Annotated in this window: 105 protein-coding genes and 7 tRNA genes (1 of these 112 only partly in view); 36 read left to right on the forward strand and 76 right to left on the reverse strand. The window is 59.2% G+C overall.

What is annotated here, in order from left to right:
- Positions 1–864 (reverse strand): DNA-methyltransferase (locus tag B3527_RS09070; protein ID WP_290479658.1); only part of this gene is annotated, 864 nt, incomplete at its 3' end.
- Between the two features lie 693 nt (positions 865–1,557).
- Positions 1,558–1,647, reverse strand: a tRNA-Ser gene (locus B3527_RS09075).
- Positions 1,648–1,831: 184 nt separating this feature from the next.
- Between B3527_RS09075 and B3527_RS09080 the strand changes: the two genes are divergently transcribed.
- The 4 genes from B3527_RS09080 (at position 1,832) to obgE (ending at position 4,497) form a co-directional block, all read left to right on the forward strand.
- Positions 1,832–2,482: a 50S ribosomal protein L21 gene (locus B3527_RS09080; protein WP_034811278.1), complete on the forward strand. Its 651-nt coding sequence runs from the start codon at positions 1,832–1,834 to the stop codon at positions 2,480–2,482.
- A 38-nt stretch (positions 2,483–2,520) separates the two neighbouring features.
- The gene (gene rpmA, locus B3527_RS09085; RefSeq protein ID WP_034811276.1) at positions 2,521–2,790 is read left to right on the forward strand and encodes a 50S ribosomal protein L27; all 270 of its coding nucleotides are present in this window, start codon (positions 2,521–2,523) and stop codon (positions 2,788–2,790) included.
- A gap of 134 nt (positions 2,791–2,924) precedes the next feature.
- The gene (locus tag B3527_RS09090; RefSeq protein ID WP_290479659.1) at positions 2,925–3,440 is read left to right on the forward strand and encodes a GNAT family N-acetyltransferase; all 516 of its coding nucleotides are present in this window, start codon (positions 2,925–2,927) and stop codon (positions 3,438–3,440) included.
- Between the two features lie 19 nt (positions 3,441–3,459).
- Positions 3,460–4,497: a GTPase ObgE gene (gene obgE / locus B3527_RS09095; RefSeq protein WP_206990977.1), complete on the forward strand. Its 1,038-nt coding sequence runs from the start codon at positions 3,460–3,462 to the stop codon at positions 4,495–4,497.
- Here the strand turns inward: obgE and B3527_RS09100 are convergent.
- A complete protein-coding gene (locus B3527_RS09100; protein WP_290481455.1) occupies positions 4,494–4,724 on the reverse strand; it encodes a hypothetical protein in 231 nt (76 codons plus the stop codon). The genes obgE and B3527_RS09100 overlap by 4 nt on opposite strands.
- A gap of 107 nt (positions 4,725–4,831) precedes the next feature.
- Between B3527_RS09100 and proB the strand changes: the two genes are divergently transcribed.
- The 3 genes from proB to B3527_RS09115 are packed head-to-tail and all read left to right on the forward strand — an operon-like array spanning position 4,832 to position 7,891.
- On the forward strand, positions 4,832–5,950 hold the full coding sequence (gene proB, locus B3527_RS09105; RefSeq protein ID WP_290479660.1) for a glutamate 5-kinase: 1,119 nt from the start codon (positions 4,832–4,834) through the stop codon (positions 5,948–5,950).
- 10 nt (positions 5,951–5,960) lie between these two features.
- Entirely contained in the window at positions 5,961–6,425 is a 465-nt protein-coding gene (locus tag B3527_RS09110) for a GNAT family N-acetyltransferase (protein ID WP_290479661.1), read from the forward strand.
- A complete protein-coding gene (locus tag B3527_RS09115; RefSeq protein WP_206990980.1) occupies positions 6,422–7,891 on the forward strand; it encodes a RimK family protein in 1,470 nt (489 codons plus the stop codon). Before B3527_RS09110 ends, B3527_RS09115 begins: the two co-directional genes overlap by 4 nt.
- A 3-nt stretch (positions 7,892–7,894) precedes the next feature.
- On the opposite strand, the gene B3527_RS09120 is transcribed toward B3527_RS09115, so the two are convergent.
- On the reverse strand, positions 7,895–9,718 hold the full coding sequence (locus B3527_RS09120; protein ID WP_206990981.1) for a long-chain-acyl-CoA synthetase: 1,824 nt from the start codon (positions 9,716–9,718) through the stop codon (positions 7,895–7,897).
- Positions 9,719–9,854: 136 nt separating this feature from the next.
- On the opposite strand from B3527_RS09120, the gene B3527_RS09125 reads away from it, so the two are divergent.
- The 5 genes from B3527_RS09125 to B3527_RS09145 all read left to right on the forward strand — a co-directional run bounded on the left by B3527_RS09125 (position 9,855) and on the right by B3527_RS09145 (position 11,751).
- Positions 9,855–10,730, forward strand: coding sequence for an acyl-CoA thioesterase (locus B3527_RS09125; RefSeq protein ID WP_034811262.1), 876 nt, complete (start codon positions 9,855–9,857; stop codon positions 10,728–10,730).
- 54 nt (positions 10,731–10,784) lie between these two features.
- Positions 10,785–10,861: transfer RNA gene (locus B3527_RS09130), tRNA-Pro, on the forward strand.
- Between the two features lie 27 nt (positions 10,862–10,888).
- A complete protein-coding gene (locus tag B3527_RS09135) occupies positions 10,889–11,197 on the forward strand; it encodes an ETC complex I subunit (RefSeq protein ID WP_034811260.1) in 309 nt (102 codons plus the stop codon).
- A gap of 21 nt (positions 11,198–11,218) precedes the next feature.
- Positions 11,219–11,295, forward strand: a tRNA-Arg gene (locus B3527_RS09140).
- Positions 11,296–11,421: 126 nt separating this feature from the next.
- Positions 11,422–11,751: a hypothetical protein gene (locus tag B3527_RS09145; protein WP_290488447.1), complete on the forward strand. Its 330-nt coding sequence runs from the start codon at positions 11,422–11,424 to the stop codon at positions 11,749–11,751.
- Here B3527_RS09145 and B3527_RS09150 read toward each other — a convergent pair.
- The 13 genes from B3527_RS09150 to B3527_RS09210 all read right to left on the reverse strand — a co-directional run bounded on the left by B3527_RS09150 (position 11,748) and on the right by B3527_RS09210 (position 24,071).
- Positions 11,748–12,794, reverse strand: coding sequence for a tyrosine-type recombinase/integrase (locus tag B3527_RS09150; RefSeq protein ID WP_290479662.1), 1,047 nt, complete (start codon positions 12,792–12,794; stop codon positions 11,748–11,750). The two genes, B3527_RS09145 and B3527_RS09150, sit on opposite strands and share 4 nt — an antisense overlap.
- Complete coding sequence (locus B3527_RS09155) at positions 12,770–12,955, reverse strand: hypothetical protein (protein ID WP_290479663.1); 186 nt, start codon at positions 12,953–12,955, stop codon at positions 12,770–12,772. The genes B3527_RS09150 and B3527_RS09155 overlap by 25 nt, the downstream gene beginning before the upstream one ends.
- Positions 12,952–13,278 (reverse strand): hypothetical protein, encoded by a 327-nt coding sequence (locus B3527_RS09160; RefSeq protein ID WP_290479664.1) that lies wholly within the window; start codon positions 13,276–13,278, stop codon positions 12,952–12,954. The genes B3527_RS09155 and B3527_RS09160 overlap by 4 nt, the downstream gene beginning before the upstream one ends.
- Before the next feature lie 102 nt (positions 13,279–13,380).
- Entirely contained in the window at positions 13,381–13,728 is a 348-nt protein-coding gene (locus B3527_RS09165) for a hypothetical protein (RefSeq protein ID WP_290479665.1), read from the reverse strand.
- Positions 13,721–14,935: a phage portal protein gene (locus tag B3527_RS09170; protein WP_290479666.1), complete on the reverse strand. Its 1,215-nt coding sequence runs from the start codon at positions 14,933–14,935 to the stop codon at positions 13,721–13,723. Before B3527_RS09170 ends, B3527_RS09165 begins: the two co-directional genes overlap by 8 nt.
- Entirely contained in the window at positions 14,935–15,468 is a 534-nt protein-coding gene (locus B3527_RS09175; RefSeq protein ID WP_290479667.1) for an HK97 family phage prohead protease, read from the reverse strand. Before B3527_RS09175 ends, B3527_RS09170 begins: the two co-directional genes overlap by 1 nt.
- A 129-nt stretch (positions 15,469–15,597) precedes the next feature.
- Positions 15,598–16,902 (reverse strand): phage major capsid protein, encoded by a 1,305-nt coding sequence (locus B3527_RS09180; RefSeq protein WP_290479668.1) that lies wholly within the window; start codon positions 16,900–16,902, stop codon positions 15,598–15,600.
- A 293-nt stretch (positions 16,903–17,195) separates the two neighbouring features.
- Entirely contained in the window at positions 17,196–17,648 is a 453-nt protein-coding gene (locus B3527_RS09185) for a hypothetical protein (protein WP_290479669.1), read from the reverse strand.
- 1,274 nt (positions 17,649–18,922) lie between these two features.
- The gene (locus B3527_RS09190) at positions 18,923–19,225 is read right to left on the reverse strand and encodes a hypothetical protein (protein ID WP_290479670.1); all 303 of its coding nucleotides are present in this window, start codon (positions 19,223–19,225) and stop codon (positions 18,923–18,925) included.
- Between the two features lie 119 nt (positions 19,226–19,344).
- Positions 19,345–19,518, reverse strand: a complete 174-nt coding sequence (locus B3527_RS09195; RefSeq protein ID WP_290489774.1) for a hypothetical protein — start codon at positions 19,516–19,518, stop codon at positions 19,345–19,347.
- Between the two features lie 50 nt (positions 19,519–19,568).
- Complete coding sequence (locus B3527_RS09200; protein WP_290479672.1) at positions 19,569–20,096, reverse strand: hypothetical protein; 528 nt, start codon at positions 20,094–20,096, stop codon at positions 19,569–19,571.
- A 684-nt stretch (positions 20,097–20,780) separates the two neighbouring features.
- The gene (locus tag B3527_RS09205; protein WP_290479673.1) at positions 20,781–22,484 is read right to left on the reverse strand and encodes a class I adenylate-forming enzyme family protein; all 1,704 of its coding nucleotides are present in this window, start codon (positions 22,482–22,484) and stop codon (positions 20,781–20,783) included.
- A 102-nt stretch (positions 22,485–22,586) separates the two neighbouring features.
- Positions 22,587–24,071, reverse strand: a complete 1,485-nt coding sequence (locus B3527_RS09210; RefSeq protein WP_290479674.1) for a DUF1593 domain-containing protein — start codon at positions 24,069–24,071, stop codon at positions 22,587–22,589.
- Positions 24,072–24,317: 246 nt separating this feature from the next.
- On the opposite strand from B3527_RS09210, the gene B3527_RS09215 reads away from it, so the two are divergent.
- On the forward strand, positions 24,318–25,748 hold the full coding sequence (locus tag B3527_RS09215) for a L,D-transpeptidase family protein (RefSeq protein WP_290479675.1): 1,431 nt from the start codon (positions 24,318–24,320) through the stop codon (positions 25,746–25,748).
- 18 nt (positions 25,749–25,766) lie between these two features.
- On the opposite strand, the gene B3527_RS09220 is transcribed toward B3527_RS09215, so the two are convergent.
- The gene (locus B3527_RS09220) at positions 25,767–27,236 is read right to left on the reverse strand and encodes an alpha/beta fold hydrolase (RefSeq protein WP_290479676.1); all 1,470 of its coding nucleotides are present in this window, start codon (positions 27,234–27,236) and stop codon (positions 25,767–25,769) included.
- A gap of 137 nt (positions 27,237–27,373) precedes the next feature.
- Between B3527_RS09220 and B3527_RS09225 the strand changes: the two genes are divergently transcribed.
- Positions 27,374–28,876: a LytTR family DNA-binding domain-containing protein gene (locus B3527_RS09225; RefSeq protein WP_290479677.1), complete on the forward strand. Its 1,503-nt coding sequence runs from the start codon at positions 27,374–27,376 to the stop codon at positions 28,874–28,876.
- Positions 28,877–28,933: 57 nt separating this feature from the next.
- Here the strand turns inward: B3527_RS09225 and B3527_RS09230 are convergent, their stop codons facing one another.
- From B3527_RS09230 to B3527_RS09250, 5 genes are all read right to left on the reverse strand, one after another.
- On the reverse strand, positions 28,934–29,419 hold the full coding sequence (locus B3527_RS09230; RefSeq protein ID WP_206990983.1) for a UPF0262 family protein: 486 nt from the start codon (positions 29,417–29,419) through the stop codon (positions 28,934–28,936).
- Positions 29,416–30,720 (reverse strand): histidinol dehydrogenase, encoded by a 1,305-nt coding sequence (gene hisD / locus B3527_RS09235; protein WP_290479678.1) that lies wholly within the window; start codon positions 30,718–30,720, stop codon positions 29,416–29,418. Before hisD ends, B3527_RS09230 begins: the two co-directional genes overlap by 4 nt.
- Positions 30,721–30,722: 2 nt before the next feature.
- Positions 30,723–31,172 carry a DUF2948 family protein gene (locus B3527_RS09240; RefSeq protein WP_206990985.1) on the reverse strand — a complete coding sequence of 150 codons (450 nt, stop codon included), beginning with the start codon at positions 31,170–31,172 and terminating at the stop codon, positions 30,723–30,725.
- A gap of 20 nt (positions 31,173–31,192) precedes the next feature.
- Positions 31,193–32,473, reverse strand: coding sequence for a UDP-N-acetylglucosamine 1-carboxyvinyltransferase (murA, locus tag B3527_RS09245; RefSeq protein WP_290479679.1), 1,281 nt, complete (start codon positions 32,471–32,473; stop codon positions 31,193–31,195).
- A gap of 65 nt (positions 32,474–32,538) precedes the next feature.
- A complete protein-coding gene (locus tag B3527_RS09250) occupies positions 32,539–33,744 on the reverse strand; it encodes a cytochrome P450 (RefSeq protein ID WP_290479680.1) in 1,206 nt (401 codons plus the stop codon).
- A 208-nt stretch (positions 33,745–33,952) separates the two neighbouring features.
- Here B3527_RS09250 and B3527_RS09255 point away from each other — a divergent pair.
- A tRNA-Thr gene (locus B3527_RS09255) sits at positions 33,953–34,027 on the forward strand.
- 139 nt (positions 34,028–34,166) lie between these two features.
- On the opposite strand, the gene B3527_RS09260 is transcribed toward B3527_RS09255, so the two are convergent.
- Complete coding sequence (locus B3527_RS09260) at positions 34,167–37,157, reverse strand: TonB-dependent receptor domain-containing protein (RefSeq protein ID WP_206990988.1); 2,991 nt, start codon at positions 37,155–37,157, stop codon at positions 34,167–34,169.
- Positions 37,158–37,457: 300 nt separating this feature from the next.
- Here B3527_RS09260 and B3527_RS09265 point away from each other — a divergent pair, with 300 nt between their 5' ends.
- Positions 37,458–39,476: an alpha/beta hydrolase family protein gene (locus B3527_RS09265; protein WP_206990989.1), complete on the forward strand. Its 2,019-nt coding sequence runs from the start codon at positions 37,458–37,460 to the stop codon at positions 39,474–39,476.
- Between the two features lie 72 nt (positions 39,477–39,548).
- Here B3527_RS09265 and glpK read toward each other — a convergent pair whose 3' ends face one another.
- From glpK to B3527_RS09285, 4 genes are all read right to left on the reverse strand, one after another.
- Positions 39,549–41,030 carry a glycerol kinase GlpK gene (gene glpK / locus B3527_RS09270; RefSeq protein ID WP_290479681.1) on the reverse strand — a complete coding sequence of 494 codons (1,482 nt, stop codon included), beginning with the start codon at positions 41,028–41,030 and terminating at the stop codon, positions 39,549–39,551.
- Positions 41,031–41,082: 52 nt separating this feature from the next.
- Positions 41,083–41,550 (reverse strand): hypothetical protein, encoded by a 468-nt coding sequence (locus tag B3527_RS09275; RefSeq protein ID WP_290479682.1) that lies wholly within the window; start codon positions 41,548–41,550, stop codon positions 41,083–41,085.
- A complete protein-coding gene (locus B3527_RS09280) occupies positions 41,538–41,957 on the reverse strand; it encodes a D-Ala-D-Ala carboxypeptidase family metallohydrolase (protein ID WP_290479683.1) in 420 nt (139 codons plus the stop codon). Before B3527_RS09280 ends, B3527_RS09275 begins: the two co-directional genes overlap by 13 nt.
- A gap of 121 nt (positions 41,958–42,078) precedes the next feature.
- On the reverse strand, positions 42,079–43,074 hold the full coding sequence (locus tag B3527_RS09285) for an NAD(P)H-dependent flavin oxidoreductase (protein WP_034811240.1): 996 nt from the start codon (positions 43,072–43,074) through the stop codon (positions 42,079–42,081).
- A 174-nt stretch (positions 43,075–43,248) separates the two neighbouring features.
- Between B3527_RS09285 and B3527_RS09290 the strand changes: the two genes are divergently transcribed.
- Positions 43,249–44,418 carry a glycoside hydrolase family 43 protein gene (locus B3527_RS09290; protein ID WP_290480839.1) on the forward strand — a complete coding sequence of 390 codons (1,170 nt, stop codon included), beginning with the start codon at positions 43,249–43,251 and terminating at the stop codon, positions 44,416–44,418.
- Between the two features lie 96 nt (positions 44,419–44,514).
- On the opposite strand, the gene B3527_RS09295 is transcribed toward B3527_RS09290, so the two are convergent.
- Positions 44,515–44,736 (reverse strand): hypothetical protein, encoded by a 222-nt coding sequence (locus tag B3527_RS09295; RefSeq protein WP_034811238.1) that lies wholly within the window; start codon positions 44,734–44,736, stop codon positions 44,515–44,517.
- Between the two features lie 126 nt (positions 44,737–44,862).
- Here B3527_RS09295 and B3527_RS09300 point away from each other — a divergent pair, with 126 nt between their 5' ends.
- Genes B3527_RS09300 through B3527_RS09315 form a run of 4 tightly spaced genes read left to right on the forward strand, consistent with a single transcriptional unit; the run spans position 44,863 to position 49,581 of the window.
- A complete protein-coding gene (locus B3527_RS09300; RefSeq protein ID WP_290479685.1) occupies positions 44,863–46,785 on the forward strand; it encodes a methylmalonyl-CoA mutase family protein in 1,923 nt (640 codons plus the stop codon).
- Positions 46,782–48,941 carry a methylmalonyl-CoA mutase gene (scpA, locus tag B3527_RS09305; RefSeq protein ID WP_290479686.1) on the forward strand — a complete coding sequence of 720 codons (2,160 nt, stop codon included), beginning with the start codon at positions 46,782–46,784 and terminating at the stop codon, positions 48,939–48,941. Before B3527_RS09300 ends, scpA begins: the two co-directional genes overlap by 4 nt.
- 3 nt (positions 48,942–48,944) lie before the next feature.
- Entirely contained in the window at positions 48,945–49,205 is a 261-nt protein-coding gene (locus tag B3527_RS09310; protein WP_290479687.1) for a hypothetical protein, read from the forward strand.
- Between the two features lie 55 nt (positions 49,206–49,260).
- Positions 49,261–49,581, forward strand: coding sequence for a YbjQ family protein (locus B3527_RS09315; RefSeq protein ID WP_206990996.1), 321 nt, complete (start codon positions 49,261–49,263; stop codon positions 49,579–49,581).
- Here B3527_RS09315 and B3527_RS09320 read toward each other — a convergent pair.
- The 10 genes from B3527_RS09320 to B3527_RS09365 all read right to left on the reverse strand — a co-directional run bounded on the left by B3527_RS09320 (position 49,578) and on the right by B3527_RS09365 (position 59,977).
- On the reverse strand, positions 49,578–49,973 hold the full coding sequence (locus B3527_RS09320) for a GFA family protein (RefSeq protein WP_290479688.1): 396 nt from the start codon (positions 49,971–49,973) through the stop codon (positions 49,578–49,580). The genes B3527_RS09315 and B3527_RS09320 overlap by 4 nt on opposite strands.
- Positions 49,974–49,982: 9 nt before the next feature.
- Positions 49,983–51,431, reverse strand: a complete 1,449-nt coding sequence (locus B3527_RS09325) for an amidase (protein ID WP_290479689.1) — start codon at positions 51,429–51,431, stop codon at positions 49,983–49,985.
- Positions 51,432–51,484: 53 nt separating this feature from the next.
- The gene (locus B3527_RS09330) at positions 51,485–51,970 is read right to left on the reverse strand and encodes a periplasmic heavy metal sensor (protein WP_290479690.1); all 486 of its coding nucleotides are present in this window, start codon (positions 51,968–51,970) and stop codon (positions 51,485–51,487) included.
- Positions 51,967–52,410, reverse strand: a complete 444-nt coding sequence (locus tag B3527_RS09335) for a hypothetical protein (protein WP_290479691.1) — start codon at positions 52,408–52,410, stop codon at positions 51,967–51,969. The genes B3527_RS09330 and B3527_RS09335 overlap by 4 nt, the downstream gene beginning before the upstream one ends.
- Positions 52,407–52,949 (reverse strand): RNA polymerase sigma factor, encoded by a 543-nt coding sequence (locus tag B3527_RS09340; RefSeq protein WP_034811218.1) that lies wholly within the window; start codon positions 52,947–52,949, stop codon positions 52,407–52,409. The genes B3527_RS09335 and B3527_RS09340 overlap by 4 nt, the downstream gene beginning before the upstream one ends.
- A 99-nt stretch (positions 52,950–53,048) precedes the next feature.
- Complete coding sequence (locus tag B3527_RS09345; protein WP_034811216.1) at positions 53,049–53,564, reverse strand: EF-hand domain-containing protein; 516 nt, start codon at positions 53,562–53,564, stop codon at positions 53,049–53,051.
- Positions 53,565–53,631: 67 nt separating this feature from the next.
- Positions 53,632–56,295 (reverse strand): bifunctional [glutamine synthetase] adenylyltransferase/[glutamine synthetase]-adenylyl-L-tyrosine phosphorylase, encoded by a 2,664-nt coding sequence (locus B3527_RS09350; protein WP_290479692.1) that lies wholly within the window; start codon positions 56,293–56,295, stop codon positions 53,632–53,634.
- A 7-nt stretch (positions 56,296–56,302) separates the two neighbouring features.
- Positions 56,303–57,703 (reverse strand): sensor histidine kinase, encoded by a 1,401-nt coding sequence (locus B3527_RS09355; RefSeq protein WP_034811214.1) that lies wholly within the window; start codon positions 57,701–57,703, stop codon positions 56,303–56,305.
- Positions 57,704–57,736: 33 nt separating this feature from the next.
- On the reverse strand, positions 57,737–58,408 hold the full coding sequence (locus B3527_RS09360; protein WP_034811982.1) for a response regulator transcription factor: 672 nt from the start codon (positions 58,406–58,408) through the stop codon (positions 57,737–57,739).
- Positions 58,409–58,444: 36 nt separating this feature from the next.
- Positions 58,445–59,977 (reverse strand): Do family serine endopeptidase, encoded by a 1,533-nt coding sequence (locus B3527_RS09365; RefSeq protein WP_206991004.1) that lies wholly within the window; start codon positions 59,975–59,977, stop codon positions 58,445–58,447.
- 646 nt (positions 59,978–60,623) lie between these two features.
- On the opposite strand from B3527_RS09365, the gene B3527_RS09370 reads away from it, so the two are divergent.
- On the forward strand, positions 60,624–61,181 hold the full coding sequence (locus B3527_RS09370; RefSeq protein ID WP_290479694.1) for a prepilin peptidase: 558 nt from the start codon (positions 60,624–60,626) through the stop codon (positions 61,179–61,181).
- On the opposite strand, the gene B3527_RS09375 is transcribed toward B3527_RS09370, so the two are convergent.
- The 3 genes from B3527_RS09375 to B3527_RS09385 are packed head-to-tail and all read right to left on the reverse strand — an operon-like array spanning position 61,178 to position 63,896.
- Positions 61,178–61,594 (reverse strand): cytochrome c-type biogenesis protein, encoded by a 417-nt coding sequence (locus tag B3527_RS09375; RefSeq protein WP_290479695.1) that lies wholly within the window; start codon positions 61,592–61,594, stop codon positions 61,178–61,180. The genes B3527_RS09370 and B3527_RS09375 overlap by 4 nt on opposite strands.
- A complete protein-coding gene (locus B3527_RS09380) occupies positions 61,591–63,474 on the reverse strand; it encodes a heme lyase CcmF/NrfE family subunit (protein ID WP_290479696.1) in 1,884 nt (627 codons plus the stop codon). Before B3527_RS09380 ends, B3527_RS09375 begins: the two co-directional genes overlap by 4 nt.
- The gene (locus B3527_RS09385; protein WP_206991008.1) at positions 63,471–63,896 is read right to left on the reverse strand and encodes a cytochrome c maturation protein CcmE; all 426 of its coding nucleotides are present in this window, start codon (positions 63,894–63,896) and stop codon (positions 63,471–63,473) included. Before B3527_RS09385 ends, B3527_RS09380 begins: the two co-directional genes overlap by 4 nt.
- A 202-nt stretch (positions 63,897–64,098) precedes the next feature.
- Here B3527_RS09385 and B3527_RS09390 point away from each other — a divergent pair, with 202 nt between their 5' ends.
- On the forward strand, positions 64,099–65,637 hold the full coding sequence (locus B3527_RS09390; RefSeq protein WP_290479697.1) for a serine hydrolase: 1,539 nt from the start codon (positions 64,099–64,101) through the stop codon (positions 65,635–65,637).
- A 5-nt stretch (positions 65,638–65,642) separates the two neighbouring features.
- Here B3527_RS09390 and B3527_RS09395 read toward each other — a convergent pair whose 3' ends face one another.
- From B3527_RS09395 to B3527_RS09425, 7 genes are all read right to left on the reverse strand, one after another.
- The gene (locus B3527_RS09395; RefSeq protein WP_034811204.1) at positions 65,643–66,272 is read right to left on the reverse strand and encodes a tetratricopeptide repeat protein; all 630 of its coding nucleotides are present in this window, start codon (positions 66,270–66,272) and stop codon (positions 65,643–65,645) included.
- A complete protein-coding gene (locus tag B3527_RS09400) occupies positions 66,269–67,702 on the reverse strand; it encodes an ATP-binding protein (RefSeq protein WP_206991010.1) in 1,434 nt (477 codons plus the stop codon). The genes B3527_RS09395 and B3527_RS09400 overlap by 4 nt, the downstream gene beginning before the upstream one ends.
- Positions 67,703–67,729: 27 nt before the next feature.
- A complete protein-coding gene (locus tag B3527_RS09405) occupies positions 67,730–68,413 on the reverse strand; it encodes a response regulator transcription factor (RefSeq protein ID WP_206991011.1) in 684 nt (227 codons plus the stop codon).
- A gap of 35 nt (positions 68,414–68,448) precedes the next feature.
- A complete protein-coding gene (locus B3527_RS09410) occupies positions 68,449–68,760 on the reverse strand; it encodes a PepSY domain-containing protein (RefSeq protein ID WP_290479698.1) in 312 nt (103 codons plus the stop codon).
- Positions 68,761–68,853: 93 nt separating this feature from the next.
- Positions 68,854–69,615 (reverse strand): helix-turn-helix transcriptional regulator, encoded by a 762-nt coding sequence (locus B3527_RS09415; RefSeq protein WP_290479699.1) that lies wholly within the window; start codon positions 69,613–69,615, stop codon positions 68,854–68,856.
- Positions 69,616–69,687: 72 nt separating this feature from the next.
- Positions 69,688–70,452 carry a helix-turn-helix transcriptional regulator gene (locus B3527_RS09420; protein WP_290479700.1) on the reverse strand — a complete coding sequence of 255 codons (765 nt, stop codon included), beginning with the start codon at positions 70,450–70,452 and terminating at the stop codon, positions 69,688–69,690.
- Between the two features lie 145 nt (positions 70,453–70,597).
- Positions 70,598–71,758, reverse strand: a complete 1,161-nt coding sequence (locus B3527_RS09425) for a hypothetical protein (RefSeq protein WP_290479701.1) — start codon at positions 71,756–71,758, stop codon at positions 70,598–70,600.
- A gap of 232 nt (positions 71,759–71,990) precedes the next feature.
- Here B3527_RS09425 and B3527_RS09430 point away from each other — a divergent pair, with 232 nt between their 5' ends.
- Positions 71,991–74,435 (forward strand): bifunctional diguanylate cyclase/phosphodiesterase, encoded by a 2,445-nt coding sequence (locus tag B3527_RS09430; RefSeq protein ID WP_290479702.1) that lies wholly within the window; start codon positions 71,991–71,993, stop codon positions 74,433–74,435.
- Positions 74,436–74,441: 6 nt separating this feature from the next.
- On the opposite strand, the gene B3527_RS09435 is transcribed toward B3527_RS09430, so the two are convergent.
- The 6 genes from B3527_RS09435 to B3527_RS09460 all read right to left on the reverse strand — a co-directional run bounded on the left by B3527_RS09435 (position 74,442) and on the right by B3527_RS09460 (position 81,711).
- The gene (locus tag B3527_RS09435) at positions 74,442–75,365 is read right to left on the reverse strand and encodes a J domain-containing protein (protein ID WP_290481845.1); all 924 of its coding nucleotides are present in this window, start codon (positions 75,363–75,365) and stop codon (positions 74,442–74,444) included.
- A 36-nt stretch (positions 75,366–75,401) separates the two neighbouring features.
- Positions 75,402–75,872, reverse strand: a complete 471-nt coding sequence (locus B3527_RS09440; protein ID WP_290479704.1) for a DUF1203 domain-containing protein — start codon at positions 75,870–75,872, stop codon at positions 75,402–75,404.
- Positions 75,873–75,947: 75 nt separating this feature from the next.
- The gene (locus tag B3527_RS09445) at positions 75,948–79,700 is read right to left on the reverse strand and encodes a baseplate multidomain protein megatron (RefSeq protein WP_290479705.1); all 3,753 of its coding nucleotides are present in this window, start codon (positions 79,698–79,700) and stop codon (positions 75,948–75,950) included.
- Positions 79,701–79,812: 112 nt separating this feature from the next.
- Positions 79,813–80,358 carry an HK97 family phage prohead protease gene (locus B3527_RS09450; RefSeq protein ID WP_290479706.1) on the reverse strand — a complete coding sequence of 182 codons (546 nt, stop codon included), beginning with the start codon at positions 80,356–80,358 and terminating at the stop codon, positions 79,813–79,815.
- Entirely contained in the window at positions 80,351–80,581 is a 231-nt protein-coding gene (locus tag B3527_RS09455) for a hypothetical protein (RefSeq protein WP_206991020.1), read from the reverse strand. Before B3527_RS09455 ends, B3527_RS09450 begins: the two co-directional genes overlap by 8 nt.
- Positions 80,578–81,711, reverse strand: coding sequence for a phage portal protein (locus tag B3527_RS09460; protein ID WP_034811174.1), 1,134 nt, complete (start codon positions 81,709–81,711; stop codon positions 80,578–80,580). The genes B3527_RS09455 and B3527_RS09460 overlap by 4 nt, the downstream gene beginning before the upstream one ends.
- Positions 81,712–81,928: 217 nt before the next feature.
- Here B3527_RS09460 and B3527_RS09465 point away from each other — a divergent pair, with 217 nt between their 5' ends.
- Genes B3527_RS09465 through B3527_RS09475 form a run of 3 tightly spaced genes read left to right on the forward strand, consistent with a single transcriptional unit; the run spans position 81,929 to position 83,631 of the window.
- Positions 81,929–82,813: a ParA family protein gene (locus tag B3527_RS09465; RefSeq protein ID WP_051607473.1), complete on the forward strand. Its 885-nt coding sequence runs from the start codon at positions 81,929–81,931 to the stop codon at positions 82,811–82,813.
- Positions 82,810–83,253: a hypothetical protein gene (locus tag B3527_RS09470; protein WP_290479707.1), complete on the forward strand. Its 444-nt coding sequence runs from the start codon at positions 82,810–82,812 to the stop codon at positions 83,251–83,253. The genes B3527_RS09465 and B3527_RS09470 overlap by 4 nt, the downstream gene beginning before the upstream one ends.
- Before the next feature lie 6 nt (positions 83,254–83,259).
- On the forward strand, positions 83,260–83,631 hold the full coding sequence (locus B3527_RS09475; RefSeq protein ID WP_290479708.1) for an endonuclease domain-containing protein: 372 nt from the start codon (positions 83,260–83,262) through the stop codon (positions 83,629–83,631).
- Between the two features lie 142 nt (positions 83,632–83,773).
- Here the strand turns inward: B3527_RS09475 and B3527_RS09480 are convergent, their stop codons facing one another.
- The 4 genes from B3527_RS09480 to B3527_RS09495 form a co-directional block, all read right to left on the reverse strand.
- Positions 83,774–84,886, reverse strand: a complete 1,113-nt coding sequence (locus B3527_RS09480) for an FAD-dependent oxidoreductase (protein ID WP_290479709.1) — start codon at positions 84,884–84,886, stop codon at positions 83,774–83,776.
- 217 nt (positions 84,887–85,103) lie between these two features.
- Positions 85,104–85,514, reverse strand: coding sequence for a hypothetical protein (locus B3527_RS09485; RefSeq protein ID WP_290479710.1), 411 nt, complete (start codon positions 85,512–85,514; stop codon positions 85,104–85,106).
- Positions 85,515–85,571: 57 nt separating this feature from the next.
- Entirely contained in the window at positions 85,572–85,784 is a 213-nt protein-coding gene (locus tag B3527_RS09490) for a hypothetical protein (RefSeq protein WP_290479711.1), read from the reverse strand.
- Positions 85,785–85,916: 132 nt separating this feature from the next.
- Positions 85,917–87,044, reverse strand: a complete 1,128-nt coding sequence (locus B3527_RS09495; RefSeq protein WP_290479712.1) for a DNA-packaging protein — start codon at positions 87,042–87,044, stop codon at positions 85,917–85,919.
- A gap of 898 nt (positions 87,045–87,942) precedes the next feature.
- Here B3527_RS09495 and B3527_RS09500 point away from each other — a divergent pair.
- The 3 genes from B3527_RS09500 (at position 87,943) to B3527_RS09510 (ending at position 92,394) form a co-directional block, all read left to right on the forward strand.
- Positions 87,943–90,738 (forward strand): TonB-dependent receptor, encoded by a 2,796-nt coding sequence (locus B3527_RS09500; protein WP_290479713.1) that lies wholly within the window; start codon positions 87,943–87,945, stop codon positions 90,736–90,738.
- A gap of 183 nt (positions 90,739–90,921) precedes the next feature.
- A complete protein-coding gene (locus tag B3527_RS09505) occupies positions 90,922–91,185 on the forward strand; it encodes a hypothetical protein (protein WP_206991026.1) in 264 nt (87 codons plus the stop codon).
- 177 nt (positions 91,186–91,362) lie between these two features.
- Entirely contained in the window at positions 91,363–92,394 is a 1,032-nt protein-coding gene (locus tag B3527_RS09510) for a phytase (protein ID WP_206991027.1), read from the forward strand.
- An 85-nt stretch (positions 92,395–92,479) separates the two neighbouring features.
- Here the strand turns inward: B3527_RS09510 and B3527_RS09515 are convergent, their stop codons facing one another.
- Positions 92,480–93,100, reverse strand: a complete 621-nt coding sequence (locus B3527_RS09515; protein WP_290479714.1) for a 2-hydroxychromene-2-carboxylate isomerase — start codon at positions 93,098–93,100, stop codon at positions 92,480–92,482.
- On the reverse strand, positions 93,100–93,828 hold the full coding sequence (locus B3527_RS09520; RefSeq protein WP_290479715.1) for an SDR family NAD(P)-dependent oxidoreductase: 729 nt from the start codon (positions 93,826–93,828) through the stop codon (positions 93,100–93,102). The genes B3527_RS09515 and B3527_RS09520 overlap by 1 nt, the downstream gene beginning before the upstream one ends.
- A 122-nt stretch (positions 93,829–93,950) precedes the next feature.
- On the opposite strand from B3527_RS09520, the gene B3527_RS09525 reads away from it, so the two are divergent.
- Both B3527_RS09525 and B3527_RS09530 read left to right on the forward strand, forming a co-directional pair.
- Positions 93,951–94,430: a MarR family winged helix-turn-helix transcriptional regulator gene (locus B3527_RS09525; protein ID WP_290479716.1), complete on the forward strand. Its 480-nt coding sequence runs from the start codon at positions 93,951–93,953 to the stop codon at positions 94,428–94,430.
- 53 nt (positions 94,431–94,483) lie between these two features.
- Positions 94,484–94,783 carry a hypothetical protein gene (locus B3527_RS09530; protein ID WP_290479717.1) on the forward strand — a complete coding sequence of 100 codons (300 nt, stop codon included), beginning with the start codon at positions 94,484–94,486 and terminating at the stop codon, positions 94,781–94,783.
- A gap of 19 nt (positions 94,784–94,802) precedes the next feature.
- Here the strand turns inward: B3527_RS09530 and B3527_RS09535 are convergent, their stop codons facing one another.
- The 3 genes from B3527_RS09535 to B3527_RS09545 form a co-directional block, all read right to left on the reverse strand.
- Positions 94,803–95,264: a DUF1348 family protein gene (locus B3527_RS09535; RefSeq protein WP_206991033.1), complete on the reverse strand. Its 462-nt coding sequence runs from the start codon at positions 95,262–95,264 to the stop codon at positions 94,803–94,805.
- A gap of 68 nt (positions 95,265–95,332) precedes the next feature.
- Positions 95,333–95,818, reverse strand: a complete 486-nt coding sequence (locus B3527_RS09540; RefSeq protein WP_290479718.1) for a YHS domain-containing (seleno)protein — start codon at positions 95,816–95,818, stop codon at positions 95,333–95,335.
- A gap of 218 nt (positions 95,819–96,036) precedes the next feature.
- Entirely contained in the window at positions 96,037–96,858 is an 822-nt protein-coding gene (locus tag B3527_RS09545; protein ID WP_206991035.1) for a cysteine hydrolase, read from the reverse strand.
- Positions 96,859–97,107: 249 nt separating this feature from the next.
- Here B3527_RS09545 and B3527_RS09550 point away from each other — a divergent pair, with 249 nt between their 5' ends.
- Positions 97,108–98,121, forward strand: a complete 1,014-nt coding sequence (locus B3527_RS09550) for an AraC family transcriptional regulator (RefSeq protein ID WP_290479719.1) — start codon at positions 97,108–97,110, stop codon at positions 98,119–98,121.
- A 158-nt stretch (positions 98,122–98,279) separates the two neighbouring features.
- Here B3527_RS09550 and B3527_RS09555 read toward each other — a convergent pair whose 3' ends face one another.
- From B3527_RS09555 to B3527_RS09605, 11 genes are all read right to left on the reverse strand, one after another.
- Positions 98,280–101,168, reverse strand: a complete 2,889-nt coding sequence (locus B3527_RS09555) for a type I restriction endonuclease subunit R (protein WP_290479720.1) — start codon at positions 101,166–101,168, stop codon at positions 98,280–98,282.
- A gap of 270 nt (positions 101,169–101,438) precedes the next feature.
- The gene (locus B3527_RS09560) at positions 101,439–102,683 is read right to left on the reverse strand and encodes a restriction endonuclease subunit S (protein ID WP_290479722.1); all 1,245 of its coding nucleotides are present in this window, start codon (positions 102,681–102,683) and stop codon (positions 101,439–101,441) included.
- Positions 102,680–104,236: a type I restriction-modification system subunit M gene (locus tag B3527_RS09565; protein ID WP_290479723.1), complete on the reverse strand. Its 1,557-nt coding sequence runs from the start codon at positions 104,234–104,236 to the stop codon at positions 102,680–102,682. Before B3527_RS09565 ends, B3527_RS09560 begins: the two co-directional genes overlap by 4 nt.
- A gap of 65 nt (positions 104,237–104,301) precedes the next feature.
- Positions 104,302–105,393 (reverse strand): tyrosine-type recombinase/integrase, encoded by a 1,092-nt coding sequence (locus B3527_RS09570; protein ID WP_290479724.1) that lies wholly within the window; start codon positions 105,391–105,393, stop codon positions 104,302–104,304.
- 3 nt (positions 105,394–105,396) lie between these two features.
- The gene (locus B3527_RS09575) at positions 105,397–105,873 is read right to left on the reverse strand and encodes a helix-turn-helix domain-containing protein (RefSeq protein ID WP_290479725.1); all 477 of its coding nucleotides are present in this window, start codon (positions 105,871–105,873) and stop codon (positions 105,397–105,399) included.
- The gene (locus B3527_RS09580; protein WP_290479726.1) at positions 105,863–106,066 is read right to left on the reverse strand and encodes a helix-turn-helix transcriptional regulator; all 204 of its coding nucleotides are present in this window, start codon (positions 106,064–106,066) and stop codon (positions 105,863–105,865) included. Before B3527_RS09580 ends, B3527_RS09575 begins: the two co-directional genes overlap by 11 nt.
- Positions 106,067–106,226: 160 nt before the next feature.
- The gene (locus tag B3527_RS09585) at positions 106,227–106,883 is read right to left on the reverse strand and encodes a hypothetical protein (RefSeq protein ID WP_290479727.1); all 657 of its coding nucleotides are present in this window, start codon (positions 106,881–106,883) and stop codon (positions 106,227–106,229) included.
- Between the two features lie 123 nt (positions 106,884–107,006).
- Entirely contained in the window at positions 107,007–108,197 is a 1,191-nt protein-coding gene (locus tag B3527_RS09590; RefSeq protein ID WP_290479728.1) for a tyrosine-type recombinase/integrase, read from the reverse strand.
- Between the two features lie 193 nt (positions 108,198–108,390).
- A tRNA-Leu gene (locus tag B3527_RS09595) sits at positions 108,391–108,477 on the reverse strand.
- Between the two features lie 231 nt (positions 108,478–108,708).
- Positions 108,709–108,782, reverse strand: a tRNA-Gly gene (locus B3527_RS09600).
- A 44-nt stretch (positions 108,783–108,826) separates the two neighbouring features.
- Positions 108,827–108,911: transfer RNA gene (locus B3527_RS09605), tRNA-Tyr, on the reverse strand.
- Between the two features lie 107 nt (positions 108,912–109,018).
- On the opposite strand from B3527_RS09605, the gene B3527_RS09610 reads away from it, so the two are divergent.
- From B3527_RS09610 to B3527_RS09620, 3 genes are all read left to right on the forward strand, one after another.
- Positions 109,019–109,852, forward strand: coding sequence for a TrmH family RNA methyltransferase (locus B3527_RS09610; RefSeq protein ID WP_290479729.1), 834 nt, complete (start codon positions 109,019–109,021; stop codon positions 109,850–109,852).
- A gap of 55 nt (positions 109,853–109,907) precedes the next feature.
- Complete coding sequence (locus tag B3527_RS09615) at positions 109,908–110,810, forward strand: hypothetical protein (protein ID WP_290479730.1); 903 nt, start codon at positions 109,908–109,910, stop codon at positions 110,808–110,810.
- An 86-nt stretch (positions 110,811–110,896) separates the two neighbouring features.
- Positions 110,897–113,719: a phosphoenolpyruvate carboxylase gene (locus tag B3527_RS09620; protein ID WP_290479731.1), complete on the forward strand. Its 2,823-nt coding sequence runs from the start codon at positions 110,897–110,899 to the stop codon at positions 113,717–113,719.
- Positions 113,720–113,726: 7 nt separating this feature from the next.
- Here the strand turns inward: B3527_RS09620 and B3527_RS09625 are convergent, their stop codons facing one another.
- On the reverse strand, positions 113,727–113,940 hold the final stretch of the coding sequence (locus B3527_RS09625; protein ID WP_290479732.1) for an aspartyl protease family protein. Its footprint extends 779 nt past the window's final position; 214 of the gene's 993 nt are visible here — the last part of the coding sequence; its start codon lies beyond the right edge, outside the window; its stop codon occupies positions 113,727–113,729.

Here is a 113,940-nt window from a genome sequence, read left to right on the forward strand (position 1 = left end):
CAAATTACCTGACGACGGACACTCTTCGCTAAGCTCGATACCGACGCAGTCGCGATCCATTTCATTGCAAACCACTCCGGTAGTTCCGGATCCAAAAAACGGATCGAGCACTCTATCGTTAGGTCGGGACCCCGCAGCAACGCAAACTCGGACGAGAGCACGAGGGTAGACTGCAAAGTGCCGCTCTGGAAACGGTTCTGTATTAATGTTCCAGACCGTTCGACGGTTCTTCAATGGTTTCTTCGGATCCGATGCTGGCTCTTTAACCGCCTCCCAATCGTAATAGTATCTCTTCGACTTCGACAGCAAGAAAACGTATTCGTGGCTACGTGTCGGTCTATCTTTAACGCTCTCAGGTTGGCAGTTCGGCTTATTCCAAACAATTTCTGTACGTAGATACCAACCGTCCGCCTGGAGGGCGAAAGCAAGTCTCCAAGGAACACCAATCAAATCCTTCGGTTTTAGGCCTTCCGGTGTCGGAGCTCTGTAGCTCATGGCGCGACCTTTGTTTTTTGCATCGGAAGCGCGCCACGTTCTTCCGCCTGACGTGTAACTATCTCCAATATTTAGCCATAGCGTTCCATCATCCGCTAAAGTTCGGCGAGCCTCCCTGAACAGCGCCACCAAATCCGCTATATAATCTTCAACTAGTAGTTCCGCTCCAATTTGACCATCAATGCCGTAGTCTCTCAGCCCCCAATAAGGAGGCGAGGTAACGATGCATTGAAAATGTCCTTCAGGAAAACCCTCGAGAATGCTGCGAGCGTCACCAACCAGAATTTGTGCGCGATTATTCAAGCTGAGACCAGTGTCAGGCTGATCCACCAAAAACAGATCCCGCAGTTTGCGTGATGTATTGTCCATAATTTCCGTCCTCGTAAAAAGGATAGGGGAAGCCGAACGAGAATGTAAATGTCTTCTCGCATGTTCGCCTAGTTCGTTTGAATTCGATCTTAGCAAGTAGAAAAAAACCGGGAACATATGGCAAATAACGATTGCCGCGACACGATATGATTGAGGCTTCGGAACTCGAGCACTTATTGTCTTCGACACTGGAGGCCGGTTTGCATTCAGTCACACCGCTGGATAACTCGTGCCGCCGAGCATTATCTCAACTAGTCTTTTCTCCAACGAGGTTTTCCGGGGTGTCCGCAGTCGGCTCGATGTCCAGACTATAGCGGACGATTCTCTTTTGTTTCGTTTCCACCAAGCGCGCCCAGAATACGATCTACCATCTTCCAAGTCGCCTCATCACCTTCAATGGGTTTGTTACTCGCTAGCTCGATACGCAACCGGCGCGGCGAAGTTCGGACCGTGACATAGATAGCTGTTTGAACATAGTCCAATCGCGAATGCGAAGCGGGACAATGGGAATTGGACAGCTAGCCACTGGTAGTTATTTGCCGAATCCGAAAGTGATAAAACGAGTGACGCTAATCCAGCAGAAGTGGTGTCGCGCCAGCTGTCCTACAATATTCGCTTTTGGCGTCCTACACCTCAAAACGGCGCCGGACTACTACATTGTTTTAATTGAGCAAATTGGAATCAGACGGTTGCTGGCGGAGAGAGAGGGATTCGAACCCTCGGAACCCTTGCGAGTTCACTAGTTTTCGAGACTAGCCTATTCAACCACTCTAGCACCTCTCCGCGGAGCCTGTGGACGGTTGCCTGCACTATATAATATGCGCGCCACATGCAAGCACCTGAAATCGCCTGAAGATGACATTTGACAGCGCGCCCCGATTGGTGTTTACCCGCCGCTTCGAGCGCGGAACCGGCAACGGCTTCGCGCGCAATTCATTTCGCTTACCATTCCGGAAGGACGAGACCCATGTTCGCGGTCATCAAAACAGGCGGCAAGCAGTATAAAGTCGCGGAAGGTGATACGATCACCGTCGAAAAGCTGGATACTGAAGCCGGTAAGGACGTAACCTTTGAAACCGTGCTCATGCTGGGCAATGGCGACGACGTAACTGTTGGCGCTCCCCTGGTTGACGGTGCAAGCGTGTTCGGTGAAGTCGAGGAGCAAACGCGCGGTGACAAAGTCATCATTCGCAAGAAGCGCCAGCGCCAGACCTATCGCCGTACGCAAGGCCACCGCCAGCACCTGACGGTCGTCAAGATCACTGGCATCAGCACCGACGGCAAGAAGCCAGCCAAGAAAGCCGCGCCAAAGAAGGCCGCCGCTCCAAAGGCCGAGACCCCTGCCGCAGAAGCTGCTGCACCCGCAGCCAAGCCGGAAGTCGATTCCCGCGGTCGTATCGCCAATCTCGAAGGCAAGCCGGACAATCTGAAAAAGATTTCAGGCGTCGGCCCGGTTCTCGAGAAAAAGCTCCACGAAGCTGGCATCTACTTCTTCTGGCAGGTCGCTGCCTTGAAAGAAGAGCAGATCACTGAGCTGGAAGAAGAAATGAGCTTCCCAGGCCGCATCACTCGCGATGAGTGGATCAAGCAGGCCGAAGAATTCGCCAAGGACGCATAAGGGCGCTATAAGCCCTTTATAGAGGATCGGAGCAAAGCATGGCTCATAAGAAATCAGGTGGTTCGTCCCGTAACGGCCGCGACTCAAACCCGAAATATCTTGGCGTCAAGAAATTTGGCGGCGAGCACGTCATTCCGGGCAATATCATCGTGCGCCAGCGCGGTACGCAGAAATACCCAGGCAAGGGCGTCGGCATTGGCCGCGACCACACCCTGTTTGCGCTTTCCGAAGGCAAGGTTGAGTTCACGCGCAAGACGGGCGGCCGTCTCTACGTGAATATTGTACCGGTCGCGGAAGCAGCAGAATAAGCGGCTGACAGCGCGGCCGCGGGATACGTGGCCGGATCGCTTCAGACGATCAGTTTCCAAGGGGAGGCAGGCCACTGCCTCCCCTTTATTATGTCCTCCCCTGCCCGCTTGGTCTTCATGGAGGGAGTTACGGCATGAGTACGCAAATCACGACCGACCGGCTGGTCCTGCGCCCGGTGGAGGCCAGCGACGCGGCACGGATCGCCGATCTGGTCAATGATCCGAGAGTTTACCGCATGGTGGCGCGCATTCCCGCGAACCAGACGGTGGCTCAGACGCTTGCCTGGATTGCCGGTCACACTGCAGGGCGTGGAGAGAATACCAAGCACCCCTATGCGATTGTCGAGAACGGGGAATTGGTAGGCGTGACCAGCGCGCATCGCGACAGCACCTGGTTGCCCTTCGAGATCGGATACTGGCTCTCGCCGGACCGCTGGGGCAATGGTCTCATGACAGAGGCCACCGAGGCGCTTGTGGGCTGGCTGAAGCAGCGCGGCGAACGCGGCTTTGTGTCAGGCTATCTGGATGATAATCCGGCCTCGGGCCGCGTTCTGGAAAAACTGGCCTTCATGAAGGCAGATCGGATCAAGGTCTTCTGCCTTGGTCGCGGAGAGATGGTAGGCCACGTCAATATGGCGCGGATCGACTGAAACACGTAAGAGTACAGACATGAAATTTCTCGATCAGGCCAAAGTGTTCATCAAGTCCGGCGGTGGCGGCGCGGGCTGCGTCTCATTTCGCCGTGAGAAATACGTCGAGTATGGCGGTCCGAACGGCGGCGATGGCGGACGCGGCGGCGATGTCTGGGCGGAAGCTGTTGAGGGGCTGAATACGCTGATCGATTACCGCTACCAGCAACATTACAAAGCCAAGCGTGGCGGCCACGGCATGGGCAAGGAGCGCACCGGCGCGGGCGGCGATGACGTCGTGCTGAAACTGCCTGTGGGCACCCAGATATTCGAAGATGATCAGGAAACCCTGATTGCGGACCTCACAGAGGTCGGCCAGCGCGTCCTGCTCGCCGTTGGCGGCAATGGCGGCTGGGGCAATACACGGTTCAAGTCTTCAACCAATCAGGCACCACGCCGCGCCAATCCCGGCGAGGACGGCGAGGAACGCTGGATCTGGCTACGCCTGAAACTGATCGCGGATGCAGGCCTGCTGGGTCTGCCGAATGCCGGCAAATCTACCTTCCTGAGCGTTGTAACCGCCGCGACGCCCAAAATTGCCGACTATCCCTTCACGACGCTGAACCCCGGACTTGGCGTGGTCGATCTGGGGCCTGGCAGCCGGTTCGTGCTGGCGGACATTCCCGGATTGATCGAAGGTGCCGCAGACGGGGCTGGCCTCGGCCATCGCTTCCTTGGCCATGTCGAGCGCTGCAAAGTGCTGCTGCACCTGATCGATTGCACCCAGGATGATGTGGCGGGCGCCTACACGACCATTCGCCACGAGTTGGAAGCCTACAGCCCTGAGCTGGCCCAGAGGCCGGAAGTGGTCGCATTGAACAAGATCGACGCGCTGCTACCTGAACAGGTCGAGGAGCAACTCGCAAAACTGAAGGCCGTCTATGATGGCGAACCACTGCTGATCTCAGGGGTGACCCGTGTCGGCGTGAAAAAAGCCCTTTCGGAGATCTCTCGCCACCTCGGACTCATAGCTGAGGAAGAGAATGCCGGCGAAGACGCCGACTGGACGCCGCTTTAGTGGTGGTGATGCGGCTCGGTATTGAATCGTCCGCACTTGCCGCACTTCACGATCACGCCGTGCGCATCGTGGTGCGCCACGTTGACCAGCAGCTTGGTCTTGCACGATCCGCAGCGATAAGTCTCATCGCCGCCACCTTCGCGGGCGGGCGAGCCAGCAGTGTGTTCCACCACATCGGCGCCTTCGGCCTGGGCAGGGGTCAGCAGGATCATGTCGAATTGGGGCATTGCAGAAAACCTCGTCTTTTCAACTGTCGTGACGGTCAATCGCCCGGCTTGTCAACGGCTTCATTTTCGCTTCCGGCATTTGCCGCAGCAGTGTATCGCTCCGCCAGATGATTGAAACGCCTTTTGCTTCTGCCAAGCGTATCGTGGTGAAGACCGGCTCTGCCCTTGTCGCAGAGCACGGCCAACCGCGCCATGCCTGGCTGGAGAAACTAGCATTCGATATTGTTTCACTGCGTTCCAGAGGGTTTCAAATCATTCTCGTTTCGTCCGGCGCGGTTGCATTGGGTCGCAAAAGTGTTGGCAATTCTGTTTCAAACCGTCTCGACCAGAAACAGGCCGCCGCCGCGATCGGCCAGCTGCGCTTGATGTCTGCCATCGGCCAAGCCTTCGAGCCGCATGATGTCACCATCGGCCAGGCACTGCTGACGCTTGGCGACACCGAAAATCGCCGGCGCTGGCTGAACGCGCGCGCAACCCTCGAGACCTTGCTGGAATCAGGCGTGGTGCCGGTCATCAATGAGAATGACACGGTGGCGACTGACGAGATTCGCTATGGCGACAATGACCGGCTGGCCGCGCGCGTCGCCCAGATGATGGGCGCGGATGTGCTGGTGCTCCTGTCGGATATTGACGGCCTCTACACGGCGGATCCGCGCACCCACCCGGAGGCAACGCATATTCCCCGCCTCGACCAGCTGACCGCCGAACATGACGCGATGGCGACCGGCGCGAATGCTGATGCCGGTGTCGGCTCTGGCGGCATGGCAACCAAGCTCGCCGCCGCGCGAATTGCGCATGCGGCCGGCTGCTCCACGCTGATCACGCTCGGCAATCGGGACCATCCCCTGCTTGCCATCGGAGACGGCGCGCGCGCGACGCTGATTTCCGCCGCCACCACGCCCGCCAATGCCCGCGCAGCGTGGCTGGCAGGACATCTGACACCCGAAGGCTCAATCGAACTGGACGAAGGCGCTGCCAAGGCCCTGCGCGGTGGGGCGAGCCTGCTGGCCGTGGGGATCACCGCCGTCACGGGCACTTTCGAGCGCGGGGCCGCCGTCGCCCTGAATGCGCCCTCCGGCCAGATGGTCGGCAAGGGCGTCACCGCCTACAGTTCGGGCGAGATCGCCCGAGTTATCGGCCGCCATAGCGAAGAGGTCGAGGCGATCCTCGGCTATCGCGGCCGCCCGGCCATCGTCCATCGTGACGACATGGTTCTGCTCCGCTAGCCCCGCCCCGATGCACGACATTCGCGCCGCCACCCTGGACGACATCGCAGCGCTGACAGACCTGGAGCTTGCCTTTCCGGAGGAAGACCGGTTTTCGCGACGCACGTGGCGGCGCTTGCTGAGCGGGAATTCGGCAATCCTCGTATCCGACGGAAAGGATGGCCTGACCGGTGCAGCTGTCCTCCTGTTCCGCCGCAACAGCAAAGCCGCGCGACTCTATTCCCTGTCCGTCGCAGAAGCTGCGCGCGGCACCGGGCTTTCCGACCTTTTCCTTGAAAAATGCGAAGACATTTCAAAGCAGCGAAGCTGCGATACACTCAGGCTCGAAGTGCGCGAAACAAATAGCCGCGCAAAGCGTCTTTACGAACGCCATGGTTATCGCGTAATGGCGCGCGCCGCAGGCTATTATCCCGATGGAGAAGCCGCACTTAGATTAGAGAAGCCGCTGGCCGGCGTCTCGAGAGAGGATCAATGACCGATTGGGTCGTACTCGTAGAATCCGCCAACGACATCTCTCAGGCTGAGACGCCTCACAAGGTGCTGAAGGTATCAGACTATATCACCAAGCCGGCGCTTTTTTCCGGGCGACGGCCCTACATCCTGAATCTCTGCCGGTCCTATGGCTACCAGTCAGAAGGCTATTACGCCTCGCTGCTGGCCGAAGCGCGCGGGCACCGGGTCAGCCCCAGCGTCCAGACCATGGTGGAACTATCGGCCAAGGGACTCTACAGGCACGCCCTGCCCGATCTGGGCGAACGCCTGCGCGAAGCCCGCGCCAAGGGCGCGCCGGAGATCGAGCGTCTTTTCGTTGCCTTTTCCAAGCCGGAAACGCCAGGTTATGAGCGTCTTGCCCGCGAGGTCTCCGACTGGTTCCGCGTGCCGGCGCTTGAAGTCGAACTGGACCCGAAATCTCCGCACGGCATTGGCCGTGTCCGGATGGTGCCGCCTCACAAGCTGAAAGGCGAACGCCGGGACTTCTTCCTTGAGGCAATGCAGGCTTACACAAGCGGGCGCATCAGCGAGCCGAAGTCCAAAGCCCCCGCCAAATGGGCGCTGGCCGTGCTGGTCGATCCGCATGAAAAGACCGCGCCGTCGAAGCCCTCCTCCATCAAGCGCCTCGCGGATGTCGCTGCCAAGATGGGCGTTGAGGTTGAGACAATCGAACCATCGGACCTGACCAGTCTTGCCGAGTTTGACGCCCTGTTCATCCGCGCCACGACCCAGATTGATAACTACACCTACAAGTTCGCCCGACGCGCCGAACAGGAAGGCATGCCCGTCATTGACGACACGCAATCCATGATCCGGTGCACCAACAAGGTCTTCCTGAAGGAGATCTTGGAAAAGGCTGGCTTGCCTATTCCACACACGCTCATTCTCGATGAGAAGTCTGACCTTGCCGCCGTGTTCGAGACCTTGGGCAATCCAGTCGTGCTGAAGACGCCAGACGGTTCCTTTGGTACCAATATGGTCAAGGCACGCTCTCTCGAGGAACTCCGCGCAGGCGCAAAGCAGATGTTCAAGGACACGGCCCTGATCATTGCTCAGGAATTCATTCCGACGAAGTTCGATTGGCGTATCGGGGTCCTCAATGGCGAACCGCTCTATGCCTGCCAATACCGTATGGCACGCGGCCACTGGCAGATTGTGAAACATGGTCCGGATGGCAAGACGAGCGAGGGAGGCTTCACCACTTTCCCGGTCGAGGATGCACCACCAGACGTGGTTGACGCCGCCGTACGCGGCGCGCGCCTGATCGGCGATGGCCTCTATGGCGTGGACCTGAAGGAAACCGACCAGGGCGTCGTGATCATTGAGATCAATGACAACCCGTCGATTGACCATGATGTGGAAGGCGCCATCCTGAAGGACGAGCTGTGGCGGCGGATCATTTCCTGGTTTTCCACGCGGCTCGAAGAGCGCATGGGCCGGGTCGCCTGAGACCTAGAAGCGGAACGCGCCGGAGATCAGCGAGTCATACCGGTCCTGCGTGAACGGCACATATTGGCGCCGGTCGGGATGGTACATCCAGATCGGGTCATCGACCATGTCCGGATTGTAGCCCTCTTTCATCAGTTCCACTTTGCGATACTTCATTGTGCCGGTCGTATCAGGCTCGCGCTGGATACGAATAAAAATCGGGATGGCATAGGCGGGCAGGCTTGAAGACAGCTCATAGTGCAGGCTTTCGAAATCGACGTCGCCACTCAACGTAACCGCCGCCATGCCAGCCTTACCTTCTGTCCCCGGAATTTCGACCCCATAGACGTTCGCCGTGGCAATCCCGTCAGCGCGGATCATCGCATCGCTCACTTCGCTGGTGGAGACATTCTCTCCCTTCCAGCGGAACGTGTCGCCAACCCGGTCAACGAAGTAGACATAGCCATTTTCGTCCTTGCGCATCAGATCCCCCGTCCGGAACCATTTGTCTCCGGGTTCAAACACGTCCCGGAGAATCTTCTTCTCCGTCGCCTTCGGGTCATGATATCCCGCGAACTCGAATTCGGTATCCGCAATACGCCCCAGCATTTCGCCAGGCTCATTCGTCTCCGCGCGGATCACGAATCCATCGTCGCCGCGAACGACGTCTTCCGTTTCGAGATCAAACTTCACGAACTCGACATGGTCAAACCGCGCCTTGAGCCATTTCGGAATGCGCCCGACCGCGCCCACGGTGCCGTCAATGCTCATCAAATTCACATTGCCATCCGTCGCGGCATAGAATTCCACGAGATGCCGAATGTTGAACCGCTCGCGAAATTCCGTCCAGATTTCCGGGCGCAGGCCGTTTCCGAACCCTGTTTGCAGCCGGTGCGCCCGCTCCTTGGGGTGCGGCGGGCGATTGAGGAGGTAGCGACACAGTTCGCCAATATAGACGATCGAGGTGACGCCTTCATCAACCACATCATCCCAGAAGGCGCTGGCCGAGAATTTCCGGCGCAGCACGATGCTGGCGCCGCTCATCATGGCCTGGCCGACGCCGCAAATGCCGCCCGTCCCGTGATACAGGGGCAGCGTGATGTAAACCCGGTCCCGCGGGCCGGTATAGCAAGGCGCGATAAAGGTGCGCAGCATGATCTGAAGGCGGGAATTCGTGATCCGGGTTGCCTTGGGCATGCCCGTCGTGCCGGACGTGTAGATCAGAAGGCACATGTCCTTGCCGCGCAACTGCGCGCGCAATTCGCGCGACGGCCGTTCCGACGAGAGATTGGGCATCATGGCCGCGATGTCTTCGCCATGGGCGCCGCCCAGGGTCCAGACCTTCGGGGCATTTTCCATTCCAGCCGTGACGGAACAGACCGCACGGTCCTGATGCGGGCCGGTAATCACATGAGTGGCGTCGGAAATGGCGAGGCAATGTTTCAGTGACTCCCCTTCCAGATGCGTGTTCACCAGGGCGGTGACGACGCCAACCTTGGCGAGGCCGACCCAGATCGCGACATAGTCCGGGCAATTCTCCATGCAGAGCGCAACCCGGTCGCCGGCTTTCAGTCCGTGCGCCAGCGCCCAATGGGCAATCCGGTTCGCGGTGGCATCGAATTCGGCATATGTGGTGAGCTTGCCTTCAAACCGAAACGCGATGTTCCCGGCATGCTTGTCGACACTCTCCTCGAAATCGTCCGCAACGAGTTGCCGGGAGTCCGGCGTAACGTCGCCGATCAGCTTGTGCATCCGGATCGCCATGCGTAAAAAATCGAGATCACGCTTCATTTGCGAGAAGGAATCGCGAAACGGGACGGCGGCAGGAAGAGCGGCGGGATTAACCATGATACCTGCCAATACCGGAATATGGTGAACATGTTGTGACCAGAGAAAGGTGGATTGGACAGGAATCGCGCACTTGCACAGTTTGCATCCACGAATGCCTCTGCTAGCTGCTGATCACACGATTTGGAGACCACGCATGACCGACCCTGTTGGAGACCTTCTGTCCCTGCTCGATATCGAGCGCCTGGAACTGGACCTGTTCCGCGGCCAGAGCCCGGATGAGCGCGCCAGCCAGCGGGTTTTCGGCGGTCAGGTCATCGCTCAGTCGCTGGTGGCGGCCTACCGCACCGTGCCGGAAGACCGGACATGCCACTCGCTCCATGCCTATTTCATCCGTCCCGGCGACCCGAAAGTGCCGATCATCTACCAGGTTGACCATTCCCGTGATGGCGGCAGCTTCACGACGCGGCGCGTGGTGGCGATCCAGCACGGAAAACAGATTTTCAACATGGCGGCGAGCTTCCAGACCGACGAGGAGAGTTGGGAACACCAGCACAAGATGCCGGAAGTGGACGGCCCCGACGGCCTGAAGGATCTTCGCGAACGCCGCCTGGAAATCGCCGACCGCCTGCCCGAGGCCCTACGCGAGGATTTTGCCCGCGAACGCGACATCGAAATCCGCGACGTGGCTCCGCTGGACCTGATCCATCCCGAAATCGCAGACGATCACCACAATATCTGGTTCCGGGTCAGCCGCCCCATCGACGTGCCGCCGGCGCTGCACCATTGCCTGCTGGCCTATGCCTCCGACATGGCCCTGCTCAGCTCCAGCTATCGCCCGCACGGCATTACCTGGCTGAACCACAAGGAATTGATGTCGGCCAGCCTGGATCACGCGATGTGGCTGCATGGACCCATCAAATTCGATGAGTGGCACCTCTACTCCATGGACAGCCCATTTGCCGGCAAAGGACGTGGATTCAATCGCGGAATGATCTTCAATATGGCCGGAGACCTCGTGGCAAGCGTTGCGCAAGAGGGTCTGGTGCGACGCTTGCGCACAAAAGACTGAATTCACAGCCGAAAGGGGCTTGCGCCGTGGCGCGACCCCATTATTACGGGAGTCCGGAGCGTAGCGCAGCCTGGTAGCGCATCTGGTTTGGGACCAGAGGGTCGGAGGTTCGAATCCTCTCGCTCCGACCATTCACTTTCTTAGCGGTGAGGTTCATCATGCAAGCGCGTATCTACAAGCCCGCCAAAAGCGCGATGACCTCCGGCAGAGGCAAGACCAAAGCCTGGATTCTCGAATTCGTGAACAATGACGCCAAGCGCTCGGCAGACCCCCTCATGGGCTGGACCAGCATTGACGACACGTCCGGACAGATCCGCCTTTCCTTCGAGACGCAGGAACAGGCGATCGAGTATGCCAAGAGCAAGGGCCTGACATTCACGGTTACGCCATCTGAAGAGCGGAAACGGCTTGTAAAGTCCTATAGCGCTAACTTCGACGCCAATCGCAAGCAGCCCTGGACACACTAGGATGCCCGCCGGCCACGATCCGGCCCCGTAGCTCAGCTGGATAGAGCACCCGACTTCTAATCGGACGGTCGCAGGTTCGAATCCTGCCGGGGTCGCCATGTTTTCAAGGCATTAGCGACCACCGGCGAAACGTTTTTACAGAATTTTTACGCGAAAGTTCGTGATTAGTTCCGAATCGCGATTACTGTGCTAGACTCAACCCGCTGTTATCGAGGGATAAGTCGTTGCCCACCGAAAGTATTCAACAAATAATCTATATGCTTGCGGGTATGTTTGGCTTCACAGCCACAATTTGGGCCATATCTCTTCCAGCCATTCGAGAGAAACGGTCAGGTTCTGTCCTCTTTTCCTTTGCTCTATGGATGATTCTCGCAGCAATGGTTCTAACCTTCATAGGATTGGTTATTGAAGTTGGCGATCTTGATGCCTCAACCGCTGAAGAGATACCATATGGTTACAGGCTCGTAACAAAGAGTCTTATAGTCGCGATGTTAGTAACTGGGGTGGGGGTTGCCGTTTCGCTGAGTGAATTAAGTAAACCGCCGAAACCTTAGCCGCCTTGTTTCGCTCTAAACCGCTCAATCGCGGCGACCACGACAGACCGTCGCGAAATGTAGCTTCGGCGAATGCGGCTCGATTTGCCCGTTTGCCAACCCATGATTTCATCAATCTCACGATCTTCGAAACCGCGCGACATCAACAGCGTTGCAAACGTTCCTCGGAGATCGTGAAGCCGCTTCCCTTCAGCGACCCCCGCCTTGTCCCTCGCGCGCTCTACAGCCATTGAGAAGCCGCGCGCGGTGAAGGGTTTGCCCCATTGGTTCGTGATAACCGTCACTGCCGTCTTTGGGCATTCTGACAGGATTGCGCGCGTTTCATCGAATATTGGAACAATCTGGGAAACCTTGGTTTTATTGCGCCGTCGTTCAATGCAGTCGCGACCGACTTCATCCCAACGAAGCCCCACAAGATCACCACGGGCCAGGCCGGTAAGGGCCGCCAATCGGAAAGCCCGCGATACGTGAGGATGCATTTCGCCCGCAACCGCTTCGATTTCTTCGGGCGTCCAGATCACATCGGACCGGTCAGCCTTGTATAGCGAGGGGACGTGTGAAGCGGGGTTCGTCGCCACCATACCCCGTTGAAGTCCCCAAGCCAGCACACGCGACAAGACTTGGATCGCGTACTTGGATTGTCGAGGTGAATAAGCCCACTGATCGCGCCATTTCATCACTTCACCGCGCATTCGTGGGTCGGAAAATAGGCGAAGCGACGCGCTTCCAAACTGTTCAACAGCCCGGTCGGTCCATCGCCGGTACTCGCGGCGGCTGGCATCCGCCAAACCGGTGAATTCCGGCGATTGAAGGTAGGCCACAACCAGCGCAGCAAATGTTTCGGCAGGTGGCGCGTGTCGGTCTTCATGCGCCTTGTAGAATTCGGAAATCGCTTCGGACGTCAGGGGTGGCTTGCGCTCCCCTGCCCCGTCCATGATCTTTGGACCGCCGCGCCAGGCATAGACGTACCAGCGCAACCGCCCGTCTTTTTGACGGTACTTTACGAAATGGACGTTCTTCAGTTCGGGCGGCTTTCCTGCCATGTGGCAAATTCATCCTTCGGCGTTGCCGACTTGTCAAACACAACGATACTGCCGTCAGGCTCAATGCGGAAACCAGAAACGTCCAATCCGGCCGACCTCGCGGCTTTCACGACGCGCTCAATCTGGGATTTGGTCGGCAGTCGTAATCGCACGTGTTTCATCGTCTTGGCAGTCCATTGACCAGGTCAGATCGAATATCACTCCCCACGGCTTCCACATGAATTTCGTGACCGCGTTCAGCCCAATACTGCCGGATTGTCTCCGCGCATTTCTCTGTATGAGCGCGCACGGCTGGGGTCATCCGCGATTGCTTGCGCTTCAAGCGGTCAGTGACTTCAGCCTCAATTCTGGATCGCTCATAGGTTTGGTGCGGTCCAATTTCGATAGCTGACCATTGCCGCTTTTTCGCGAGCCGATAGAAGCCCTGCACCGTCATGCAAAGCGCTTCGGCCGCTTCCGCCGACGTCAGGCGATCACTCTGCATTATCGGAAGTCTCTTCGTCAGTTGGAAGCTGCTCAATCGCCTTCACAAGTTCGGCCAAGCAGTGTTCGAAAACAGCGTTGTATTCCGCGATCTCGTCGGCGCTCATTGGTGTGTCGCCTTCCGTGAGTCTCGAAGGGTAATTTCCGTATCGATAGCGGTGTGTTCCGCGCGGCACCAAACCAGGAGTGCAGCAAGGTCAGCCGCGCTTGGAGACTTGCCTTCATCGGTGCACCGTTTGGCTTTTCGCGCACGTTTTACAATCCGTTCGGGCGGCAAATTCAACGTGTCTTCAAGAAGCTTCCCAGCCGCGACACCGTCACGGTTGAGGCGCTTGAACAGTTGCGTTGCGATAATCTGACCCGCGCAAGTTTGCATTCGTTCCGCAGCGATTAGATCAACGTCTGTCAATTCGCCGAGGCGTGACGGGTCATTGTCGATACGATCAAACATCTTCACCCCCACTTCTTGGTGCGGATGACCCGGCAAGCGTCACTGGCTTCAAATATTCGTCGCCGTCTTCAATCATCTGTTCGTTTTCGGCGCGTAGAATGTCGTTAGCGCTGTAAATGCCGATTTCGCGGCCGATCCGATACGCGGCAAACCGGTCCTGCATGTTCCCACGCAATAGGCCCCTCAGATCGAATTCCACGATGTAGTTGCGGCGACCTTCAGGTGTCAGCAAACACCGCATAATGGCTTGTTCGAGCCGTTCGGCGAGCGGCTGAAGACAATTCGTCACCAGGGCTTGGGAGTCCGCCGCTGCGCTTCCGTAAGAAACGCTGTCACGAATACCCACCGCCCCGCCGGGAACCCCGAAGATACGCGCGGTATCTTCGTTGGACAGTTTGCGCGATTCCAGAAACTCCGCATCGACGGCCGAAAACGAAACGCCTTTCCAAGACATGCCTTCTTCAAGAACCATCGGGCGGCCCGTTTTGAATGGTCCGGCCCCTTGTTCCATCAGGGAATCTCCAATATTCCGCACGGCTTCTGCCCCTAGTTTCCCAGGGTGTTCCAAAACTCCCGCTGGACGCAGACCATTGGATGCAAGGTTTTGCGCAGTCTCACTCTCACTGATCGCGCGACTCAAGACTCCCCGCGCAATAGCGATTGGAGAGTTCCCAAGAAGTCCGTCGTCAGACGAAGCGCGAACATGCAGCATTTCTTCTTGCAACAGGATAGCCGGACCCCGTGCGTTTGATTGTGTGACGCGATAACGAAGCCGACCACTTTCGAGACGCTCAACCGTCACGGCAGAACTTGGAATCGGCCAAAGCGCTGAAACCTGCCCATTTCCATTCCGTTCAATTCGAGCATATGCGTTGCCGGTCAGGTCTAGTTGTCGAACCAGAAATTCTTTCCCTTCGAACGCGGTCATCAATGGGTTGAACAAGTCTCCCAAGACCAGGGCAAACGGTCCATCGGTTACGCGTTCCTTGTCCCCATTGGGTTTGCGTCGATACAGTTTCAGAGGCATGGCTGCGAGCATTTCCGACCGAATAGCAACGCACCGGGTTGCAACCGCGACGTTCGATAGTACCGCGCTTGGTGAGGCGTAAGAAGCGGGTCGCAATGCACGCCCCCATGCATCCGGTGCGAAAGCAGGATTGTAGTCGCGGCGCTCAAAGCCGAACGCGTTCAGAAGTCGGGTAAACATTAGCGACCTCCCAATTCCAGGAGTGAAATACGGCGCGCAAGATCAGATCGACCGGCTAGCGCCGCTGAACGCGCGGTGACAGTTGTTTGCGGATAAGCTGGCCAGGCGTTCACAATGGAGATTTCGCGAAGGTCGATGGCTTCTAGCGTCCGCAACGACCCCTGCCATGCATCCCGCTTGACCATGAAGCCAAACGACGCGCCGCCAAGCGAACCGGCGTCAGCAAGTGCAAGCACATCGTCGGCAAGGCTTGTCTTCGGAAGGGCGGCGATTTCGAAGTGCAAACCACGCGTATCTTCGGCCAGTTTCAGCGAACCGTTGCGAGTGCGCGCAAGTAGCTTCGACGCGTCATGATCGACTAGAGCTAGTTTGTCGCCTTCACGAAGGGAGTCGGCAAAAGCCCCCCGCAGGATCACTTCGTCGAAGTCGTCAATTCGGGTGCGCTGATCGAACACGGCGGCGTAACCTTCGAGGGTTCGGCCCCGTGCCCTGATTTCCAATTCCGCAGCGCGGCGTTCAAGTGTCTGTGTCATGATTAAATCCATTGGTGGCAAGAATGGGGGCGACGGCCCGAAACAGCGGTCAATGAAAGGAAGAAAACATTCCCGCAAACCACCGCCCCCATGCCGCGCGGCGAACTCCAACCGCGCGGCAATCCTTGATTAAGAGGCGGCTGGAATGTCCGTCGCAGCGGTGAACGATTCCGTGTGGCGAACAGCAACGTCAGCCGTCAGGAGCGCGCGCACTTGCGTGTTGCCCTTGCTGTACGGAACCGCCGCATAAGGGTTCGCCAGCAAGTCGACACCAGACCAATAACCCACAAGTAGGCTGGACCAGTCGCCGAAGATCGCGGAACCCACGGCCGGGGAACCAAGTGACCCAGGAAGCGACGTGGTCGACGCGGCTGAATAGCCTGCCAATTCGTTCGGACCGTCCATGATGAACCCGCCCATACCGTCCGTTGCGGGCGACCCGAATGACAGCTTCGGCGTGCTGCGAAGGGTGCGTACCGCGCCGGGATTGACTGCCCAACCGAGACGGCCGGTTGCCGCGTTTGCCAGTTCGATGTTGGCAATCATGCCAAGCACTTCCGACCAGGTCGGCCCACCAAGAGTCCCAAGACCGGAACCGGCAACTAGCTGGGTAATGATACCATCGGGTTCATTCGAACCACCGCCGACCAGCGCGGCCGCGTCCAGCGCAACAGCAAGCGAAGCGGCAAAGTCGCGGCGAATGAGTTGTTCGATGTCCGGGGAAGACTGAAGTAGCATGTTGCGGCTGAATTCCGTCAGCGCGCCGACGTGTTTCGGAGACATTGTCACCTTGTCCCAATCGCCATCAGCGGATGTAAGCGCGCCATTCTCAGCGACCCATTCCGCGCCCGCAGATGATGCGAGTTTCGGAATTCCTACATTGCCTTCAAGACCGGAAAGCGTTGTCGCTCCAAGACGCGCCGTAATCAGGTTTGCGCGGAGTGCATCGATATAGTCTTGCGGGCGTCCGTCTTCGAAGACCAGGCCAGCACCGTCACCGGCGGACGTCACAACGCGTTGTTCCATGTTTGGATTGCGTTGAACGCGGAATACGGAATCAGGGGCGAAGATACCTTGGGCTTTGCGGCCTGAACGGTTTTCGATTTCCTGCGACACTTCCAATTCGCGACCGGCATCGACACGAAGCCCGGAAGCATGAGCAAGTGCGCGTGTGAGGCTGTAGCGCGACGCTTCGGTTTGGAAGTCTCGCGTACCAACATTCAGCGGCGTCGCTTCCGCAGATCGTTCCAGGTTGTCGAGGGTTTTCGCGCGTTTGATTTGGGAGTCGAGACCGTTCACTTCGGTTTCAAGAGCATCGAAGCGAGTGCGTTCTTCGCCAGACAAGTCACGGGATGCTTTGTCGGCTGTGGTTTGAAGAGATCGCATTTCCGCAATCTTCACGGCGCGCTGCTCAAGTAGTTCAGGGAGTTTCATTTGCTTTTCCTGTTTCGGACCTAGCGAACCATTCGCTGGCAGTGACAGAAAAATCTCACAGTGGAGAAATCGACTTCCGGACACAGGGTCCGGTACTAGGCGAATAGACGGCGTGCCGTTCGCGTGCTCTCAGTCAGCAGGTGTTGAACACACGCACAACACTGGCCCAAATGGCATGTTATAGTGTAACATTTTGGGGTTTTAACCTGCGCGCACTTCTTTTTGATTATGCCGCCGGTTTCCGCTTTGCTCTCTTCTAAACAAAAGGGGATATACGGAAGGTCTTTCAGTGATCAGTCTTCGTCAGTACTTTCTAGTTGTTCACCCAGCCGCATTTCCGGTTCAAACAACGCTTGTAGTCCTTCGTACTCCCCACGCAGTTCGGATTCGAGGTGCATAGCCTCTTGCATGTTACCTGCATCACGCTGCCCAAAGTATCTTCCCGTTTTCAAGAACCAACTCCGCATGCTGTCTGATACTTCATCACGAAACAAAAACTCTGCGGCACCAACAGCTTTCTTAAATTCCCGTTCCATAGCTAAGGATGGTAATTGGTTCTGCGAAAGCGCAACATCAAACCAATCGTGAGCTACCGCATAGACTTCCGCGCGGTTCTGATAAAGTTCGGATCTCAACTGTTGTTGCTGCAGTTGGTATTGATCAGCGGCTATCTCAGACTGACGCTTAAGAATTCGGACCTGCATTATCCCTACAACAATCGCCCCCAAGACTGCTAGAAGCCCCATGAACGCTTCCCATGAGAATGAGCACCATTCGATACCACACATAGTTCACCTACCTTTTCGAATACACTCTGTTGCGCCCCACTGCGCGACCCCCAAAGGTCGAGAAAGCAACCAGCGATGATCAGATCATGGCAGGTAGCATCCGAGTGAGGTCTTATTTAGTGTGTCTCTGCTTACGCTGCTTCTCGATTTCTCGATGATCAGATCGAATATCGAAATAGATTGACGCGAGCCCAATTGAGAAGAGAGCACAAACTGTTGCTCCCCCACCAAGTAGAAGTATCGCGGACAACCCAGCATTTACATTGGTAATGAGCAAAAATATCAAAACTATACACATTAGGATCAGCGGGAAGACAAGCACTGACCAGAAAGTCACACCGCTGAGAATAGTTTTGAGTTTGCCAGTCACTGCTTCACCGCTTTCCTATTCAGATCCTTCAACCTTATAACAACGGAGTGTCGCGGAAACCCTAGCGCTTAGTCAGACGGCGGCTCATTAGTTCGGACTGACCATATTTGAATGAAAAGGTCTCACTTACATCGTACCAACCGGCATGATGATTACTGCCATGATTTGCACCCAAACAAGAGCACTCGCAGATATGACCCTTTGCATCACGACAAGCAGGTGCGCACTTCATCATTGGGCGGTGAGGCTCGATTATATAAACCGCCCCGAACCTATCCAAGCATTTGTCGACGAGCTGATTGAACCAAGAAGCAGGCACTTGCCAACGATTTTGGGGTTTGTTCCACTCAGGTTGATGCCCTCTATCAGGACGCATCCACTCGCGATTCCCTTTGAGATAAGGTAGACGCACCCAAATCGGGGGGCTTCTACGCCAAATCACCGGAACACTTTTTTGCGCCCAAACCGTCTGCCATGACATGCTCACGCAAACTCCAATTCTACACATGAATCAAATAGAGCATCACTCCGAAATGTTGATAATTCATTCTACCAAAGATTTTGTCCAGCGCCGCCTCCAAATCGCTACTTAGCGCGCCAGGATTGGCTCGAACCAAACTTGGGCAATTTGTCCTTTCATACTCATTGTAAAGACGGAACAATTCTGGTAAGTGTCCAAACGCGCGCGGTGCTAAGCATCCTGCGAAGCAGCCGCGCTACTCAGTACACTTGCCAAATCTTGTGCGCGCTGAATCTCAAAAAATTCAATAAAATCAATGCATCGTGTAAATTATTAGCGCACAAATAGCGATTTGTGCAGCATTGTGCGCCGTGTGACGTTGTTTTCTTTAAATTTTTTAGATTAGAGCTGGGCTGGGACAGCCGCAGCAATTTGAGACTCACACCAACGCTTGGCGTCGGCCAGGCTGGGTATCACACCCAATACTTCGAATTTGGTTTTGCCAACGCGCTTCGATACGGTCCAACCCGTTTCGTCTTCAGCGGGGAACAGCGAATAGAAGTGCCCCGCATAGTCGAGACACCATCGCGCGCTGTTCGTGACGTACCAACCGTTCGGCGGGTTTACCGGCCGATCCCGAACAGGCTTTCGAGCCATCGAAGACCAGGCGTCTTCAACAGCATCGGGATTATTCGTTAGGCGCAAGCAGCAACGCTTGCAAACCATCTTCCGATCATGCGTAACGTATACAATCGCGGGGCGCGTTTTCAGGCACCCCTGACACAAAATGCGATGGGGGGGCTTTACATGAAAGACGTTGATCTTCATGCCGCGCGCTTTTCCTCTCGCGCAAGGGCGGCTTGTAGTTCATCAATCTTGAAGCGACATAGCGCTAGATACACATCGGATTCGCCACGAACCGTGGCGGCGTCATAGCGCTGATTCAGTTCATCCAGCATTTTCCGGATTAAGAGGCAACGTGTTGAGGGGCTCGTCATGCCCTATTCCTAGGGCAAGCTATGCTCATGATTCCGGAGTCTGAGTCCGGCTACTTTATCAATGCTTCCAAGTTGGTTCCCCGGAACCATCCTTCGAATGTTCCAAACACGGGTAACGGATCGGGCAACACGTTTGAGTCTCTAATTCGCTGTGCCAAGATTTCCTTGTCGTCGTCGCCTGCATAGCAATCAACCAAGATTTCGTAAGATTCTTTGAGAACGAAGTGCTTGGTTAGCATTTTGCCATTCGGGTGCCCATCAAGAATGACCAATTCAAAAAGAGGCTTCAAAACGCTACAGTATCTTGCGTGCTGCTCTTTGATCCGATTGTTGGCTTCTGCACGAAAATCTTTGGGGTCAGCGGTCGCCCAACTCGTTGCACCTTCCACGTAGCGAGAAAGCGAATAATCGTCGAAACCGGCTTTCTGAATCCAACCTTCCAAGCGCGGTGAAAGTCTCTCGTGACCCAGTATGCCACCGCTTTGCTTTTCATCACCGATCAGGGCGCGCCGAGCATTTCGGGCAAGCCACCGCGCAATCGGTCCGAATGGAGCATCAGTTGGTTCAGTGACAGACATGTTAGACGGGACGTCCAACTTGTTCTTTTCTGCAATCCGATCCCTATTCGTTGGCATTGTACCGTGTTCCTTTCACTAAATTAACTATGCATAGAACGTGCCAATCGTGCATCGCCGTGCCGTGCAGAGAATATCAGGGGGAAACGCTGCATTAGTTGTGCATAGTCGCATAGGCGATCTTGGAATGCTCATTGTCGGCAATCATGCTGAACCTCATGACACGGCTTCCCACTATCAACGAAATAGAGAAACGCGGTGAGATCATCGATTTTCGAGTTGTCTGCTCGAATCCTCGATGCAGGCACCAGGCTGACCTAGCGCTATCGCTCTTTCGCTCAACTGACACCGTAGTTTCGATTTGTGACCGTGTAGTATGCTCCGAATGCGGTACGAAACGACCCGCAGTTCATCCCCATTGGAAAGCGCGAAGTTGGCTCAAACCCCTCGCCTGAATTTTTACATAGCGACCGTAACACATTGAAATCATTCGAATTGATTTCGGATATTTTACACAGTCGGACATTGTTTTCATTGAACTATCGCCCGACTTCTAATCGGACGGTCGCAGGTTCGAATCCTGCCGGGGTCGCCATTCCTGGCGCGCGGCAGAATGGCGTTCCCCAAAACGAGGCAAGCCCCCCAGAGGCTGGAGGGCTTGCTCAAAATAATCGCTACTGTCAGGCGCTAGTTCGCCGCTGCGCTATCCAGTTCCTTGGTCAGCTGTTCTTTCAGGTCGCGCTTGATGAACTTGCCGCTGGCATTGCGCGGCAGTGCAGTGAGGAACCAGACATAACGCGGCACCTTGTGCTTCGCCATGATGCCCGCGCAATGCTCACGAAGGGTAACGGCAGCCAGGTCTTCGCCCGGTTTCAGCACGACGGCCACGCCGACCTCTTCGCCCAACCGGTCATCCGGTACGCCGAAGACGCTGCACTCTGCCACGGACGGGTGACGATAGATCGCCGCCTCGACCTCGGCGCAATAGACGTTCTCGCCGCCGCGCAGCACCATGTCTTTCTTGCGGTCCACAATAAAGATGAAACCATGCTCGTCGATCCGGGCAATGTCGCCGGTATGCAACCACCCATCGGTAATCGATTCTGCCGTCGCCTCAGGTCGATTGATATAGCCTTTGATGACCGAAGAGCCGCGCACCCACAGCTCGCCAACTTCGCCCTGCGCGACGGTCTCACCAAGATCATTGACGCACTTGGCCTCGAAATTGGGCATGGCCGGGCCAGCGCTGTCGGGCTTGTCGATGAAGAAGTCGGCCGCAACAGATGTGATGATGCCGCAGGTTTCGGTCATGCCGTAACCGGTATTCGGCCGGGCGGTTGCCACCGTGGAGTCGATCTTTTGAACAAGGTCCGGCGGCAATTGCGCGCCGCCCCCGCCCAGCGTTGCCAGGCTGGACGTGTCTGTCTTTTCGAAGTCTGGATGGTTGATCAGTTCGCGGGCCATGATGGGGACGCCGCTCATCGCCGTGACCTTCTCGATCTCAACCAGTTTCAGCGCCTCGCCCGCGTCCCAGCGATACATCAGCACGATCTTGCCGCCCGCAGCGGTAATGAGATACGCGGCGCAATTGTTCGCCGTGACATGGAAGAGCGGCGTCGTGATCAGGCCAACCGGAACCGGCGCTTCTTCGGGTGGCATTTCCCCCGTGGCGCGCGCGGTCGCGAGTTGGGTGGAAGCCCCCGCAAATGCCATGTTCAGCAAGTTGGACACACAGCCCCGATGGGTCAGCTGTGCGCCTTTCGGGAAACCGGTCGTGCCGGATGTATAGAAGATGCACGCATCCGCGTCGGGGTCGACACTGACATCCGGCAATGCGCCGCCATGGGCCAACACGTCTGACCATTGGATGACAGGCGATGGCGCATCCGGCGCGCGTACACCGACGATCTTCATCTTGTCGGCCGCGCCGGAAATGGCGAGCACCCGCTCCAGCCGCTCTGAGTCCGCAAACAGGATCTTGGGCTCGGAGTCCTTTAGCGCGTATTCCATTTCCTCAGGTGTCCACCAGGCATTCATGCCAACCACGGCAATTCCAACCGAGACACAGGCCCAATATAGCAGCATCCATTCAGGATAGTTGCGCATGGCGATCGCCACACGGTCGCCGGGCTTTACGCCCTGGTCAAACATCCAGGCGGCGGCCGACGCCACATCGCGATGTGCATCCGCATAAGTCCAACGCTCATCCTGGTAGACCAGATAGTCGCGTTCGGGGAATTGGAGCGTCGACAGCCAGACTTCCCGCACACTGGGCGGGGCGTTCTTGTAGACGCGGAGCCGGTTGCCCAGAACTTCGGCCTCGACGATCTCGAATTCGCCGCCGGGGCCTGTCAGTTCTTCCCGTGCTTTCAGGAGTTCGGTGTAGTGCATGTTTCCTCCGGATCGTTTTGTCCGATCATACACGGTGTCGCTACGTCACAAAGACCGGACGCTGGGGCAAGCCTTGCCCGTTTTACCTGAACTTTCCTCAGCTTAGGGCTCGATTGTGACAATCACCCGTTCATAGCGTGTCAGCGATGGCGTTCCCTTATCGGTGACTTTCACGATGAAGTGCGCAATTTCCGTCTGTTCCACCTCCGGCAACTGGAACCAGATATCGAAATCATTGACGGCGTGCCCCATGTCTATGGGCGCCTCCAACGTCCCCGCTTCGGCATAATTGAACCAGTGATAGCTGAGGCTGTCGCCATCCGGATCATACGTACCAGACGCATCCAATCCGATATGCTCTCCGGACTTCGCGGTGAGCTGGCGCGCATGAGCCAGTTTCACGACCGGCGGATGGTTCGCGTCTTCATAGGATGAAATGGTCCAGTCCATGCGCGCAGCAAAGTCACGCTGGAGGTCGCTTCTCCACCGCAGCAGCGTGACATGATTGTCGTGATAGGTTTCCTCTGCAGGGCCAATCGCCCGACCATCCTTCTGCGCCACCCAAGGCGTGTAGGTGTCGGTCGCATTCGTCCAGATCGGGCGCGGTTCCGGGTCCAGCGGCACACCGCCCGAACCAAGCTTTCCGGGACCGACACCGATCTCATCCGCACTCGGCGTATAGAGTTCGTACCGACCACCCCAGCCGCCCCAGTCCGGACGGTCCGGCACGTTGAGCCCGTTCGGGATCAGGGAGAGATAGGCAGGTGTATCGCCTTCCATACCCCAGACCACGTCCGGATAGCGCGCGCCAAGCGGGCCATGATCTTGCTGGATGTTTTCGGCTATCCACTGATTGGAAATATGGTCCTCGAAGCCGGGAAAGCCACGCGTTATAGCGGTCCAGGTGGAGCGGCCATACTCGCCCGGGCTGACGATGTAAAACAGGCTCGGAAACTCGCGGCGCATCCAGATGCCGCTATCGTCCTGATCTGAAATTGTATAGACACGGAGTTTCGAGATCAGGCGCGCAGCCTCTGCGTCGCTCTTCGTTTCACGGACATCATGCAGCGCCTGGGCCAGCGTGTTCGCGCCACCCCAGACGGAGATCCACAGTGGCCGGTCATCCTCGGCTTCCAGTAGACGAATGATCGCGTCCGAGCCTTCTGTCGATTGCCCGGTCCCCACGCTGGCCATGCCATAGCCCGGCTGACCGCTCATCACGAGGTCCTGCAGCTCGGATTCCGTCGGATAATCCGGCGCGTGCTGGCTGAGCGTATCGTAGACCTCGCCATACTTTCCAAGTGTCGTGCGGATGGAATCGGGCCGAATATCCTTTTTCTTCCAGATCGACGTGGTCGCCACCAGCGCCTCGATGTCGATCTCATTGGAATAGAGCAGGAGACGGATCAGCGATTGGGTGTCGTCCGGATCGGCTTCCATATCCGTCAGGATCACGACGCGGTGCTTGCTGGCAACAGCGCGACTCGCCTGCTCGCCGGTCGGCTCTGTCGGGGCGTTCTGTCCCGTCGCGCTACACGCCCCAAGCAATAGACACGCCACCATTCCCGCCAGATTCCGCACCAACATGTTCAACTCCCGATTTATGATAGCGATATCATCACCTCTGCATTCCTGTTTGGCAACCGCCTCCACCGCCTCATCCGGAGGTGGCTGAAGCGGGAAACCGGCCTATAGTCTCCAGAGAACGAAACTTACGAGCACCAACCAAGGAGAGCCCCCATCCGCCGCACTCTTGCCAGCTGCCTCGCCCTCGCTTTCACCGCCATTCCGGCATTCGCAGACATTCCGATAGCCGCGCCGGGACTCGCCCCGATGGCCACGGAACAATTCCTGTCAGACACGGCAAAGGGAGATGTCTGGACCGGTCAAGACATCACCGCCCTGGTGGAGGAATTGGAACGGCTCAACACTCATGGCCTGAACCCGGCAGACTACCATCTGGCTCTGCTTCAGAGCGGGGACCTCTCTTCAGCCGAGCGCGACCGGATCGCGACCGATGCCTGGATGTCGGCCGCCGCCCACATGTTGTACGGCAAGCTGGACCCCGTCTCGATCGAGCCGAACTGGACGGCCGGAAAGCGGCAAGTCGACTTTGCGAGCGTCCTGTCCTATGCGCTGGAGTCCGGAACGATATCGGGCAGTCTGGAACAGTTCGCCCCCATGCAGCCCGGATATGCCTTGCTGAAATCGGAACTGGCCCGACTGCGCGACACGGCGGCCCGGCCAATCGCCCGCGTATCTGACGGCCCGGCCCTCAAGCCGGGGATGGAGACGCCGCGCGTACGCGAAATGCAGGCGCGCCTCATCCAGCTGGGCCTGATGGAGCCCGGCAGCGACACCGGCAAGATGGACACGGCTACCGTGTCTGCAGTGGAGACCCTGCAAGTGCTGGAAGGACTTGAGGATGATGGCGTGGCTGGCGCAGCCACGGTGAGGGCGCTCAATCGCGGCCCGGACGCGCGCATTGCCCAAGTCCGCGTCAATCTCGAACGCTGGCGCTGGCTGCCGGCGGATCTCGGCAAGCGCCATCTGAGAGCGAACATCGCGGGATTTGAGGTCACGGCTTATGAGGACGGCGTGCCTCAGGCCACGCATTTGACCATTGTCGGCAAGACCTATCGCAAGACACCCGTCTTTTCCGACCAGGTGGAATACATCGTCTTTAATCCGTGGTGGGAGACACCACCCAGCCTGGCCAAGGCCGACAAGCTTCCCATGTTCCAGAAAGATCCCGGATCAGTCGCCCGGTTGGGGTTCGAGGTCCGCGACGCATCCGGAAAGACCGTGCCCATCTCCTCAATCGACTGGAACGCCTACACGGCGAGCACTTTCCCCTATCGCATCCGTCAGGCCCCCGGCCCCCAGAATGCGCTGGGTGAAGTGAAGATCATGTTCCCCAATGTGCACAATGTATACCTGCACGACACGCCCAATCGCGGCTTGTTCGCCCAGCGTCAGCGAGCCTTTTCCTCCGGCTGCTTGCGGACCCAGGACCCAATCGGCCTGTCAGCCTGGTTGCTGACCGAGACATCTGGCTGGGACCGTGCCGCTATCGACAAGGCGGTCGCCTCCGGAAAGGAGACCCGTGCAACCCTGTCCCACAAAGTCCCAGTCCACATCCTTTATTTTACCGCCGTCCCGGACGGTTCTGGTGGAGTCCGTTACCTGGACGACATCTACGAACGGGACGAAGTCGCGCTAAAAGGACTGAACGCCCTTCCCGGATTTCTGGCGACGAACTGACCGATCCATGCGGGGAGATCAGTCGAAATCGGGCGCGGGGATGTCAACCTTGATACGCGTCACCCCGACCGTATCGCCTCGCATGAAGGACTGGATCACCTTGGTGACTTCGGGCGAAGACATGAACAGATTGTGCCCCGCGTCTTCAATCGTCACAATATGAACCTTCTGAAGGCCTGCGACCGCTTCGCGCTGGCTTTCCGGATAGGTCCGGCCATCCAGCGTACCACTCAGCACCAAGACGGGCACATCACTCACTGGCGGCTCGCGAAACGCGTCCCCCAGGTCGAGACCGTCGACCACGCTTTCCAGCTGTGGCATCGGAAAGTTCAGATAATCCTTCAACAAGGCGGTTTGGGCCTGTTGGACAATTTCGGCTTTCCGCGCCGCTCCGACGCCGGATGCAATATCCATCGCGAACGACATCGGCCGGTAGGAAATCGGCGCGCCCGGATCGAGGAAACGCGACATCAGGCCCGTAATCCCGGCCACGCCGCCTGCATCGAGTTCCTCAAAAATCCCAAGCGCCAGAATCGCCCATTGCGGGTCCGAAATCATGCCGGACGTGAGCGTCTGCAAATCCCGGCGTTCGAACAAGAAGGGGGCCGAGCTGCCCTCTCTCAGGGGCACGGACAGAAGCACCGGCTCGGCGTCAAGTTTCGCAAATACGCGCCGCATGAGGTGTTTGATGTCTGGATAACGCATCGCCAGGTCCGCATCCGCATCAATGACCGCCTGCAACCGGTCAAAATACGCATCCGTGCGCGCCGGATACTTCACGGTCTGGTCCAGGCCTTCAACACTTGCCAAGACAACACGGTCGATCCGGTCATCCATGTATTTCAAGGCAGCCAGGCTGAGGTGGCTGCCATAGGAGATGCCCCAGAGGCTGATCGCATCAGCGCCAAGATGTGTCCGCAGCGCCTCCAGGTCAGCAACGCTTTCCTGCGTCGTGTAGCCGTAAATGTTGACTTCTTCCGCCTTCCAGAACGCCAAGCATTCCTCCGCCGCAAGTTTATGTCTCAGGACGTAATCCGCATCGCTGAGCGGTGTCGCGTCCGGATCGAATTGGGAGCTGCGGCAGGTTGGCAGGTCATTTGACGCGCCTGTCCCGCGCTGGTCGAGGGCAATCACGTCTCCGAATTCCCGCATCGCCATGAAAAGCGGGAATCGCCGCCCCTTCGCGGTTCCAATGCCTGAGCCGCCCGGACCACCCGACAGGTAGACAATAGGAGATCCGGGTTTCTTGCCGGTGGCCGGAAAGCGCACATATTCCACCCGGATCAAACGGCTGTCCGGCTGGTTCCGGTTTTCCGGCACCATCAGATGCCCCTGAAACGCTTCGGTCGTCTGAGCATCGGATGCCTCGAACACGATCGACGTCTCGTTCGGAATGGCCTGGGCGTGCTGAACCGGCTCGGCATGCATACAGGCGGCCAGCGCGAAGACCAGACCAGCGAAAAAGGGAGCGCGAAACAAGTTGGGCATAAAAAGGATCCTGTCGGTAAAACCAGACTCCACCACACAGGCTCTGGTGGCCCCCGTCACCTGCCCATCTTCGAACGGTAGCGCATATCCTGTGAACGGATTGGTGATTCTTCCGCCTATCCCCTAAGCAGGTGGGCATGAGATTTTTTGTACCGATCCTGTTTGCCCTGTGTTGCGCCGCCTGGAGTGCGCCCCCTGCATCGGCACAGTCCGACGCTGCCGTTCACCGGCAATTTGTGACCGTTTGCCCGGCTTCACAGGCAGATTCCGTACCTCCTGCGCCAGATCATCCAGATTGCCAGCAAGTACCGCGCTGGACCATTGACCCGCAAGGCCGTCACCTCTGGGCGTACTTCACGCTGACCCTCGACGAGGTCCCCGCCAACCGTCCTCTGGGCCTGTCAGTCTCCGCCAAGGCTTCCAGCCATGCGTACCTCAACGGGGTCAAGATCGGCGAAAATGGACAACCAGCCGATGATCGCCGTGCCGAAAAGCCCGGAAAAATGGACGTGATTTTCCCGGTTCCCGCAGATCTGCTGCACCCTGGTGACAATGCGCTCGCGGTGAGGATGTCGTCCCATTCGGGCTGGCTGACGCTGTCATCTCCCGTGCACCGGGTCGCGCTTGACGGGTACCAGTCCCCTCAATACCGCATGCTGAACTGGTACTGGCCCTCCTTCCTGACCTTCGGGGCATTCATCCTTGGGGCGCTCTATTTCTTGCGCACGGCCTCCCTAGGCCGCCAGTGCGTGCCGTCGCTCCTGCTCGCCCTCATGTCGACGGCTGCCGCGTTGCAGCTTCTGGTCGAGGTCAGCCGAGGGCTGCTTGACTACAACTATCCAATCCATGACCTACGCCTGATTGCGATCGCAGGGTTGTCGGCCACCTTTGGCCTGACGCTGGCCACATTCGTGATCTGGCGCTTCCGGCCTGCCATCAAATGGTGGCTGGTTGGCGGTGCCGCCGCCTGCACGGTGGCCGCGCTTGTCTTGCCCAGCGGGTTTGATGCCAAATCAGGCCTGGCCCTGCTCGCGCCACCCCTCTTTGCGACAGGTGTTGCGCTATCCGCGGTCAGGACACGGCTGGTAGATGCGCTGGTATTCGCCGGCTGCCTGCTTTTGTTTGCATCGATCAACCTGTTCGCCGCAGGCCAGTTCCTGGATCGATATTTCTATTTCGCAATCGCCGCGCTGATGTTGTTCCTGTTCATTCAGCAGGCCGACGCCTTCGCCAGGGAAGAGTCCTCGCGCCAGCAGGAGCAAAGCCGCGCCGACAGGTTGCAATACGTCATCGACCGGATCGAAACCTCTGATGCAGTGACGTTCCTATCGGTCAGGGATATGGGGCGCACGCACCGCATATCCAGTCAGGACATTGCCTATATCAAGGGTGCGGGAGACTTCGTCGAGCTGGTCCTGACCAGTGGTGAAACGCATCTGCATAGCGCAACGCTGAACGACCTCGAGGACGAACTGCCCGCCTATTTCCTGCGCGTGCATCGCTCCTACATCGCCAACAGCAAGCTGATCGAAAGCCTGCAACGCAATGCGAGCGGCACAGGTGAATTGCGCCTGCACTCCAACCATGCGCTCCCTGTCAGTCGACGGATCATGCCGAAGATCAAGGCAGCCCTTCAGTGATCTCAAGTTGATTTATCTTATGGTTGAGTGCCGGGCAGGACACCTGCCACATCCACCCTAGCCCGCTGCGCGCGTTTGGCCGGCATGGAGGGCGCAGATCAGCGTGAATAGCCGCCGCGACGTGGAGAAGTCGACTTCGATCTTGCCTTCAAGGCGTTCGGCGAGAAGTTCTGAACCCTCATTATGGATGCCACGCCGGGCCATATCGATGGCTTCGATCTGGTGCGGCGACTGGGTTCGGATCGCATCATAATAGCTGTCGCAGATCATGAAATAGTCACGGATCACGCCCCGGAACGGCCCGAGTGAAAGGATGAAAGTGTGCACCTCCTCGCCTGCCTCGGTACGAATGGCAAAGACGAGCCGACGCTCGGCTTTGGACAGGTTCAGCTGATAGGGTCCCTCATCCTGACCGATCACCTTGAAGGAATTACTTTCCAACAGATCAAAAATGGCAACGCGGCGCTCATGCTCGGCGTCCGGGCCCGATGCGCCCAGGGTCTCATCGTCGATATCGACGCCGATGAGCCGATCATTGCTCACCCGTCCGTGCCCTGATTGGACCGGATGGAGATGGAGCGCGCATGGGCTGGCAAGCGCTCTGCCTCGGCGAGGCGCAAGGCGGCGGGCGCAATCGCGGCAAACCCCTCAGGCCCCACACGCTGAACACTCATCCGCTTCAGAAAGTCATACAGACCAAGGCCTGACGAGAAGCGCGCGGCGCGGCTGGTCGGCAAGACGTGGTTCGACCCGGTGACGTAATCGCCCAACGCCTCGGGCGTATAGTGGCCCAGAAAGACCGCACCGGCATGGCGGATCAGTGGCAACAGGGCATCCGGGTCCTCCACGGCCAGCTCCAGATGCTCAGCCGCGATGCGGTTCGCGATAGAGGCTGCAGCAGGCAAATCAGGTGCGACGACGATTGCGCCATTGTTCATCCAGCTTTCGCGTGCTCGCTCGCCCGTGGGCAGGGTTTTCAACTGGTTTTCCACAGCCCCTTCCACAGAATCCCCCACAGCCTGGTCCACAACAATGAGGATCGACTGGCTGCTGGGATCATGCTCGGCCTGAGACAGCAGGTCGGCGGCAATCCAGTCCGGATTTGCCGTATGGTCTGCGATGACCAGAATCTCTGACGGGCCGGCAATCGTGTCTATGCCAACGCGCCCGAATACCTGGCGTTTGGCCTCTGCGACGAAAGCATTGCCAGGGCCGACAATCTTGTCGACCGGGGCCATGTTTGACGTGCCAAAAGCCAGCGCGCCAACGGCCTGCGCCCCACCAATTGGGTAAAATTCCTCAACGCCAGCTTTCAGCGCGGCGTATGCAACCGCGGGTGACAGCTCGCCCTGGGGCGCGGGCGCAACCATGACGATGCGCTCAACGCCGGCGATCTTGGCCGGCACGACATTCATCAGGACCGAAGAGGGGTAACTCGCGCGGCCGCCCGGCACATAGACGCCGACGCTTTCCAGCGCCGTCCAGCGCCAGCCGAGCTCTACTCCCGCTGAGTCGGTAAAACTGTGGTCTGCGGGCCGCTGCGCCGCATGATATGTGGCGATCCGATCATGCGCAAAATCGATGGCTTCGCGCAAATCAGCCGGGCATTGCGCGGCCAGGCTGTGCAGGTTCACATTGTCGGATGTCAGCGTCGATGGGTCCAGTTGCAGACCGTCAAACCTGGCCGTGTATTCGGCCACGGCCTCGCCGCCGCGTGCCTGCACATCCTTCAGGATGCCCGTTACGGTATTCGCAACGTCTTCACCCGTGCCGCGTTCCTGCTCCAGGAACTGGGCGAATTCACCATTGAAGGCGTCGTTTGAGGCAAAAAACCTGCGGACCATGTCTATCTCCGGCGCCGCTCGTGGCTCGGAAGGCGGCGCGTCGGCCACACATAGTCACTGTCCAGCAAGGTTGCATCCAGAACTTCAACCTCAAGGACGATTTCTCCGTCGCCTGCGAAGATCAGCGTGATCTTTCCACCCGGCGGCTCATCTGCCGGGGTAAAGGTCACCTGCAACAGCGACAGGATCATTTCCGGGTCTGTCTTGGTGACAGCGCGGGTCTTCGCGCCCAGCACGCCATCGAAGGCCAGCAGCGACCGCACACGCTGGCCGTCGCCGCGTTTCGCGCCCGCTTCCCAGCGAAAGCGGTTTATCTCCAGCGCAAACCGGTTGTGGCGGGACTCATATTTCAGGTTCCCCGCTTTCACGACACTGTCCTGAATGGCGGCGGAAATAACTTCCAGATCCTCGGCCGTTTCGGCGAGAAGACGAAGTGGTTTGTGATCAGCCATCAGTGCCCCTTGAGCAATTCCTAGTCTTCGTCCTCGGATCGGCGTTCAATGCTAGCGCCACAGGCGTTAAGTTTCGCTTCCAGCCGCTCAAATCCACGATCGAGGTGGTAGATACGGTTCACCACAGTCTCCCCCTCTGCGGCAAGCCCTGCAATCACAAGAGAGACCGATGCGCGCAAATCTGTCGCCATGACTGGCGCTGCGGTCAGCTGAGGTACACCTTTCACGACCGCCTCCTGCCCACGCACTGTGATGTCTGCGCCAAGACGCGAGAGTTCCGGTGCATGCATGAAACGGTTTTCGAAAATCGTTTCGCGAATAATGCTTGTACCGTCCGCGAGGCTCATCAGGGCCATGAACTGAGCCTGAAGGTCAGTCGGGAAGCCTGGATGCGGCTGGGTCGATACGCTGACGGATTTGAGCCGCGAGCCATTCCGCACGATGCGCAGAGTGGCCGCGGCCTCGTCGGCCTCGACCGTGACGCCAGCCTCTCTCAGCTTGCCAATCATTGCACCAAGGGCCGCCACCGGTGCGCCCTCCAGCGTGACATCGCCGCCGGCCGCTGCAGCCGCCATGGCATATGTTCCCGCCTCAATCCTGTCCGGCATGACGGAATGCGTCGTGCCGCTCAGTTTCTCGACGCCTTCGATGCAAATTTTGGACGTGCCAGCGCCCGTGATCTTCGCGCCCATGGAGTTCAGGCAAACCGCAAGATCTTCGATCTCCGGCTCGCGGGCGGCGTTCTCCAGAACGGTCTCGCCCTGCGCAAGCGTCGCAGTCAGCATGGCATGCTCGGTCGCACCCACGCTCGGCATGGCAAAATTGATGTGCGCGCCCTTCAGGCCATGAATGGCGGCGGCCTTCACATAACCCTGCTCCACACGCAGATCCGCACCCATCGCTTCCAGAGCCTGCAGGTGCAGATCAACCGGTCGGGCACCAATGGCACAGCCACCCGGCAGCGAGACTGTTGCATGGCCAGAACGCGCAATCAGAGGCCCCAACACGTTGAAACTCGCCCGCATCTTGCGGACCTGATCATATGGCGCGATCGTGCTTTTCAGCTCAGCACCGTTCAGATGACAGGTCGAATCGCCCTTCGGCCAATAGACTTCAACGCCCAGCGTTTCCAGCAATTGCGCAAGGAAGCGCGTATCAGCCAGATTCGGCATATTGGTAAGCGTGATGGGCTCGTCAGTCAGCAAACATGCGACCATCAGCTTCAGAGCGGAGTTCTTCGCGCCAGAAACCGGAATGCGGCCATTCAGATGAGCGCCGCCCTTGATGTGCAATTTATCCATGGATTGCCCTTATACAGCGCTTCGCGGCTTTGGAAGGGCCTGAATGTGGCAAGGCTGCACAGACTTTATCCAAATATTACCGGCAGTTGCTTAAGCCCCCGCAAGCCGGAGCGCGGAATCCACTTCAGCTGTTCCGGCTCAATGCCCAGGGCGAGGCCCGGCCAGCCGTCCAGAAGACAATCGAGCGCCGCCTGCGCTTCGGCGCGTGCCAAGTGGAGGCCGAGGCAGATATGCGGCCCGCCACCCCATCCAAGATGGCGATTGGGCCTGCGGGTCAGGTCCAGGTTTCGAGGGCCCTCAAACACACGCTGATCAATATTGGCCGCCGCAAGCAAGGCAACAAGGCGTTCGCCGCGCTTCATTGACAAGCCGTGGAATTCCAGATCCTCGCGTGCATGCCGCGGCTTGGTCATCTGCACCGGCGCGCAGTAGCGCATGAGCTCATCCACGGCGATGCCGCGCGCATCGTCATCCATGCTCCGATACTGATCCGCTGCGTCCGGCTCGGTCAGCAGCGTGTAGACAGCTGACGAGATCAGGTGCTTCGTCGTCTCATGTCCGGCGATGAAGAGGACAAACACCATGGCAACCAACTCATCATTGCTCATGCGGTCGCCATCGGCTTCAGCATGGACGAGTTCGGTGACGAGGCCTGGCCCGGGTTCATGCCGGACGCGCTCGAATTCCTCCGCCAGCATTCTCTGAACCGCGCCAAGCTTCATCAGGCCGCGCAGCACATTGAATATGTTCGCTGTCGCGGTCAGGCCATGCAGGACGGAATCAAGCTTGTTTCGAATCTCGCCCGAGAACCCCAGCAGGTCATAGATCACCAATAATGGCAGCTGTCGGCACAGCCCCTCAACCAGATCCGCTTCGCCTGCTTCAACCATCTCCGCCACCAGCCGATCACAGGTTTCGCGAATACGCGGCTTCAATGCGTCGATCGAGACGCGCCGGAAGGGCTGGTCGACCAGACGGCGCAAGCGCAGATGGTCAGGGTCATCCAGCGACAGCAGATTGTTGGACAGCGTCTTCAGGGATTTGGGCAGAAATCTGAGGCCGAACGGTGAATCAAACCCGGCGTTTCGCGCGTCCACCGCAAAACGATCCGAATCCTTGAGGAATTCCAGACATTCAGCATGGCCCAGCACCAGCGTGCACTTGCCCAGAAAGGGCAGTTTCTGCCGAACGAACAGGCTCTCTTCCCTGGCCGCAGCGAGAAAGCCGTGCGGCCCACGCAGATAAGCCTGAGAGTTGAGCGGCAGGCTCATTTCTTCTCTGGATCCGACTCAGCCGGGGGCGCCTTTGCCTTGCGCGTAGCCGCCTTGCGGCGTCGCAAATTCGCCCGCAGAGCCTCGGCCCGGCGTGCGGCATTATCCTGTCCTGTTACCTTGTCTTTCATATGAGGTGCTTTTCGCAGCAAAACGGCCTTTTCATGTCAGTCTGCATAAGCTAAAGCCCGCTTTCCATTCCTGCAATGCCGCGGTAGCTCAGTGGTAGAGCGCATCATTGGTAATGATGAGGCCGGGAGTTCAATTCTCCCTCGCGGCACCAGGAATTTCCCGATAATCAGCGACACTGAGCGCGCGTCTTCCGGCGCGGGCGGGCTGTTTGTCCATCGCATTCAGCCTCAAATGCAAAAAGGGCGGACCATATGGTCCGCCCTTTCGCAATATCGGACTTGTCTTCGACCCTAGAAGGTCTTGGACACGCTCACGAAGGCACGACGACCGCGATAGTCGTAAGCCGTTGCGCTGAGCGGCGTGTTGCCTGCGCTGGTCTGAATAATGTCAGACACTTGCGGTGGCGCTTCGTCGAAGATGTTGCGGATACCGCCAGTGATCGTCCATGTGTCGCCTGTCCAGCGGACAGAAGCACCATGTTCGAACTGAGCTTCGGTGAAGACCTTGTACTGTCCCTCGAGACCAAAATAGGCCGCTGGCTCGTTCAGGTCGTCGTTGAAGTTGCGGTTGTTGTCCTGACGGCCAACAAAGTTCGTGAACCAGGAATAGGTCCAGTCGCCGCGGTCCAAACGGATGTTCGCATCACCTACGACACTCGGATAACCGATTGTGCCGTTGAAGTCGTTGTCTTCCACACCCGAGACGAAGTCCGAACCGAAGACGTTGATGTAACGCTCCAGAGCCCAGTTCATCGAGGTTTCGACAGTCAGCGTACCGAAGTTGAAGTCTTCTTCGTAGCGAACTTCAAGGTCGATGCCGCGCTGCTGCTGGGAGTCAACGTTCAGGGTAAGGGCCTGAATGTTGTCGAGCTGGAACGGCGTCAGCGACGTCGCAGAATCACGCTCGAACAGGTCACAGAAATCGTTCGGGAAGGTCGTTGTTGCATAACAACCGCCGACGATCTGAGCACCGCTCAGGCTTGTGATCTGGTCCTGAATTTCAACTTCGTAGTAGTCGATCGCGATGTTCAGGTTGGCGAAAGTCGGCGTCAGGATGATACCCGCGGTGAAGGTTTCACCGGATTCGGATTCAAGCTCATCGCCACCACCAGAGGTCGTGATCAGAGCAGAACCGCCGAGACCGCCTGTGAAGTCGTCAGGAATACCTGCGGCTGCACAGTTGGTACGGATGTTCTGGTTAGTGGTATCGCCCCAGTTGATACATGGGTCGACCGAGGTCTGAGATACGAAGCCGGTCTGGTCCTGAAGGAACAGTTCGAACAGCGCTGGTGCACGGTAAGATGTACCAAAGCTCGAACGTGCCCGGAGGATCGGGTTGACCTGCCAGTTCAGACCGACCTTGTAGATCGAGTCGGAACCACCGATGTCGTATTCGAAGCCACGCACAGAACCGTTGAACGTAACATCTTCAGCAAAAGGCTGACCTTTGAAGATCGGCACTTCGACTTCAGCGAACAGTTCGGTGACAGTGTTCTCGCCACGGGTCGGGCCTGCAGTCGAAGAACCCCAGATGTCGCCGCTTTGGGTCAGTTCACCTGGCGTGTCATCAATGCTGAATTCGCGATATTCAGCGCCGATGCCGAGACCGATTGGACCAGCTGGCAGTTCGAACAGCTCACCCGCAACGACCGCGGTCAAAGTGGTCTGCTCATAGACCGTTTCACCAGTCTGGTAGCCACCAATGGCCGCAACCAGGTCGTTTACAGCAGCACCGCTGAGGATATCAGGGTCCAGCAGGTTGATGGTTGGAGGACCAACCAGGTCTGGGACGCCATCATCGTTGTAGTCGACGCCATCATAGTTCCAGTCACCCGACTGGGAGATCAGGATCTCGTTGCCTTCGTAGGTACCTTCGCCGCGCGAATAGGTGCCATCGATTTTCCAGGACCATGCGTCGAGAACGCCCGGAGCAAAGCCGCCGGAGAACGACGTGCTGCCGTAGAAGTAGTCGACTTCAACCTTATCGGTCGTCGGGAATGGTGCCACGATCTGGACCAGCGAATTCATGTCATTCGAATAGGTCGGATCAGCGATGTAGCCATACTGCGGCAGAACACCAAACGGCGTTTGTGAAGAGCCAACGATCGGGAAGAACTGGCGCCAACCTTCGATGTCCGTCGTACGACGGCTGAAGAGAAGTTCCGTATCCCATTCGACACCGGCAAAGGTCACGTCGGCAGAGCCGAAGAGAGAAATGTTCTCGTTGCGCGGGATGAAGTCCGAGTTGTCCAGGAAGGCCGCATCGAGAATGTCTTCATAGTATGGCTGGCCGCTGGCCAGATAGCCCGTACCGACGCGTGGGCGGTAACCCGGGATCGAACCACCAAAAGCCGTCGCGCCCGTCACACCGTCCGGGGAAGGCACGAGACGCTCACCTGAGAACAGGTCGATGGCCGTATTGTGGTACAGATTGCTACAGGTGTTGCGCGGGTCTGTCGCCGTAGCCGAATAGTTCAGACGGTCAATCAGGCCACCCGTCTGCGGGTCACGCACGAGATCGCGTGGGCAGGACAGGTAATCGCGCTGGCTGGCGTCGAGCTCTTCGGAGAGACGATACTCAGCCGACAGGGTGAATGCCGCATTGTCGCCAAGTTCAAAACCCCATGCCGCGCTGGCGGAATACTGCTCGCCACCTTCTTCGAAGGGCTGAGTGACATTGAAGTTCAGTTCCAGGTCATCCACGGAATCACGTGTGATGATGTTGACCACGCCGCAAACAGCGTCCGAACCATAGATGGTCGAAGCACCGTCTTTGAGGATCTCAACGCGGGAGATGATGGACTGTGGAACGACGTTCAGGTCGAGTGCGGAAACTGCGCCGCGCGTACCTGAAGCGCCTGGGCGCTTACCGTCGACCAGAACCAGCGTACGCGTGTCACCACAACCGCGAAGGTCGAGCGTTTGCGTACCGACACCACCATTGGTGACGAAATTCTGGAATGTGTTGTTCAGCTGGGTCGAGCCCGATGCGAGCGAAGAGCCCTGCAGAAGCGCGGCCGTATCGACCAGGCCTTCGAGCGTTGCGACTTCGGCCGTGATCACCTGAATCGGCGAAGACGAGGAGAACGAATCGCGAGCCAGCAGGGAGCCGGTAACCACGATCTTCTCTTGGCGGGACTCATCCTGAGGAGCCTCGTCAATGATTTCCAGAACGTCTTCAGATTCTGCATCTGCGTCCTGGGCTTGAGCCGCGCCGGAAATGACAAGTGCGCCTACAGCGACACTGCCGAAAACCGACCGACGGAACAGTCGTTTGTTCATCAGTATTTCCCCTGAAATATGTTTTTGCTCACCTATTAGCCCGGTGTTTTCCACCCAGCACCCGCATTTACAGCAGGCCTTGCCGCTACGTTGAACGTCGGTTTTGGAAGTGACAAGATTTCATGACACAAATTTCACCCACGAGGCACTTTCTGCCACCAAACTGTGTTGTTTGGGACACAATCTTGCCATGCTCCCATAAGTTGCGGACGGGTTCTTGTCGCATAAGTGCATGACCGTGCTTGACGCTCCCCGCCCCGACTTAAATAGTAAACATAACCAATTCGGAGGAATACATTGATGCGCTATCGCATTTTGGCGGCTGGTATGATCAGTGCGCTTGCGGGATCATTGGCCGCACAGGCTGAACCGGTGACCGCAGAAGACTTCGCGAAATTCCCGTCGGTTTCCAGCGTCTCCATGTCACTTGAGGGTGACATGCTGGTCGGCGTGATTGCTGATCCCTCGAAGGATGGCGATGCGCGCGCAGCAGCCTATTGGGACCTGTCTGGCGAGATTGATACCACCAAGCCGCTCGTCCCTTCGAACATCACGCCTTCCAGCGGAAAGACCAAATTCTACGGGGCAAGCGCGCTGAAGAACAAGAAGTCCCTCTGGTTCACGGTCCAGCCCTATATCGGCGCCCTTGAAGGCTGTGGCGAAGGCAAGACAACCGGCTCGACCAAGAAATACCTTCAAAAGGTCTATATGGGGAACGAGCGCATCAAGAAGATTGATGACCTCCCGGATGGCCGCGCTGAAATTGGCGCAAACAAGATGTTGCTCCGCTGTTTCGAACTGGAAGGCGATACCGGCATTGCCTCACTGCTTCCGCTCGATCCAACCAAGATCGTCCTTCGCCGTACCTCCACGAAGAACGGAACAAGCTATTTCGAACATGATCTTTCGAATGGCCGCGAGAAATTCCTCTTCAAGGCAAGCGATACGCAGCAAATTGAAGTCAGCACCCGAACCGGTGAGCCTGTTGCACGGACGGAACTCGAATATGAAGATGGTGCCTGGCGCCAATATATCAGCTTGCTGGATAATGACGGCAATTTCCGGATAGAAGAGCCACTGACGACCGAAATTGCCAATCGCTTCAATATGGAAGTGCTCGGCAAGCAGAACGATACCGAAAACTACTTTGTCGCGACCGACAAGTTCGACGACAAGGTCGCGATCTATCTGTATGATGCGTCCACAGACTCGTTCAGTGACGATCCCGTATTCGCACATCCCGAGTTCAACGCCTCGGGCATGATCTTCTCTGATCGCGCGCAGGACTTCGGTGCCATTCTTGGATTTACCTACAGCGGCCCTGTTCAGGAAACCTATTGGCTCGATCCTGAGATGAAGAGCATTCAGGATGGTCTGGATGCGGCCTTCCCGGGCAAGAATGTGGCTATCAGCGACTATACGGCAGATCGCAATCGCGTCCTCTTTGCGGTCAGCGCCGCCGACATGCCGCCCGCTTACTTCCTGCTGGTCGACAAGTCCAAGGTCGCCGTCATCGGATCCCAGCGTCCGTGGATCGACGTAGAGGATCTCGGCAAGTCGAAGTTCGTCTACTATTCTGCACGCGACGGCCTGCAGATCCCTGCGATCATAACCCTGCCAGCCGGCTTTGAAGAAGGCCAGAAGGCCAAAGGCGCAATCATCGTGCCGCACGGTGGTCCCTGGGCCCGTGATAGCGCCGGGTTTGATTCGTCAGGCTGGACGCAGTATTTCGCGAGCCGCGGATACATCATCATGCAGCCGCAATATCGCGGAAGTGATGGCTGGGGCCGTGCACTCTGGCGCGCTGGCGACGGCGAATGGGGCCAGAAGATGCAGGACGACAAGGATGATGGCGCAGCCTGGCTGGTTGAGAATGGCTATGTCGATGCCGACAAGATCGCCATTCATGGCTATTCCTATGGCGGGTTTGCAGCATTTGCCGCTTCCGTTCGTCCGAACAGCCCTTACCAATGTGCCATTGCTGGGGCCGGCGTTTCGAACCTTGCAAAGCTCGGCAATGAATGGGGCGACAATCGCATCCAGCGCATTGTTCAGGGTGACACCGTCAAGGGCATGGACCCGATGAAGAACACGGACAAGATCAACATCCCGATCCTGATCTATCATGGTGACTACGATGTCCGCGTGCCGATCTTCCACAGCCGCGACTTCTACAATGCCATCAAGGACAAGCAGCCTGACAGCAAGTTTCTTGTCATGAAGCAGATGGGTCACCAGAGCGCCAAATGGTTGCCTGAGCACAAGGAACAGGTTCTGGAAGAAATCGAGACCTTCCTGACCAATACCTGCGGCATGTAAGTGATCGCAAACGACAAATGAGAAAAGGGCGGACCTCGTGTCCGCCCTTTTTTGTTTTCACTTGATGAACGCTCAGGCCAGCGTCTTGCGAAGCGCCGTCGCCCAGCCGCGTCGCAAACGGGCCGAAGCAGTCTTTTCCATTTTTGGTTCGAACCGGGTGCCGGGCACAGTGCGGCTGGCCCACGCGTCGGCAGCCAACCATCCAAGCTGCATAGCCGCCAGAGCTGCGGCCCCAAGCGCCGTCATCTCGCGATAGTCAGGCCGCAGGATCGGACGCTCGCAAATGTCGGCCGTGAACTGCATCAGCCAGTCATTCGCCACCATGCCCCCATCGACACGCAGTTCCTTGATCGCAACGCCATCGGCTTCAAAAGCATCGAGCAAGTCACGCGTCTGATAGGCGACAGATTCCAGCCCCGCCCGCACCAGATGTTCGGCCTTGGTGGCGCGGGTAATGCCGCTGATCGTGCCGCGCGCATCGGCCGCCCAATGCGGAGCGCCAAGCCCGGTAAAGGCCGGGACGATATAGACCCCGTCATTGCCACTGAGCGCCGCCGCCACGTCCGCACTTTCGGCCGCATCCTCGATCAGGCGCAAATCGTCACGCAGCCATTGCACTATGGTTCCGGCATTGAAGATTGAGCCCTCCAGGGCCATCGCACCCCTGCCCGCCACTTCATAGCCGACCGTACCCAACAAGCGATTTGCCGACTGCGGACGAATAGTACCGCAGTTAGCCACGAGAAACGCCCCGGTGCCATAGGTGATCTTGGCAGTACCGGGCTCCAGGCAAGCTTGCCCCACAAGCGCCGATTGCTGATCGCCCGCCGCGGACAGGATCGGCAGCGCCTTGCCGAAGAGGCTTTCCTCACTGGTGCCGAAATCATCAGCATTCTGTCGAATCTGCGGCAACATGCTCATCGGCACACTCAGCGTGGCGCACATCTTGTCGCTCCATCCGCCAGCATCTCCGAGCCCAAGCCGATAAAGCAATGTTCGCGACGCGTTGGTGACATCGGTGACGTGCGAATTGCCTCCGGTCAGTTTCCAGATCAGGAAGCTCTCTACGGTTCCGAAAGCCAGTTCGCCTGCTTCGGCGCGGGCTCGGGCACCCTCCACATTGTCGAGCACCCATCCAATCTTGGTACCGGAAAAATAGGGATCGATCAGCAGACCGGTCTCGTCCTGAACGGCCGCCTCATGACCCGCCTTGCGCAAAGCCTCGCACGTCTCGGCCGTGCGACGGTCCTGCCAGATGATTGCTGGCGCGATGGGTTTGCCCGTTGCGCGATCCCAGACCAGCGTCGTCTCACGCTGGTTGGTGATACCAATCCCGGCAATGCGGTCCACACCGCCTGCCTCGGCGATCGCCTTGCGGCAGACATCCACCGTCTTGTCCCAGATCTCCTCGCCGTCCTGCTCGACCCAACCATCATTCGGATAGGACAGCGGCACTTCCTGTTGTGCGAGCGCGACCTCATTCAGATCGCGGTCAAATACAATCGCTCGTGTGGAAGTGGTGCCCTCATCAATGACGAGAATATAGTCGCCCATGTCGCCTGCCCTTCAGTGTTTCCGGCAGGATGGACCGGCGCGATGCGGAACGTCAACGCGCCGTGCGCTGCGCTCCGCGATCGCCGAACCACCAGAGGGTGGCTGCCGTTGCGGCAAAGGTGGAAGTTTCCACAATCTTGACCTGTTCGGCCTCCGGCGAGGCCACAAAGACCAACCAGGTGATGAGCCACAGCAACAAGGTCAGCACGGGCCGGGTCAGGGCGCGCACTGCATTCACCCAGGCATAGCTGTCGTCAATCGCGGCCTCGGCCTGAAGGGAGGCGGCGAGCCCCGCCCAGCTGCCGCTGGTCTCGGCCAGCTGCTCCGCCGCCGCGTGCTCCTCGCGCCGGGCCTGCCTGTGCAACCTGATCAGCTCTGCGTCATGCTGCCAGCGCGCCCGCTCATGCGCGTGTGACTGGCGCTGCTCGAAATAGCCCGCCGCCCGACCGATCACCGTGCCGAGCAGGCCGAAGACGCCGCCCCCGGCCGCACTCGCCGCCAGTCCAACTATGTCTGCCATAGTGCACGGCTCCCCTTGTAAAACCAATGTGCCGGACGGGCCCGCCGGTCCAGATGCAGGAAGCTTCGGCCAAGTCCGATTCCGGTGAACCCAAGCGATTCGGCTGCCGCCAGCAGTGCAAACCGGTCATGGCCATCCAGCGCGATATCAACCGCGATCTGTTTGTGCATGGAATGCTCAGCGCCACCCATTTTGGCATTCCAACCGCGACAGCGGTGGCCCGAATTGATGACGAGCGGACCGCCCACCGCCCCCCGCAGTTTTTCCAGCGCATCGAGGAATTCCGGATCGTGCCAGTACGCACCATCACAGAACTGGCCTCTGCATCTGCAGGCAAGTTCTCGCGGCGAAAAATGCGGCCAGCGCCAGCCAGTCGTATCGAACAGGGAGACAGAGCGTATCAACATGTCCCAAGGCTGACATGCCCACGGCCCTGCCGGATTCAGATCGCCGCGCAAGAGAAAATGCCCCTGAAATCACTGGGACTTCAGGGGCATTTTGAAATTTTCAGTCGGGGAGACGCCGAGCTTACTCCGCCGCGACAGGCGCTACTCCAAAGGCCTGGCGCTTGGCGAGCGCCGCGCGGGCCTCGTCATATTCCCGCACCAGCTTGTCCACGAACTCCTGAGTGGACATGCGCTTGTCAATTGCGCCAATGCCCTGACCACAGCCCCAGATGTCTTTCCACGCCTTGGCTTCCTGATTGCCGCCGGAGCCGAAATTCATCGCGCTCGGGTCGCTTTCCGGCAGATCATTCGGATCAAGTCCGGCCTTGGCGATGGATGGCGCGAGATAATTTCCGTGAACGCCGGTGAACAGGTTGGAATAGACAATATCGCCTGCCTTGGAGTCGACAATCATGTCCTTGTAACCGTCGACCGCATTGGCCTCGTCACAGGAGATGAAGGCCGAGCCGATGTAGCCGAGGTCAGCGCCCAGCGCCTGTGCCGCCGCGACCGCGCCGCCATTGGCGATGGAGCCGGAAAGGGCCAGCGGGCCATCAAAGAACTGGCGGATTTCCTGAATCAGCGCGAAGGGCGAAAGCGTGCCGGCATGGCCGCCCGCACCGGTGCACACCGCGATCAGGCCATCTGCGCCCTTTTCCAGCGCCTTGTGCGCGAAGACGACATTGATGATGTCGTGCAGCACAATGCCGCCATAAGAGTGGATCGCGTCATTCACTTCCTGACGCGCGCCGAGCGAGGTGATCACGATCGGCACCTTGTGCTTCACGCACATCTCCACATCATGATCGAGACGGTTGTTCGTCTTGTGGACGATCTGGTTGACGGCGAAGGGTGCGGCCTTGCGGTCCGGGTTCTTCTCGTCCCATTCAGCCAGTTCCGTGGTGATCCGGTCCAGCCACTCGTCCAGCACCGGGCCCGGTCGCGCGTTCAGCGCCGGGAAGCTGCCGACGACGCCGGCCTTGCACTGGGCGATCACAAGCTCCGGATTGGAGATGATGAAAAGCGGCGATCCGATAACCGGGATGCGCAAATTCTGGAGAATGGGGGGTAGTGCCATGAGAAATTACCTCAAACGGAAAGGGACGCAGTTTACGTAAACGGAAACTAGCGTTTGATCTATGTTGGGCAAGGCGTGACGTTGCGGACACCTCTTGCCCAAAGCTGTGGTTCGGGCCAGACTGGCCAGCATCCAAGACAGTTTCAAAATAAAACATCCGAGGGAGAAAACGGAATGCGAAAAAACAGCCTTTTGAATGGTAGCGCTATCATGGTTGCCGCGGCTCTGGCCGCCTGCTCTGGCGATGCGCCCACGACGAGCGCCGAGACAGAAGTCGCTGCGCCGCCGGTCGAAACCGTTGAAGCCGAGCCAACGGAGTCAAAGTATCTGAATGAGCCGCTGGTCAGCGAGATCTTCACCGCAGACCCCAGTGTCCATGTCTGGGATGATGGCCGCATCTATGTGTATCCGAGCCATGATTATGACGCGGGCATCCCCGAAGACGATCTTGGCAGTCAGTATGCCATGCGCGACTATATCGTCCTGTCCATGGACGAAGTCGGCGGCGAGGTGACCATTCATGACGTCGCGCTGGATGTCGACGATGTGGCCTGGGCCGCCCAGCAGATGTGGGCCCCGGACGCAGCCCACAAGGATGGCAAATACTATCTCTATTTCCCGGCCAAGGATGCCGATGGCGTCTTCCATATTGGCGCAGCTGTCTCCGACAGTCCTACCGGGCCATTCACCGCAGAGCCCGAGCCAATCGAAGGCTCCTACTCCATGGATCCGACCGTCTATGAGGACACGGACGGCGAATACTACATGTATTTCGGCGGCATCTGGGGCGGGCAGCTGCAACGCTGGGCGACCGGCGAGTACAATGCCGACCCGAACCTCAACACGGACCTCGTCAATGATGACCCTCTGACCAGTGACGATGAAGCCGGCCAGCCTGACGATGTCGCGCTAATGCCGAAGATCGCCAAAATGGGCGAGGACATGGTTTCCTTCGCCGAAACGCCGAAGGACGTGATGATCCTCGACGAACATGGCGATCCGATCAAAGCCAAGGATCATGACCGCCGATTCTTCGAAGCCGCCTGGATGAACAAGATCGGCGACACCTACTACTTGTCCTATTCAACGGGCGATACTCACCTGATCGTATACGCGACGGGCGACAACCCGTACGGCCCGTTCACCTATCAGGGCGTGATCAACCAACCCGTGGAAGGCTGGACCAACCATCACTCGATCTTCGAGCACAATGGCAAATACTATCTTGCCTATCATGACGTTCAGCTGTCGGGGAAAAGCCATCTCCGCAATGTGAAGATCGCAGAGCTGACCCTTAATGAGGACGGCACGTTTGACCCTGTCGACCCAATGCCGGGCGAGTAACCGCGTCCAACCTCCTCAATGAAAAGCCGGTGCGGATTGCCCTGCACCGGCTTTTTTTGTTGGCGTGGAAAGAATTTCCGGCTGGCCAGGGATCCCTCAACCCCGGACCAGCCGGCCCTGCATCATGGCCAGCCAGCTTTGCTGGCGATGAAGCATGGATACGATGTCTTCTGAATCGCCGTCCTCGATGAGACGATCCATCCAGAAGCCGAGAATACGTGTGTGCGTTTCCATCCAGTCTCTCAACGCTTCGTGGCGCATCCCCTCAGGCATTTCTGTCTGGGCAGTGGCTGGAAACCTCAAGAGTTCGGCGGACATGACTCACTCCTCATTTGCGAATTGTTCTCATTCTCACGCTTTGTGTCATCCGAGTCAAGCGACCAAACGTCCCTGACCTTCAGTCACCAGTTCACAAGCCCCCCCAGTTCAGACTAAATCCCCGTCATGGCAGACGATCTCCTTCCCCTGAGCAGCGGGTTTCCCGACGCAACCGAAGCCGAATGGCTCGCAAGTGTCGACAAGGTCCTTAAGGGCCGCGGTATTGAGTCCATCACACGCAAGACCGTGGATGGCCTGGCAATTCACCCGCTTTACCGGGAAAGCGACTTTGATTCCGCGACCGACCCGCGCGGCACGCCGGGCAAGGCACCCTATCTACGCGGGGCTACGGCCGCACCGGACCGGTTCATGCCCTGGGATATCCGACAAGCCTTTGCCCATCCCTCGCCCGCAGCAACCCATGAAGAACTGCTGCGCGATCTTGAGCGCGGCGTCATGTCCGTCGAAATCAAACTCGACTGCACGGGCGCACACGGCATCCAGATCACGACCTTGGACGATCTGCGCACCGCACTGAAAGGCCTGCGCGCCGACATCGCCACCATCGCGCTGGATCATGGTGGTGGCTCGGGTGTCACGACGGCAACGCTACTCGGCCTATGGGGACAGGAGCAGGACTCTCCTGCAAGCCTGAAACTCGATTTCAACATGGATCCGCTCGGCTGCCTTGCGCGCACCGGCGTGCTCAAGGGCGGGCTCAACCTGGCCTTTGCGCGCCTGTCGGCGGCCGCCACCGCTCTTGGTGAGGCCTATCCCGAAGCGGGCCTGATCCGCATCGATGCGCGCATGGTGCATGAGGCCGGCGGATCCGACGCGCAGGAACTGGCCGCGCTGATCGCCAGCGCCGTGGACACGCTGCGCCGGCTCGACAACCGCACGGACATTTCCGCGCTCATTCCGCGCATGAGTTTCGCGCTGGCCCTTGATGGCAATTATGGCCTCGGTGTTGCGAAGCTGCGCGCGGCAAGGCGTCTCTGGGCACGCATTCTGGATGCGATGGATCAGCAAGCCGTTCCGATGCGTCTTCAGGCCGTTTCATCGGGTCGCATGCTGACGCGCTATGATGCGTGGACCAACATGCTGCGCAATACGGCGGCAGCCTTTGCAGGAGCCGTCGGCGGCGCAGACATCCTTACCATCCGCCCCTTCAACGAGGCGCTCGGCATTCCGGAAGAGCTGGGCCGGCGCATCGCGCGCAACACCCAGATCATCGCCATGGAAGAAAGCCAGCTTGGCCGCGTGGCCGACCCGACCGGCGGCGCCTGGTTCACAGAGACCTTCGCCGACGACCTCGCCGAAGCGGCGTGGAAAGAGTTCCAGACCATAGAAGCCGAAGGCGGCTATGCCGAGACGCTGGTTTCCGGCGCGTTTCAGAAACGTATCGCAGATGTGCGCGAGGCACGCGCCAAGGACATTGCGAAACGCAAGGTGCCGATCACGGGCGTCAGCGAGTTCCCGCTGCTCGACGAGATCACCGCGCCCATAGCCGACATGCCAACGGTCACGCCAAAGGATGGCGTTTCCGCTGAAGGCTTCGCCCATTTCGTGAAAGTGGACCTGCCCGCCGACGAGGCCGACGCCACCGCAGACGCTCTGCCGCGCATCCGTCTTGCCGAAGAGTATGAAGCCTTGCGCGATGCAGCGAGCGCTGCGCCCAAGCGGCCGACCATCTTCCTTGCCACGCTCGGCCCGATTGCCCAGCACAATGCGCGCGCGGATTTCGCGCGCAACCTCTTCGCCGCTGGTGGCCTTGAGGCGACGCAGCCGCCTGTGCCGCCGCAATCCCCGTCTGAAGCGGCCGCCGCGTTCAAGGCCTCCGGCAGCAAGATTGCCTGCATCTGCGGCGCCGATGCGCGCTATGAGGACGAAGCCGTCGAGACCGCCAAGGCGCTGAAAGCCGCTGGTGCAGACCATGTCTGGCTCGCCGGCAAGTTCGAAGGCGACGGCATCGATTCCAACATCTTCATGGGCTGCGATGTGCTGCACACGCTGAAACTTGCCCACGCAACCCTGGGAGTGGCCCAATGACCAATTTCCCCGACTTCACCAAACTCGATCTCGGCACGCCGGATGCAAAGGCCAAGTCGCCAGACCTTGGCGAGGCTTGGGAGACACCGGAAGGCGTCGAAGTAAAGTCCACCTACACGGCCGACGACCGCAAGGGGCTCGACTTCCTGGATGATTATCCGGGCCTTGCCCCCTTCGGACGCGGACCTTACCCGACCATGTACACGAACCAGCCCTGGACGGTTCGTCAGTATGCAGGCTTCTCGACCGCAGAAGACTCCAACGCCTTCTATCGCCGCAACCTCGCCGCCGGTCAGAAAGGCCTCTCCGTCGCCTTCGACCTGGCCACACACCGGGGTTATGATTCTGATCATGTCCGCGTGTCCGGGGATGTCGGCATGGCGGGCGTCGCCATCGACTCAATCTATGACATGCGCACCCTCTTCTCCGGCATTCCGCTGGACAAGATGTCGGTGTCCATGACGATGAATGGCGCGGTGCTGCCCATCCTCGCGCTCTACATCGCCGCCGCCGAGGAACAGGGCGTCACGCCGGACAAGCTGGCCGGGACGATTCAGAACGATATCCTCAAAGAGTTCATGGTACGGAATACATATATCTATCCGCCCAAGCCCTCGATGCGGATAATTTCGGACATCTTCGCCTACACGTCACAGAACATGTCGAAATACAATTCGATCTCGATTTCCGGCTATCACATGCAGGAAGCGGGCGCCTCGGCAGACCTAGAGCTGGCCTACACGCTCGCCGACGGTATCGAATATATCCGCGCCGGGGTCGCCGCCGGGCTGGACGTCGACGCGTTTGCGCCGCGCCTGTCCTTCTTCTGGGCCATCGGCATGAACACGTTCATGGAAGTCGCCAAGATGCGGGCCGCCCGACTGCTCTGGGCGAAGCTCGTCAAGGAAGAGTTCAACCCGAAGAACCCGAAATCCCTCAGCCTACGGACGCACTCGCAGACTTCCGGCTGGTCCCTGACCGCGCAGGATGTCTACAACAATGTCATCCGCACCTGCCTCGAGGCCATTGCAGCCACGGGTGGCCAGACCCAGTCGCTGCACACGAACAGCTTCGACGAGGCCCTCGCACTGCCAACCGACTTCTCCGCCCGGATCAGCCGCAACACGCAGCTTTTCCTGCAACAGGAAGGCGGCGCCTGCCAGACAATCGACATGTGGGGCGGCTCCTACTATGTCGAACGCCTGACGCACGACCTGGCTGAAAAGGCCCTCGCCCACATCACCGAAGTCGAAAAGATGGGCGGCATGGCCAAGGCCATCGAGGAAGGCCTGCCCAAGCTGCGCATTGAAGAGGCCGCCGCCAATACGCAGGCCCGCATCGACAGCGGCACGCAGACCGTGGTCGGGGTGAACAAATTCCTTCTGGACGAGGAAGAAGACGTGCCTGTGCTGAAGGTGGACAATGCCGCCGTGCGCCGCATGCAGCTGGACAAGCTAGCTCGCCTGAAATCCGAACGCGACGAGGCAGAGGTCACTGCCAAGCTCGACGCGATTGCCAAGGCCGCCGCTGGCACCGAAGGCAACTTGCTCGCGCTGGCCGTGGATGCCGCCCGCGCGAAGGCCACGGTGGGCGAGATTTCCGAAGCCGTTGAGCGCAGCCAGGGCCGCCATCAGGCCGTCATCCGCTCCATCAAGGGCGTCTATGGTGGCGGCGTGAAGGGCGACGACAAGGCCGAGGCCGCCGCAACCCTCGCCTCAGAGTTCGAAAAGAAGCATGGCCGCAAGCCGAAAGTCTACATCGCCAAGATGGGCCAGGATGGGCATGACCGCGGACAGAAGGTTGTCGCCTCCGCTCTGATGGACCTCGGCTGGGATGTCGAGATCGGCCCGCTGTTCCAGACACCGGAAGAGGCCGCCGCCGACGCGCGCAAGGCCGGGGTCGACATTGTCGCCGCCTCCTCGCTCGCGGCGGGCCACCTCACGCTGGTGCCGGAACTGAAACGCGCACTGGGCAATGAAGGCGCGGCGCACACGCAGATCATTGTCGGCGGCGTGATCCCGCCACAGGATTTCGACGCGCTCTATGCCGCCGGCGCTTCCGCCATATTCCCGCCGGGCACCGTCATCGCCGACAGCGCCATCCGCATGCTGGAAGTGCTGGACGGAGACGACGGCGCGAAAAAGGCGGCGGAATAGGAATTGGACCGGAAGCCAACAGCCGCGGAGGAAATCCTTGCGGATGTCGCTTCCGTTAGCTGTGTCCTGATCTTGGTGGCTGCGGCGAGTGCCGGTCTGCACGCATTTCTGCATCCTTTGGACAGCCGCCTGGCAGGGTTGTCGATCGTGCTTCTTTGGGGCGGCCTTTTTGCGAACAAAATTGCCGTTGCGCCCCGCCCCTCTGTCATCGAATTGTGCGCAAAACCAATCAAGGCGCTTTTTCTGAAAGGAAAAACCTCTTGAAAACCACTCGGCCCACCCCAGTTATTATTGATAAACAATAATAATGGAGCAAGACATGATCGTTTCCACCACTCCGACCCTGCAGGGCCATGAGATCACAGAATATCGCGGCATTGTCTGCGGCGAGGTCGTGATTGGCGCGCATCTCGGCAAGGACATCCTTGCCAGCTTCACCAATCTCGTCGGGGGCCGATCGAATGCCTATGAGAGCACGCTGCGCGAAACGCGCGACGGCGCCATGGATGAAATGATCGAAGAGGCCCGCAAGCTCGGCGCGAATGCGATTGTCGGCGCGAAATTCGACTACACCGTCATCGGCCAGAATGGCTCCATGATGATGGTCGCCGTCTCCGGCACCGCCGTTACGGCTGGCTAGTCCTTCGATTTGTAGGCCAATGCTGCGGCATTGGCCTCCCAATTCTGACCATCGAACGCATTCACCGTCACGTCCAGCGCCTGCCAGTTATCGATACACCGCCATGTCACGGCAAATCCATCCTGATTTGAGCGGGGCACATAGAAGCTCTTGATCCCGCAGGTCCTGCAGAAGCGGTGCTTGGCGCCGCCCGTGTTGAATGTGTATTCAGTGAGGACGTCTGCCCCCTGAAGAAGACGGAACCGGCTGGCCGGGACGATGACGTGAATATTGCCACTCATCGCGCAGATCGAGCAATTGCAATCCTCAACCTCGAAGGCCGCCGGCAGGTCCACCTCAAACCGCACTGCGCCGCAATGGCATCCGCCCTGATGTGTCGTGAACTCGCTCATCTGGCCGCTCTACCCAACCCATACAGGTGGGAAACGGTCGACCCAAGGGTCGGCGCGCTCCAACTGTCCGGCGAGGGAGTACAGTAATTCTTCGCTGCCACAGCGCCCGCCAAACATCATGCCAAGCGGCAGCCCCTGCGGCGCAGTTTCGGTCGGGTCCGTCCAGTGCAGCGGCACCGACATGGCCGGTGCGCCGATCTGGTTGAACAATGGACAGAGCGGTGCAAAAGTCGACACGGCTGCATTCATTTGCTCGGGCGAGGCCGTCAGTGCGAGCACACCCAATTTCTCTGGCGGGCGGAACAGGGTCGGCGTCAGGATCAGGTCGAGCTTCTGATCATCCAGGAAGCGTTCAAAAGTGATTGCCGCCGCATTGAACAAATTGTTCGCACGCGCCAGCTCCATCATCGGAACGGTCCGACCCAGATTGGCCATCGCAAACGTAATCGGCTCCAGCTCGTCCTCGCGCACGTCGCGGCCGAGCATCACCGAGCGCGCATCAATCGCGGCGGCGACATTGGCGGAGATGGTGAACAGCGCCGCCTTGCCCAACTCCTCCCCGTTCAGTACAGGCGCGGCTTCAACCACAGTGTGGCCGAGGCTTTCCAGCAGATGCCCCGTGGCCTTCAGACCCTCGGCTGCTTCGGGGCTCAATTCGGTGCCATTCGGCGCGGTACGCCAAAGTGCGATCTTCAGCGGCACAGGGTCTCGCGACACGGCCTCCAGGAAGGAGCCCTCCGGAGCTGGTGCCACATAGCGGCTGCCGGTCTCGCGGCCATGTGAGGCGTCCAGCAAGGCCGCATTGTCACGCACCGTGCGGCTGACGGCGTGAACCGTAGACATACCGTTCCAGCCTTCAGTCTGAAGGGGGCCCATCGGCGTGCGCCCGCGCGACGGCTTCATGCCAAACAGACCGGTGCAGGCGGCTGGAATGCGGATTGAGCCCCCACCATCACTCGCCTGCGCCAATGGCACGACGCCTGCCGCGACAGCCGCCGATGCCCCGCCCGACGAGCCACCCGATGTGCGCGTCACATCCCACGGATTGCGCGTCTGGCCATAGAGCGTGGACTCGGTGGTTGTGGTCAGGCCGAATTCGGGACTAGTCGTCTGGCCGAACATGACGAGCCCCGCCTTGCGATAGCGTTCTGTCAGCACCGAATCCTGCGACGAGACATGCCCCTTCCAGCTGACTGACCCATTGGTCAGAGGCGCGCCATCGATCATCACGGCGAGATCCTTGGTGATGAAAGGCACGCCGGCAAACGGCCCGTCAGTGGGCAAGTCTGCCAGCTGGGCTTCGGCAAGGTCGGGATAAAGGCTGGAAAAGCAATTCAGTTCAGACTGCGCGGCATGGGCCCGCGACACTGCCTCGTCCAGCAATTCTTTTGAAGAGACTTCACCGGCGCGGACCAGTTCGGCCAACCCCATCGCATCAAACGCCGCATATTCCTTCATCCTGCCCTCCTGTTTCAAGGCAGTCTGGAGCGCCCGCGGTCAGAAGAAAACCCCTAGTCTTTGGGCGGGCGCGAATTCCGGCGATTGCGCCGGTCCCGTTCCGGCCCACGGGCCAACATGTCGGCCATGGCACGGCGCTGCTCTGGGGGAAGCGCTTCGAGCCGGGCAATCATCGCCTTATGCGTGGCCGCATGAACCGACCCCTCCGCCGCGCGCAGATCGGCAAATGCCGCGCGGACGGCCTCCGCATCGAAAGGATCCGCCTTCAGCGCGTCTGCCAATTGCGCACGCACCGCATTGCGCGCATCGCGTTCTGTTCGGGATTCGCGATAGGATTCCCGCATCAGGCCAAACATAGCCCGGCGTGTTTCAGTATCTATGTCTTGGGCCAACCGGGGCCGCTCTTCACGATGGCCACGATCAGGTATATGGCGCACCAGCATGCCAACAACCAGCCCCAACAGGAGCAGGTTGAACAACAGGGAAATCGTCATCCAGAAAGAAATTCGGCGCGGCGCTCGGGCCGGGGTCTCATTCATTGCGTCGCCTCATCTTCCAGTACCAGTGTGTACGTATCAAATCCAAGCGCAGCATAAACTGCCGCTTCGGCCTGCTCGTCCTGCGTCGTGATCGGTTGGGCTACGCTCATACCGGCGAACACACCGACCGTCAGCGATGCCAACGCGCCTGCGGGAATCCAGACCGGCAGCTTCCAGCCGGATTTGCGTGCAGGGGCCGCCTTTGGCGCAGACGCAATCAAGGCGTCGCGCAAACTCTCAGAGGTCACAACATCCGGGACCTCACCCAAAAGGGCATCAATCTCGCGGGCAGCGGCAATTGCACCAGAAAAATGTTCTGGATGCGCCTTCATGCGCGCACGGGCAGCCGCCCGCTCTTCCTCGGGAAACATGTGGGGATCGGCCCCATAGGTCTCGATCAGGGCCAGGATCCGGTCGTCTGAAATCAATTGTCCGCTCATGATGCGGCCCTCTCCAACAGGCTGGCGCGAAGCGTGCGTCGTGCACGTGCCAGCAAACTTTCCAGTGCCTCCACGCTGACATCCATGATGTCTGCGGCTTCGGCTTGAGAATGTCCCTGCAGGGCGCATAGCGTCAATGCTGCGGCCTGGCGTTCCGGCAAGTGGGAGATTGCATCTTCCACCGCACGGACCCGCTGGGACTGATCCAGCAATTCTGCCGGGGTCATGGCCGGATCAGTGCGCTCCGGCAGGTGTTCCATGGTCACTTCACGGCGCTTGCGCAGCCGATCGTAACAGAGATTCAGGGCAACCCGGTGCAGCCAGGTTGAGAATTTCGCACGCGGTTCCCATCCCGGCAGCGCCTTCCAGGCGCGGAGGAAGGTTTCCTGTGTCACATCTTCAGCCTCTGAAGGGTCGCCGAGCATGCGCGTTGCCAAGGCAAGGACGCCGCTGCTGTAGCGGTCGACAAGGCTGGAGACAGCAGCGGGGTCGCCCGCTGCTGCTCGTGTGATCCGGTCGAGGTCTGAACTGAAAGCCAAGGCAGAGGACTTAACCGAAAACGGGCCGGAAGAACATCGTCATATCGCGGTAAATCACGTTGATACATCTCTGGCTTCCGGCCCATCGGGAGGTCGTCCTTATTCAGGCTGCGGGCCGTCGCCGCGCTTATGCTTACCGCCGCGACGATCTTTCATCTTCGACTTCATGGCGTCCATTTCTTCCTTGGTCACAATGCCATCGCCATCGGCATCGACCTTGTCAAAGCCGGGACGTTCCTTGCTGGCAAACTCCTCGGCGCTGATCGTGCCGTTACCGTCAGTGTCCAACTTCGCGAACATCTTGGCCTTGCGTTCCGCCATGCGCTCAGCGCGCTTGGCTTCGTGATGCGCATCCAGTTCGGCCTGCGTCACGGCGCCATCGCCATTGGCGTCAACCTCTGCAAATCTCGCAGCGCGGTGCGCATCGATTTCTGCCTTGGAGAGGTCTCCATCGCCATTGGTATCGATTTCAGCAATCATGGCTTCCATATTGCCGCGTTGGCCATGATGTCCCTTGCCGCGATGACCGTCGCCCGGTTGGGCAATGGCGATCATTGGCAGGGCCAGGGCCGCAATGGCGGCGATCGAAGCGGTTGCAATCGTAGTACGTTTCATTGAGAAAACTCCGTTTGTTTTACTCACCCATCGCGTATTGAACGGGTTGGCCCGGAGTTTCCGTCGCTCAAAGCTGAAGTTTTTTCACCGCCAGCATGTGAATCTTTGATTTCACTGAGGAAATTTCTGCCTCAAGCGCGTCGAATGTCTCCATATCCACCGATCGACAGAGCCTGTCCTTCAAGCCTTCCGGTATGTGCCCGCCCGCCATTTCGCTGCCGAGCGCCAATCTGTGAACCTGCTGGAGCGACTGAAGAAAGGTGACTCCCTCTTCAAGTAACGTCCTTTCCGCCTCCGGAAGCGACGAGCAGGAAATCGCCTCGCGCGTATTGGAACGGATCGCATCCGGTTCGCCACGCAACAGCATGTCGCGCTGAACGACAAACTCGGCATCCACCAGACCGCCTTCGGCCGTCTTCAGGTCCCAAAGGCCTGTCCCCGGCTTCTCGCGATAGAGCCTCTGGCGCATGTCCGCCACGTCCTGTGAGATCGTACCATCCGTCTTGCCCGCGCGCGCGACGATAGCTTCGCAGGCGATCTTCATGATGCGATAGCAGAGCGCCTCGTCGCCCGTGACCGGTCGCAGGCGGGTCAGCGCCATATGCTCCCAGGTCCAGGCATCATGATTTTGGTAGCGCTCGAAAGCCGGCACGCTGACCGCAACGGGTCCGGCGCCGCCGGAAGGCCGCAATCGCATGTCGACTTCGTAAAGATCCCCCTCAGCTGTGGGAGCCGTCAAGGCCGTTATCAGGCGCTGCGTAAATCGCGTGTACCAGGTCTGCGCCACCATCGGGTCTGCGTCGTAGATCACGATAATGTCGAGATCGGACCCGGCCGTCAGTTCCCGCCCGCCCAGCTTACCCATGGCAAAGATGGCCCAACTGCCCGGCCGCGGACCATAGCGGTCCTCGGTTTCACTCTCAGCGGCGCTGGCCATTTCCTGAATGGTCTCATCGGCAAGGTCTGACCAGTGCGCCCCGGCATCGCGCGCATTGATCAGGCCATGCAACAAGCGGTGCCCGATCAGGAAATTCTGTTCCCGGTGGTAGCGTCGCCACGCATCCAGCGCGCCATCGAAACTGACCGTGTCGTCAATCACCGGACGTGGCGGTTCCTGACGACTGACCAAGGCTTCCAACAGGTCGGGGCGGCGTGACAGAATCTGCGCGAGGCGTGGCGCGAGCGCGAGCGTGGATACAAGGTCATCCAGCAGGGTCTGCTCCGCCAACAGCATGGACAGCGTCTGCACGCCAGAGGACATCCCTTCGAAGAAACGCGAGAACCAGCGAAACGCCTCATCAGGCTCACCCGTCTTGCCCATCGCTTCCAGCATGCTTGGCAGCAAGGCTGTCAGCAGTTCCCGGCCCCGGGCCGTGCGCGTTGCTGGCACGCGCCCCCGATGCCAGGACCGGATCGACTCAATGGCCGCGCTTGGGTTGCTGAAGCCCAGCGAAGCAAGCGTTTCAATCGTCCCCGGATCATCATCAACACCCGTGAAGACAAGATTGCCAAGCGGACTGGCGTCCAGTGCCCGGTCTTCATGAGCAAACAAACCGTCATAGTGCGCCTGAACGCAGCGGCGTGTGGCCTGCAAGTCCCGGTCGAATGAGGCAAGATCGGCATAGCCACAAAGCATGGCCACGTCCTTGCGGTCATCTTCGCCCGCCGGGACGGTATGGGTCTGCTCGTCGCGGCGCATCTGGACCCTGTGCTCCAGATTGCGCAAGGCGAGATAGGCCGTCTCCAATTCCTCGGCCGTGTTGCGTTCGACCACACCTGCACCCGTTAGCGCGGCGAGCGCGCCGAGCGTGGAATTATCGCGCAGTTCCGACTGTCGCCCACCAAGGATCAATTGTTGCGTCTGGGCAAAGAATTCGATCTCGCGAATACCGCCCGGCCCCAGCTTCACATTCGGCGAGACGGTCTCGAAATCGGCGCGCCCTACTTTGCTGTTGATCATCCGCTTGATGGCCTGGATGTCGCCAATCGCCCAATAGTCGAGATTACGGCGCCAGACAAAAGGCTGCAGGATTTTCAGGAAACGGTCCGCACTCGCATGGTCTCCGGCGGTCGGACGCGCCTTGATCCAGACCATCCGCTCCCAGTTCTGACCCACACTCTCATAGTAAAGGTCCGCCATCTTCGTTGAGACCGCCAGGGGCGTCGACGACGGATCGGGCCGCAATCGAAGGTCGGTTCGGAACACATAACCGTCACCCGTCGCTTCCTGCATCATGCGGACGAGGTCCCGTGCGATACGCTGTGCGGTCTCCCCGGCGGAAAAGTCACCGTCCATGAACACACCCGGCTCATAGAACACGCAGATATCGATATCGCTGGAATAGTTCAGCTCATACGCGCCCATCTTGCCAAGGGCGACCGCGAAGATGCCCGCGCCGCCAAGATCCCGTTTGGCGAGAGACGCACGCAATACTGCTTCAAGGCACTCTTCGGCAAACTCGCTGAGCGCGCGCGTCACACCCATTACTGGCAACACGCCGGCCAGGTCTTCTGCTGCGAGCGATAGATGCAGTTGCGCCTTGGCCTTGCGCATGGTTGCCATGACATCGGCTTCGGGCAAATCGGCTGGAATATCCCTGACGGCCTGCAAGGCATCGCGCCAATGCCCGCGCACGCCCGTCTCATGCAGGCGCCGCAAATAGGGCGCCGCTGGCAGAGCCCGCTCCAGCGCGGTTTCGGCGGTATCTGCGACTGGCAGGATCGTCAGCATACGGGCATCACACTCTCGGCAGGCGCAGCGTGGCCTTCAGACCCGGCATGTCCGGATCGCCGCCCGCATCACTCAGGATCAAACTGCCGCCATGCATGTCTGCCACGGAATCGACGAGCGCGAGACCAAGGCCGGATCCAGGCTGAGTGCGCGCCGAATCCATACGCTGGAAGCGCTGTACGACGAGTTCGCGCGAGCCCTCCGGGACACCGGGGCCGGAATCCACAACAGTCATATCGACGGTGCCATTCGGGCCGCGCGTAATGGAGAATGTGATGGCACCGCCTTCGGGCGTGTACTTCACGGCATTGTCGAGCAAGTTCGACAAGGCCTGACCCACAAGGTCACGATCCGCAAGAATGGTAAGGTTGCGAGAAATCTGGCTCTTGAAGGAAAGTCCCGCTTCCTCGCAGGCCGGGTCGAAGAGTTCGGCCAGTTCTTCGCCGAGTTCCGACACATCCATCCGTACACGCTCGCCTTCCGCGCCCGCTTCCAACCGCGCAAGGCGGAGGATTGCGTTGAACGTGCCGAGCACCCGGTCCACCTCCTCGACCGTCACTTCCAGAGTAGCCTCGGCGCTTTCGCGTGACATCGGTTCGGACAGGGCGATCTCCAGTCGATTGCGAAGGCGCGAGAGAGGCGAGCGCAGGTCATGCGCAATTGCGTTCCCTGTATGGCGCGTGGAATCCACCAGCTTCTCGATCTGGTCGAGCATGGCATTCAGCCGGGACGCCAGCCGGTCGAACTCGTCGCCAGATCCGCGCACGGGTGCGCGCCTGCCCAATTCCCCGCCCATCACGGCCTCGGCCGTCCGCGCGAGTTCATCTGCCCGTCGCGCGGCTCCGCGCGAAATCAGGATTCCCCCCAGCAATGAGAAGACCAACCCGATGGGAGCGGCAATGAAGATTGCGCGCTGTATGCGCCCCACAATCGCCGTCTGCTGTTCGGTGTCAAATGCCACCAGCAAAGCACCACCATTGTCACGCAGGCGCACGATACGACCTGCTGCCTGCCGCAGGATCTCGGTTCCGTCCGGCTCCTGCTGGCGGAACTCGAAATAAACGGTCTGCACGTCTGCTGCTGGCGGCGCCGTCGGCATCCGCCCGAAATGGCCCGCAATCTTTCGGCCCGAAGAGTCTTCAAGATAGTAGAAATAGGTAGAGCCGGTGCGCGTCATCCGCTCCAGAACGGACTGGCTGAGACGCTCCATTCCGCCTGTGAAATAGGCGTTTCCAAGCTGCTCGAATTCGAGATCCATCCGCCGCTCGCTCTCCGTGCGGATATAGTAGACCGTCGAATAATAGAGATAGACCAGCAACGCAGCCGAAAACGCCGCAAACATGGCGCTGTAGATCAGCGCCAGTTTGAACGTCGTCGTCTTCAGGAAGGTCGGCAGTGCGAGTCTCATGTGGTGCTAGGTGCCAGTCGCCTGCCCGGGCGTCTAGCCCTGCAGGCGATAGCCAGCCCCGCGCACCGTATGCAGAAGTGGCTCTTCGAATTCCTTGTCGATCTTCGCGCGCAGGCGCGAGATGTGGACGTCGATCACATTGGTCTGGGGGTCGAAATTATAATCCCACACCTTCTCCAGCAACATGGTACGCGTCACGACCTGTCCGGCATGGCGCATAAGATATTCCAGCAGACGGAACTCGCGCGGCTGGAGGTCGATCTTCTGCCCGGCCCGCGTCACTTTGCGGGTCAGCAGATTCATTTCAAGATCACCGGCTTTCAGGACCGTCACCTGTTGCTCCACCGGCAGGCGACGGCCGAGTGCCTCGACCCGTGCAGCGAGTTCGGCCGGAGCAAATGGCTTGGCGAGATAGTCATCCGCGCCAACCTTCAGCCCCTGCACCCGATTTTGGACATCGCCCAGAGCTGACAGGAAGAGGGTCGGCGTCTTGCCGCCCGCTTCCCGGTATTCCTTGACCAAGGTCAGGCCATCTTTTTCCGGCAGCATCCGGTCTACGACAAGCGCGTCGAATTCAGACGCCCGCGCCATGGCCAGGCCGCTATCACCATCGGTTGCCATGTCGACGCGGTGGCCCGCCTCGACCAGAACCTTCTCGATGAAGCTGGCCATTTCGATGTCATCTTCAATTACGAGAACATGCATGGTGTCTTCCTGAACCGTATCAAGCATCGGAATCTCCTATTCGGCGTCCGACAGGTCAATGGTGCGATAATTCGTGATCTGGCCAATACGGACTGCGATCAGAATTTTCGTGCGCTTGGCGTTCTTGGCGTCGGTAATTGCCTTGCGGAAAGCTTCGACGGATGTGGCCGGCTTGTTGTTCACTTCCAGGATGACCATGCCTTCCTGAATGCCGGCCTCTTCCATGACGCCGTCCTTGGTGATGCCCGACACGAGCAGGCCATTTTCGCCTTCACGCAAGCCAAGACGGGTGCGCAATTCGTCGTCCATCTTCTCGAACGTCGCGCCAACTTCCTTCACTTCCTTGCCGGTATCCGGCGCCGTCGTGGCTGACGAAGAAAGCGCCGGTTCGACGATCGCATTCGGATTGCTCGGACGCTCGCCGACGGTGACATTTAGGGTCTGTTTCTTGCCGCCGCGAATAATCTCGAACTTGTTCTGCGTATTGGCGATCAGTTTGCCGACCAGCCGCGTCGTCGATGTGGCATCGGTGACCTTGTCGCCATTTACGGACAGGATGATGTCGCCACGTGCGAGGCCGCCTTTTTCTGCCGGACTGCCATTGGTGACATCGGCAATGATTGCACCTTTGGCATCCTTGATGCCTTGGGCCTCGGCCATATCATCTGTCAGGTCCTGGATGGCAACACCCAGCCAGCCGCGTGAGACCTTGCCGTCCTTGATCAGGGACTTGGTCACTTCACTGGCGAGCTCTGCCGGAATCGCAAAGCCGATCCCGACAGAACCGCCCGTCGGCGAAAAGATCGCCGTGTTCACACCAATCACATTGCCATTGAGGTCAAAGGTGGGGCCACCGGAATTGCCCCGGTTGATGGAGGCATCGATCTGGAGGAAATCTGTATAGGGGCTGTCCGGGCCAATCTCGCGGCCATCGGCTGACAAGATGCCCGCAGTGGCAGTGCCGCCAAGTCCAAATGGATTGCCAAGCGCGACCACCCAGTCGCCCTTGCGCATAGTGTGGGAGTCGCCAAAGCTGACGAAGCGATATTCGCCCGGCTCTGTAACACGCAGCACAGCCAGATCCGTTTGCGCATCGGTGCCGACCAGTTCGGCGTCGAGCTCTGTCCCGTCCTTCAGGACGACCTGAATGGCCGTAGCGCCCTCAACCACGTGATTGTTCGTAACGATGTAGCCATCCTTGGAGATGAAGAAGCCCGACCCAAGCGAGCGACCCTCGCGCGTTTCCGGTTCTTCTTCCTCTTCCTGACGGCGCTGTTCCATGAACTCATCCAGGCCAGGCATGCCGCGAAATTGTTCGAAGAATTCCTGCATGTCAGCCATACGGCCGACTTCGCGCTCGGTGGTAACGTTGACGCTGACCACGGCCGGCTCAACTTGTTCGATCAAATCGGCAAAACTGAGCGGCGCGCCCCGTGGCGCTTCAATCTGGATCGGCTGGGCACCCGCCTCCGGGCTGAAGATCTGTGGGGCGAGGGAGAAAGAGCCTACCATCGCCACGCCCACCAGCGCAGCTACCATGGCCTGTCTCGATATGCCGATTGTCTTCATTCCTGTCTCCAAGTCACTGAAAAATTTGCCTGTATTGGGCATGTGGGCCAGCATAAGCCTGCCACAAGCATTGTGGTCATTAAAAGACAGTAAGGCGATTTTCACGCGCCGGTAAGAAAATTGCCCCTGATTTCTCCTGGCTTGACGCGACAACCTCCGGTCGACTTGCCCCAACAGTGTGAATCTGAAGGTAACTCTACAGAAAGCTGTTTTTTAATGAAGTTTACGCAAGTCCGGTCAAAAGTCCCTTGTAAGCCAAGTATTTTGCGCTCATTCTATTTGCGGAACAAGGCTATGGGGCTTCGAGCGAAGATCAGGACATCCTCTCAACCGGCACATCGTGCCAGGCTGAGTGTTGGGTTGCCTGCCACTCTTCACGCGAGCTGCCCCGACCCCTTGCCGGCGTCGCACAGGCCCTTTTCAAGGTTCTGCGGCATTCGCCTCCGGAGGCAATGTGTCCCTGCCAGGACGTCATCTCCGGGCCATTGCAATCGTCAAGCGCGTCCCCACCCAGCTGACGAATGTTATGGAGCGGCGTCGGCATCCTTTCCCACAGTCTCACAGACAGGCTTCGACAAGCATTGATTTCTGGCCAAGCGAATGGTCTTCAACCAGATGCCCTCTGGTGGGGCAAAAGGACGAGCAGTTGCATAATAAGCTGACAATAATTCTGACCGGATTGGCCGGGTGCGCTCTACTGGCCAGCGGCATTTCCCTCGCGCCGCCTGGCACTTTGGCATTGACCCTCTGCCTCGGCGCCCTCCTGCTTGGGCTCAGTGTCATTGATTTTCGCACATTGACCCTTCCCGATACCCTGACGGCCTCAACAGTCCTGCTCGGCATCCTGATGGTCTGGCTGACCCGGCCTGAAGCCTGGCGGGCGCACCTGATCGGCGGACTGGTCGGCTATGGCATTCTGGTGATGGTGGAACTCGGCTATCGCCACTTGCGTGGCAAAGACGGACTCGGACGGGGCGACGCCAAACTGCTCGGCGCGCTTGGCGTATGGACTGGTTGGGCGGGCCTTGCCCCCATTATGCTCGTCGCGTCGGCCTCCGCACTGGTGGGCGTGATCGGACTGTCGGCGCTCGGAATCCGCAAGGTCGATGCCGATACGCCCATTCCATTCGGGCCGTTCATCGCGCTGGGCGGATGGGTTGTCTGGCTTGGCGGACGTTTCTTCCTGCCAACCGGACTCTACTAGGCGTCTTCCGGCTCGACGGGATCCACCTGCGCCCTGCGCGAGCGCGCAATCGCGATGCCGATGAACGCGCCAAACAGCAATAGCAAGAATGGCCCGCCCCATAGTAGCCAGCCCGCTACACCGTCCGCCTTCGGACGGAACAGGACAAACTCGCCATACCGGTCCTCGAACCAGCCGCGCACCTCTTCGTCACTCGCGCCATCCTCGATCATCACGCGTACCCGCGCGCGCATGTCTTCGGCAATTGGCGCGGCGGACTGGGAAATCGGTTCATTCTCGCAGGCGACACAGCGCAGCTCGCGCATCAGGGATTGCGCGCGGGCCTCCTGTTGCGGGTTATCCAGCGCAACATCTTCGGCCACAGCGAACCCGGCAAGCACCAGACTGATCAGGATTACAACGAACTGTTTCATGCTTTGCGCCTTGGCCACAGGCTGAAGGCACCGCCCAGCGCCATCAGGATCACGCCGAAATATAACAGGTCAATCATCGGATTATAGTAGACCCGAAACACCCAGCGCGGCGCGCCATCCACCATGCGCTGCTCGCCCAGCGCTGCATAGAGATCGCCGGTGCCCGTCTTGTGGATCGCAGTTTCCGTGGTCGGCATTTGTGCCGCCGGATAATAGCGTTTCATGGGCGTCATGATCGCCTTGGCGCCGCCGCGCGTCGCGGTCAGCTGCGCCCGGTCGGCATACCAGTTCGGGCCTTCGATTGCGCGCACCTGATCAAGGGTCAGCGTCCAGCCGGCCACTGTGCCAGATCCGCCTTCTGCCAGCGCCACCGTCGTCTCATACCGTCCCGTGGTCTCGACGACCGCACCAATCACAAACAGGCCGAGGCCCATATGGGCCAAAGTCATGCCCCAGACGCGCGGCGGCAGACGGAAGATGCGTCCCGGCGTGATCGCCCGGCGCTTCAATTCCCACAGTGCGCCAATCACCAGCCACGCACCCAGTGCAAGGCCAAGTGCTGCGCCGATCGAAATGTCCCAGAGGCCGACCCCCAAGGCGAGGAAGACCAGCGCCAGCGTACCGCCAGCGATCGCCCATTTGGACCAGTTCTTCAAATCCGCCTTGCCCCAGGCCCAAGCCTGAACCACGGGCAATATGAGCAGCAACAGTGCCAGCATCGGCGTGAACGTCAGATTGAAATAGGGCTCGCCAACAGAAATCGTCCGGCCGGCTGCCTCTGCCATCAGCGGAAAAAGCGTTCCGAGCAACACGGTCAGCGCCGCCACGATCAGAACGATATTGTTCGCCATCAGCGCGCCTTCCCGGCTGAGCAACATCCACGGCTTCCCGCCCGGCAGTTTTGGTGCCCGCATGGCAAACAGCACCAGCGCAAAGCCGCCATAGGTCAGCAGGCCGAACAGCAAGAGCATGCCCCGCTCCGGGTCCACGGCAAAGGCGTGCACAGACGTGAGGATGCCCGAGCGCACGAGGAATGCGCCCATGATCGAGAACAGGAAGGCCAGCACCGCCAGCAGCGCCGACCAGGCCCCGAAGCCTTCGCGCTTCTCTGTCACGACAACCGAATGCAACAGCGCAGCCCCGATCAGCCACGGCATCAGCGAAGCATTTTCCACCGGGTCCCAGAACCACCAGCCGCCCCAGCCAAGCTCGTAATAGGCCCAGTAGGAGCCGAGCGCGATGCCGAGCGTAAGCGGAATGAAAGCAGCCAACGACCAGCGCCGCGCCTCCTTCGCCCAGACCGAATCGACCCGCGCTTCCATCAGGCCAGCCGCCGCCAGCGCAAACACGAAGGAATATCCGACATAGCCAAGATACAGCATGGGCGGATGAATGCTGAGCGCCGGATCCTGTAAGAGCGGGTTCAGCCCTGCGCCCTGAAATGGCGCTGGATCCAGCCGCAGGAAGGGCGACGATGCAAACAACAAATAGGCCAGCGCGCCGACCGCCAGCAGGCCCTGAATGCCGAGCGCGCGCGCCTCGAACAGGTCGCGCCCGGTGCGCATCCACAGCGCACCTGCTGCGCCAAAGCCAAGCGTGACAAGACACCAGAGCGCCATCGAACCTTCATGGTTCCCCCAGGCGCCTGCGATCTTGTAGATCATCGGCTTCAGCGTGTGCGAATTGTTCGCCACCAGCGCGACCGAGAAATCAGACCGGGCAAAGGCCACGATCAGCGTCACAAAAGACAGGATCATCACCGCGAAACCGGCATAAGCGGCCAGCCCCGCCATCCGCCGTTGGCCCGTCAGGCCGAACATGCCCTGCGCCAGCGCCGCTGCCAGCGCCAGGAAGGCCGCAAAATGGCCGAGTTCGATCATCCGGCCACGTCCAGCGGTTTCAGTTCCCGCGGCTGGTAGTTTTCATCATGCTTGGCGAGGATCTGTCGCGCCGTGAACGCGCCCTCCGGCCCGAACTGGCCGGTTGCCACCACACCCTGTCCTTCGCGGAACAGGTCTGGTGCGATACCGGTATAGCTGACACGGATCGTGTGGGGGCTGTTGTCGATGACGGTGAAAATCATGGTCGCGCCATCTTCGGAATAGGCCAGTGATCCCGGCTCGACCCAGCCGCCGACCTTCACAACCTTGCCGTCTTCCGGCTGGCCTTGCTCGGCCAGGATTTCCGGCGTGTAAAACAGGTTGGCATTCTCGCGCAGCGCAAAGAAAGCCAGCACCGCCGCCGCCAGGAGCAGCAGCGCCGCAATGCCAAAAGTATAGAGTCGTCGTGTCCGTGCGCGCATGGCGAGACTTATAAGGGGACTTGCACCGAAAAGGGAGTGCGGCGAAAGCAACCCGATTTCAAGGACCGGCAAAGCATCCTGTCAGGCAGTCCGGTAAATTGCAGCCCAAAAGCAGTTTTCAAATTCTACAAGCTTGCCCACAGTCACAAAACGCAGCCTCATAGTTGGAAAACTTCGTGTCGGGGAAACAAGGAAAGCCACCATGATAAAACGTATTCACGCCGTGAATGCAGCCGCATTTTGCATTTTTGTTTCCGCTTGCGCGGCTCCCTCGATCACTGAAGGTGGTGACATCGCGGAGGTTGATACCCCGTGGCAGGCTGAAACTGTCAACTGGGACCAGACAACAGATGACATCAACCGGCTGGTTGAGCGCTACAACGCACCTTCGGCGGCGGTGGCAGTTATCTCTGATGGGGAGATTGTTTATGCGCAGAGTTTCGGTCTGCAGGAAATTGAAACCCACACTCCGGCAAGCCTCGAGACAATGTACGCGGTGGGGTCGATTTCGAAGACGTTCACGAGCGCGCTGATCGGGACACTGGAAAACGAAGGCAAACTCGCTCTCACCGATCATCCGTCCAGACATGTACATGATCTGCAGTTCCGCTCGGAAGAGCTTTCAGCCAATCTCAGCGTGGCCAACCTGCTGTCACAAACATCCGGGCTGCCTAGACTCGATGGCTCTTACGTATTCTTTCCGGAAAAGGATCAGGTAGATCTGGCGCCACGGTTCCTCCATTTCGGTGCGTCTTGTCGGGTGGGCGATTGCTGGTCTTACAACAACATGAATTTCATCATGCTGGATATGATCGCCGAAAGCGTCACCGGACAATCGAAAAGCCAGATGCTCATGGACAAACTTCTGGTGGGTGCCGGGATGAAAAGCACAGTCAGTTCGACCGAAGCATTTTCCAGATCTGCCAACGCCGCCACCGGGTACACCAAGACCGGAGATGATATGAGACCCGCCGCAACGGAGTATCTGTTCGGAGAACAAGTGTACGCAACGGCATCAGACATGGCCCGCTGGCTAAATCTCTGGATGACCGAAGGGGGCGGTATTATTCCGGCTGACTATGTTCAGCGTGCCATATCCATGCAGGCGATTGAGAATGGCAGCGCTCCCAGCAAGGATGAGCCCGGCGCATATCTATTTGGGTACGGCTACGGGTGGAGCGTTAAGTCGGTGGAGGGCAATTTTGTCGTACACCATGGCGGCAATGAAAATGGTTTCTCGGCTCAGATTCTGTTCGTTCCGGCATCTGGCATCGGCGTCGTCACCCTGACCAATCAACAAGACTCCATCCTGCCTTACGTCGTCAATGACCTGCTATTGCGCCGAAACCTGTCCCTTCCAGAAACCGGTGTTGACGAATATCCGGTCGTGGTCGGTACGTCAGCGCCGCTTCTGTCAGACACCACAGCGAAACTGAACCTGAATAGGGATGCGCCGTTCCCGCTGGAGCTCACGACGCTACCGGGCAGATATAGCGCACCCGGTTATGGTACGATCGAAATCCGATTGGATGACGACGTTCTCAAACTGCGTACTCCCGCTGCCGATTTTGTGCTCTCACATCGTGAGGGTACGGTATTCAGTCTGGGTACCACCGAGTCCGTTCCGATGGGAATCAATCTCGATTTTTTTGAAGTCACATTTGAGGAAGATTCTCTTTCGATGAATCTGGCCAGCGAACCCGTCGTGTTCGAGAAATCTGATGCCCAGATTGTGAGATGATCTCGCTATTGCGTGTCAGCAGGTTCAGGTGCCTCAGGACGCGGCTCTGAGGCAGCATCACCAATGCCCAGCGCTTCGATCATCGGGGCGAATCGTTCGCGGCGCGGATCGTCTTCCGGCAGGCGCGAATAGATATAGCGCATGGCCTGTTCGGCCTTTTCCTGATCGCCTGCCTGCGACGCACCCATGGCCGCCCACATACCCGCGCGCACCTGGGTTTCATCCAGTTCATAGGCCTTGGCGAACAGGCGCGTGGCCTCTGGCGAGACCGCGCCATTGTTCAGCTCGACCAGCGCATCGCCAAGCGCCAGCAAGGCTGGCATGAATTCATTGTCCCGCCGCAAGGCAGACTGGTAGGCCCTTGCTGCATCCGACGTGCGTCCCTGCGCGCGCAGGATTTCACCAATGAAATAGTGTGGCTGCGGGTCTTCAGGGCGTTCCACCACGGTCGCCTCAAGACGCGACAGGGTTTCAGCCTGGGTCAGCGCGCCCGGATCGGTGCGGATTTTCTCCATCAGGCCAGCCTGCCGGTCTTTCATCGGCAAATCGCCCATACCGGGTTTGCCGACCAGCAGATATCCACCAATCGCCACCGCCAGACAAAGTGCGAGGATGATACCGTTCCGACGTGTCATGATTTTGGAAACTTCAACACGGCCTTCAGGCCACCCATGCCGGAATCCCCCAGATCGAGACTGCCGCGATGCAGTTCGGCCAGTTCCTTGACGATGGACAGGCCCAGTCCGGTGCCGGGGGTGGTCTCATCGAGGCGCACGCCGCGCTTCAGGGCGCCCGCACGTTCTTCTTGCGTCAGCCCCTTGCCGTCATCCTCTACCTCTATGGTCAGCGCCTCTGCCCCATCGCGAACCCGCACCATCACTTCGCTCCGGGCCCATTTGCAGGCGTTTTCCATCAGATTGCCGACCATTTCCTCGAGATCCTGTTTCTCTCCCCGGAACACGGCCCCGACCCCGCCGTCAACGGACACGTTGACGCCCCTTGCATCATAGAGCCGGTTCAACATGCGTGCGATGCCATCGATCACTGGGCGCAACTCGGTCCGTGCGCCCAATGTCTGCGCCCGCGCCACCATTTGCGCGCGCTTCAGGTAATGCTCAACATTGGTCTGCATGTTTTCCGACTGGCGACGCACCACATCATCCAGCAAAGTATCACCGGTCGCCTCATTGCGCAGCACGGCCAGCGGCGTCTTCAGGGCATGGGCAAGGTTACCGACATGCGTCCGCGCGCGCTCGACCACCTGCCGGTTATGCTCAAGCAGCTTGTTCAATTCATCGGCGAGCGGGCGCACTTCGGCCGGATAATCCTCAGACAGTTTCTGCCGTGTGCCTTCACGCACCTCAGCGACATCATCCCCGATGCGCCGCAACGGACGCAGCGAGAACGATATGCCCGCGACCATCGCCGCGAACACACCGCCGAACAGGGCAATCATCGTGCCCAGCAACAAATTCCGGAAGCGCGTCGCCGCCGCATCATTGGCCGCGCGGTCAGCCGCCGCCACCAGAACAAGCGGCGTGTCACGATTGGCGATCAGGATCGCGCGAGACGCCACGCGCACATGCTGTCCGGCCGGACCAACAAGGTCAAAGTCCCCGAACTGCGTCATGCCGGGATTGGCCAGCGTCCGATCCAGTTGACCGTCGCTGAGGGGAACGGGCTCGTCCCAGAGGCTGCGCGAGCGAATGTCTCCCGCGATGTCGCCTTCGGAGCTGACCCCCACAATGGCCCAGTAGCGCCCGGAATATTGCGTGCGAAAACGCACATCCCCGAGAAAGAATTCGCGCTGGGAATCCGTGACCTGGCCATCTTCGAGAAACGCCCCTTCCCGAGTCATCTCGCGGGTCAGGCCAACAAGGTTCTGTTCCAGATCCTCTTCCAGCAAGCTGAGCGTCTGCGCGCGATAGACCGCTGACAAGGCGAGCGCGCCGCCGACCAGCACGACCAGTCCCCACACCGCCGCCGCCAGCATGATCCGCCGCGCCAATGACAGGCGCGTCCAGCGGTCCAGCAGGGTCGGGTTTGAAGGGGCGCTGTCGCTCATGGTCCGGGCTCCGGCGCGGTGCGGGCCTTATCCGACGACGCGGGTTTCGGCATCCGGCACGACAAGGCGGTAGCCAAGGCCCCGCTCGGTCTGGATACGATCCTGCCCGATCTTGCGGCGCAGGCGACCGATGAAGACCTCGATCGTGTTCGAGTCGCGATCAAAGTCCTGATCATAGATATGCTCGACCAGTTCCGTGCGCGGCACGACGCGGCCCATATGATGCATCAGGTAAGACAGAACGCGATATTCATGCGCGGTCAGTTTCACAGGTTCGCCATTCACACTGGCACGGGCGGCGCGCGTATCGACCACCAGCTTGCCAGCCTCCAGCGTCGCGGCAGAGTGACCGGCGGCGCGGCGCAACAGGGCGCGCAAGCGCGCCAGCAACTCTTCGGTAATGAACGGCTTGGTGAGGTAATCGTCAGCGCCGGCATCAAAGCCAGCCACCTTCTCGCTCCACGAATCGCGGGCGGTCAGAATCAGGACCGGGAAGGATTTTCCGTCCGCACGCCATTTCTTCAGGACGCTGACGCCGTCCATCTTCGGCAGGCCGAGGTCCAGGATCACCGCATCATAGGGTTCGGTGTCGCCCAGAAAATGGCCATCCTCGCCATCTGCGGCGAGGTCCACAGCATAGCCTGACTGTGAGAGCACATCGGCCAGCTGGCGGCGCAAGTCTGAATCATCTTCAACTACCAGGATACGCATCTACACGTCCCTCCGATCTAATAAGCAATGTCGGGTCAAGCACCCTGCCGGTCAAGGACTGCACCCGTACGGGCGTCCACCGTAAAGCGCATCTTGCGGCCATCCCCCGTCATCCAGTCGATCTTGTATTGCGGCTTGCCGCCATTATCGAACAGGTCTGCACCGAGTTGATAGCCGCCATATTGCCGCTTCAGGCTCTGGAAAATCTGGCTGAGGGGAACGGTTTTGCCCTGCCGCACCGAATCGCGCGCCTGGCCGGGCGACCATTGGTTACGCCAGTCCTGAGCGATCGCCGGAGGCGTCACCACAAGGCCCATGGCCAGAAGAAGGGCAGAAATCCGTTTCATACCATGGCTGTATAGGCATCAGGCTCTGAATACCAAGTGAACATATGCCGTCGGATTCGTTCAGGCTGCGATTGGTGCCAACAGGATGGGCAATCAAGCACGTTTCCGACGCGCACGACGCTGTTGCGCGGCTGCCTCGACGTTCGGGTCTGACGCGATCACGAGCCCGCGCATTACGCCCTTCATCACGGCGGAGGTTCGGTCGAACACGTCCAGCTTGGCAAAGATTCGTTTCACGTAAGTGCCAACAGTCTCCTGGCTGAGGTCCAGCATGTCCGCGATGCCCGCATTGCTGCGGCCTTGCGCCATCCAGTGCAACACGTCGAGTTCGCGGCTGGACAGGTTCATCTCATATTGCAGCTCGGCCGACATCAGCTGGCAATAACGCAGATAGGCGGTCTCGGCGCCAATCTGGAAAAGCGACAAATCGACTCCGTCCAGATCATCTTCTCCGGATTCCGAACTGGCGGCGATGAAGCCGACCCGCGCCGCCGACCCGTAAGTGGCGACGCATATGCCCTTCGCCATGCCCCATTTGGACAAGTCTGAAAGGTATCGGGTTTCCCGCTCATTCAGCACGACATCGCTTGGCAAGTCATGCCAGCGAAAGGCCGTTCCGATCCGCACCGAAATGTCTGGCAGCGGGTCGTCCATATGACGGGCATCGCGATAGGCGGTTTCCCACTCTTCCGGAAAGCCTGCATTGGTCAGCCCGCGACCTACCGAGCGATCATGGCCAACCGGGGACAGACACAAAAGCCGCGGCACACCCATCTCGCCAAAGGCCGAGACGGCCGCTTCGCGCAGGTCCTGCAACGATCGCGCCTCTATCAGGCCCTTCAATTTGTTGAGCACGCCACTGCCTCCCCGGACTCGAGGAGGGTTGTGAGGGCTCGCGCGATATTTTCAAGCAGAATAGTAGAAATACTATCCATCTCTTCGATGTTTCGCTCTCATCTGGTCGGCGACAAGCTCAGAAATCGGGTCCGACACGATGACCATTCCCTGACGGACCCCCTTCATCACGGCCGAGGTTCGGTCGAACACTTCCAGCTTGGCGAAGATACGCTTCACATATGTATTGACCGTGTCCTGACGGATGCCAAGCACATCGGCGATGGCACTATTGCTGCGGCCCTGCGCCATCCAGTAGAGGACGTCCTGTTCGCGACCGGACAGCTGGACCGGTATGTCGGGGTCCATGGTTACCAACTGGCAAAACCGCATGAAGGACGACATGCCCACAAACTGAAAGAACTCGCGGTCAATGCTCTCGACTTCCGGTCCGTCAGGATCCGTGCTGGCCGCGATCAGACCCACTCTCGACACGTTGCCATATTGGAGCATGCAGATTCCCTGACCCATCTGCATCTCTCTGAGGAACTCCATATAGGCGAGTTCATTCTCTGAGAGCGACACCGATGATGGCAGGCGGTGCCAGTATAGCGGCCCGCCAATTCTGGAAGCGGCGTCCGGGATCGGGTCGTGAACCTGCCAGTTCAGTTCGTATGATTTCTGCCACGTCTCAGGAAAGCCGAAGCTCGCCGTGTTTCGGGTCAGCGACCGGTCACTTCCAATGGGACCCTGAAAATAGACGCGGGTAAGTCCAATCTCGCGCAAAGCGGCAACGGATCTGTCAAATATATCTTCGACCGTACGTGATCGAACTATATGGCGCAGATGGCCCAGCATTGGTCCAATCCCATTTCTCGAATGGGAAGATAGACCAAACCAGCTCTGCGGCAATCATATTCGCCCGCTTTAGGGTTGAATATTGATGGGCCCGCTGCCTCTCTCGCGAGACGGGAGCCTCCGCTCTGTAACAGCCGCGACAGACCTAGCCGCCGAGCAGCAGCAACGTCGTCGCATCGGAACTGATACCCGCCTGCAGGGCATAGAGGTGATCCAGCAGGTTCAGGGTTTCCTTGGCATCATGGCAGCGGTCATCGACATAGAACCAATAGTCACGATACTCGACCGCTATCGTCGCAGTGGTCGGGCGCGCCGCCGCCGATTGCACGGCGAACAGGCCCCCATTCACATCATGCCAGCCTCCCGGTGCCCGACAGGGGTCGTCCGAATATTCCAGGACAGGTTGCGAGGCACGGGCAATGTCGCGGTGCGCCTCGGGCACGTGAACCGATTGCGACAACGCCGACAACACGCCGAGCAGAGATCGCCCGCGCGCCGCATAATCGCCGAGGGCATTGCCCCGCGTTGATATCTCCGTGATGTAGCGGTCACCCGGAATCACACTGACATCCGACACCCAATAGCGCCGAAAGAAGTCGGCGAGTTGTTGGCCGAGTTCCGAGGTACGATCCCATTTGAGGATCACACGCGGCTTGCCATCTCCATCGGTCTCGGATGTGTCCGGATCGACGACCTGCACCATCAATTGTCCGCGTTCCTGCAGCGAACGCATCAGCGCGGCCAGTTCGCGAAAGCGCGTATTGTCCGGCATGACCGGCGGGGTTGGCCCGGCGGCTGCCCGCGCATTCTCGAGATCACCAATTCGGGAGACGCAACACAACATCAACCGTTCGACGCTCCAGCCCGACTGGCTCATCAGGAAGATGGTCGCCGGCGGCAATGGCTGCAGGATCTGTTGGGCATAGTCCGACCCCCTCAACGCCGAATAGGCGATCGAGGGCTGACTACTCATATTGGTGCCGACATTTCCATTCAGGACTTCATCCAGATTCTGCCCGCCCAGCGCCAGCGCTGACGCCAGCATGCCGTTGATCTGGGTGTTTTCGGTTGTGGTAATCCGCTCAGCATCAACAAAGGTGACAGGATCATTGTATCGCAGGCGAACAATATTCATCAGCAATTGTTCCTGCCGGGCATCCGAAATGGCCGAAGAATAGGCAAGCGTGTCGGATTCAATGGGGGAAACCGGCCGGTTCGGATGTGCGCACGCAGACAGAACAGCCAGGCTGGCGAGCACCAGTTTCACATTTTGACGGCGGCTCGAATTTGTCCGGCGGTCGATCATTAATATTTCTCCCCGATTTATTTACTTACACACTTCCGGCCACCGCAAGAACGACACCCCGTCACTTGATTCTGTAATCAAACATACAGAAGGCACGTTTTCGACAAGTTACCGAAAATTTTTCTCATCCTTCCAAAACCGGCAGAGTGGCCCCGGATTGACACAGTAGGGTTTGTTTTTTGGTAACGTAATCATCTGCATGAAAATCCCGTAAAAGGATTTTTACTTTCAGATGTACGAAGTGTTGAACTGCATAACGACGGAGCATGACTGGAAGCACGTGCTTGCCTCCTTGTTCGTCCTGGCATTCAGCAATTGTTGTTCCCTGATCATCTACTATCGCAGCCAGGCTGCATTGGTGACCCGCAACAAGATCCTGTGGGCGATTGCCGCCGGCACAGTTGTAGGCCTCGGGGTCTGGGCCACCCACTTCATCGCGCTGCTCGGTTACAAACCCGGATTCGAAATCGTCTTCGACGCGGGTCGCACAATCGTGTCCGCCCTTATCTCTGTCGCTGGCTTCGTCACCACAGCATTGTTGCTGCGACTGAACGCGGATGGCACGCTTCGTCTGGCATGCGCAGGCATCGCGACCGCTGCCGTGGCCGGAATGCACTTCTATGGCATGTCGGCGCTGAGCGCCTCTGCCGTAATCGAGTACGATACAATCACCATCACAGCCGCAATGGTGCTCGGCTTCCTGGGCTATGTCGGCACCTATTTGCTCGGCGCGAACTCGAATGTCCGCTGGAGCACGGCGATCGCCACAGTCACCAGCGTACTGGCGGTCATCTCCATTCACTTTGTCAGCGCGTCCGGCACAACCCTGATCCCGATCAGGGGCCTGAGTACGCCGATAGTTGCCCTTCACACCACCGGCCTCAGCGCAATCATCGCCGTCGCCATGCTGGTCGTGGTGGTCCTCTCCGCCCTTGCGGCCGGCCTCGATAGTAATTTCCAGCGACTTCGCCACAAGGAACAACGCAAATTGTCCGTGCTGGCTGATTCAAGCAGCGAAGGTCTCTTCATGGTGTCAGCTGATGGTCTCGTCCTCCAGACCAATATGGCCGCACGGATCATGTTCAGCGACCGCTTGAGCGACCTCAAAGACCTGAAGGATCTGGGCCATCTGGCGGATGTGGATCGATTGCCAAAGCTGTCGGGTCGCTCTGTTCAGGACCTTTTCCAGATTGAAGACGAGACCTTCTCCCTGAAGGAAAACCGGGATTATGGCGAACGCCGCATCCGGTTCGCAGATGGCCGTGAGATGATCGCCACGATCTCCAGTCGGCGCACTGAGGACACAAACGAAGATTTCGTCTTCTTTGCGGTTCATGACATGACCCAGCGCGTCCGCGCCGAAGCCCGTGTGCGCGCACTCGCTTACCGTGACACTCTGACAGGCCTAGCCAACCGGGTTGCCTTCAATATGGCGCTTGAATCGTCTGTCAGTAAAGACGCTGAGCATCGCAAGAACCTGGCCGTCATGATCATTGATCTGGACGAGTTCAAGGAAGTCAACGATCAGTACGGCCATGGCGCTGGAGACACGCTCCTCAAGGCGGTGGGCCGCCGTATTTCCAACCAGCTGTCTGACAAGGACATGGTGGCCCGTCTCGGGGGGGATGAATTTGCCGTTCTGGTGCGCGGCCGATCCACACCCGAAGAGGTTACCCGGGTTGCAAACAACATACTGGCCGCCATTTCCGAACCACTGGCCATGGGCAAGCGAACGCTGAACTGCGGCGGCAGTATCGGCATCGCAATCGTCCCACAACGCGCGACCAGCCCTGCCCGCATCCTCACCTTTGCAGACCGCGCGCTTTACTCCGCCAAGGCTGACGGACGCGGTTGTGTACGGTTCTATGATGCCATTCTGCACAAACGCCAGATCGAAAAGCGCAATCTCGAACGCGCGCTCCATAAGGCGATAGAGAATGACGAATTCGTGCTGCACTTCCAGCCGAAAGTCAGCGCATCCTCGCGTGCCATTGTCGGCCGGGAAGCGCTGATCCGCTGGAATCGGCCGAATGTCGGCCTGATCGGCCCGGATGAGTTCATTCCCCTGGCAGAGCAGAGCATGCTGATCAATGATATCGGACGTTGGACGATCTTCGCTGCATGTTCTGCAGCCAGCCAATGGTCGGGCAAGGAGACGGTGGCCGTAAATCTGTCTGCCCGCCAGTTGCTCGATCCGGACTTGGTCGACCATGTTCGCACCGCACTCGAACAGACCGGACTTGATCCAGAGCGCTTTGAGTTGGAGATCACGGAAACCGCAATCATCCACAACACCCAGCTCGCCACCAGCATCCTGCTTGATCTGAAAGCGCTCGGCATCAAGATTTCTCTGGATGATTTCGGGACCGGCTATTCGTCCATGAGCTATATTCAGGATTTCCCGTTCGACCGGATCAAGATCGACCGCTCCTTCGTGACGTCCATGAATGCCAATGTAAAATCCCGCGCCATTGTCGAGGCGATCATCCACCTCGCCCATTCGCTGGACATTCCGGTCGTGGCCGAAGGTGTTGAAACCGAAGACCAGGCCGAAGCGCTGGCCCAGCTGGCATGCGAGGAATTGCAGGGCTACCTGATTGCCGCTCCCGCCCCGTTCGAGGACATGGTTGCCCGCGTGCTGGCCGACAATCCTATTTTCGAGATCGAGGTCGCCTAGCGCCCTTCAGCCCAGGCTTTCAGCCCAGGCTTTCAGCCCGTCATCTTTCGGATCATCCAGCACGATTTCAAGTCGGGCATAGAGATTGCCCGGCGTGGATGTCTGCACACCCTTGCCGCGCAAACGCAATTGAGAGCCGGTATTGGAGCCCGCAGGAACTTTCAAAGTCACCGGGCCGGACGGTGTCTTCACCTCGACACTGCCGCCGAGCACCGCGATCTTGAGATCGATCGGTACTGACATGCGCAGATCCTTGCCATCGCGTTCCCAGACGCTGCTGGGCTTCACTTCAACCTCCAGCAAGGCGTCTCCGGGCGGTCCGCCATTGGGCGATGCCTGCCCCTGACTTTTCAGACGTAGCGTCTGCCCAGATTCAATGCCTGCCGGAATATTCACATCCAGCGCTGTATTGTCGGCCATGGTCATGCGCCGTCGCGCGCCCGTGACTGAATCCGCAAAGTCGATCGTCACGCGATAGCGTACGTCACGACCCTTGACCGGCCCGCTGCGCCGCGACCGGCCACCCCCGAACATGCCGGACAGGATATCCTCGAATGGGTCGCCCTGCGCGCCGCCAAACGGGTTGCCACCGCCGCGTGTTTCCCAGCGCTGTCCCCCGCCGCCGGGCCCGCCGCCCGGATAGCCGCCGCCAAAGCCGGTCGGATTGCCGTCGCCGTCAATCTCGCCGCGGTCGAACTTGGCTCTCTTTTCCTTGTCGCCAAGAATGTCCCATGCCTGCGAGACCTGCTTGAAAGCTTCCAGCTTTTTGGGATCGTCCGGATTCTGGTCCGGATGCAAATCCTTTGCTTTCTGGCGATGCGCCTTCTTGATTTCGGCCTCGCTGGCCGAGCGGTCAACGCCGAGCACTTTATAGGGATCGAGGGCCAAGGGCGGGAAATCCTTCCAGTCACGAATCTGATATCCGATCACAGTTAGGATGTCCGGAACCGTAATGAAACCCGGATATTACCTTACCGGATCAACCCGCGCCGCAAAGCATCCCGGTTTGGCATTGTGCAAATGCAGATAGGCAACCCCCTCGGACGCCAGAATGGACGGGATTGCCGCGCCAAGTTCAGCCCCCTTGACCACATCGGCCGCCACCATGTCATGCGCTGCATTGAAACCTCGAATCGAAATCAGCCGCCGCGCCAGAACCTCCGGCACTTCGCCTTTGGCTGGCACATATTCCGCCGCACCTTCGCGCACGAAGATGGCATGCGAGCCCCGGTAGGGCGTCGCCTCATCATGATAGGTATGGTTGAGGAGATAGAGCGTCTCCCCAATCGCAGCGTCCTGCAAACTCACCCGGCAGGGAAAGCCGGGACTCACATCCGCAACGATTTTCTGAATGTTATGCACCGCAAGTTCGGCCACGGTCAGGCTCGGCAAATGCGCAAACGTCTCGGCGGCGAGACCGGTAATCTGGAATGTCATGGTGGGCTCCTGAATTTATGCCTGCCAAACTGCCGAAGCGCGCCAAACGCCGCCACCCGATACGTGCTGCAGGTCTTAAATCACCGCCCACAACCCAGTTCGCCCGTCCGGCCCAATCTCCGCCACCCGCGCTGAGGCAGCGCCGACAGGCCATTCCACAAACGGTACGTTCACCACCACTGGATCGCCAAATCCCGCCCCCATATCGAACCCGACGGCAAACCGTCCGGCACTCTCCGCCTCCGGCATGGCCCAGCTTTCTGGCACATCCGATCCGCGCCTGGTCCAGCTGAGTTGGTCCGCCCGCACACGCAGATGCGCCACAGGCCAGGGCAGGCCCGCACGGTCCTCGAACATGGCCGTCTGTAGGATATCATCCGCCCTGGCCTGCCAGACCAGCTCCGCCCCATATGCCTCCCCGCCAAGGCGTGCCCGCGCCACCGCCGCATCCAGCATCACCAACCGCGCGCCAATCGCTGCGTCGCCGGGCACACTCCCTCGCTGCCCCCGCAACAGCCCGGTCAGACGCCATGTGTCGGGCGCGATCAGGTCAGCCTGTTCAAACTGCACACATTCCCAGCCGGCAGCCGTCTCCAGCAGCGCGGCGTTGCTGCCCGACAGGACACGATCTTCCGGCAAGCTCGCAAACTCTCCGCCCGGACAATACACATCCAGCGCATTTGCGCGGTCCCACCGCCCCACCGGCCCCGCGCCGCACGCTTCCGTCAGCCGCCCGATTACCGCCGGCCGGTCCAGTCGCACCGCCTCGCTCAGCGCGTCGTCGGCCAGACCGGCTGACACGACCACCTCACCCGGCCACGGATCGGCCCACGCCGCCACGAGTGGCCCAACGCCTTCGCCAAACTCCGGCAGGCTCGGCGCATCCATGACGACAAGGTCCACCCCGCCGAATACAGGCGCAGCCGGCGGCGCGCTGCCCGCCTCGCCAGCCCGCACGCGCGGCATCGCGGCAACCTCCTCCCGGCAGGTCAGCGCCCGCACGCCGCCCCGATCAACAACATTCGTGACCCGCCAGACCGGCCCGCCCTCCACGCGCAACCCATCCCCCGGCTCCAATGCAAGCGCCGACAGTGACAGCGCACAGGTCGCGCTCTCTCCACTCGCCGCCGATGCCAGCAGCGCCCCGGCCACCGCCTCCGCCCGGCTCGCCCCAAGCGCCAGCGGCAGGGCCACGTCCTGCACCAGCCTTGCATCACCGCCGTCAATCCGCGCCTCCGCTATGCCCGGCTGATAGTCCGCCTCAAGATCAACATGGGTCAACCTGAGACGCGCCGGTGCCTTGTCGAGCAGGGCGCGGGTCTTCTTCAGTCCGCCTTCGACCAGCGCGCCGGACGCCAGATCCAGAACGCCCCCTTCGCCCGCCATGCGGAACACCAGCGCCCCGCCGCGCTCCACGCACTCGAAGCCATAAGCTGCCCTGAGCGGCTCCAGCGCCGCCCGCACTGAATGCACCCCGTCCAGCCCATAGCCTTCGACAATACCATCGAGCCCGGACACATCGACCGCCGCCACGCCGCCCCGGGCGCAGATATCCGCCACCACATCGGCCAACGGCGCAAGGCCCGACCGCCCATTCAGCCAATGTCCGCGCGCCCAATTGCCGCCATCGCTCCAGACCTCTTCCTTCAGCGGCCAGGCCGGGAAAGGTCGCCCGTCCCACGCCCAGACATAAGCCGCTTCAACCAGCGAGCTTGTCTCCCAGTGCGGCAAAACCGCCGCCAATGCCCTCCGCTGGAACACTTCGTCCCGCGCCCCGCTCGAATAGGGTGGCAGCGCGCTCTCGCTGCTCTTGGGATCGTAGAACAGGTTCGGCGCATTGCCGCCCTTGTCGACCGCCGCAAAACCGATTTCCATCAGGCGAACGGGTTTCATCCTCGGCACCCATCCGGTCGGCGTCGCCGCGCGCACCCCGCCCGGACGCTCGTGATGATACGCGCCCGCCCAGCCGGCGATATCCTTCTGTCGGAACACGAAATGCTCGCCATGCGCTGTATCATTGATCGGTGTACGCACTTGCGCATCGCGCGCAGCCTGATCCGCATAATACCAGTCATACGCCTCCCCACCCGCAATTTGCGATGCCAGATAGGCCGGATCATCCGCCGCCGCATATCCTGCCAGCGCATCGAGATGATCGCTCCCGTCGCGCCAATCCCCCAGCGGCGGATACCAGTCGACGCCGACGAAATCGACATCCGCACTCGCCCAGAGCGCATCCAGCGGAAACAGGACATCGCCCGATCCGTCCCCCGGCACATAGGCGCCATACTCGGTCCAGTCTGCCCCATAGGAAATTTGCGCGCCCGGAAGGATCGCCTTCACCTCCGCCGCCAGCGCCACCAGCGCCTCAACGAACGGAAACGCGCCCGTCGCATCCCGAACCCGGCTGAGCCCGACCATCTCGCTGCCGATCAGGAACGCCTCCACCCCGCCCGCCTCGGCGGCCAGCTCAGCATGATGCAGGATGAAGTGCCGGAACCCGTTCGCTCCGTTCATGAAACTATCAATCTCACTGCGCGCCGCCGCGGTGCCATCTGTCGACACGCCGATCCGCCCGCGCCAGGGAAAGCCCGCGCAGTCCATGAACAGGAAGGGTGACAGCGTGACAGACAGCCCCCGCGCCCTCATCTCCTGAATAGCGCCGATGACGCACCGATCCGCAGGCGTGCCCCCATAATTCGGATGGCCGTCCTCATCGCGGGAAATGACAAAGGCATCGCCCCGCGCGACACCCGCCACCTGCCACGCATAGGGCACCGTTACCCGCTCGCGCGTTTCCACGCCCGGATGGATTTCGCACGCCCCCGCCTCGATACTGGTCCCGAACCAACCGACCGTCAGCGCCGCGCGTGACACGTTCGGCAGATCACTTTCCAACTGGTCCAGCGACACAAGGAAATCTGCCCGCGCTTCGCCGGACCACGCATTCAACGCGCGCTCATGTCCCGGAAACCTCTGTTCCCGCACATTCTCGGTCGCATAGACGAATTCGCCCGAGGCCGGGATGATGTTCACGCCCGTCACCACATCGCCTAATTCCGGCTCAGACCCGCCCGGCGGCACGCGCTCGACCTCGACGGAGAGCTGCGGCAGCCGGTTGCCAAACGCCTCCAGTGGCAGATCCTCAAACACGATATAGGCCGTCCCGCGATAGGCCGGTGCCTCGCCCTCGATCATCTCGATCAGCGGGTCTGGCTCTTGCGTCTCATCGCCGGGATAGACCCGGTGCACCACGCCGGAAAGGTCGAACGCCTCGCCATTCGCCCAGGCCCGCCGCACGCCGAGGATCGGCCCCTCGCCTAGCGCCACGGCAAAGCTGACCGAATAATCATACTCGGTGACCTTCGGTCCACCCTTGCTGCTCGCCCGCCGCGTCGTCTTCGTCTCCTTGAAGCGGGCCGCCCAGATCACCTGCCCGCCGACCCGCATCCGGCCATAGACCGAGGGCAGGCCCGCCCCCTCGCGCGCTTCCATCACCGGCAGGGATTTGACGCGTGGCCCTTCCTGCGCCTTCACGGTGAGCCGCGACAGCCCGCTATCATCGCCGCTGCGCAAATATCGCCCCCAGGCCGCGCTGCGCGCATCCTCGTCTGCGGTCTTCCCCTCGCCTGCCTCCGGCCGGGCCATTTTCAGGCTCAGCGCTTCGAGCCGCCGGTCAATGCGCGACAGCCGCTCATCCGTCAGCGGATCGCTTTTGCCCTTGGCTTCGATCTCGGCAAGTCGGGCATCATTCGCCTCGGTATAGGCGGCAAAGGCGGCCATCAGTTCGGCATCGCCGCCGCCCGCCATCTTGGTTTCCTTGGTCATGTTGTCTCCATTCCTCTCAAATCCATCATCCTTCGACGTCGCTCAGGATGAGTTCCGTACTTTCAAAGCGCTCATGCTGAGCGAAGTCGAAGCACGCGCGCGGGCTTCCCAGTCACGCCGCTTTTGCCTCCGCCCCCAGCAGGGAAAACCGCGCCCGTGCCTGCATCGGACTGGTCACGAGGGAAACTTCGACAAGGTCCACCTCGACCAGTTCCCGCCCATCCGGGCGCCGTGCGTTCCAGAGGCGCGGGCGAAACCCGATGGAGAGGCCGCTGAGCCCCTGCGCCACCAGTGACCGCGCCGCGACACCTTCGACGAGACCGCGCACATAGAGCCCGCGCCCATCCTCGATCATCCGCACCCAACGCCCGGCCATGGCGCCGGGCCTGTGCTGCAACAGCATGGGCAGTTGCGTGCACCGTTGCAGGCTGCGGGCAAAGGCGCCCGCCCGCACCACGTCTCCGCTCGCATCCGGTACACCGAACAGCGAGGCATAGCCTTCGATGAGGATTGGCCTCCGCGTTCGAAGCCCCCCCTCTAACTCCCCCCTTCCAGGGGGGAGAACAGACCGGACATGCCGTTGGCGTTCCTCCCCCTGCAAGGGGGAGGACAGGTGGGGGTCCACCGGACTCCCCCCAGGAAACACACCCCTACTCATCCGCGCCCTCCAATCGCCGCTCGATCCGGTCCAGCTGGCTTTCCATCCGGTCCACGCCCTCCTCGACACGCGCCAGCCGCTCGACCACGCTGCGGCGATCGCGCACCGTGTCTTCCAGCGTCGAGATCCGCTCCGCTGCCGCGCCCGCCCAGACCAGCGCCCCGCCGGTCTGCACCAGCACGGCGACGAGGAATCCTACCGTCACTTTCCGGTCGAGCTTCATGGTTGCAGCCCCGCAAGCTTTCGCTTCTCTTCGCCCGTCGCAAAGCTCGCGCCCTCGAGCCGCGCCCAAAGTGCGTCGCGCTCGGCCGACAGGGCGGGCACGCGGTCAATGTCCGCGCGAACCTCGACTTCCGCGCCGAACGGCACATCCAGCCAGGCCGACAGCGCCGCCGCCATCTTCTGCACCAGCGGCAAGACGGTCATCCGCCAGAAAGCGAGGTTTGCTTCCTTGTAGTTCGAATACGTATTATCTCCCGGAATGCCGATCAGCATGGGCGGCACGCCCAGCGCCAGCGCGATCTCCCGCGCCGCGCCATGACGCGCCTGAAGGAAATCCATCTCTGCCGGCGACAGCGACATGGGCCGCCAGTCCAGCCCGCCTTCCAGCAGCAGGGGCCGCCCGGCATTCGCCGCGCCGGAATACATGCCTTCCAGCTCAGCCTTCAGCGCGTCGAACTGGTCCGGCGGCATCCGCCCATGCCCGCCATAGACCAGCGCGCCCGACGGCTTGGCCGAATTGTCGATCAGGGCCTTGGCCCAGTCGGCGCTCGCATTGTGCAGGTCCAGCGCCCGCCTTGCGGCGCCAAGCGGCGGAAGCCCCATCGTGTCGCTAACCGGGTTGAACAGTTTCAGGTGCAGCACGGGGCTCCAGCCGGTCTCGGCATCGCGCCGGATCAGTCGCTCGCCATGACGCTCACGCACGGCCCAAGCCTCGACCCATCCGCGCGCATCCGCAACCGGCCGCATGGCGGACGGGGCCAGCGCATAAAGCGCCGACACTCCCGCCCCGTCCGCCGCCTCCAGTCGCACCCCTTCCAGGAACGCATTCCCGGTCAGCTGGAGCTGGGAATAGGCCGTCTCGAACAATTCGGTCGCAATGCCGTCCGGCTGGGGCCGTCGCAACAGGCGGCTCGCGCCCTCATGCGCCGTGACCAGCGGCACCGCAGCCGCCGCCTCCGCCACCATGCGGACCGCCCGATAGGCAATGGCATTGGCCAGATATCCGTCCCGCGTCAGGGCCGCGCCGTCCCGGCTGCCCCAACGGGCCTCACCCACCTCGGATAGCGCTACCAGAGGGGGCGCGGATTTCGCCTCGCGCGGGCGACGGTTGAAGGGCCAGATCGGGTTCATGAGGGGCGCTGCTCCATTTGCGTTGATGAGCAGAAATTAAATCCTCGCCACCCCCATCGGATTCAGCTTGGAAAAGTCGCGAAAAATCAGTCCGCTATGGCGAAATAGTTGAGGATTAACCGGTCACTATCCCTGTATTTTCTTGGCCCGCAGCCATAGCCAGACGGGCGCAAATCTGCTCTTTCGCCATTCCATCAGGGGCAAAGGAGCTTACAGAATGTCGGCACGTGTCATTTCCGTCGCCAACTCCAAGGGCGGCGTTGGCAAAACCACTACTTGTGTCAGTCTGGCAGAAGCTTTTGCGGCCAATGGCTTTCGCACACTGGTGGTGGACCTGGATACACAGGCCAATGCGTCCCTGCTGGTCTACGGCCATGAAGGCGACGAGCACCTCTTTCAGGCCATCAATGATTACGTCACGATTTCCGACTGGCTGCTGGAGAATTTCTTCGCTGGCGAGCACAAGCGCCTGTCGGAATTCATCGTCACCGACGCTTCTGATGTCAGCTATAATGGCAAGCCGCTCGAACTGGACCTGATCCCGTCCTCGCCGCGTCTGCGCAAGACCGAGCGCGAGCTGATCTATGAGCTGACCGCCAAGGGCTATTCCATGGAAGCGCTGCAGGGCCAGGTTGGCCGCCGCATGCGCGATGATTTCGAGAAGCTGAAGGCAGACTACGACGTCATCATCTGCGACTGCCCTCCGGGCATTTCGGTGATGACCGAAACCGTCCTCGCCGCCAGCCACCTGATCATTGTACCAACCATTCCGGACTTCATGTCCACACTCGGCCTCGACCTGTTCACGGGCGATATCATGCGAAACCTCCGCAACCGCGATATCGAGAACCTGCCCTGCGTGCTTGCCACCCGCTATGATGGCACGCCGCACCAGCAAGTCGTGCTGAATGCCATGCGCGAGGCCGCCAGCGCCAAGGAAACCGAGTTCGACATGTTCGACACGGTCATCCCGATGAAACAGGGCTTTGCCACCAACCCGATCGAGCTTGGCCCGGAGCCGACGCTGCAGGCCAAATGGCCCGGTGACGCGCTCGGCATCATCGAGAGCCTGCTCAAGGAAGTACGAGAGAAAATTCAATGAGCGACACCGCCACTCCCCGCAGCGCCGTAGCGCTGGAATCCCTGCTCAACCAACGCGATCGCTTTGCCAAGCTGGGCGAGAAGGATTTTGCGGCGGCCACAATGCTGCTGGCGAAAAAGCTGATGATCTCCGCCGGTCAGACCACGGACGACATGAAGCATTTGCGCGAGACCGTCGGGGCCGACCTGTTCGAAACCACGCTGAAATCGCTGACCGCCCACCAGGCCCGCCAGTTGGCGCGCCGCATGGACCGATCTGTCCCGGACCTTGAAGTCTCGACGGCTGGCGCCGCCTGCGCCTGGATTCGCGGCCTGATGAACGGCACCAATCCGCCACCGACTGAACCCGCCAAGGCCGCCGAAGACACGAGCGCAGACGACACGCCCCCCGCCCCCAAGAACGCCTATTTCGGCCGGAAAGCCTTCCGCACCGGGGGCTGACGCATCATGGCGGACAAGTTCTCGCGCACGCCTGAGCACACCCGCCGCGCCCGTGCCCGTGCCCTTCGCCAGTCTGCTTCGAAGACGGAATACAAGGTGTGGCTTGTGCTGAGTCGCAAGCAGATGGGGGTATCGTTTCGACGCCAACACCCGGTCGGGCCTTATTTTCTCGACTATTACTGCCCGTCCCTGAAATTCGCCGTCGAAATCGATGGCGACTGGCATGATCCGAGCCGCGATGCCCGGCGAGACGCCTTTCTTGGCGAACGAGGGATCTCCATTATGCGCATTCCGGTCTCTCATATCGATGAGTCGCTTGAGGCGGTGGCTCAACAGATCAGGTCCGAGATCGAATTGATCCGGCAGCGCGAAGGCTAGTCCGCTCAGACCCCCACCTGTCCTCCCCCTTGCAGGGGGAGGAACGCCAACGGCACACCCGGTCTGTTCTCCCCCTTGAAAAGGGGGAGTTAGAGGGGGTTCTCGCTGACTCCCATCACATCACATATTGCGCGGATCACAGTCAGGCCTCCACCCCACCCGCAAACAGGCGCCGATTGGCGGCGAGGATCGCGGCGGTGTCGGCATCGCTCGGTTGCAGCGACCAGTTATGGTGCTGGAAGGTTCCGCCCAGTACGATCCCGTCGCGGCGGCCGAACATGTAGGCGCTGCCGCCCGTGATGATATTATAGTCGATCTCGGCCTGCGGCTTGAGGATCACGAGCTGGCCGCGCACCGGATGGATTTCGGTATCGCCAAACAGTTTGCCCGCGCCCAGCCCGGTGCAATTGAACACAACCGCCTCATCCAATGCCGCCACCTCTGCAGCGTCCTGAAACGCGCGCACGATGATCCGTCCACCCCGTTCCCGTATATCCTCTTCCAGCTTGCGGAGATAATGCGGCGTGTCCACCATCATCGTATCGAAACTGCGCGCATGGGCGGTCGTGAACGGCAATTCCCCCGGCGCGTAATCGACAACATTGATCGCGAATTCTTCCATCGGGTGGCCCGCCCGCGCGGGTTGGTTTGTCACGGGCCGGTCTGACAAGACATAGTTCACTTCCCAACTGATGCCGTACTCCGGCCCTGTCAGTAACTGGAACCGCCGGAAAGAATGACGCGCCGCCGCGACATGCCGGTCCATGTATCCGGGGCCGATGGCCGCACTGTCATACACCGAAGCCGGCCACCACTGCCCGCCTGCGATGTTGGAGGTCGTGTTCGGGCTCAGCGCCTTGGCATAGAGCGTCACCTTCGCCCCGCGTTCCAGCAACAACATCGCGGTCGACAGGCCCAGCGCCCCCGCGCCCAGCACGGCATATTCCGCCACATCCGGATCAAACCCTTCCTCCACGGCCAGCTGCGCCGAGCCCCAGGACAGGGTGATCCCGCCGCCGCCATGCCCGTAATTGTGGACCACCGCCGTCTCGCCCAGCATTTCCCGCTCCACCCGGAAGCCAGACGCCCGGTAGGGCCTCAGCCCCACATCCACGCGCACGACCCGGTCGGCAGACACAAGGACCGGCGGCACGGGCTTCATCACCACGCCCGGCGCCTGCGGAACAGTCGCGCATCCGGCCACTGCTGCGGTCAGTCCGGTCGCCGTGAAGGCCCGGCGTGTCATCTGGCTCATCTGAAATCCCTCGCTTCCGACCCGCACCTTCGATCACGGGTCTGGCAAGATCAAGGCAGATCACAAGACCCGTACCCAAGGCCCGTTGCCCTGCTGCAAAAGTGCCCAGATGGCCCAGACCAGCGCATCCACCCGGTCAGGCGATCCGGAGAAACTCTGCTTTCATATTTTCAAAGCTGTTGATTTCATACTCATCACTATGATGAGTAATAGGATGTCATTCGCTAGCTACAGCTGCCCAGAATTCCCCGACCTTGGGGTCCTGCACCAGTTGCCATGTGGCGCCACTCTTTGTGTCGAATAGATACGTGCCTTTTATGGTCACACCCGAAGACAAAATTTGGTAGACCCGCTCACTGCCATTAGTAGCTTTATTTATTGGCTCTCTTGGTAAGCTCTGCCAAGCTAATCCTTCGGTGGCTTGGACCATCATCCACGAACGTCCTGAGCACTCGTCCAGCAAATATGTTTCTTTCATCTGCCGGGGAGACACGAACATCTCGAAGCAACCGCTTTCATCAGGGATGGTGGACGTGGGTCTTCGATCTATGAATTCTGTCTGGCTGCTCGCCTCAGAAGCTACACCAGATAGCAATGCGGTTGCAAAAATGAGTTGTTTTGAGAGCATGTCCGTCCTCCCCACTCGCAGACTATCAAATATGCCTCTAAGGCTATGGTTGTTCTATCAAACTGTAGCGTCAACCAGTTGCGCAATGAAATCGTTGAGATAAGTCACGATTGCAGACTCACGCGCGCGCAAGGCCGCAGTGAAATCGGACCTCACCCCGCCAACGGGACCGCAATAGTGACGCGCCCCTTTGTCAATATCGTCAACAATACCCTGACTGATATCCCGGTCGCGCTTACACCACTCGAGAAGGCATTGCTCGTCTGTCATGTTCCAAAATCCTTTACATTCATCGCTCGCGATTCGAGCGGTACGCGCATCCTAGCATCTAGTCGGTTGGTCCTGAGTGAATGACGAAATTGATCAGTACAACAAACACGACAGAATGGGCCGGTCATCTATTCACAAGACCCGTACCCACGGCCCATTGCCCTGCTGCAAAAGTGCCCAGATGGCCCAGACCAGCGCATCCACCCGGTCAGGCGATCCGCGAAACCCTTCCGCGCCGAACTGGCACATCTGGTCTTCCAGCGTCGGCAACAGGCCGACATGCGCCACCCGCCCCTGCTCATACAGCGTCGCCACAGGCGCGGCCCGTGCGCGCTTGCCCAGCCGCGCATGCACCAGCCGCACCGGCACATCCGCCCCGGCGCTTTCCAGCACCTGCCGCACCATTTCGCCGCCCTGATTGGACTCGGCGATGATCTCCCGCGCGCCAACCTCGCGGCACACCGCAACCGCTCGCCTCGCCCAGTCGAGCGGCTTCAGGCCCGGCGCCGACGCATCGGCCAGCACATAGGCGACCCCGTCGCGCACGCCCGCCGCAATAATCCCGCAGGCATCCGCCGCAGGCCCGCTCGTTGCGGGCGGGTCCACCGCCACGATCACATCTTCCAGCATGGGCGGCGCGCTCACCCGTGCCGCATCAATCATCTGCCTGCGGAACAGCGCGCCTTCGGCATCTTCCAGCAATTCGCCATGAATCTCCTGCCGGGCCAGCGCGCTGTTGCCATAGGCCGCCTGCATGGCCGCCACGAACCCATCTGACAGATTCTCCGCATTCTCGGCCATGCTGGCCTGACGCACCAATGTCCCCGGCCCGGTGAGCAGACCCTTGAAGAAATCTGTCGGTCGCGGCGTGGTCGTCGCCATCACGCGCGGGTCCGCGCCCAGCCTCAGCCCCATCTGCAACGTGTCCCACACGGCCTGCCCCCGCATCCATGCGGCGATCTCGTCACACCAGGCCACATCAAATTGCGGCCCGCGCAAACTGTCCGGATCTTCGGCAGAGAACACATGCGCTTCCGCCCCATTGTCAAAGCTCAGGATCCGCCGGCTGGGCGAGTAGTGTGGGCGGCGGCACTTCAGCGGCTCGATCCATTTCAGCCCGCTCGGCCCATCGATCATCACTTCGCGCACATCGTGCAGGGCGGGTCCCACCAGCGCCGCCCGGTGACACCGCCCGTGAATCATCGACCAACGGAGCCATTCGGCCCCCGCCCGCGTCTTCCCAGCGCCGCGTCCGCCCATGAACACGAAGCTCCGCCATCCGCCCGGCGGCGGCACCTGTATATCGCGGGCGTGCAGAATCCACGGATTCTGGCTGACCAGGCTGCGCTCCCATTCCGCCAGCGTGCTCCAGTCGTTGCTCTGCGCCGCCTGACGCGCCCTTTGTTTGAAATCCGGCAGCAAGGGCGTCCAGCCGGCATTGCTCAGCGGCTGGAGAGAGTTCGTCTTCGGCGTCTTCGCCCGTTTCGTCTTCGTTGGCACGTCCGGCAATCCGCACATCCTCATCCCCTTCCCAAGTCGCCACCGCCATTTCCATCCGCCGGATTTCCGCCGCCAGCCGCATGATCAGGCCACTCAGCGCGCGCAACTCCTCCGGTGTCACATCCGCCGCAATCATGCGGTCCACTGCCATGTCATGCGCTTCGCTCAGCGACAGGCGCTGACGCTCCAGCGGTCTCTCCGGAGCGTCGAGCCCATTGTCCCGGATCACACGCCAGACTGTGCTGGCGCCCCGGCCAACCTGCGCCGCGATCTCCGCCATGCTCCGCCCCAACAGGCGCTGGAGCCGGACCTGCCGGATCAGGCGTTGACGATGGGGCTGTCGGATCATTCGGGCCTCCTGCGGTGAGAGGGGCAATGTCGCATGGGTGCGGATCCCGTCGAATTCAGGCTCCGAAAACCCTCAAGCTTTCGGGATGATTCGCCTGCTCAACCTCAGAGCGACGCCAATAAGTGTTGCGGGAAAAGCACGAATTTTTCCCCGCATGGCAGGCACTTGCCCCATTTTCCTAAGAATTCCGGGGGCGTCATAAAAACATTACGCATCTGTCATCCAGCCGTAACTCTGGCGTGGGACGGGGCCGCAGTTTTCGAAGCGTAGACTTCTTAATACGGATTCCCAGAGCAAGGACGACCTCCCATGACCTTTACTTCCCGCAAGCTCCTCCTGATCGGAGCTGCCACTGCTGTGATGGCGCAGGCTGCTGCCGCCGACATCCTGAAAGGGACCGTGACCGATGCGTCCGGCGAAGCTGCGCTGCAGGGCGCGATTGTCACGATCGAGGAACTGGGCCGTACCGCCTCGTCCGACCGGTTCGGCAAGTATCGCTTCACCAGCGTCCCGGCCGGCGACTACACGGTCAGCGTCTCCTATGTCGGCGCGGACATGGTCACCGACACAGTGTCGATCTCTGGCGACACCGATTTCAGCATCCAGCTTGGCGGCGATGTGCGCTATCTCGACAACATTCTCGTTGTTGGCTCGGCTGCGGCCCAGGCCGGTGCGATCAACCAGCAGCGCGCCTCCGATGCCATCATCAGCGTCATCGACTCCGATGGCCTCGGCAACTTCCCCGACACGACCGTGGCGGACTCGCTCGCCCGCGTGGCTGGCCTGTCCATCGAGAATGACCAGGGCGAAGGCCGCTATGTCTCGATCCGCGGCATCAACTCTGACCTGATCTCAGCCACCATCAACGGCGTGCGCACGCCGTCTCCGGAAGATCGCCGCGGCGTCTTGCTGGATGGTGTGCCATCTGACCTTCTGGACGGTATCGAAGTCCAGAAATCCCTGACCCCGGATGTCGATGCCGACACAATCGGCGGCGTCATCAACCTCAAGACCATCTCCGCCTTTGACCGCGACGGCCAGTTCATCCGCGCCAAGGTCGAAGGCTCCTACAATGAGCTGACCGAAGACGTCTCCCCGAAAGCCACGCTGACCTATTCCAACGTGTTTGGCGACAAGCTCGGCGTTGCGGCCTCCATCAACTATCAGAGCCTCGGCATTCAGGCCCATAACAACGAAACTGGCGGCTGGGGCTTCGACGACGACCTGAACGCTTTCATTCCGAACGATGATTATGAAATGCGCTGGTACGACCTGACGCGCGAGCGCGTCGGCCTCGTCTTCAATGTCGACTACCGCATGACCGAGAACACTGAGCTCTACCTGCGCACATTGGTCAACGAATACACGGACGACGAAGTCCGCAACAAGTTCGAGTTCCGCGACCTCGCCGAAGAAGGTGTCAGCGTTGACGGCAACCTCTACAACTTCAACTTCGCCGAAGCAGACGTCGAAGTCCGCCAGCGCGAAGAGACCCGCAAGATCCAGACCTATGCGCTGGGCGGCAAGACTTTCGCCGGCAACTGGACCGTCGATTACGAAGTGTCCTACGCCTATGCCGAAGAAGACGATTCCAACAATCACGACGTAGCCTTCCGCTCCGACGACATGGAAGGCGATGGCATCGTCGTGTGGGACAACTCCGACCCGCAGAAACCGAAGCTCTCCGGCACGGGCATCGATTTCCTGTATGACCCGGCCAGTTATGAAATGGACGCCTACGAGCAGGAGTTCACGGTCAACGAAGACACTGAATGGGCCTACAAGCTCGACCTGACCAATGACACCGTCCTCGGCAATACGCCCGTGACCTGGAAAATGGGTGTGAAGGTCCGCGACCGCGAAAAGGTCCGTGACGAGAACCTCTTCATCTGGGAACGCGACGATGTCGCCCTGACCGATTACATCAATGCCAACAGCCAGATTTCCGGCTGGCGCATGAACAACCCGATGTTCGAATGGCCGAGCGCCGGCCTGACCCGGGCCCTGCGCGGAACCTTCACCGCCGATGAGCTGGACGAAGACGGTACGAATTTCGACAGCCTCGCCGGCGACTACACAATCGACGAGATGATCATCGCCGGCTACGGCATGGGCACCTTCCAGATCAACGACCTGACCGTCGTTGCCGGGGCGCGTATCGAAGCCACTGACGTATCAACCACGGGCAATGTCTTCTATGAAGGTGGCGATCCAGACCAGGTCGGCACACGCCAGTTCGACGATGAATATGTCCACGTTCTGCCGAGCCTGAACCTGAAATATGCCTTCTCCGAAAATGTCGTCGGCCGCGCAGCCTATTACGCTTCGCTGGTCCGCCCGGCCTTCGGTGAGATGCGCCCGACAGCTGCCTTGAATGATGACCGCGACGAAGTCGAAATGGGTAACCCCAATCTCGACCCGTACGAGGCCAACAATTTTGACCTGTCGATCGAATACTACCCGACCAAGCTGTCGGTCCTGTCGGCTGGCTTGTTCTACAAGGACATCCGCAACCCGATCTTCGGCGCCACCTATGACATTGACCAGCTGCCAGGCTCCATCGATCTGGGCTTCCTTGGCGATGCCGGTGCGGACATCGAAGAAGTCGCCACCTACATCAATGGCGAGACCGCCACGGTGCAGGGCCTCGAACTCAACTATGTCCAGCAGCTCGACTTCCTGGGCGGCTTCTGGGAAGGCTTCCTCGCCTCCGCCAATGTCACCATCGTTGAATCCGAAGCGTCCGTCCCGGACGAAGAGGATGTGGCCCAGACCCGCGACGTGCCGCTGCTCAAGCAGAACGACCTCATCTGGAACGCCTCCATCGGCTACGACAAGGGCCCGTGGGATCTGCGCATCTCGGCCAATTTCCGCGATGACTATCTCGACGAGCTGTTCGGCGCCGATCTGGACCGCTACACCAGCGATCACCTCAGCGTCGAAGCGTCAGCCAAATACGACGTCAACGACAACCTCCAGATCTATGTCGAAGGCAAGAACCTCACCGACGAGCCGGAATACTATTATCACGGCGCAGAAAGCCGTTTGTCTCAGTATGACGAATATGGTGCCCGCTATGTCATCGGTGCCCGCCTGACCTACTAGGCTGGGTTGACGAGACTTACCGAAAGCCGGGCGGGGAGCGATCCTCGCCCGGTTTTGTTTGAACGCATGGCACTCAGCCAAAAACCTGTGCATCTGCAATCGTTTGGGTACATTTTCCTTGCGTTAGGGGGTGCACCCGGTGTTTTTCCTGCTAGAAGGATACAATTAGCGGGAGAATTTTTCATGAAAGCACCAATTCTGGCTCTGGCCGCCCTGATCGCGGTATCCGGCTGCGCCCTCAAAAAGAAAGAGGGCTACTCGGTCGCCGATGCGTCCAATGACGAGAACATGATCTGTGAGCGCGTAGCGATCCCGGGCAAAGTCTATCCTGGCAAGATCTGCATGACTGCAGAACAGTGGGCCCGTCATGAGGCTCAAGGTGAGAAAATGGCTGGTGAAGCCCAGCGCGGTGCATTGCGGACCCCGGCGCCAGGTCAAGGCACCTGAGCCAAGTTCGACAAGATCACTATCCGGGAAAAGCAGGCCAATTGGCCTGCTTTTTTCATGTCCGACAGACGCGCATCATGGCACATTTGTGAAAACTCGCCCGCGCGTCTTGATCTTGCGCCGGACGCAGGGAATACCGACCCGAACCCTGTTTGTCCCAGCCCCTGAGGAGTGTTCATGAAACGCTATATTCCCCTCGCCGCCCTGCTTCTGTCTGCCTGCGCCACAGAGCCTGCCCAGCAGATTTACGCCATCGACACTGCGCCCATCCCGGCATCTATCGAAACGGCGCCCATGACAGGCACAGGCGACAAGGCGGACGATCCGGCTGTCTGGGTGAATGTCGCAAACCCGGCTGACAGCCTGGTGCTCGGCACCAACAAGGATGAAGGCCTCCACGTCTACAATCTCGCAGGCGAAGAGCTTCAATTCCTTGATGTCGGCCGCGTCAACAATGTCGACCTGCGCGGCGATGTCGCTGTCGCCTCGAATGACGAAACCAATTCCATCAGCTGGTTTGCCATCGACCCGGTCACCGCCACGGTCAGCCATGTTGGCGACACGCCAACACAGAAAGACGAACCCTATGGCATCTGTGCTGGTCAGGTCGGCACCACCTATTACGCAATGCCCACTTATAAGGACGGCATGGCCCAGGTCTGGTCTGTCCAGACCGACAAGATGAGTGAAGGTCCGGAGCTGGTCGCTGAAATCCAGGTTGGCCAGTTCGGCCAGCTTCAACTGGAAGGCTGTGTATTTGACGAAGCCAATGGTCAGGTCTTTCTCGGTGAGGAAGAGCACGGCATCTGGAAACTCGACCTGAATGACTGGTCTGCCGCCCCGGTCAGCGTCGACACGATCGCCGCACAGAATGGCCTGGTCGCCGATGTTGAAGGCATGGACATCTGGGCCGGTGCAGATGGCGCGGGTTACCTTGTTGCGTCGTCCCAGGCCGCAGACCGGTTTGTCGTCTATGACCTGAAAGCCCCTCATGCGCCGCGCGGCGTCTTCACCGTAACGGCCAATGCCGACGGCTCCATCGACGCTGTAACGCATACGGATGGTCTGGATGTCAGCTCTGCGGCGCTGCCGGGCTTCCCGAAAGGCATTCTCGTCGTTCAGGATGATGGCAATCCGGCCTCCGGCGTCGACCAGAACTTCAAGCTGGTCGACTGGTCCCTGATCGAATCCGCCCTCGGCCTCGACTAAGTCTGAGCGTTACCCCAGAGTCACGAAAGCCCGCCCTCCGGCGCATTGGAGAGCGGGCTTTTTCGTTTGCGATGCACAGGGCCTGTCAGGCAGCCCTGGCAGCGAGGATGGCCTCTTCCACGTCGCGCAACCTGTCCTTGCCGAACCACATCCTCTCCTTCACGAAGAAGGTGGGTGAGCCGAAATTGCCGCGCTCGACGGAGGCCGTGGTGTTGTCCACCAATTCCTGCTTGATCCCGGAATCCTGCGCCGTGGCCATCAAGGCGTCTGCGGGCAAATCCGCTGCGGTCAGAACCCTTCCGATCGTTTCAGGATCATCCATCTTTTGCGCGCCCTGCCACATCGCAGCGTAGATCGCGTTCACATAGGGCTTGAACACGTCCAGATGCTGCGCCGCCACGGCGCCGCGCATGATCGCCAGCGTGTTGACCGGAAAATGCGGGTTCATCGCGAAGGCCTGGGTCAGGCCATGCCGCTCGATGAACCGCATCATTTCGAGCCGCTCATATTCCGGTTTGTTTCGAATACCCGCAAACGCCATCACCGGGGACTGATTGCCTGTCGCCTTGAACACACCGCCCAGCAGAACCGGCACATAGGTGAAGCTCACTCCGGTGCGCGCCTCCACGTCCGGAATCACCTTGTGGCTGAGATAAGCATTCGGGCTGCCGAAATCGAAATGGAATTCAACGCTCACATCACGCATCACCATGTCTCCCCATAGGGACGGATTTCCTGTTCGAAGGTCCAGGCTGTTTCCGGTTGCTGGAACAATTGCCAATAGGCATCCGCGATGGCTTCGGGTGGCATCAGGCCCGGCGGGTTGTCTGGCCCACCTGCCTGCCTGATCCGTTCGCGCACCCATTCGGTATCGACGCCAGCGTCAATGATGAGATGGGCCACGTGGATATGCCGGGGCCAAAGTTCGCGCGCCATGGATTCGGCAACGGCGCGCAATCCGAACTTGGCCGCGGCAAAGGCGGCGTAGCCATTCCCCCCGCGTCGCCCTGCGGTTGCACCGGTAAAGAAGATCTTGCCCTCCCCATGCTCAAGCATCAGCCGCGCAGATTCGCGCCCCGTCACGAAGCCGGCGAAGCAGGCCATCTCCCAGACCTTGCGGAACACGCGATCCGTCGTCTCAAGTATGGGAAAATTCACATTGGCCCCCACATTGAAAATGGTAAGGGCGAGCGGTGCCAACGCGTCCGCTTCGGCAAGGAAAGCGGTGACATCTTCTGGTTCGCGCGCATCCAGAGATCGGGCTGAGATCCTGCCACCGGCCGCCTCTATCTCGGCGACCAGAGGCTCAAGCTTGTCGCCATTGCGCCGGCCTGCCACGATCAAATACCCCTCAGAAGCGAATTTTTTCGCAATGGCCGTGCCAATATAATCGCCCGCCCCCACAATCGCGACGCTTTTGTCCAAATGCGCCATGTCACACCTCCTTCTTGACCTCTGGTCTTCTCATTCAAGTTATGTGTATATGCACACTTAATGGGGTCGCGGTAAATCCCCCAATCATCGACGACCTAGAAAATCAGTGCAGGACACGCGTCATGCTGACGGACAAGACAGACAAGATCCCGCTGTTGGAAGACCTCCGCCACAGCCCTCACGTGTGCATGGCCGAGGCGGCCCGCGCCGCAAATCGCGCGCTTGCCCGTCATTACGGTGCCTATCTGGACGGAGCCGGCATCGCTCCCGGACAGGCCTCTCTTTTGATGCAGCTCTACTATCTGCAAGATACCTCCGTCGCCGATTTCGCAGCGCGCATGCGCACCGAGCGCACAACCATGGTCAGAAACATCGCGGCGCTTGAACGTACAGGCCAGGTCGAAACCTTCACGCCAGAGGGCCTGCGCGCGCGCCATGTCCGCCTGACCGATCAGGGACGTGCCTTGCTGACCGACATCGTCACCCGATGGAATGATGCCCAAACGGCGCTCAAGGCAAAGCTTGAGGCAGCGCAATGGGACGCTCTCATCAGCGCGCTGAACATGCTTGGAAACATAGATACTCACAATACAAACGATTGAGGCAGAGTTCAGACAATGTACTAGACGTGCACTGGCCGCTCGATTTTGGTCCCATGAGGAAGGGACTGGAAAAATCGGTCGATTTCGCTGTGGACGCCAACACGCTCTACTCCATCTATCTTCTGTCACAGAATGGCGGAGAGCTGCGTCACGAGTTCACGCCCACGGGAATCGCCTATGACTTGCGCATCGATGGCAAGCTGGTGGCGCCTGCGCCGAGCGCAGAGACCGCACTGGTCAAGAGTGCCGCCAGCTCGCAACACCGGCTGGGCATCCTGATCCGCCCCGACACCACTCACGCCCCCGCTGGCAAGTACACAGACCGCCTGACACAGGTGATCGTCGGGGATTAGGGCGGCTTCGGTGCCTACCCTACAGCCCCAACTCGCTGAGGCCGGGATAATCGTCAGGACGACGGCCCATCAGCCAGCGGAACTTTCTTTCACCTGCCGAGATGGGAAGGTTGTTGATGCTGGCATGCCGTCGTTGCATCAAGCCAGACTCGCTGAACTCCCAATTCTCGTTGCCATATGCCCGGTACCATTGACCGGTGCGATCGTGAAATTCGTACGCATATCGCACAGCAATCCGGTTGTCAGAAAAGGCGAACAACTCCTTGATCAATCGATACTGGATCTCTCGCCGCCACTTGGCAGTCAGGAAACTGACGATTTCGGCGCGACCATTGATGAAGAGGTCGCGGTTTCGCCAGATACTATCCTCGGTATAGGCCAGCGACACTTTCTCGGGATCCTGCCCGTTCCACGCATCTTCGGCGAGGCGGACTTTCTCGATAGCCGTTTGCACTGTGAAAGGAGGTAAAGGGGGGCGCATATGGGGCTCCTGAAATATCTGAAGGAAAGAATGCGGCCGGACGCACCGCCCGGCCGCCAATGAAAGGATCAGAGATCACCAACAGCCTTGTGCTGGATCGACGGCCAGGTCTTTTCAGCGCGTTTGAGAATCTTCACCTTGTCTTTCTTGTATTTTTCAAAGACGTCTGCGTTCACGAACAGGTAGAGCTTGCCATCGACAATGTCTGCATAGTGATGATCACCGTCGAACTTCTTGCCAAGGGCGACAGCATAAGCGCAGAAGCCACCATATTGCGGGGCAAAGCGCACCGGATCAGTCTTGAATTTGCGAGCCGATTCCGCAGACGCAAAATAGTAGGCGACGCCATCTTCAACAACCGTATGCGCGGCGTCGCCTTCGGCGACTGCGTTATAGGTGGTCAGGGCGACTGCGTCGACGCCGTGCAGGCCCAGGGGAACGCCCGCTGTCGTTACGCCGTTCGACACATTGTATTCGTCTTCTGCGAAAGCGGGCATTGAGGCCGACATCGCAATCGCGATGGCCATGCCAGTGAGATAAAGTTTCTTGGTCATGTCAGATATCCTTGAGGGGTGAATGCCAGTCATCTGGCGGAACAGGCCGATGGTTCAGGGGCTGCGCGCAGGAGTACGCATTTTCGGGCGGCGGGAGGCCTGCAAATATCCGCCGACGAAACAAGAGGGCGCCCAGCTGATGGGTGTGGGTGGGTGAGTTCAACTGGGCGCCAAGGGAGCCATCCGGGGAGAGGGCGCAGGAAAGATGGCTCCGAAGCTTATTTCTTGTAGGCGGATCTGATCGCCTTCACCGTGTTGGCGGTGTTATCAACGGCACTGGCAATCATTCGAAAATTGGTGAGGGATGCGTCATAGCCGTTGTAGTGCTCTGTGATGGCTCCGGCCGTTGCATCAGTCACAACCATGACCTCGAAACCTGATTCGATCAGGCTGCGCATGTGGGACTCCGTACACAGATTTGATGACATTCCTGCAAGAATGACCTTGTTGATGCCGGCTTTACGCAGCTGGAGCGCAAGGTCATTGCTATCCGGGCCATAGACTTTGTGCGGGCTGGTCACCACCGTCTCACCATTCTCGATATAGGGCTTGTACTGGTCCAGCCAGTCAGCACCAGACCCTTCGAATCCTTCGAGGTTCAAGGCGGATGGACGGTCGAACATGCCGATGGAGTGCATCAAGGTCTCGAGCGTGCCCTCGAAGAGCCACTCATGATCGTGCTCATAATAGTAATGCGGAGAGACGAATACGGGCATGCCGGTTTGCTCGGCAACCGCGAACAGATCGCCGATATTTTCGACGGTGCCGTTCTCCGTGATGCTTTGCCCGACCACGCCCCAAGTGACGCCGTCAGGAGACAGGAAATCATTTTGCGGATCGGTGACAACGATGGCTGTACCATCCGTGGTCACCACAAATCCTGGCATGGGCAAGCCATCATTGACCGGCGGCATCTTGGCCGACGCCGGGCGGGCGCCTTGGCTCTCGGCTTCGGCTGCAACGCCGATCAGGGCAATGACAGCCGTGGCCGTCGCGATGAACTTGAGAAGCGCTTGTGGCGTACTGGGTGAATTCAACATGGGTCTTTTTCCTCGCGGCTGTTGGGTCTGGTGGTCCAGTTTGCCAGCCCGGCGGGGAGATACTCCCGGTCTGGAGCGTCACCCTGAGCTGATCTGTACTCATCGTATGAGGGGCGACGATGAGCGTATTGACCGGTCGCGACATCCTGTTGACTGGACGCGACAATCCCTTTGGCGCAATGTGAAAGCGTGAGGTGCGATGGGGATCGCGCCCTTGGCGGGAAGGCCAAAGCGGGGAGCGCGCGGGAGATGGCAACAGTTTCAACCGTCTTCGTATTGAGGATCATTGAGCGGCTCAGCGACCGGATGGATCGGGACATGTTGTGCCGTGTGGCCGGACTCGACCCGTCGCCATCGGCCGGCCCGCCGCCCGCCATGATCCACGCCGCCAATTATTACAGCTTGCTGGAAACCATCGCCGAGACCGAGACACCGGATATCCGCTTCCTGCTCGGCGTCAGCATGTCGGCCACCTGCTCCGATTTCGGCGCTGTGGGCCTGGCCTGGAAATCGGCACCGACGCTGCGCCAGTCCTTCCTGCGGATGGACCGCCATGCGCGCGCCTACAATACGGCCTCGACGTTCAAACTGTATGACAAGGGCGACACATTCTGGTGGACGCACCGGCGGCCGGACACGCCGCGCCTCGGCCTGGACCTGTCGAGCGAGGGCGCGCTGGCCACCTATGTCACGCTGTGCCGGGAGGCGACCGGCCCGAATTCGAAACCGGGCGCGGTACAGTTCTGCCACCCGGAACCGGCCGGCTCGCGGGAGCTACTGGAGGCACACTTTCGCTGTCCGATCACTTTCGGGGCGGACATTGACGCACTGATCATCCCGGCCGAGCGGCTCGACAAGCCGAACCTGGTCGGCGACGAAAGCATCTGGAAATTCCTGAGCGCCCAGGCCGAGGGAATGCTGCCGGCCGAGTCCGGGGATCGCCAGCTGGACCGGCAGGTCGTGCTGCAGATTGCCGATGTGCTGACCGATGGCATTCCGTCGCTGGCGCAAGTTGCCTCGGATCTCGGCATGAGTGCCCGGACGCTGCAGCGCCGGCTGTCGGACCAGGGGCTGACCTTCCAGGCCCTGGTGGACCAGGCGCGGCGCGAGACGGCCGAGCGCTTTCTCGCCGACACGCGCTATTCCATTGCGGAAGTGGCTTTCCTGACAGGGTTTTCCGAACAGAGCGCCTTCACCCGCGCCTTCAAGCGCTGGGCGGGCCAGACCCCCGGGACCTATCGCGACCTGACCGCCGCCCCCTGACCCCACAAAAAAGGCCGCCCCACAGGACGGCCAACCGAAACATCTGGTGCCAGAAGAGGCATCAAAGGCCATACATAATACGCTGTATTTGTTAAATAATAAAAATATACGCTTGTTTGATACCCCCAAATATACCCCCAAACGAAATTCCTTACCCCTTAAACCGCGCCTATTCCCTCTTCGAACTGGTGGACAAAGGCGACGGCTTTCTCTGCGACACGCCTCACCTTTCGGCGACGTTCGAGAATGCGCGGTTTCTCGATCATGGCGGCAACGACGTCTTCGGGAAGGGGTTCGCGGCCCGTGAACCTGTAGTCTTTGATTATTAGATCAATCGCGTCGCGCTCCAGGCCCTCTTCCTCGCAAAGTCCGCCAATGGCCTTTTCCTTTTCACTCGCCCAATAGGCTGCGAAAGCCTGTTCAACGGTATCTCCATTTCCGAGAGCTGGCATGTGGTCACGGATGAACTTTTCGATCAGCTCTCGTTTGCTCCGCAACTGCGGTTCATTTCCAAGCAAACTTAGGACGGCGTCGCGCTTCTTGTCGCTCTCGCTTTTGTTGCCCCTGGCGGCGTCCTTGTTGGCCTGGTTCAACAGGCTGAGAATATAGGCGACATTGATTTCATCGCGCTGTATCAGTTCCAGCTCAAAATCGATTTCGTCCACAATGGAAACTGTTTCGCCGTCTTCGCTACTTTTCACCCGGTCGTAAATGTCCAGATACTTGCTTTTGTAGTCTTCGAAGGCCTGCGGGTCTAAATCCAGATCGGCGGGGTCGTACTCGCTAAAGCCTGTCAGTACGTTGCGAAGGCGCATCACAGCACGAAACGCTTTCACAAACAGCAACTGATCCTCTTCACTAATCAGGCCGTCCACGCTTTCCACACTCGGCACAATTGCCAGCAAGGCCGCCACAGCTGCGTTGAACTGATCGCGGTAATGTTCATACGGCTCCAGCAGGATGGTCTCGACGGGGTTCTCGTCGGAGAACATGCGGATCGCGGTATCGGTGGCCTCCTTCAAATTGCGGAAGCAAACCACATTGCCTTGCGATTTGAGTTGCCCAAGCGTTCTGTTGGTTCGTGAGAACGCCTGTATCAGCCCGTGATACTTAAGGTTCTTGTCGACATAGATCGTGTTCAGGCGCTTCACATCAAAGCCCGTCAGGAACATGTTGACCACTAACAGGATGTCGATCCGGTCCTTGGCATTATCCGCCTTATCGCGGCCCTTCATGCGCTTCGATAGATTGCGGAAGTAGGTGTAGAAGGCTTGACCATTAGCAACACTTTGGTTCTCGCCGAACATCTCATTGTAGTCGGCGACACAGGCCGCAAGCCGGTCGCGCGTGTGCTCATTGCCCGTGCCTGAATCGGCGACAAAATCGACTTCTTCAATTTGTCCGTCAGCGTCCTTGTCAGGTTCATTGGCCTGGAACGTGAAGACGGTGGCAACCCGCAGATCGTGATCACCTGCCTCGCGCCGTCGCTTGAACGCATCGTAATAGGTCAGCAGGCCGTCCACGCTGCCGACGCACATGATCGAACTGAAATGCTTCTTGTGCGTCTTGCGGTCGTGGTTGGTGATGATCCAGTCGACAACCTGTTCAACGCGCTCAGGGTGTTCGAAAAATTCCCGCGTGTTGATACCGGCAACGTCTTCATCAATCAGCGAGCCATCCTTGCGGCGAAGTTTGCCCCAATACTCGACGGCGAAGCGCAACACGTTCTGGTCTGCAATCGCGTTCGTGATGACGTATTTGTGCAGGCATTCTGTGAACAGATCTTTGGTCGTACGCTTACCATGTTCGTTCTTGGCGGCATTCTCCGCGAAGATCGGCGTGCCCGTGAAGCCGAACATTTGCGCCGCTTCAAAGAACTCAGTGATCGCCTTGTGTGTCTTGCCAAACTGGCTGCGGTGGCATTCATCGAAAATGAAAACGATCCGCTTCCGGCGCAAATCATCCAGCTTACCTGCATGGTGTTCGCGCGTGATGGCCGTGTTCAGCTTCTGGATCGTGGTCACGATCAGGGGCGTGTCGCCTGACAATTGCCTCACCAGCGCAGCCGTGTTGTCCGTGCCGTCAACGCTCCCCTCTGAGAAGGCGTTGAACTCCCGTGTCGTCTGATCATCCAGATCGGTGCGGTCAACAACGAACACCACCTTATCCACCTTGGGCAGGTTCATCAGAACTTGCGCTGCCTTGAAGCTGGTTAGCGTTTTGCCCGAACCGGTTGTGTGCCAGATATAGCCATGCTTTCGGCCCGCCTTCACACGGTCAACAATCGCTTCGACGGCGTAGAACTGGTACGGGCGCAGCACCATCAAAAGCTTATCGCTCTCGTGCAGCACGATGTATTTCGCGATCATCTTGGAGATGTGGCACTTTTCCAGAAACGCGTCGGCGAACGGCTCCAGCCTTGTGACCAGATTGTTCGCCGCGTCGCTCCAATAGAAGGTTTGTTTGAAATTCTGGCGGCGATTGTTCGCGTAGTACTTCGTATTCACGCCGTTCGAGATGACGAAGATCTGCACATATTGGAAGAGGGCGTTGTCCGCGCCGTAAGAGTGCCGGTGATAGCGGTTCACCTGATTGAACGCTTCAGCAATTTCCAGCCCACGCCGCTTCAGTTCGATTTGCACCAGAGGTAGGCCATTGATCAGCAGCGTGACGTCGTAGCGGGTTTTGTAAGCACCCTGCACGCTCACCTGATGCGTGACCTGATATTCATTCTGACACCAGTGTTCGGTGTTCATGAAACGGAGGTAGGCCGTACTGCCATCGTCACGGTTCAGCTGCATCCGGTCGCGCAAGGTCTTGGCTTTCTCGAACACACTGCCCTTGGCGAGGTGGTTCAGAACCTTTTCAAACTCGCCAGCGCTCAGCGTCGTTCCGCCCAGCACATCCGCATTGTGCTTTTCCAGCTGGCGCTTCAGATTGGCCTCCAGCTCGCCCGTATTGCGGATGGTGACGCGCTCATAGCCCAGCCCGCCCAACCGCTCGATCAGGGCTTCTTCCAGCTGCGCTTCGGATTGGTAGTCGGTCATTCGATAACCTCATAGGGCCAGCCATGAAAAGTCGATAGAAAGGGCTTTCCACCCTCTTTGTCGGTCAGCTTTGCCCAGATCAGAAATTTAGTGCCGATTGGGTGTGCGTCTCGCATGTCGCGTCGGCACCGTACATCCATCTTTGTATCATAGCCTTGGCCCGCGACAGGACGAACGTGAACCCTAGTAGATTTTCCAGATTTGACTGCGTAGTAGCTTTCTACGATGACCTGATGGTGGGCTTCCCATGGCATTGCCATCGTGTTCTCCTCACACAAACATCTGTTGCAGCAGGCCTTTTTTGAAGGCGGCTAGCTGTTCGATTTGATCGCTCACAGCGGCGATCTTGGCATCCAGAGCGGTGATCGCGTTAGCAATTTTCTGCTGTTCTTCAGTATGCGGGAGCGAAATTTTCGTTTTCGCCAATTCTGTTTGGTTTATACTCGCCTGACTCACCGCTTGATTGCAAACTCTCTCGAAATGCCGTTTCAAAGGCAAAGATGATAGCAGGAAGTACAAATACTCCGAGACGCAAAGATGTTTATCGGTCCTTATTCGAAGTAAATTCATTCCATGGAACAACGGCCTACTTCCGTCGTATATTGCAATTTTTCCGATATGTTTGACGCTGTTGATATTGCTGAACAGCAAATCGCCTTTTTCGAGCAAGTACCGGTCCATTCTTTCAAGCTTTGATACGTACCCAACCTTTTCGTAGTTCACCGTACCATCCGAGATAGTTTCGATACGAGTGACTGGAAGGCCGCTATCGTCGTTGATTTGGTTTGCAGTTGTTCCACTCTGTATCGCACTTACAACATCTCCCAGCCGCTTTTCTTCCCAATCGGGAAAGTGGGAGCCGTCGTCGCGGGTGAAGCGGAGGGTTTGGGAGAACAGGGCTTGCATCAGGCCGCGCTTGAACCGTGTCAGCGCCGCCTCTTTTTCCCGCAGCCCCGCCAGCTTCCCATCCACCGCCCCCAGAAAATCTGCAATTTTCCTTTGTTCGGACAAGGAAGGTATACTGATGTGAAGCGGTTTGAGGTCGCTGGTCAGGATATGACTGATCGTGTTGCCAGTACGAATTTTGTAAATGTGACGCAAACCAGCGGGTGAATAAAAATAATACTGGAAAAATTCGGATGCAACGCTTTCATCAGGACTAAGGACAACGAGTGCGTGACAGTTCGCCCCCTCTAACTCCCAGGGTATGACAGCACACTCGCCGACATGCCCGGATTGAACCATCACTAGATCACCGGATCGCAATTGAGACTTCTTTTGTTTGCGATGAAATTCTTCCGAAATCTCAATAAGTCCGGTTAGATCGAGTGATCCAGCTTTAACGTTTTTACCTTGGAGGTACGGCACTCCGTTAGTTTCGTAGAATGGCGTGGCAGTCCCGACAAAGCCATTTCTAATATGAGGAAACAACTCTCCCAGCTGCTTCTCTTGCCAAGCCTCAACAAAATTCCGAAATCGCAAGGTGGGCAAATCTTTGCTCAGAACCAAATTCATACGGGGGCCTCAATTCCCAGTTCCTCACAGAACCCTGTAATCGCCGCATCCAGGTCACCCATCTTCGCGTCAATAGCACGCAACTCTGCCGTCACCTCTGCCAGGTCAATGGGTTCTTCTTCCTCGAACGTATCAACGTAGCGCGGAATATTCAGGTTAAAATCATTCTCAGCAATTTCGGCGAGGCTGGCGCGGTGGCTGAACTTGTTGGTTTCGCCGCGTTCGCGATAGGCCGTCACGATCCGGTCAATGTCTTCACCACGCAGCATGTTCTGCGTCTTCACCTTGTCGAAGTGTGCGCTGGCGTCGATGAACAGCACATCATTCGGCTCTTCCCGGCATTTCTTGAACACCAGGATGCAGGTCGGGATGCTGGTACCGTAGAATATGTTCGCAGGCAAACCGATCACCGCATCCAGCCAGTTCTGGTCTTCAACCAAATAGCGCCGGATCGCGCCTTCCGCCCCGCCGCGAAACAGCACGCCATGCGGCAGGATCACCGCCATCGTGCCGTTTTCGTCCAGATGCGCCAGCATGTGCTGAACAAAGGCAAAGTCTGCCTTCGAACTTGGCGCCAGGCGTCCGTATTGGGCAAAGCGATCATCCGTTTCGAACAGATTGCTGGCGCTCCACTTGGCGCTGAAGGGCGGATTGGCAACGATGGCCTCAAACGTAATGCCAGTGTGCTGCGGGCGCTCCAGCGTATCTTCCTGTTGCAGGTCAAAGCGGCTGTAGTGCACATCGTGCAGCAACATGTTCATTCGGGCGAGGTTGAACGTGGTGCGGTTCATCTCCTGGCCGTAGAAATTCGCCACATCCTTCACTTCCCGCGCTACCCGCAGCAGAAGGGAGCCTGACCCACACGTCGGGTCATAGACAGATTTCAGTCGTTCCTTGCCCGTGGTGACAATCCGGGCCAGCACGGTGGAGACTTCTTTCGGCGTATAGAACTCGCCCGCCTTTTTGCCCGCGCCGCTGGCGAACTGGCCGATCATGTATTCATAGGCGTCGCCCAGCACATCGCTTTCAGAATTGGCCAGCTCAAAGTCGATCTTCTCAAGATGTACCAGCACTTTCGCTATCAGTTTGTTCTTGTCGGCTTCAGAGCGGCCCAGTTTGGAATTGCCCAGATCCATGTCTTCGAACAGGCTGATGAAGTCTTCTTCGCTGTCAGTGCCCCGCGTCGATTGCTCAATATTGTTGAGCACGGCCACAAGGTCACCCAGAATGAACTCGCCATTCGCACCGCGCGCCGCGATCACACTGAACAATTCGGACGGCTTCAGGAAGTAGCCGAGTTGGCGCACCGTATCGGCGCGGATCTCGTCCAGGATGGCGCGTCCTTCATCGGTCGCTTCATCGATCTGAAGGTAGCCGATTTTATCCTGCTTCAGCAGGCCGTCGGCATAGAGCCGCATTTTTTCTGACAGGTATTTGAAGAAGATGAAGCCAAGGATGTAATCGCGGAACTCGTCCGCCGCCATTTTGCCCCGCAACTCGTTGGCGATGTTCCAAAGCTGTTGTTCAAGTTTCTTCTTTTGCTCTTCGGTCATGCGGCCTTCCCTGTGATTCGCCTAGAGATAGCGAAAGCCGCTCCGGCAGGCTATCCCGAACAAGGCTATCGCCGCGTTTGCCGCTTAAGCCAATCCAGCACTTCAGGCGGCACATCCGCCGCGTCCTGTTCTTCTGCACCTGCCAACCGCTCCATGATCTCCGATGTTCGCCAGTCTGTGACCTTTCCATAGCTGTTCAGGCTGGTGGCGAGGTCTTCATGGCCCAGATTTTGGCTCCAGGCTTTGAGGGCTTCCGGGTCCAGTTTTTTGCGAAAGGCGAGCTGCATTAGCGCTTTTCGGACACTGTGCGGATTGGCATAGGGCAAGCCTGCCGCCTCGAAGCGCTCGCGGAAGATGCGGCGGATTCCGGCCGCGTCGCTCCAATAGTCACGGGTCAGGCCGATGGGCGCGAATACCCCCTCTTCATTCAGCCCGGTCTTGGTTTTCGGAAAGAGAGGGTCCGTGTCCGCAAATAACAACTCAGCGCGAAGGAAATGCACCCACTCAACAACAATCTCTTCCGCATCGCCGCCGACCGGGAAGAAATAGGTGGTCATTGTTTTGGCATTCTTGGTCTTCACTTGGCGCGCATCCTGGAACACCTCGCGGCGCTCGGGGCTCACCTTGCCCAGAGGCAGAGATGCAATCGCCGCGTCGCGCATGCCAGTCAAAAAAGTGAAGGCGATCACGGCGCGGTCACGTTTCTGGATCGCGGTTTCATGCGGCGCGGCGGCGATGACATGATGAATCTGCTCCACGCTCGGCACATTCTGTTTGCGTTTGGCGGTAGCGACCCTTCGGTCATTGGCGGTCACGTTGAAATACTCGCAATCTGAATGAGTGATGCGGCTTTTGTAGCCCTGCTGATCTGCCAGCCATTTGAAGAATGACTTCACCGCCATGAGCCGCGAACGAATTGTGGACTTGGCGAGCGGCTGGCCGGTACGCGCATTGACCGCCGCCTTCAGGTCTCGCTGGAACTTCTGTGGCTGTTCAATGTGAAACGCGGCGAAGTCCTTGCCATTCGTCGATTTCTCGAACGCGGAAATAACGGCGGCGACCTGATCGGCTGTAGCGGGCGTCACGCCCTTGGCAGTCTCCAGCCATTGCAGGTATTTGCGCTTTATACGGGCATTCTTCGCTTGTGCCTTTTTCATCTTTCAAACCTTCGTCTTGCAGTGATCATTCACGCAGGGCTGATTGGTCTCACCTAGGTGTTTGAAGCGATGCGTGCCTGACAGGCTGACAAGGGCAGATAGACGCGAAACCTGTTGCCAGCTGACGCGCTTGTGCATCACTGTCGTGCACGTCTCGCACAACATACGCACCATCGCCGTTTTACCACTTGCCCCGATCAATTCAGCTTCGGAAAGCGCGGCACGCTTCGGCGCGCGACATTTCATACAGTAGCACTGATCCAGATGGAGCTTGTGCTTCCGGGAGCGCCGCTTTCGAAGGAAAGCGGATAGCTCGTCACCCAGAATCAACATGGGTTTGCAATTATCGATCACTGGTAAGTCGCCCGACGCGATCCAGCGCCGCACAGTTACCTTCGCCACTCCCAACGCGCGCGCCGCCTCGTCTACTGAATAACTGCGATGAATACGGATTGCGCGCCAGTTCGGTCTACGCGCCATTTTCGATCAGCTCGCGTATGTCTTCCACACGCCAGACTGTGACACGAGCGCCCAGTTTGAGCGGCTTGGGAAAGCGCCCGTCTTTGACGCCTGCCCACCAGGTCGATTTGCTGACAGGAATTGGGCCGGCTGGGGCCAAGATTTGGTTGATACGCATGAACCCGGTGTCGGGTAGTGCAGTCTGGTTTGACATAGTTCGTCTCCGTCGTTTTGGAGACGAAAGCATCCGATTGAAGCCAGTACGAAAATAGGTGGGGAAGTTCTAAAAAGGTTTCCGTAGATTTCGGCGAAACCTCATGGCGTTAGTGCAAAAACCTCATAGAGGTTTCTATGACAACAACGACAACACCTTGTTAAAACGGAATTTCATCATCAAGGTCTTGATCGAAATTATCCGCCGCATCTGCCTTGGGCGCGCCCCCCTTGGTTGCCCAATTGGCGATTGTCGCCAGAGATTCGATTACAGATTCTTTTGGTTTCCCATCATCATCAGTCAAACCATACTCAGCAGCATGCAACCTCAACCACTTTGCAAGTCGCTGTTTAGCGGTTCCAGTCACCGATGCTTCCTCATCAAAGGATTCCCACGCTTCGACAGCAGCAGCTAGCTTAGGTGCATAGCGCGGATGATTCTCGTCCTTCAGGCCATGATGCTGTGGGTCGTCGGAAAAAAAGTAGCCGCTGGTAAACCCGCGAAACTTTAGCCAGCTTATTAGGCTCTCAACTTCCACAAACGAAGTTTCCAAATCGTACCGGGTTTCATCCATAGTTACATTGCCATGAAAATCCGTGTGCTCGGGGTGATTGAGCCATCCCTTGAGTGTCTCGTTCTTCAGTCCAGCCAAAATTCCGGCCCGCACAGCCCGATAACCGACCGGCATATCCGCTTCGTCACGACGATCGACATAATCAGCGACACCTTGAGGCTCGATACCTAGAACCAAGAGAACGGCTTCAACTACGCTTAATGTATCAGCCAGCCGCCACCACGGCGAAATGTTGTTTTCCAAATGTAAAATCCACTCGTCCGAAATGCTGGCGATCTATTTCATACGAGATTGGAAACGATTCCCCCTTGAGTGGCAATCGAAGGCTTATGAGGTCCATCTTCAGCACTCGCCGAAACCTCAGTGTCACCCATTCAGAATCTTTTGTATTTGACCTGCCCACCAATTCGCCATCCTCACACGCTCCTCCCAATAGAGCGCGCGGTGATAGGCCCGTCTCACCTGATCGGCTCCGACATGGGCAAGCTCGGCTTCGATGGCGTCCTTGTCCCATAGTCCGCATTCATTCAGCAGAGTGGAGGCGCTGGCTCGGAAGCCGTGAGACGTATGTTGATCCTTCTCGAAACCCATTCTCCGCAAAGCCTGATTGAGGGTGTTTTCACTGATTGGCTTGTCGCGGGCGATGGAAGACGGAAAGACACGATAGTTGCTTCCGGTTTCGCGCCGAAGATCCTGCAATATCTGGATAGCTATCGGCGCGAGGGGTTTGACGTGTTCACGGCGCATCTTCGTGCGGCTGGCTGGAATGGTCCAAATTGCCGCTTCTAGATCGAACTCTTCCCAAAGCGCCAGACGCAATTCACCGGGCCGAGTATACAGCAAGGCCATCAGCTTCAGCGCCGCGCGCGTAGAGGGTGCCCCGCCTTCATATTCCCAGACCGCCTGCACCACTTCTGCAAACTCGTCTCGGGTTGTCGCCGCCGCCATGTGTGTGACCTTCGGCGCGATCAGCGCGCCACGGAGCGCATAGGTCGGATCATTGTCTGCGCGAGCGGTGGAAACCGCGTATCGGCAAACCTGGCCAATGGTGGAGCGCAACCTTTTAGCGCTCTCGTAATTGCCCAGCGCCTCCACCTTGCGAAGCGTCGCAAGCACGGTCGCAGGCGTTAGCTGTGTGACTGGAAGGTCGCCAAAATCAGCAATCGCCTTGTCCAAGAGCCACTGCTTCTTCTTGAGGGTGGTATCGGCCTTCCCTTCCTTTCGCAGCTTTTCCATCAATTCGGCGGCAATGTTTGCGAAAGTGTGTTCGTTCAACGCAGCGGCTTCTTCCTTCTTGGCCTTGGCGGTCTCGGCTGGGTCCAGCCCGTCAGCCAGCAACGTCTTTGCATCGTTTCGCCGTTCTCGGGCTCGCGCCAAACTCGTATCTGGATAGACCCCGAACGCCAGCACCTTTTCCTTGCCATCGTACCGATATTTGAGCCGCCAAAGCCTGGATCCATTCGGAGTCACAAGCACATACAGGCCACCGCTATCCGATACCTTGTATTGCTTGGCTTTCGGTTTGAGTTGGCGAATCTGTGTATCTGTCAGGGGCATGGCAATTTTGGGGGTATCGATAACGCAGGATTGAGGCTGAAAATGCCACTATACCCCCTATTCTACCCCCAACAAAGCCGGATGCGAGCGCATACCCCCGCACGGCATTGGACAAAGAAATCGCCTGTTTGTCGAAAATATCTATATTTTTCAGGGGTTTTTGGAGTTTCTCAGACTGTTTCGGAGAAGCCAATGGTGCCCAGAAGAGGACTCGAACCTCCACTCCCTTGCGAGAACTACGACCTGAACGTAGCGCGTCTACCAATTCCGCCATCTGGGCACGGGGTAGGAAGGCGCCGATGTATAGGCTGATCCGCGAGCCGTCAACGGTAAAACTGTCGTATTTGAACGCGCAACTGCGCCTTGGCGCGCCCGGTCAACGGGATAGGAAAATCCAGGAAAAGCGGCGCTAGGCGCAGCCCTTTTGCCAGCGCCCCGACAGCGTGGCCTGACGCGCTAAATCGCTTGCCTGAAAATGCGCTAGTGCGCTGTATACTATGGGAACATTGTCTGGAGCGGGTAGACGGAATCGAACCGACATACACAGCTTGGAAGGCTGGTGCATTACCATTATGCTATACCCGCCCAGTCAGGGCCTCGCGAAGACACCTTACACCATCTGGTGCGGGTGGTGGAGGGGACAGGATTCGAACCTGTGTACGCTATGCGGGCAGATTTACAGTCTGCTGCCTTTAACCACTCGGCCACCCCTCCACGGGACCCGCGACCACACGCCGTTTGACGCCGTCGCAGCAGCGCTTCACATAGGCGCCGAAGCACCGCCGATCCACACCGGAAGCGGCCTTATAAGGAAACCCGAAATGGCGCGCAACCATTCTAAACCGCGAAAAGCACACGCTGGCGCAGATAATCCACGCCGCGGCACTGCCCGACCGCCGCGTCGCGCCGGCGCCGGGCGCGATGGCAGCGGCGCAGATGGCGGTCCGCTCTGGATCTGGGGCACGCATGCGGTGGTCGCTGCCCTGGCCAATCCCGCGCGCAAATGTCACGAATTGCTGGCCACCGAAAACGCCGCCCAGCGCCTGCCTGCCACCGGGCCCATTGCGCCAGTTCTGGTGACGGCGCGCGACATTGATGCCCGCCTGCCCGAGGGCGCGGTCCATCAGGGCATCGCCGTGAAAGTCGATCCGCTGGAAGCGGGCGCCCTTGAAGACCTGATCGATGCCGGGATCAGCCATATTGCCGTGCTGGATCAGGTATCCGACCCTCACAATCTGGGCGCAGTCTATCGCTCGGCGGCCGCCTTTGGCTTTGGCGGGCTGGTCTTGCAAACGCGCAATGCACCGAATGTGACCGGTGTCGCGGCAAAGGCCGCTGTGGGGGCGATCGAAACCGTTCGCGAGGCGCGCGTTGTGAACATTGCCCGCGCACTGGAGCAGCTGGGAGAGGCCGGATACCATACGGTGGGCCTTGCTGGCGAAGGCAAACGCCTGATCGCGGATGCGGTCGAAGGGGCACAGAAACTCGCCATCGTGCTGGGTGCCGAAGGCCCGGGCATTCGACCCGCCGTGGCCAAGGCCTGCGCCGAACTCGCACGCATCCCGATAGCCCCTGAAATGGAGAGCCTGAACGTCTCCAACGCAGCCGCGGTCGCCTTTTATGAAAGCAGCCGTAAACGTTTCCCCCTGTCATAAAGCTCTGCTAGGGATTAACCACGCTGTGGGGAAAACTGACGGAGCGCGAACCGCCATGCTGAGACTGCTGTCCATTATCCTTCTGCTCTGCGGCCTCGTGGCTGCGGGCTATGCCGGGTCTGTCCTGATGGACACCTATGCGCCACGCGACGAGATGGTCGAAGCCGCCACACCTCAGGAGATGGCGACCGAGGAAGCTTTTGAAGAGGCATATGCAGAGACGGCCATGCCGCCCGCCCTGGAAGAGGAAATGGCTGAGTTGGAGCCCCTGCAGAGCGAAGAGATGATGATGGAGGCGCCGGACAGCGCGCCCGCAGCCGGCCCGGCCCGCAGCCTCGGCTCTAGCCTGCCGGGCGATGTGTTCCCGGAATCTGCCGGCTCCTCGCCGGGCTTTGACGCGCCCCCCATGACCAGCCGGTCGGCGAATGTGATGCCTCAAGCCAATGAATCCTTTGTCGAGACGCTTAAAAGCGTGCCGGTAGCGCACGAGACACCAAGTTCCGCCGAATACAAGCGCGCTTTCGATGTGACGCTGGCCATCGACTCCACCGGCGACGGCACAGCGGCAGACGCCCTGCCCGGCCGCGGTAATGTGATTGAAGGCGAAGCGCTGGTGTCCGATCGTGTTGAAGCGCGTCTCAGTGGCGCGAATTTCGAGATCGTGTCCATGTCGCCGGAAGTTCAGGCATTGTCCCCGCTGACCGAGAATGTCTGGCGCTGGTCGGTGCTGCCATTGACGGCCGGCAGCCATGATCTCGTCTTTGAGATCTATGCGATTGATGAGGACGCGGTCGTGCCGCTGCGCACTTTCCGGGACACGGTGACCGTACAGGTCTCGGGGATCAATCGCGCCATCGCCTTTGCTGACCAGGCTAATCCCCTGTTTGTGTTGCTTGGCGGGCTTGGCTCGGCGATTGCGGGACTGATCGGCGTCGTCCGCTTTTTCGGGCGCAGATAGGCCTCCGGCGAGGCGATCCGCAGATTTATTTCAAGTCGCGGTCAGCAGGGCTTTGACTTTACGTCAATTTCCGTCTTTTTGGCGGCATGACAACGACAACATCCCCTACGACCCTCGAGACCGCCCAATCCTTCCTGCGTGCACAGGCCGCCCGGATTGAGATCGATCCGCTGACCAATTCGGTCTTCGCGCTGGCGCAGACCTTGTTCCGCGACCTTGAAACCGGAAAGGCCAAGTTGGCCGATCTGTCGAAGCTGGCCGATGAGGTGCATCTGGACCTGATTGAGGAGCGCGCTGACCGTTTTCGCAACCAACATGCTGGCGGCAAGGCGAAGAATGCCTGGGCGAGCCTCACCGAAGAATTGGAAACACTGGCCGCTCAAGGATTTGACGCCTTCAAGGCACGCGTCGAACAGGCAACCGGCGGCATCGTGTTTACCGGTCACCCGACCTTTGCCCTGTCGAAGGATCTGCGCACGGCGCTGGCCGACCATGTGGTGAGCGCGACAAAGACCAGCCGCAACATGCTGATGCGCCAGATCCGTGCCGACTCCCGTGCGTGGAACCAGCAGATCAGCCTTCAGGGCGAACATGATGAGGTGCAGGGCGCGATTGCTCACGCGGCAAATGCACAACTGGCCTACGCAACCGTGCTGATTTCGGTTGCCCGCAAGGCCTTCCCGAATGAGTGGCGGTCGCTGAAAATCTTCGTACCGACGCTCGCCTGTTGGGTCGGATATGACCTTGATGGCCGCGCCGATATCCACTGGTCCCAATCGCTTACCTTCCGCCTGACGGAAAAGGCGGTCCAGCTTGATCGCTATGCAGCGCAGCTGGAATCGATCAGCGGCAGCCAGAAGATCGGCCCCATTGCCAAGCTGACCCAGCGCCTGAAGACCGCATCGGAAGACACCGCACGCCATGCGGCCTTATTCGCGGCGGATCTGACCGATCCGGACAATCTGGTGCCGGCGGCAAATGCGCTGACCGAGCATTCCAAGCGAAACGTGCTGGACGCGTCTGAAATCCTCGACGTGCTGGACAGCGTCATTCCCGAAGCCGAAGACAGCCTTGCTGCAGACCTGATGGCGGTCAGGGCGCAGGTCGAAGCGCTGCAATTGGGCACGGCGCGCATTCACTTGCGGGTGAACGCAGCGCAGGTGCGCACGGTGATCAACCGCGATCTGGGCCTGCAGACTGAAGACCGGGAACTTGGTCGTCTTGCCCTGGCTGAACTGGCGCAAAAGGCCCGCAAGTCCAAACCGGTTCAGGTGAACTTTGCCGACCTGTTCCTGGAACAATCCACGGCGCGACGTCAGTTCATGATGTGCGCACAGATCCTGAAACATATCGATTCCGGCTCGGTCATCCGCTTCCTGATCGCCGAGAGTGAGAATCCGGCCACCGTGATGGGCGCGCTGTACCTTGCGCGGCAATATGGTGTCGATGACAAGCTCGATATCTCTCCGCTATTCGAAACGCCGGAAGCGCTGGAGACCGGCGGCCGCTTCATCGAGCGCTTGCTGGAAGAGCCGGAATTCCTCGCCTATGTGCAACAGCGCGGCTATCTTTCGATCCAGTTGGGTTTCTCCGATGCCGGACGGTTCATCGGACAAGTCGCCGCCGACATGGCCATCGAGCGCATCCACAACCTGATCGCCCGGGCGCTGGCCGCCAAGGGCGTAAATGTCGACCTCCTGATTTTCAACACGCATGGCGAAAGCATGGGCCGCGGCGCATGGCCGGGTACGTTCGAGCAGCGCTTTGATCATCTGCTGACACCATGGACCCGTGGCGGTGCCCGCGCACGGGGCCTGCAGCTCCGTCATGAGGTCAGTTTTCAGGGCGGTGATGGCTTCCTTCACTTCGCCAACCCGGCGCTGGCCGAACCGACGATGGCCGCCTGGTGCAGCCACACGCTGTCTGACCCGGCCGACCGCACCAAGGATCCATTCTATGCGCGCACGGACCTTGTCTGGGACTTCTACCGGTCGCTGCGAGCCTGGCAGGAACGCCTGTTCGACAATGCAGACTATGGTCGATTGCTGGGCGCCTTTTCCAGCGGCTTGACGGTAAAGGCGGGCTCGCGACCGAAACGCCGCGCCGCTGGACCAGTCGGCCCGCGCTCCCTGCGGGCGATCTCTCACAATGCGACGCTGCAACAGCTCAGCATGCCAGTGAATGTGGCCGCTGGCATCGGCTCATCCCTGCAGCGCGAAATGGAGCGGCTGGTAGACCTGATTGATGACAGCCCACGCATGAAGGGCCTGATCCTGCTGGCGACCCGCGCGCGGCTTTTGACCAGCCTGCCCGCGCTACGCGCCTATGCCCGCGTTTATGATCCGGGCGTCTGGGTGGCACACTCGAAACTGGCCGACCCTGACAAGGCGAATGCCTATCGCGGAGTTTATTACGCGCTGCGCAACAATGAGACGTCCGTTTCGATGAACCAGATCGCGAACTATTTGTCCGTGGACCTTGGAAAGTTTGACCGTCTTCTGGCCCAACTCAAGACCTCTCCCTCACTGGAAGAACGCCATGAGGGCAGATTGGACCTGCACGTCCTGCATGCCGTGCGCCAAGCGCTTATCATGAAAGCCTTCTCCATTGTCGGCGGCCTGCCCCGCCTGTCGGAGCGTCATGATGCCAGCAGCCGCGACCTGGTCGAAATGGTTGCGGAATTGCGGATCAAGGAAGCGGTGGAATTGCTGCGTGAGATCTTCCCGCACTCCCGCGATCAGGATACGCCGCTGAAAGCCCTGACCGAGGCCGGAAATGATACCAAGAGCCAAGCTGGCTACGGGTATGATCGCATTCACAAGGATATCATTGCGCCGCTGGATGACATCGACCGGATTCTGCACGGGATCAGCCTGTCGGTGACGCATGCCTATGGTGCGTTCGGCTAGGGGTACATTACCGCCTGCGATAGGACTGCACTTCCATGCAGACCAGGCATTTCTTGGCTGTGCTATGACGAATTCGCAAATAGAGCAGATTATGCTCGCGATCTATCTGTACACGGAATTGTGACAGAAAGTCCATACCAAGGATCATGACCGGTTCGTCAGCCATGCCCAGATGTTCGAACAGGGCGGGGTCTGATACGATCATGTTGAACCCCGTCATG

The sequence above is a fragment of the Hyphomonas sp. UBA4505 genome (genome assembly GCF_002388685.1).
Classification (GTDB): Bacteria; Pseudomonadota; Alphaproteobacteria; order Caulobacterales; family Hyphomonadaceae; genus Hyphomonas.

Excerpts from the sequence above, each read along its gene's own strand:
- B3527_RS09175 (WP_290479667.1), bottom strand. The coding sequence starts at position 15,468 with ATGACACAGACACTTGAACGCCGCGCTGCGGAATTGGAAATCAGGGCA.
- B3527_RS09380 (WP_290479696.1), bottom strand. The coding sequence starts at position 63,474 with ATGATCGAACTCGGCCATTTTGCGGCCTTCCTGGCGCTGGCAGCGGCG.
- B3527_RS09610 (WP_290479729.1), top strand. The coding sequence starts at position 109,019 with ATGGCGCGCAACCATTCTAAACCGCGAAAAGCACACGCTGGCGCAGAT.
- B3527_RS09320 (WP_290479688.1), bottom strand. The coding sequence starts at position 49,973 with ATGAGCGAGTTCACGACACATCAGGGCGGATGCCATTGCGGCGCAGTG.
- obgE (WP_206990977.1), top strand. The coding sequence starts at position 3,460 with ATGAAATTTCTCGATCAGGCCAAAGTGTTCATCAAGTCCGGCGGTGGC.
- B3527_RS09265 (WP_206990989.1), top strand. The coding sequence starts at position 37,458 with ATGCGCTATCGCATTTTGGCGGCTGGTATGATCAGTGCGCTTGCGGGA.
- proB (WP_290479660.1), top strand. The coding sequence starts at position 4,832 with ATGATTGAAACGCCTTTTGCTTCTGCCAAGCGTATCGTGGTGAAGACC.
- B3527_RS09395 (WP_034811204.1), bottom strand. The coding sequence starts at position 66,272 with ATGACACGTCGGAACGGTATCATCCTCGCACTTTGTCTGGCGGTGGCG.
- B3527_RS09620 (WP_290479731.1), top strand. The coding sequence starts at position 110,897 with ATGACAACGACAACATCCCCTACGACCCTCGAGACCGCCCAATCCTTC.
- B3527_RS09350 (WP_290479692.1), bottom strand. The coding sequence starts at position 56,295 with ATGCTGACGATCCTGCCAGTCGCAGATACCGCCGAAACCGCGCTGGAG.
- B3527_RS09160 (WP_290479664.1), bottom strand. The coding sequence starts at position 13,278 with ATGCAGAGTGATCGCCTGACGTCGGCGGAAGCGGCCGAAGCGCTTTGC.
- B3527_RS09560 (WP_290479722.1), bottom strand. The coding sequence starts at position 102,683 with ATGAATTTGGTTCTGAGCAAAGATTTGCCCACCTTGCGATTTCGGAAT.
- B3527_RS09555 (WP_290479720.1), bottom strand. The coding sequence starts at position 101,168 with ATGACCGACTACCAATCCGAAGCGCAGCTGGAAGAAGCCCTGATCGAG.
- B3527_RS09170 (WP_290479666.1), bottom strand. The coding sequence starts at position 14,935 with ATGTTTACCCGACTTCTGAACGCGTTCGGCTTTGAGCGCCGCGACTAC.
- B3527_RS09540 (WP_290479718.1), bottom strand. The coding sequence starts at position 95,818 with ATGACCAAGAAACTTTATCTCACTGGCATGGCCATCGCGATTGCGATG.
- B3527_RS09090 (WP_290479659.1), top strand. The coding sequence starts at position 2,925 with ATGAGTACGCAAATCACGACCGACCGGCTGGTCCTGCGCCCGGTGGAG.
- B3527_RS09135 (WP_034811260.1), top strand. The coding sequence starts at position 10,889 with ATGCAAGCGCGTATCTACAAGCCCGCCAAAAGCGCGATGACCTCCGGC.
- B3527_RS09155 (WP_290479663.1), bottom strand. The coding sequence starts at position 12,955 with ATGAAACACGTGCGATTACGACTGCCGACCAAATCCCAGATTGAGCGC.
- B3527_RS09100 (WP_290481455.1), bottom strand. The coding sequence starts at position 4,724 with ATGCCCCAATTCGACATGATCCTGCTGACCCCTGCCCAGGCCGAAGGC.
- B3527_RS09150 (WP_290479662.1), bottom strand. The coding sequence starts at position 12,794 with ATGGCAGGAAAGCCGCCCGAACTGAAGAACGTCCATTTCGTAAAGTAC.
- B3527_RS09225 (WP_290479677.1), top strand. The coding sequence starts at position 27,374 with ATGAGATTTTTTGTACCGATCCTGTTTGCCCTGTGTTGCGCCGCCTGG.
- B3527_RS09490 (WP_290479711.1), bottom strand. The coding sequence starts at position 85,784 with ATGACAGACGAGCAATGCCTTCTCGAGTGGTGTAAGCGCGACCGGGAT.
- B3527_RS09345 (WP_034811216.1), bottom strand. The coding sequence starts at position 53,564 with ATGAAACGTACTACGATTGCAACCGCTTCGATCGCCGCCATTGCGGCC.
- B3527_RS09300 (WP_290479685.1), top strand. The coding sequence starts at position 44,863 with ATGGCAGACGATCTCCTTCCCCTGAGCAGCGGGTTTCCCGACGCAACC.
- B3527_RS09420 (WP_290479700.1), bottom strand. The coding sequence starts at position 70,452 with ATGCTGGGCCATCTGCGCCATATAGTTCGATCACGTACGGTCGAAGAT.
- B3527_RS09375 (WP_290479695.1), bottom strand. The coding sequence starts at position 61,594 with ATGAAACAGTTCGTTGTAATCCTGATCAGTCTGGTGCTTGCCGGGTTC.
- B3527_RS09185 (WP_290479669.1), bottom strand. The coding sequence starts at position 17,648 with ATGGGGCTTCTAGCAGTCTTGGGGGCGATTGTTGTAGGGATAATGCAG.
- B3527_RS09535 (WP_206991033.1), bottom strand. The coding sequence starts at position 95,264 with ATGCGCCCCCCTTTACCTCCTTTCACAGTGCAAACGGCTATCGAGAAA.
- B3527_RS09240 (WP_206990985.1), bottom strand. The coding sequence starts at position 31,172 with ATGGCTGATCACAAACCACTTCGTCTTCTCGCCGAAACGGCCGAGGAT.
- B3527_RS09285 (WP_034811240.1), bottom strand. The coding sequence starts at position 43,074 with ATGGCACTACCCCCCATTCTCCAGAATTTGCGCATCCCGGTTATCGGA.
- rpmA (WP_034811276.1), top strand. The coding sequence starts at position 2,521 with ATGGCTCATAAGAAATCAGGTGGTTCGTCCCGTAACGGCCGCGACTCA.
- B3527_RS09365 (WP_206991004.1), bottom strand. The coding sequence starts at position 59,977 with ATGAAGACAATCGGCATATCGAGACAGGCCATGGTAGCTGCGCTGGTG.
- B3527_RS09280 (WP_290479683.1), bottom strand. The coding sequence starts at position 41,957 with ATGTTGATACGCTCTGTCTCCCTGTTCGATACGACTGGCTGGCGCTGG.
- B3527_RS09275 (WP_290479682.1), bottom strand. The coding sequence starts at position 41,550 with ATGGCAGACATAGTTGGACTGGCGGCGAGTGCGGCCGGGGGCGGCGTC.
- B3527_RS09315 (WP_206990996.1), top strand. The coding sequence starts at position 49,261 with ATGATCGTTTCCACCACTCCGACCCTGCAGGGCCATGAGATCACAGAA.
- B3527_RS09590 (WP_290479728.1), bottom strand. The coding sequence starts at position 108,197 with ATGCCCCTGACAGATACACAGATTCGCCAACTCAAACCGAAAGCCAAG.
- B3527_RS09180 (WP_290479668.1), bottom strand. The coding sequence starts at position 16,902 with ATGAAACTCCCTGAACTACTTGAGCAGCGCGCCGTGAAGATTGCGGAA.
- B3527_RS09515 (WP_290479714.1), bottom strand. The coding sequence starts at position 93,100 with ATGCGTGATGTGAGCGTTGAATTCCATTTCGATTTCGGCAGCCCGAAT.
- B3527_RS09215 (WP_290479675.1), top strand. The coding sequence starts at position 24,318 with ATGGCCACGGAACAATTCCTGTCAGACACGGCAAAGGGAGATGTCTGG.
- B3527_RS09325 (WP_290479689.1), bottom strand. The coding sequence starts at position 51,431 with ATGAAGGAATATGCGGCGTTTGATGCGATGGGGTTGGCCGAACTGGTC.
- B3527_RS09250 (WP_290479680.1), bottom strand. The coding sequence starts at position 33,744 with ATGAGCCTGCCGCTCAACTCTCAGGCTTATCTGCGTGGGCCGCACGGC.
- B3527_RS09360 (WP_034811982.1), bottom strand. The coding sequence starts at position 58,408 with ATGCATGTTCTCGTAATTGAAGATGACATCGAAATGGCCAGCTTCATC.
- B3527_RS09195 (WP_290489774.1), bottom strand. The coding sequence starts at position 19,518 with ATGACGAGCCCCTCAACACGTTGCCTCTTAATCCGGAAAATGCTGGAT.
- murA (WP_290479679.1), bottom strand. The coding sequence starts at position 32,473 with ATGGATAAATTGCACATCAAGGGCGGCGCTCATCTGAATGGCCGCATT.
- B3527_RS09570 (WP_290479724.1), bottom strand. The coding sequence starts at position 105,393 with ATGAAAAAGGCACAAGCGAAGAATGCCCGTATAAAGCGCAAATACCTG.
- B3527_RS09615 (WP_290479730.1), top strand. The coding sequence starts at position 109,908 with ATGCTGAGACTGCTGTCCATTATCCTTCTGCTCTGCGGCCTCGTGGCT.
- B3527_RS09290 (WP_290480839.1), top strand. The coding sequence starts at position 43,249 with ATGCGAAAAAACAGCCTTTTGAATGGTAGCGCTATCATGGTTGCCGCG.
- B3527_RS09500 (WP_290479713.1), top strand. The coding sequence starts at position 87,943 with ATGACCTTTACTTCCCGCAAGCTCCTCCTGATCGGAGCTGCCACTGCT.
- glpK (WP_290479681.1), bottom strand. The coding sequence starts at position 41,030 with ATGGGCGACTATATTCTCGTCATTGATGAGGGCACCACTTCCACACGA.
- B3527_RS09565 (WP_290479723.1), bottom strand. The coding sequence starts at position 104,236 with ATGACCGAAGAGCAAAAGAAGAAACTTGAACAACAGCTTTGGAACATC.
- B3527_RS09445 (WP_290479705.1), bottom strand. The coding sequence starts at position 79,700 with ATGACCAAGGAAACCAAGATGGCGGGCGGCGGCGATGCCGAACTGATG.
- B3527_RS09260 (WP_206990988.1), bottom strand. The coding sequence starts at position 37,157 with ATGAACAAACGACTGTTCCGTCGGTCGGTTTTCGGCAGTGTCGCTGTA.
- B3527_RS09480 (WP_290479709.1), bottom strand. The coding sequence starts at position 84,886 with ATGAGCCAGATGACACGCCGGGCCTTCACGGCGACCGGACTGACCGCA.
- B3527_RS09355 (WP_034811214.1), bottom strand. The coding sequence starts at position 57,703 with ATGAGACTCGCACTGCCGACCTTCCTGAAGACGACGACGTTCAAACTG.
- B3527_RS09505 (WP_206991026.1), top strand. The coding sequence starts at position 90,922 with ATGAAAGCACCAATTCTGGCTCTGGCCGCCCTGATCGCGGTATCCGGC.
- B3527_RS09510 (WP_206991027.1), top strand. The coding sequence starts at position 91,363 with ATGAAACGCTATATTCCCCTCGCCGCCCTGCTTCTGTCTGCCTGCGCC.
- B3527_RS09425 (WP_290479701.1), bottom strand. The coding sequence starts at position 71,758 with ATGATCGACCGCCGGACAAATTCGAGCCGCCGTCAAAATGTGAAACTG.
- B3527_RS09530 (WP_290479717.1), top strand. The coding sequence starts at position 94,484 with ATGAGGAAGGGACTGGAAAAATCGGTCGATTTCGCTGTGGACGCCAAC.
- B3527_RS09580 (WP_290479726.1), bottom strand. The coding sequence starts at position 106,066 with ATGTCAAACCAGACTGCACTACCCGACACCGGGTTCATGCGTATCAAC.
- B3527_RS09220 (WP_290479676.1), bottom strand. The coding sequence starts at position 27,236 with ATGCCCAACTTGTTTCGCGCTCCCTTTTTCGCTGGTCTGGTCTTCGCG.
- scpA (WP_290479686.1), top strand. The coding sequence starts at position 46,782 with ATGACCAATTTCCCCGACTTCACCAAACTCGATCTCGGCACGCCGGAT.
- B3527_RS09080 (WP_034811278.1), top strand. The coding sequence starts at position 1,832 with ATGTTCGCGGTCATCAAAACAGGCGGCAAGCAGTATAAAGTCGCGGAA.
- B3527_RS09545 (WP_206991035.1), bottom strand. The coding sequence starts at position 96,858 with ATGTTGAATTCACCCAGTACGCCACAAGCGCTTCTCAAGTTCATCGCG.
- B3527_RS09520 (WP_290479715.1), bottom strand. The coding sequence starts at position 93,828 with ATGGCGCATTTGGACAAAAGCGTCGCGATTGTGGGGGCGGGCGATTAT.
- B3527_RS09335 (WP_290479691.1), bottom strand. The coding sequence starts at position 52,410 with ATGAGCGGACAATTGATTTCAGACGACCGGATCCTGGCCCTGATCGAG.
- B3527_RS09430 (WP_290479702.1), top strand. The coding sequence starts at position 71,991 with ATGTACGAAGTGTTGAACTGCATAACGACGGAGCATGACTGGAAGCAC.
- B3527_RS09465 (WP_051607473.1), top strand. The coding sequence starts at position 81,929 with ATGTCGGCACGTGTCATTTCCGTCGCCAACTCCAAGGGCGGCGTTGGC.
- B3527_RS09525 (WP_290479716.1), top strand. The coding sequence starts at position 93,951 with ATGCTGACGGACAAGACAGACAAGATCCCGCTGTTGGAAGACCTCCGC.
- B3527_RS09120 (WP_206990981.1), bottom strand. The coding sequence starts at position 9,718 with ATGGTTAATCCCGCCGCTCTTCCTGCCGCCGTCCCGTTTCGCGATTCC.
- B3527_RS09200 (WP_290479672.1), bottom strand. The coding sequence starts at position 20,096 with ATGTCTGTCACTGAACCAACTGATGCTCCATTCGGACCGATTGCGCGG.
- B3527_RS09110 (WP_290479661.1), top strand. The coding sequence starts at position 5,961 with ATGCACGACATTCGCGCCGCCACCCTGGACGACATCGCAGCGCTGACA.
- B3527_RS09495 (WP_290479712.1), bottom strand. The coding sequence starts at position 87,044 with ATGGGCGGACGCGGCGCTGGGAAGACGCGGGCGGGGGCCGAATGGCTC.
- B3527_RS09400 (WP_206991010.1), bottom strand. The coding sequence starts at position 67,702 with ATGAGCGACAGCGCCCCTTCAAACCCGACCCTGCTGGACCGCTGGACG.
- B3527_RS09455 (WP_206991020.1), bottom strand. The coding sequence starts at position 80,581 with ATGAAGCTCGACCGGAAAGTGACGGTAGGATTCCTCGTCGCCGTGCTG.
- hisD (WP_290479678.1), bottom strand. The coding sequence starts at position 30,720 with ATGGTCCGCAGGTTTTTTGCCTCAAACGACGCCTTCAATGGTGAATTC.
- B3527_RS09550 (WP_290479719.1), top strand. The coding sequence starts at position 97,108 with ATGGCAACAGTTTCAACCGTCTTCGTATTGAGGATCATTGAGCGGCTC.
- B3527_RS09575 (WP_290479725.1), bottom strand. The coding sequence starts at position 105,873 with ATGGCGCGTAGACCGAACTGGCGCGCAATCCGTATTCATCGCAGTTAT.
- B3527_RS09460 (WP_034811174.1), bottom strand. The coding sequence starts at position 81,711 with ATGAACCCGATCTGGCCCTTCAACCGTCGCCCGCGCGAGGCGAAATCC.
- B3527_RS09295 (WP_034811238.1), bottom strand. The coding sequence starts at position 44,736 with ATGTCCGCCGAACTCTTGAGGTTTCCAGCCACTGCCCAGACAGAAATG.
- B3527_RS09390 (WP_290479697.1), top strand. The coding sequence starts at position 64,099 with ATGATAAAACGTATTCACGCCGTGAATGCAGCCGCATTTTGCATTTTT.
- B3527_RS09475 (WP_290479708.1), top strand. The coding sequence starts at position 83,260 with ATGGCGGACAAGTTCTCGCGCACGCCTGAGCACACCCGCCGCGCCCGT.
- B3527_RS09330 (WP_290479690.1), bottom strand. The coding sequence starts at position 51,970 with ATGAATGAGACCCCGGCCCGAGCGCCGCGCCGAATTTCTTTCTGGATG.
- B3527_RS09410 (WP_290479698.1), bottom strand. The coding sequence starts at position 68,760 with ATGAAACGGATTTCTGCCCTTCTTCTGGCCATGGGCCTTGTGGTGACG.
- B3527_RS09405 (WP_206991011.1), bottom strand. The coding sequence starts at position 68,413 with ATGCGTATCCTGGTAGTTGAAGATGATTCAGACTTGCGCCGCCAGCTG.
- B3527_RS09485 (WP_290479710.1), bottom strand. The coding sequence starts at position 85,514 with ATGCTCTCAAAACAACTCATTTTTGCAACCGCATTGCTATCTGGTGTA.
- B3527_RS09165 (WP_290479665.1), bottom strand. The coding sequence starts at position 13,728 with ATGTTTGATCGTATCGACAATGACCCGTCACGCCTCGGCGAATTGACA.
- B3527_RS09125 (WP_034811262.1), top strand. The coding sequence starts at position 9,855 with ATGACCGACCCTGTTGGAGACCTTCTGTCCCTGCTCGATATCGAGCGC.
- B3527_RS09115 (WP_206990980.1), top strand. The coding sequence starts at position 6,422 with ATGACCGATTGGGTCGTACTCGTAGAATCCGCCAACGACATCTCTCAG.
- B3527_RS09385 (WP_206991008.1), bottom strand. The coding sequence starts at position 63,896 with ATGCGCGCACGGACACGACGACTCTATACTTTTGGCATTGCGGCGCTG.
- B3527_RS09440 (WP_290479704.1), bottom strand. The coding sequence starts at position 75,872 with ATGACATTCCAGATTACCGGTCTCGCCGCCGAGACGTTTGCGCATTTG.
- B3527_RS09450 (WP_290479706.1), bottom strand. The coding sequence starts at position 80,358 with ATGAGTAGGGGTGTGTTTCCTGGGGGGAGTCCGGTGGACCCCCACCTG.
- B3527_RS09205 (WP_290479673.1), bottom strand. The coding sequence starts at position 22,484 with ATGCACTACACCGAACTCCTGAAAGCACGGGAAGAACTGACAGGCCCC.
- B3527_RS09210 (WP_290479674.1), bottom strand. The coding sequence starts at position 24,071 with ATGTTGGTGCGGAATCTGGCGGGAATGGTGGCGTGTCTATTGCTTGGG.
- B3527_RS09470 (WP_290479707.1), top strand. The coding sequence starts at position 82,810 with ATGAGCGACACCGCCACTCCCCGCAGCGCCGTAGCGCTGGAATCCCTG.